Source organism: Paraburkholderia sp. MPAMCS5, assembly GCF_036016995.1.
GTDB lineage: Bacteria > Pseudomonadota > Gammaproteobacteria > Burkholderiales > Burkholderiaceae > Paraburkholderia.
The window spans coordinates 1-106,285 of the sequence record NZ_JAYXBK010000019.1 but is presented as its reverse complement, the minus strand read 5'-3'; the positions used below and the strand labels follow the sequence as shown (position 1 = coordinate 106,285).

The following is a 106,285-nucleotide window of genomic DNA, read 5'->3' as shown; positions in this document are numbered from 1 at the left end:
CCGCTTCGTCGACAAATCCAGACCAAGACCAAGCTGCGTCATCATGTTGCCCCTCACCAAATCCGCTCTGTTTCCAGGATAGCTCGGCAGCAACGTAATGTCAGGACTTTTGCAGATCTTCCTATACAGTCACCTGGCTGCCATAATTCCGGAATGAAGTCAGGCATCCAATCTCATAAGCCGACAGTTCCGGGCCGTGCCAAAAGGATGCGAAACATGGCTCTCTCATACGGTACTCGCCAGGAATTCACAAGTCATCGGTAGCGAGACGTGGGCTTGGGCAAGCCCTTCCCGGACATCGATAGCCGCCTTGTTATGTACCGGTGACAAAAAATACGCGACCTCGCAAACCGTTTGTAGTGCTATTCGAAATAGCGCAGGCGCGATGACCTCACTACAAGCCGCTGCATGCCGCACAAAGAAGTTCCCATCGGTCGTGCAATCGTTCGACACTCCAGCGTCGGGTTAACATACCGTCTCACGGTGCCTGCGCCTCGCCTCCCTTTGAATTCCTGGGGAACACCACGTGTGCGCATCACATGCTCCGTGCAACACCGCCCTCTTTTCCTGTCACTAGCGACCGGATCGCCAGACCCGACACCGTCCCCGGCAGCGGATAAATGACAACTTTTTTATCCTGCCTTTCAAACCTGAAGAAAATATTAAGGGTCGGCAGCTCGATGTTTCGAACTTTTACAAGACGCGATGACCGCGCTCATTCAAGATTGATCGCGACCGGGACGATCGAAACGCCTCTCGACATGTGTTGCGGCTCGCAATTCCCGTTAGCGGTTTTCACAGAACCAGTCTTTCGGCCGTTGACTCAAACTGTGCGCCATCGTGAGACGGCAATACCTGAATTCCTTACACTGATAGTCGTGCGCGCGAAGCAAGCCCGTTTGACATCACAGCAGAGTGCGCCCTAATGCCATCCATTGCCGTTCATGATCAACGAATGGAATGCTAACCCCGAAGAGACTGAAGCATTCCGCGTAACCTCCGTCATACAGCAAATCGGCGAACCTTCTGCCGCGCAAGCCAGATGCAATTCAGAAGAGGTCGAAGTCGCGGGTTCGAAGACTTCTCCCGTCGGTATTCAGTGAACGTCAGTTTGCTCAGCGGCCTTTAGCAAACGCGAGTCGGGCTCAAGTCGCGCTCATGCGTCGATTCGATCGCTGGACGGATATCGATCGAACAACGAGTATCGATTGCAAAACGTGAACTCTCGCAAGCTGAATCATCTCTTCGGCGGAGACGTCAAATATCCACCGACCATCCAGAATAGGTCCATGTCGTAAAGAAATGAATAGCAAAGCGCCGCCAGACAGCAGACAAACTACATTCGGCATCGCGCCCGACGTCCCTCCGCATCGAGATGCATCCAAACGGCCGTCAGCATCGCGAGATCGAACTTCCTGTCATCGGGCTCAGGGCTCCAAGGTCCGGAAGATGGTGGTCGAGCCATTCGATCCGCGACAACCGCTGCGACTTGGCGCCAGCCGCCCGGAATTCGTCGGCCGACTCGCCGACGACCACCTTATGCCCATTGCTGCGAAGGCAGCCGCATCAGATCCTATACTCGCTCCGACGTCGAGAACACTGGACAGGCGAGTTGGTATCAGATTCAAAATGGCCGCGTGACGCTCCGCAAGGGAAATGTTCCGCCATTGACTGACGAGTGGGGGAGCCGCCTCCACGCAGCCCTCGTACCGCTCGCGTTGATAGACACTCACTGCTTTCCAGCCGGGGTGATCCGAAGTTTGCCAGTTTGTCGCCGATCTGAAGCAATTGGGCCAACGCCCTGACCGGCGGACCTCCACCGGATGCGACCCGCTCGGGCCGCCGCATTGCAAGTAATCGTAACTAGGTTGCGCCGCGAGCCCGGGTCATGACGCGCGGACGTCATGGGGGCTCGCCGGCATGCACGCCGCCTATGCGCTACTTCAGTCGTCGAGCGCCTTGCCGCCCGTTTCCTCGAACATCGATACGGCGATCAGCGAGATCAACACGCAGGCGATCATGTACCACGCGGGCGCCATCTTGCTGCCTGTCGCGCGAATCAGCCAGGCCGCGACGAGTTGTGCCGTGCCGCCGAATGCCGATACTGCGATCGCATACGCACTCGACATATAGGTCGCCCGCAAATGCTTCGGGAAGTTCTCGGGCATCAGCGCGTAGGCGGGCGCGGACCCCATCGTGTAGCAGAACATCAGCACGATTAGGGAGGCCAGCACGACCGGCAGCGACGGAAAATGCGTCATCATCCAGAAGGCGGGGTACAGAAGCACGATTAACGCGATGCGGCCGATCACCGTCAACGGCTTGCGTCGTCCCATGCGATCGGACCAGGCGCCATAGATCGGGCACATTACGAGCGAGATGATGCTGGACGCAACGCCAGCGAGCATCGACATCTTCGCCGGCAAATGTAGGTACTGAATGCAGAACGTCGGCATGTAATACATCATCACATACGTCGAAACCGACATGCCCATGATAGCGAAGATCGTCAGAAACCAGTTGCGCACGTAGAGGCCGCGCTTAGGATCGTCGCGAGTCGCCACCGCTTTTTCGGCGGGCGTTTCCTCGCGGATATGCCGGCGCAGATAGATGCCGACCGGCGCGATCAGCGTCCCAAGCAGGAACGGAAGGCGCCAGCCCCAGTTGTGCATGGTCTCGTCGGACAGTAAGAAGCCAAGACTCGCCGCAAGGCTCGAACCGAGCAGCGCCGCCGCGCCCTGGCTCGCCAACTGCCAGCTCGCACGGAAACCACGGCTTTTCGCACCTCCCATTTCGAGCAGCGTCGCGGTCGCCGCGCCGAATTCGCCGCCCTGAGCGAAACCCTGCACGAGCCGCGCAACGACGATCAGCACCGGCGCCGCAAGCCCAATCTGCGCATAGTTCGGCGCAAGTCCGATGGCCGCCGAGCCGACCGCCATCAGCAGGATCGTGAGCGTGAGCGCGGGCTTGCGGCCCGCGCAGTCAGCGTAGCGGCCGAGCACGAAGCCGCCGAGCGGACGCATCACAAAGCCGACGGCGAACACCGCGAACGCAAGCAGGGACGACATGAACGGATCGTCCGATGGGAAGAACTGATGCCCGATCGTCAGCGCGAAATAGCTGTAGACGGTGAAGTCGAAGAATTCGAGCAGATTGCCGATGACCGCCGCCAATACGATCTTCCGCTGCTGCACGGGCGACATCTGCACGGCGTTATCGACTGGGCGGTAGAGGGTTTGCGTGGTGGCGCTCATGCCCGCTCCTTCGTCAGGAAGCGTTCAACGAGACGTGTCCAGAATGCCGCACCTATAGTGAGGTTGTCGTCATTGAAGTCATAGCGGGCGTTGTGCAGCATGGGACGGCCTTCGCCATTACCGAGGCGTACGAAACAGCCGGGCACTTTCTGCAGGTAGTACGCAAAGTCCTCGCTGCCCGCGATCGGCGGAAACGGCGCAATCACATGTTCTGGACCGACGAGCTCTTCCGCGATCTGGCGCGCAAATTCGGTTTCAGTCGGACTGTTGACGAGCACCGGATAGCCGCGAATGAAGTCGATCTCGGCCGTCGCCCCATATGCCTGCGCCTGCGATTCGATCAGCGCAAGGATGCGCGTCTCGAGCGTCTCGCGCACTGCCGGCGAGAACGAACGCACGCTCATCTCGAGCACGGCGTCTTCGGGAATCACGTTTGCCGCCTGGCCCGAGCGGAACGAGCCGACGGTGACAACCGCCGCCTCATTCGGATCAATGTTGCGCGACACCAGTGACTGCAGTCCCATCACGATGCTGCTGCCCACCAGGACCGGATCGACCGCCAGATGCGGTCGCGCCGCATGCCCGCCTCGTCCGATGACGCGCACCTTGACGGTATCGCACGCCGCCATCAGCGGGCCCGCGCGAAAGCCGAACGTGCCGACCGGCACTCCAGGATGATTGTGCAGTCCGAAAATCGCCTCGCACGGAAAGCGCTCAAAGAGCCGATCGGCGATCATGCGCTCCGCGCCGCTGTCAGCGCCCGCCTCTTCAGCCGGCTGGAAGATGAGGTGCACGGTGCCATCGAAATTGCGGGTCCTCGCGAGTTGCTGCGCCGCGCCGAGCAGGACGGTCGTGTGGCCATCGTGGCCGCACGCGTGCATCTTGCCGTCGTGGACGCTCGCGTAGTGGAGGCCCGTTTGCTCCTGGATCGGCAATGCGTCCATGTCGGCGCGCACGCCGACCGTGCGCTTGCTCGTCCCCGCCTTTAGCGAGGCGACGAGCCCATGTCCGCCGATGTTGCGCGTCACGTGATAGCCCCACGCTTCGAGCTTTTCAGCGACGAAGCGGGACGTCGCCGCTTCCTCGTATGACAACTCGGGATGCTGGTGGATGTGATGCCGAATTTCGTCGAGCTGCAGTCTCGCGGCGGCGAGATCAGCAACTTCGCAATAACTGCATTCGTGCGTTTCACTCATGGCGTGGTCTCCTCTTTTTTAAGCGCGCCCTTAGCAATGGTCAGAGTATTACATCGATGAAAAAATCGGCCGATGACTGAAATGCGTCCAAAATGTTGCCTTCAAGTCAACGGTAAGGGAGTCAGGTCACGAATGAACGACTGGATGGATGACATCGGCGAGCGGCCGCTCCGCTATCTCGCTGAGATTGCCGCGACGGGTGGCGTGCGGATGGCGGCGGAAACGCTCGGCGTGAATCCTTCGGTGATCAGCCGCCAGGTCGCGGCACTGGAGCGGCGGCTGCGCTTTCCGCTAATCGAGAGGCGCGGGCGACATGTGATCGTGACGGAGATCGGGCAGGTGCTGATTGACCACTATCACGACGGCCGGCGGCGCCGGCGCGATCTGGCCGGACGTCTGGAGGAATATCGGCACTTGCGACGTGGGCGCGTGGCGCTCGGCGTGGGGGAAGGATTCATCGGCAATCTGATCGCGCGGGCGCTTCAGCGCTTTTCGATGACCTACCCGGATATTCTGGTGGAAATCCGCTCAGGCCCGACGCCAGTGGTGCTCTCACTTGTGCGTGACGACGCCGTGGATATCGGTTTGTGTGCCCGCTCCGCCGACGACCCCGCGATGCGCATTCACCCGTTCGCACCGCGGCCACTGTGCGCTGTGGTCTCGCCCACGCATCGTTTCGCGTCGATGACGAACGTGCCGCCCGCCGAGTTGGCGAGCGAGCGGTTGATTTTCATGACAGAAGCGTTTGGCGTGCAGCATTTCGTGCAATCGCTGCTGGACGACGTCCGGCTGAATGTGATTCCTGCGTACCGCGTCGATCTGTTCAACACAGCGCAGACCCTAGCGGCGGCGGGGCTGGGCGTGGCGTTCATGTCGTCGATCACAGCGCAGCGCGGGATCAATCTGGGCGAGCTGATCGCGGTGCCGATCGATCATCCGATCGCGGCGGGATTCGCGAGTCAGATGATGACCCGCGTGGGTCGCCGCCTCTCTCCGGCGGCGGATCATTTGTGGAAGCAGCTGGCGCACAGTTTCGTGGCAGCGCAGACTTGACGCGCGGACGGACATCATTCGCATCGCGCTCCGACCGCGATGTCGCCAACGTGCCGACCTTCGTGCGTTAGAGGTATGGCAATCATGCGCCGGCTGCGACGGCGATGAGGCACGACTCGACTCTCGACGCGGAATTCGGCGACAAGGGATTTCAGCCAACTGTTTGTTGGTGAAACCGCAGGTTCCTTTACAAGCTTGCGGACGGTCCCAGCATTAAAGGCATTGCGCGACGGAGCGTCCACCATGTAGATCAAGGCCGGAAAGAGCCCCGGAGAGCATAGAGCGACCACTCGCCTTACACAAAGCTCCTGGCCGCAGATCGCGCTCTGCACGTGAGCGCATTGCGTGCACTCCCGGCGCGCGGCCCGACGCGCCGGGAGTGCATGGGACTTCGAGCAGGGCGTAATCGGCTGACGCCCGACGGCATGCCGAGCAATACGGAGGCACGCATGCCATCACGGCCTTCTGCGTAAAGCTGTCAAACGCGCCCGCACCCAAATCGGGCACGATCATCCCCAGCACGACATATTTGGAGTCGTTCATCTGGCACAGTCTCATATCAATATCGAGCGCGCCGTGTGCCAGCCGGTTCGCCTATAGAGGCACACTTCGAGCGCCGTGCCGAAAGCATTTAATCTGCCCAACGATGCGCCGATCTATCTGGCGGGACCGAAAACGCACACTATCCATCAAGAGCACCAGTAGATGACGGGCAGGCTATCGGAAGCTTTATGCAGCAGATCTGTTGAAATTGATTGGCCGTAATGGTGAATCACCAGCAGGGCTGGTTTTTGCGCGCGATCCGGAACTGGTCGTTCGGTTTCACGAACCTCGAATGTTGGCCACTTCTCTTTCCAGAGCCTACGTGGTCGCGTTTTTATCAAACGCACGTATCGGCGTGTATTAGACCCCTGACGTTGCGGGCAGATATAACAACAGCACGCTGACCACAAGTAGCCCTGCGCCCAAGAGGACTCGAAGTGAAACGGCTTCGCCGGATGCAATACCGAACAGCAGAATTTCGAGGATGGTCACGGCGACCATCAATGGATAAGCAACGCTCAATTCGACGCGCTTGAGAGCCAGCGCATAAAAGGCGAATCCGGCACCGTATGCCCCGATCGCAGCCAATCGATAGAGCAACGGCCGACCGCTGATTCCAAGAACCAAGGTATCGCTATGCACTATTACCCGCCCTGCGAGGCGCAAAAGAATACTCGCCAAGGCACTGCATGTGCCACTCAGAAAAAGATAAAGAGGTTGCATGTAGGAATGGATAAGTGTCACGTGGCGATCACAACGGTAACAATGCAAAGGCCGATCACGAGCAGGCTGAGGCGGTTCCTGATAGCAAACACTATTGGGTCATCATGCATTTCGCCGTGGAACGCCAACATCCATACACGGCTGATCCAGAAGAGCAGCAAACCGAACAGCAACCACAGAACATGGGGATGGCGATACAGCATGCGCACATCGGAGGAATTCATGTAGAGCGCCAAGACCAGCACCGCGACGTAGCCGGACGCAGTACCGAAGGACCGCAGAATGCCCAGATCCTGCGTGACGTAGCCCCGCCCGGTCGCACACAATTTTGCGGCACGCAATAACGTGTCCAGTTCGGCGTACCGCTTGACCATCGCCAAACTCAGGAAGATAAGAGTCGAGAACATGATCAACCAGTCCGAAAGCGGAATGTCTGCCGCCTTACCGCCCGCCACCACACGAGCGGTATAAAGAGTCGCCAGGATGAACACGTCAACGAGCGTCATCCGTTTGAGCCTGAACGAATATGCAAGCGTTGTCGCGAAATAACCAACCAACACAATTTGGAAAGCGGATGGCAGCAGCAAGGCAAGAACCGCCGCGGCAATCGCAAGTACAAAACCAAGCACCATGCCAAACGCTAGCGGCAACTGACCGGAGGCAAATGGCCGATTGCGCTTATTCACGTGGCGTCGGTCCGCGTCGAGGTCCAGCATGTCATTGAGCAGGTAAACCGAAGAAGCACAAAAGCAGAAGGAAAAGAACGCTATGCAATCTGCCCTCATTGAGCTGTAGTCGGTAAAGCGATGCGCCGCGAACAGAGGCACAAAAATCAGCAGGTTTTTGATCCACTGATAAATTCGCATCTCTCTGACGACAAGACGCATAAACGACCGTTCCTGCTCGAAGAAGACGATTGTCTTGTTCACCTGCTCGGCCGCCTCTGCGATGTGGCGCGATCCGACGACGATCGCCCGTCTGGACTGCTTCCAGACCGGAACGTCGGCCAGCGTGTTTCCACAATAGTCGAAACCCTGTTGCCCAAACTCTTTTGACAACGCACACGCCTTGTTGTCGCCCGACAGATTGCGGACCTCATTGCTCGCGAAAATCCCTTTGAAAAAGCCGAAATGCGTAGCGATCTGTTCCGCGAATTTTTGGTTCGTTGCGGTGCACAAATAAACGTCTCGGCCGCGCAATTGTTCTTCGCGCAGAAAGTCGACAAGGCGCGAGTTATAGGGTAGCAAGGTCACATCGATTGCCGCGCGCTGCGCAATCTGCGCCTTCAGATACGCTTTGCCTCGAAGCAGCCAGCCAATACAATAAATCGCATATAGCGGGTTCCTTTTGACGAGCACGAGGAACGATTCGACCAGAAGGTCAGTGCTGGTCAACGTGCCATCGAGATCAACGCAAAGGGGTATGGTTGCTTCCGCCATCATTACCTCAACTCAATCTGTCGGGATGTCTGTTCGGCAACCTCATAGCACTGCATTCGCATTGCATGGATTCCCCAATTCAAAGATAAGGTGAGTAAGGAGATTCATACTGTGCGCCAGGACGCATTTTGCTTGGGCGCACTCCAGATCGCCCGATGACGTGGCATTGCCAAGGATCGTCGGATGGTGACTTACCGATGAGAATAAACAGCGGTTCGCTAGTTGCAGCACGCTCACTGCGTCAAGTGCGAGGATTCTTGACAAAGGTAATTCGCTGACGAGATCTCACCCGTTGGCAACAATAATGCTGTCAAATGGCAGTTTGGGCGGGACTGCAATGCCCAAAGCCACTTCGCGCGGGGGCGCACAGGTGTCTAACTCGACGAAGCGCGTGCAGAGACGGCTCGACCTGCGGTCCGTGAGAAAAAGACTGACGCTCAGTTCCCGTGCGCTTCGCCAGGGTACGCGCTCGCGAGCGTCCTATTGCAAAAGCCATGAATTGCGGAAGGGTTCAGGAGGATATGGCGCACACAACCCTCGATTCCAGTCGACGTGCTCCATCTTCGCCGCAACCGAAAACCCATGGTCTTGTAGACCTTCAAACGCAAGACCGGAGTACCATCCGAGGCCTGCAGAGATTTGCTGATACGCGTTTGCACTCTGCTCTTCGTGCGCACGACAAGTCGGTTCGAATGCTGCAGGGCAACGCGGTAGACACGGCTGGAAGGCATTGCGACCAACTGGCAAAAGAAGTCAGGCGCATTGACATCTCACTCGAGAAGGCACTGATCGAAGACCTAGCCCGCGACCGTCATTATCGATAAGAGCTCCGATGCCAATGCTTCGCCGAGGCAGTCCGTCGCCAGCGTCGACAGCTTTTCGGGGCGCGCCGCATGTCGCTGGTAGTTTCGTTTGTATAATTCCGCGTCTTCGTTCAGGCCCACTTTCATGCTTAGTTTTGCGCTCGGCTTTCTCGTTTCACTGCTGATCACACTGTTGATCGTGCGCTACGCGCATTTGCATGAAAAATTTTCCACCGACACCGACCTCGCCGGCGTGCAGAAATTCCATGTGCGCCCGGTGCCGCGCATCGGCGGAACGGGCATTCTGATTGGCCTGATCGTGTCGGCCGTGCAATTGCGTTATTCCTATCCGGCTGTGTCGGGCGGCATTCTCGGGCTGATCGCGTGCGGCATGCCGGCTTTCGGCTCGGGTCTCGTCGAAGATCTGACCAAGCGCGTGTCGCCGCTCGCGCGCCTCGTCTGCACGATGGCCGCCGCCGCGCTCGCGTATTTCCTGCTGCATATCGCGGTCACGCGCATCAGTGTGCCGCCGCTCGACTTCCTGCTCTCCTATGCGCTGATCTCGTGCGCGGTGACCGTGCTCGCCGTGGCGGCGCTCGCCAACGCGATCAACATCATCGACGGCTTCAACGGGCTCGCATCGATGGTCGCGTTCATGATGTTCGCGTCGCTCGCTTACGTGGCGTTCCAGGTGCACGATCCGATCGTGCTGTCGGCATCGTTCATGATGATGGGCGCGGTGCTCGGCTTCTTCATCTGGAACTTCCCGGCGGGGCTGATTTTTCTCGGCGACGGCGGCGCGTATTTCATCGGCTTCATGCTCGCCGAACTGTCGATCATGCTGGTCATGCGCAATCGCGACGTGTCCGCGTGGTATCCGGTGCTGCTCTTCATGTATCCGATCTTCGAGACGTGCTTCTCGATCTACCGGAAGAAGTTCATTCGCGGCATGTCGCCGGGCATTCCCGACGGCGTGCATCTGCACATGCTGGTCTACAAGCGGCTGATGCGCTGGGCGGTCGGCGCGCGCACCGCGCGCGAGCTGACGCGGCGCAATTCGCTGACGTCGCCGTATCTGTGGCTGCTGTGCCTGATCGCGGTCGTGCCGGCCACGCTGTTCTGGCGGCACACGCTGCATCTGTTCTGCTTCGTCGTGGTGTTTGCCGCGACGTACGTGTGGCTCTATGTGAGCATCGTGCGCTTCAAGTCGCCGCGCTGGATGGTGGTGAGGAAAACGAGGCGGTAAAAGATAAAGGCGCCGGGGGCGCCTTTGTTTTTGGTTGCCTTATCACCACGGGTCGATCGCGCTACGCTGGCAGCGCGCCCCGCTACCTGCCCAGCGCAGCCGAGCCAAGTCCACGGGCGGCGCAAGGACGTCGTCACCGTCGCCTACCGGGGGAAATTCCTAATCAATCCGGTGCCGGCCCCCTCTCGCATGCCGCGTACACACGCTGCAGCACCTCGACCTACAACGAATCGCGCACACAAGGCTCGTGGCCATGCCGGTCTGCCCGATCGATTCGCGACGCGTGATCTCAGGAGAGATCGGCGAGCGCGCGTAGCGCCATTGCACTCGCAATCGTGGACACGCAGCGGTGCCGCGCGGCGATGCAGTTCGGCCGGTGCGACCATTAATAGTGGTGATCGTGTGTGCGGCTTTCATTGACGCCGCAATCCGGCAACGCGCCGGTCCCCCGTCGCGCCTTACAGCAATAGATTTCTCCACCAGGCGCCGACGCGTCGTTGCTGAGCACGCCGCTGGGCCCCCGGTCCCCGGAGCGCGATACCTTGAAAACCAAGACGACGCGTATCCCTCGTATGGCGAGACATCGATATAGGCCGAAAACCCCTATTCAACAATGGATTACGAGCGCGTGGCCTTTGGGGAGAGACAGCACCGGCTGGCCGGGAAGGAGGGGCGGGGGCTTCACAATCTCGACTAAATCGAAGTCGCGCGCGTGGCTATACGGGCGGCCTCTGAACCGCGGAATTTTTGAAGCATGTTCTTAAAACATCGTGCGTAGAAGCCGCCCCGTATTTCCCGGGATTGGATGTGGAACCGCATGACAACCCGCGAAATTGAAAGCTAACGACTGCTTGCAACCACGACAGGGTTCGCACCGGACTGCGCGTATGTGGCCGGTCTAATGAAGACGCCGGCCGTGGTGGAAATTGAGTGCCGCGAAACCTAGCACTGAACTGAATTTCCACTACGAACGGGAGAATCGCATGATTGAGGATACCTTCCAGCGGACATTCTCGATACAAGCGGACCGGACTGCTTTGCGCCATTTTGCGCTGACCCGGCAAACCGCTCGCTCGCACTTGAGAAGTTCGCCTCCTCAGAAAATGTAGGTCTAAGAGATGCACGCGAGCGAAGGTCGACGACATGCTGCGCCGCTCTAGGGAAATGACGACGTTGGGGGACGGGCAGGCATATAAGCGCCCGGTCCAACTGACTACAGGGCGCCTCAAGCAACGCATGCGAACAGCCGTAACCGGTGTCGTTGCTCCGTATCCCACCACGTTCTTCGAGCAGCGGTGCTCCGAGACGCCGACTGCGTCTTGTCGACCCGTTGCGGCCTGTCGCGCTCCGACAGCCGCGTGCGACCCGCATGATTGCGCGCTGTTGCTTGTCGACCTCTGATAGACGCACCGGACCGCTCGCCTTCATGTCCCCGGCGAACAGCTCCGCAGCGCGTTGCGACATATTCGCCATGAATTTTTCAGCCAGCGCCTGTGCGCCCGACCTTCAGTGCGACGATGAGTTCCTGCATGTCTATGTCCCTGAACAACCGCCGCACAGAGCTGTCATCCAGCGCGAGCAGTTTTTCAAACCTGAACATGTCGTCGAGGTTCGTCGAGACTCCGGGGAATGTGTTGAAGTTTGCTTTGGTGGGTCCGGACTGGTGTATAGAGGGCGCACACGTCGGCTGTGCGCGCCGAAGCGGCCGCCGGAACGGCGAAGTCCCCTGTCGGATGAATGGCTGTTGATGGGCGGCTACGCCTGATTCACGTCACATGAACCGCCTTTGCATCGAAGCGCTGCGACCGGCTGAGTGCGAGGTGAAGCGGTCATATGAGTGGCACCGACAGCGATGACGGGCAGCGCTCGTTGGCGCATACCCCTTATTTAAGGCACGGACCCGCGGGTTCATCCCATCTCATCGTCTCAACGAGCGTCAGCGAGGCCCCGGTTCTACAAGCGTTCAATCAAGCGCCGATCCACCGACTCGCAATACCCATGACATGCCGCACGCGCCGCGTTCGCCGCGCCGTGCACGAAAAGCGGCGCGTCCGAACGCCGTGACATCGACACCACGATGGACGGCGGCGAAGGCTGCAACGGCAACTCCACCACTTCGCCGCGCGCGATCAGATCGTCGACGAAAAGACGCGGGATCGCGGCCACGCCAAAACCATCGCGCACGAGTTGCACGATCACCGAGATCGACGGCGACCCCGTAATGCGCGTATCCGCGAGCGGCACGCCATTGCCGAGCGCGAGTTTGCCGACGATGTCATCCAGCGCGCGATGCGGCGCGGTTCCGCGCCCGAACGTCAGGATCGGGTGACGCAGCACGCGTTTGGCGAGCCCGCTGCGCGAAAGCGGCAACAGTCCCTCGCGCGCAATCCAGTGCACCGGATAGTTCGCGAGCGCGTCGCACACCACGGACTCCTCGTCGCTGCCCTCCACGCGAATGATCAGGTCGAGTTCGCCCGCCATCAGACGGCGCTGCAACACGACGCTCACGTCCACCGCCAGTTCGACTTCGAGTTGCGGGAAATCGTCCGCGAGACGCCGCATGTAATCGGCGAGCCAGCTATGCACGACGGTCTCGATCACGCCGAGCCGCAGCTTGCCGCGCATCGCACCTTCATGTGACGCGGCGGCCTGCAACTGGCGCGTGGCTTCAACCACGGCCTTCGCATAGCCCAGCAGATATTCACCATTCGCCGTGAGCCGGAAATCGCGGCTCTCGCGATCGACGAGCGTGGTCTGCAATTCATCCTCGAGCGCCTTCAGACGCTGCGAGATCGCAGCAGGCGTGGCATGCAGCGCCATCGCCGTAGTGCGGAAACTGCGCAGCTTGGCGAGCGTGACGAAGGTCTCGAGAAAGCGGGTGTTCATAAGCCGGAGTTGACGAAAAGCAACGAGGAAGACAGCTCCAAAAAAAATTCAACGTGATTCGGGAAAACCCGTGATTCCGTTAAGAAATTCTATTCACTTGGCGCAAATAAAACTAGTTGGCGTCAAATTTTCTTCTTTTCTATGCTTCGTCTAACGCAGTAACGCTCTGCACTTCGACATGCACATCGCGCTTTGCGCCGCACGCTCCATCCCACATCGCACGCTGACACCATGACTCCATCCGAATTCCGCAAAGCCGTACGCCATCGCGACTTCCGCGGCCCGACGGCCGGCCATTGCGGCGACTACGCGCAAGCCAATCTGGCTATCCTGCCCGCGGGCCACGCGCACGACTTCCTGCGCTTCTGTCATGCGAATCCGAAACCGTGTCCGCTGCTCGGCGTGGGCGAGCCCGGCGACTTTCGCGTGCCGGTGCTTGGGCGCGACGTCGATATCCGCACCGACGTGCCCGCCTACAACGTCTATAGGCATGGCGAGCTGAGCGAATGCGTCGAATCGATCGAAGCGCTCTGGCAGGACGATTTCGTCGTGTTCGCCATCGGCTGTTCGTTCTCGTTCGAGCACATGCTCGCGAAGGAAGGCATCGGGCTGCGTCACGTCGAAGAAGGCCGCAACGTGCCGATGTATCGCACCGACATTCCGAACCAGCGCGCCGGCGTGTTCGGAGGCGAACTCGTCGTGTCGATGCGCCCGCTGCGCGGCGCCGACGCGATCCGCGCGGTGCAGATCACGAGCCGCTTTCCGGGCGTGCATGGCGCGCCCGTGCATATCGGCGATCCCGCGGAACTCGGCATCGCCGACCTCGCGCGGCCCGAATTCGGCGACGCGGTGACCATACATCCGGGCGAGCTGCCCGTGTACTGGGCGTGCGGCGTCACGCCGCAAACCGCGCTCATAGCCGCGAAGCTGCCCATCGCGATCGCGCACGCACCGGGCCACATGCTGATGACCGACATCACCAACACATCGCTGGCCATCTTCTGAGCGTTCGCGCAGTGCGCGCGGCGTAACACGGCGTCGCGATCCATTCATCGCATCTCGAAGCCATCCGGCCACACAGGCCGGAGGGAATGACGCATCCCTACGTTTTGGCGCGGCTTCGCTCGTTACTCATGCGTCTATCCACAGGAGCAGCAGATGGACAGCAAGACATTCACGGCAAGCGTCGACGATGCCGCCGATCTGAAAGCGACGGCAGATGGCCCGCAGCTTTCCTGGTACGCTGAAGCGGGGCCGCGAGCACGCCGCGCGTTCTGGAGCTGCAAGGTCGGCTACATGCTCGACGGCATGGACACGCAAATGTTGTCCTTCGTCATTCCGACGCTCGTCGCCACCTGGGGTCTTTCGCTCGCGGACGCCGGTTTCATCGGCACGATGACGCTGCTCTCGTCCGCGCTCGGCGGTTGGATCGCAGGGATTCTGTCCGACCGCATCGGCCGCGTGCGCACGTTGCAACTCACCGTGCTGTGGTTCGCCGTGTTCACCGCGTTGTGCGGACTCGCGCAGAACTATGGCCAGTTGCTCGCCGCGCGATCGCTGATGGGCTTCGGCTTCGGTGGCGAATGGACGGCGGGCGCCGTGCTGATCGGCGAGGTGATCCGCGCACGCGATCGCGGCAAGGCGGTCGGCCTCGTGCAATCGGGCTGGGCGCTCGGCTGGGGCATGGCCGCCCTGCTCTATGCCGTGCTGTTCTCCGTGATGGCGCCCGAGCTCGCATGGCGCGCGCTGTTCCTGATCGGACTCGTGCCGGCGCTGCTCGTGCTCTTCATCCGCCGCTATGTGAAAGAGCCTGAAGTATTCAAACATGCCAAGGTGGCGCAGCAGGAAACCCACGACACACCGCGCTTCACCGAAATCTTCGCGCCCCGCCTGCTTTCGACGACGCTGCGCGCCGCGCTCCTCACCACGGGCGCACAGGGCGGCTACTACGCGATCACGACGTGGCTGCCGACCTTTCTCAAGACCGACCGTCATCTGACGGTGATGGGCACGGGCGGCTATCTGGCGATGATCATTGCCGGTTCGTACGTCGGCTATCTGTGCAGCGCGTGGCTCACGGACCGCATCGGCCGCAAACCGAATTTCGTTCTGTTCGCGCTTGGTTCGATGGCGATTGCCTTTGCGTACACGTCGTTGCCGCTCACGAATGCGTCGATGCTGTGGCTCGGCTTTCCGCTCGGCTTCTTCGCGTCGGGCATCTTCTCCGGCATGGGCGCGTTTCTCACCGAACTCTTTCCGACCCGCGTACGCGGCTCCGGTCAGGGGTTCTGCTACAACGTCGGCCGCGCGATCGGCGCGCTGTTCCCTGTGCTGATCGGCACGCTGTCGAGTCGCTTCGGCCTCGGCACGAGCATCGGCATCTTCGCGGTGGCCGCTTATGGCGTGCTGATCCTCGCCGCGCTCACGCTGCCCGAAACGCGCGGCCGCGAACTCGAATCGGCATGAACGACGCCGCCGTACTCCGAAACCTTTTTCGCATCACACCTCTCGACACCATGAAGCACGATCACAGCTCCGATGTTCGCACGCCGTCCCGCTGGCAGTTCTGGATTGACCGTGGAGGCACATTCACCGACATCGTCGCGCGCCGCCCCGACGGCACGCTCACCACGCACAAGCTGCTCTCCGAAAACCCCGAGCAGTATGGCGATGCGGCGGTTGCCGGGATCCGTCACCTGCTCGGACTGAGGGACGGCGAAGCCATCACGCCGCACGACGTCGAAATGGTGAAAATGGGCACGACGGTCGCGACGAACGCGTTGCTCGAACGCAAGGGCGAGCCGGTTGCGCTCGTCACCACGCGCGGCTTTCGCGACGTGTTACGGATCGCGTATCAGAACCGTCCGCGTCTTTTCGATCTCGACATCGCGTTGCCGGAAGCGCTCTACGAGCGCGTAGTGGAAATCGACGAACGCATGAGCGCGCAAGGCGACGTCGTCGCTCCGCTCGATCACGTCGCGGCGGAACGCGCGCTGCGCGAGGTCTACGGCAGCGGCATCCGCGCGCTCGCCATCGTGCTGATTCACGGCTATCGCCATACGTCGCACGAACGCGAACTCGCGGAGTTGGCTCGTCGTATCGGCTTCACACAGATTTCCGTCTCGCACGAAGTATCGCCGTTGATGAAAATGGTTTCGCGCGGCGATACGACCGTGGTGGATGCGTATCTGTCACCGATCCTGCGCCGCTACGTCGACCAGGTCGCGCACGAAATGCCCGGCGTGAATCTGCAATTCATGCAGAGCAGCGGAGGACTCACCCGCGCCGACGTGTTTCAGGGCAAGGACGCGATCCTGTCGGGACCGGCGGGCGGTATCGTCGGCATGGTGCGGGCGGCGCAGGCGGCGGGCTTCGAACATGTGATCGGCTTCGACATGGGCGGCACGTCGACGGACGTCTCGCACTTCAACGGCGAGTTCGAGCGTGTGTTCGAAACGCAGGTGGCCGGTGTGCGCATGCGCGCGCCGATGATGAGCATTCACACGGTGGCGGCTGGCGGCGGTTCGGTACTCGGCTTCGACGGCGCACGTCTGCGTGTCGGCCCCGATTCGGCCGGTGCGAATCCCGGCCCGGCTGCGTACCGGCGCGGCGGCCCGCTCGCCGTCACCGACTGCAACGTGATGCTCGGCAAGATCCAGCCCGGCTATTTTCCGCGCGTGTTCGGTCCGCATGCGAACGAGCCGCTCGATCGCGACGTGGTCGCGCAACGCTTCCAGGCGCTTGCCGATGAAATCTTCGCGGCGACAGGTCAGCGCCGCACGCCCGAAGCACTCGCGGAAGGGTATCTGGAGATCGCGATCGGGAGCATGGCGAACGCGATCAAGAAAATCTCCGTGCAGCGCGGCCACGACGTGTCGCAATACGTGCTGACAACGTTCGGCGGCGCCGGCGGCCAGCACGCATGCGGCGTGGCCGACGCGCTCGGCATGACGAGCGTGTTCGCGCATCCGCTCGCGGGCGTGCTCTCCGCCTACGGCATGGGTCTCGCGGACCAGACGGCAATGCGCGAACGCGCGCTCGAAATCACGCTCGCCGAAACTTCGCTGCCCACGCTCGAAGCCGCACTCGATGCGCTCGCCGACGACGCCACGCGCGCCCTGCTCGAACAGAACGTGGACGCCGCGCGCATCACGACCGAGCGGCGCGTGCATCTGCGCTATCAGGGAACCGATTCGTCGCTCGCCGTGCCGGCCGGCAGCGTCGACGAAATGCGCGCCGCGTTCGAAGCGGCTTATCGTCAACGCTACGCGTTCCTGATGGCGGATACCCCGCTCATCGCGGAGCTTGCGTCCGTCGAAGCGATCGGTCATTCCAAGGCGGCCGTCGATACCGACAATCTGCCGCCGCGCGACGCCAATAATGCAAACGACGCAAACAACGCACTGCGCGCGCAGACTGTCGTGCGGATGTATTCGGGCGGCGCATGGCACGACTCCTCGCTCTATCAGCGCGATACGCTGCGTGCGGGCGACACGCTCGACGGTCCCGCGATCATTGCCGAAAAGAACGGCACGACCGTGGTGGAACCGGGCTGGCAAGCGGTGTTGACCGCGCAGGGCAATGTGGTGATGACGCGCGTGCAACCGCTGCCCACGCGCCGTTCCATCGGCACCGAAGCCGACCCCGTGCGCCTCGAAATCTTCAACAACCTGTTTATGTCGATTGCCGAGCAGATGGGTTTGCGTCTGCAAAACACGGCGCATTCGGTGAACATCAAGGAGCGCCTTGATTTCTCGTGCGCGATCTTCGACGACGCGGGCAACCTGATCGCGAATGCGCCACACATGCCGGTGCACCTCGGCTCGATGGGCGAAAGCATCAAGACGGTGATCGAGCGCAACCGCGGTGCGATGCGCGACGGCGACGTGTTCATGCTGAACGACCCGTATCACGGCGGCACGCATTTGCCCGACGTGACCGTGATTACGCCCGTGTTCGCCGACGGTTCGTCCGAGCCGCTTTTCTACGTCGGCTCGCGCGGTCATCATGCGGATATCGGCGGGATTACGCCGGGTTCGATGCCGGCTTCTTCGTCGCATATCGACGAGGAAGGCGTGCTGATCGACAATTGGCAACTGGTGTCCGCGGGGGTGTTGCGCGACGCCGAAACGCGCGCCTTGCTTGCATCGGGCCGTTATCCCGCGCGCAATATCGCGCAGAATATGGCCGATCTGCGCGCGCAGGTGGCCGCGAATCAGAAAGGCGTGGACGAATTACGCCGCATGGTCGCGCAATTCGGCCGCGACGTGGTACTTGCGTTCATGCGTCACGTGCAGGACAACGCCGAAGAAGCGGTGCGTAGCGTGATCGGCGCACTGAAGGACGGCAGCTACCGTTACGAACTCGATAACGGCGCTGTGATCGACGTGGCGATTCGCGTCGATGCCGCCACGCGCAGTGCCACGGTGGATTTCACCGGCACATCCGCGCAGTTGCCGAACAACTTCAATGCCCCGAAGGCCGTATGCATGGCGGCGGTTTTGTATGTGTTCCGCACGCTTGTCGGCGACGATATTCCGCTCAACGCCGGCTGCCTGACGCCGCTTTCGGTGATCGTGCCGGAGCGCTCGATGCTGAGCCCCGTTTATCCGGCGGCCGTGGTGTCGGGCAACGTGGAGACGTCGTCCGCGATCACGAATGCGCTGTATGGCGCGCTCGGCATCGTGGCATCGAGCCAAGGCACGATGAACAACTTCACGTTCGGCGACGCGCGCTACCAATACTACGAGACGATTGCGGGCGGCAGCGGCGCGGGCGACGGTTTCCGCGGCGCGGACGCCGTGCAGACGCACATGACCAATTCACGCCTCACCGATCCCGAAGTGCTGGAATGGCGCTACCCGGTGCGGCTCGAGTCGCATCTCATCCGCGCGGAATCGGGTGGCGCGGGACGCTGGCGCGGCGGCAATGGTGCGATCCGGCGTATCCGTTTTCTCGCGCCGATGACGGCGTCGATTCTGTCGAATAACCGCATTCATGCGCCTTTCGGCGCGCGTGGCGGACTGGCGGGAAGACGCGGCAGCAATCGCGTGGAGCGCGCGGATGGCCAGATTGTCACTCTAGGTCATATCGCGAGTGTCGAGATGGGGCCGGGAGATGTGTTCGTGGTGGAAACGCCGGGGGGCGGGGGTTTTGGGGAAAGCTGATTCCCTCGCAGCTGGGATCGCTTCCAGCAAAGGCTCGGCATGCCCCGCTGGCATGGCGTCGCGATCAATAGGAGGACGGCGCATTTCAGAGTAGAGCAGCCGTTTGAGCGTCCGGGGCGCCGTTAGGTCCTGCGGCGGCTCAGCGAGCGCGGACCTTCGGGCGGATCACTTCATGATGGCCTCGGTCACACCAGCCAGCGCACAGATCACGACGACCGCAAGGGGCGGAATTTTCCATCGCGTCAAAAGGAAGAAGGCGATCGTCGCGATCGCAAAGTCGATCGCGGAGCGGACCGCGCTGGTCCAGACGGGCGAGTAAAACGCTGTCGCTAGCAGTCCGACGACCGCAGCGTTCACGCCGGCAAGGACGGCCGCCGTTGACGGACGGACTCGTAGTGCCTGCCAGTAGGGCAACGCGGCGAGCACCAGTAACAGCCCGGGCAGAAAGATGCCGACAGTGGCCAGCAGTGCTCCAGCCCAGTGATGTGGCGCCTCCGTCATGATCCAGCCCAGAAAAGCGGCGAATGTGAAGAGAGGGCCTGGGACTGCCTGCGCGGCACCATAGCCAGCGAGAAAGTCACTCGACGACACCCAGCCCGTTGCGACCGTTTGCTGCTGCAAGAGCGGCAGCACCACATGACCGCCGCCGAAGACGAGCGCACCGGCGCGATAGAAGCCGTCGAAAACGCTGATGGCGCGGCCAGCGCCCACATGTGCCAGTGCCGGAAGCCCAAAAAGCAGGACGCAGAAGAGCGTCAGCGCGACGGCCCCTGCTGTGCGGGAGACGCGGAATTCATGGGCGTGTTGTTGTATGCCGACCGTTGCCGCCGATGCTGTGCTCGGGCAAAGGACGAAGCCAAGTGCTGCGCCGAGGGCGATCACGATGAGTTGTGCGTACACGGTCGTCAGGACAGTGAGAACTGCGATCGCGGCAAGAGCGATGAAGGCGCGGCGACGATCGGGACACAGGCGCCGGGCCATATCCCACACGGCCTGCGCCACAACAGCGACGGCAACGAGTTTTAGGCCATGAATCAACCCCTCGCCGACCGGACCACCCAGGCTCGGTGCGATGGCGGCGAACGCAAGTAGCAGCAAGACGGAGGGCAGCGTGAAGCCGCACCAGGCGGCAAGCCCACCCAACCACCCTGCCCTGAGCAGGCCGATAGAAAATCCGACCTGGCTGCTGGCTGGTCCCGGAAGGAACTGACATAGGCCAACCAGGTCTGCAAACGTCTCGTCATCGAGCCATCGACGCCGCTCGACGAATTCGCGGCGAAAGTAGCCAATGTGAGCTATTGGGCCGCCAAAACAGGTCAGGCCCAGCCTGAGAAAGACCACAAGAACTTCGGGCGCGGTGCCGCTTTGCGCCGGGCCCGATGAGGTCATATCAGTTTCCATTGGATCCTAAAATTCGGTGATTGAGGATTGCGGCGAGTGACCACTCATCAGTTTAGCCGTCTTCGAACGGCCTCCCGGAGCCGTCGCAATCGGTGGGACTGCACGATCAGCGGTCTCAACGAAACCGCCCTCGACAAAATGAAAGATATTACCGGTAGACCTGCGGGCCGACGACATAACGTCAACTCCGCAACATGACGGGCCGTTTCCTGGCTGGAGCCGACATCTGAACGTTCGAGCAACGGTCTATATGAACGGCGGCTTGTGACCGGCAAGCGCCCGCTCGCCGGCCATGGGACAATTAGACTTCTTTTTGCCTGGTCATCTCGAGCGCGTCGTCTACCTCGATCCCGAGGTATCGCACCGCACTTTCAAGTCTATTGCCAGCGGTCAATACGCTTGACTATCTCCCGCGCCGAACTATGTCCAGCTTAGATCAAAGGTGCTCGTTTTTCGTGAAATTGGCGGCTTGGGCGCTAGACATTGACATGCTTCTTTTCGTGCACCTGCGCCGAGAGGAGAAGACCGCGGAGCATTCTTATGTAAGCGCCAAGACGATGGTCCGCACTGCCGGAGGCACGACATCCGAGCATCTCGTCGCGTTCGTCGAGTGGCTAGGGGAGCAACAATATTCGGGGAGTTATTGCATTTCTGGTTGCTCGGCAGGCGCTCGCATTTGGGCGATGGTGCAACGATAGGCGAGTCTCGTTCAGCGTCTTGAAAAACACCGATATCGCGCGATACCAACGGCCGCGATGCTTTGAGACCCGACGCCGGGAGCTGCGCGCATTGCATCTGTTAATGAAATTCTTGCGCAGTCAAGGAGTGTGTCATGCCTCTCAAACGCTCGCGACGGCCGCGCTTGCAATGTTCGTGTTTATGCTTGCCGCACCCGGACGCGCATGCGTCGCAGATCGACGCACACGACGAGCTAACTTCCTTTGCGCGACGACCGCCACGAGCGATGAGAGCAGCGATGAGGGCGGATGCCAGGCGGCAAATGTCCGCACAGTCCATGTCCAACCTGATGCATTCGGCCATTTCAGCAATGTTCTGGTCCGAAAGGCACGCGTTTGCCCAACGGTCGCAAGCGGTACCGCACGCGCCACACGCTTCTATGCGCCATTGGTGCTCCTGATGTGCCATATCGTCCTCCGTGATTTCCGTGATTGACCGGGCACTCCCGTGGCGGTCTTCGCCATGCCGCAGAACGAGTACCCGCAATCAGTGGACCGCAACGTCGAAGGGCCAAGCCACAGCCGGTGGCCCCGGCCATGGGCAGCGTCGAGCCGAACATCCGGAAGACAACGCAGAGCGACGCACATTTACATTTTTTCCTGCACGCCCGAACGAATCAGCCCCCGGTTGACATGCGCACACAGGCAGACGGCAAGCCGGGGGCACGCGCACCCGCTGCTAACCGCCATCATTGAGAACGCTCTGCAGGTCGGCAATGCCCACAGGCTTAACCAGATGGTGTGCAAACCCCGCCGCTTCGGACTTCTTTCTGTCGTCTTCCTGGCCGTATCCGGTATGAGCGGCGAAGACCGCCCCGCGGGTGCCAGGCAAGTCCCGTAGGTGTCGCGCCAGCTCATATCCGTCCATGCCGGGCAGACCGATGTCGATCACGCAGACGTCGAATGTCTCGGCCTGGGCTCGCGTGAGAGCGCCATCGGCGTCGTGCTCAATGCGGACGTCGTTCCCCAGAACTTCCAACACCATCCCCAGTGCATCGGCCACTTCCGCGTTGTCGTCTACGAGCAATACGCGAAGTCGCTTCGGGTCGCCGGCCGCCGGCACGATCTCGGGCTTACTTGGCACTGCCTGTGGCTTGGCACGCACCAAAGGAAGCCTGACCTCAAGCTCGCTGCCCTTGCCGCGCCCCGCACTTCTCGCGACGACACTCCCGCCATGATGCTCGACCATGCTTTTGACGAGCGCCAGGCCGAGTCCCAGCCCGCCTTCTTTTCGCTCGCTAGTACGCTCCCCCTGCTGAAACAGGTCGAACGCCGTGCGCAACAATTGCGGCTCCATCCCCACGCCGTTGTCCCTCACGGTCACCGTCACTTCGCCCGACAAACATCGCACGCTTATCGCAATACGCCCGCCATCGGGCGTGTACTTCGTCGCATTGTGCAAAAGGTTGGTCAGCATTTGCACAAGCCGCTTGTGGTCGCCGAAGACGCACACGACCTCTGCCGGCACCCCGACCGTCAAGCTGTGTCTGTGTGCGTCAATGAGAGGACGGACTTGCTCGATGGACTCGTCGACTACCTGTCGGAAGTCCAGATTGCGCTTGTCAAGAGAAATGATTCCCTGGGTGATGCGCGACACTTCAAGCAGATCATTGATAAGACCCATGACATGGACGATTTGCCGACGGATCATCGTGCCGACACGGTTGACCTGAGCCTGGTCCGCACTCACGTCCGGCAGCAGCTCGGCCCCGGCGCGTATCGGTGCGAGCGGGTTGCGCAACTCGTGCGCGAGCATCGCCAGAAATTCGTCCTTGCGTCGATTGACATCGCGCAACGCGTTTTCAGCAAGCACCTTTTCGTGGATATCCGTGTTGGAACCGACCCACTTCAGAACTTCCGCGCGATTGTCACGGACGACGGTCGCGCGCGCCAGGGTCCAACGGTAATTCCCGGAGCGATGCCTGACGCGAAACATCGCTTCATAGCGTTCGCCTGTTGCCACACTGCGTGTCCACGCCTTCTCGGTGGTCGCGAGGTCATCGGGGTGAACCAGCCGTTTCCATTCATGGCCCTCCGCAGCCTGATGCGCCGTCCCCGTGACATCGTAAAAGTGCTGATTATGATAGTCCACGTGTCCGTCTGCCCGGGCCGTCCAAATCATCTGAGGTAGCGCGTCCATTACTAGCCGAAATTTTTCTTCGCCCAGGCGCCACGCCTCGGCATCTATCGTTAGCCGCCGAAGCTCGTTCGTGGCTGCCGCCAAGGCTGCGCCGCGCCGTGAGGCCTCCGCCTCACTCTTATCCAGTTCCACGGTAAGCAGGCGGGATTGCTCCCGAAGCGTCTGATTCGCCTCTTGACTCAACACATAGTCCGTCACGTTTTCGACACGATGGAGTATATAGAGCAGCTGCCCATCTGGTCCGATAACCGGGGCGTTGACGGGGCTCCAGTAGCGGAATGCAAACCCGCCCCTACGTCTGTCGGGAACGTCATAACGCTGGATAGCCATGGTGTGAGGCTTCTTTGTCGCAACCACATATGCAAGCGATGCGCGCAGATTGGTCGTTGCGTCTGCTTCGGGCACCGCTGGATTGTCCGGAAAAACGTCGAAAAGTCCTTTGTTGAAGATCTGTTCCCGAACAGTCAGCGTCTCTCTAAGATACGCGTCGCTTACCCCGACGATCGTGAAATTTGCGTCCGGATGCAACACCAGCATGGGAGTGGGCGTCGCTTCGAGGATCAGTCGCAAGTGTCCTTCTGGCAGCGCATGTCGTTCGTTCATGGCGTGAGGTTAACAAGGAACAATCCATTATCAAGAAACGTCCCAGGTTCGCCGAAGCTTAATTACTAAAGTTTCTTCGAAGCCACCGTGTTGATAAGTGCGCCGGGAGGGATTCTCGCTCATCTGGGATAAGACAGCATCCCGTGTACCGCGTGCGCGCTGGTCGGAAAGCATGCTGCGGATAGGGGCCGCGTTGCTCCCTCGCGCCTCGGGTGCACGGCGCCCCCGCCGATTGGCTGAAACTAGAGCGATAATTTCCACGTCTGGGAAGGCGTTCTACACGATGCCGGTCGGTGAGCGGTCTTACGATGAGAGTATCACCACGCCGTAATCGAACTCCAAAAGTGGTTCGAGGCGGTGCGCGCGTACCTTGGGCGGTGACGATACGGTTGACTCGCTGGCTGTCCATCGCGCTCGGGAAGCATATGAACGAGCAAAACTTGATGACTGTCGTGTGACTTGCAACTGCGCAATTTTGGAATTATCGGCCCAAATCAATTCCGGCACGCAAAGGGCATGCTGACCTCTTGCGCTACCGAGAACGTGAGGCGCTCACTCTCCGATCTTCTCAAAGCACACGCATATGTTTCGATCGGGGTCGCGAGCGGGGATGAGTTGCACGCTGCAGCACATGGGTCACGCTCGAAGCTCAGCGCATCAAGCTCGCCACGGAAGTGCAACGCGCGCAACGCGGGGACACAGAACAAAGCGGGAACCTTGAACCGGCGCCCACACGTTATCCGCACCGACAAACCACCTATGGGTGTAGACGCGCAAGCGAGCGGCCGTTTCCACGCGCGGCTGATCAGATGCCCGCGTCTGTGCTCGCGGCGCATCCGCGCGTGATCGCGGCGCCGCACATCGGCGGACTGACGCCGGGCGCAATCGAGCATCAGTCCATGGACACGGTCACGCAAACCGAAGCGCTGTTTCAGGGCCGCATGCCGGCCGGCGCGGCGAATGCGGCGCATGCTTTCCGCCTTTCGGGCTTCGACTTGCAGGCGGACGCGCGATGAACATCGAAGGCGCCTGCGATTGCCACATCGACGTCTACGAGTAAGGCTATCCGCTGGCGACGAGCACGACGTTCACGCCGCCCCTGCACCTGCGTCAGCGTATCGTCAGGTGCAGCGCGCGTTGGGCTTCTCGCGCGCGATCGTCGTGCAGCCGACGGGGTATGGCCGGATCGCGATCCGTATTGCCGATCATCACGCGATAGCAGTAACGTTCCTGCGCGTAAGTTTCGACTTCGCGCGCGATGTAGCCGTACATCGGATTGGCTATCGGGGGCACCAGAAGCCCGATGATTGGCGTTTGTCCCGTTTTCAACTGACGCGCCAGCGTGCTTCGCCGGTATTGGGAAAGCGAAGGGTTCGCGTCATTGTGTCGTCTGCTCGACGGGCCACGCTGCTGGGTCAGGCTCTCTGCGCCATATGAAAGTTCGCGCAATGGCGTGCCTGATTTCGATGACGTGTCGTGGCTCGTGCGCACGCTTTCGACACGATTTCCAGAGCGCTGCGCGAGCACCCGCTTGACGCTGGGGTGCGGCCAGTTTGATGCTCACACGACGCGCGCATGCTCGACTGGATGACGCGGCTGGTGCAAAGTGACGAGACCCGCCGGAAACAATCCGGAGCCAGAGACCGCAGCCAGACTGGAGCGGTCGGCCGAATCATCCCATCATGGCGGCATAGAACGACAGATCTCGGCCGACCCTGCCCCACGCGGCCGCCTCAGGTCGACCCTGGGCCGCCACTGCGATCAGAGCGACCTTAACGACGGTTTACGGGGGACCGGCCTTGGTGGCATTAATGCCTGCTTTGAACCGCAAACGTACCAATTCGCTCACCTTCCTTCGTGCCAATTGCCCACGCGATACCGGAGTAACGTCAAATGACGAGTCAACCTTGCTTGAGGGCTATGGGCGGCGATGCGTTCGCGACACTCCTGAGGAGCCCTTCTGCTCCGGTCCGCTGGCGTGGATCCCGTACTCTTGCCGACCATCTTTTGGCTTTTCGAGAGGTCTACGGTGTTACGACGAGTGCCGCGTGCATTCCCGCAGCATAGTGTCCCGGCTTGTTGCAGATCAGCGCGTAGTGGCCGGGCGCAAGCTTGAATGACACGCGCTTGCTCTTGCCCGGCGCGATATCTTCGACCTCGCCAATCTTGTTCAGCCTGCGCTCCAGCACCTCTCCTTTACTGATGGGCAGAGCACCGTCCGGGAGATCTGTCTTGAGCACGACGAGTTCGTGCTCCATGTTGTTGTCCGCAGCATTCCTGACTTCAAGCGTGATGCGACCCGCCTTCACGTTGTGCGTCCCGAGCTGGATCGAGTTCGATAGCAATGTCGCACTGACCGTTTGGTCCGCCCAGCTTGCATGCGATGTCATCTCGAGGGCGATCAACGTGGCGAGGACAGGGAATCTGTAAGTGGCATACATTGCCGCCTCCTTTAAATCGACTTGTCGCGAGCATCTCGAGTTGAGCGATTGCCGCGCGCAAGCTTTTTGAGTGCGCAAATGCCCTTGCCTGTGCGAGGGCATGAGCGTTTTCTGCGACGTGCGATACGTGCGGTAAACGTGCACGGTCGAAGGCATATTCCACAGCCCGCTGGCATGTTGCTGCGCAAGTATCCCGGGCACTGACCACGAAGGCTAGCGCACGGCCGCTCACGGTCAGATCCCTCAGATGACCCGCCCCGGTGACATCGCGGTCGATCAACTTGCGCTGCAATGAAGCTCCTGCTTCGCGCCACGCGGCCGGCCCCCCGGTCGGCCACGGTGGATTTGTGACACTTAAAAGTTAACTTGTAGAGAGTGCTACATGCTAGTAGTATTTGCTACATGAATATCCTGTCGACCTGGTCTGTGCTTGTGCTAACGCTGCCCACCGAGAACGCGACCGCCCGCATGCGATTCTGGCGCGCACTCAAGGCCCGGGGATGCGCCGTGCTTCGCGACGGCATCTACCTGTTGCCGTACACGGAAGCGCGCGAGGGCGCCCTGCGTGAGCTGTCGGCCGCAATTGGCGAAAGTGGCGGCACGGCCCACCTGCTACGTGCGCCCAGCCTGGACGAGGCGCAGGAGGCCGAGTTTCGCGCGCTGTTTGATCGTACGGACGAGTACGACGGTCTCATCCGTACGCTCGCCGATGCGCGCAAGTCAGTGTCTGGCCAGTCCGCCGGCAATCTCGCAAAGGTGTTGCGGCGCCAGCGCAAGGACTACGAGACGATCGTCGCAATCGACTTTTTTCCTGGCGAGGCGGCTACACGTGCCCAGGCGGCCTTGCAGGATTTTGTGGCGCACGTCGATACTGTCCTCTCCCCTGGCGAGCCGCACGCGGCCGACCGCGCAATCCGCTCGCTCTCCATTGAGGACTATCAGGGGCGGACCTGGGCGACGCGGCGGCGCATGTGGGTCGACCGTGTGGCGAGCGCATGGTTGATCCGTCGTTTCATCGACCGGGACGCACGTTTTGTCTGGCTGACGTCGCCGGGCGCCTGCCCGGCTGACGCGCTAGGCTTCGATTTCGACGGTGCCGCGTTTACCCATGTTGGAGAGCGCGTCACGTTTGAAGTCCTGCTGGCGAGCTTCGGGCTGGACAGGGATCTCGCGCTCTTGCGGCTGGGTGCAATGGTCCATGCACTCGACGTGGGCGGCGCGAGCGTCCCCGAAGCCATCGGATTCGAAGCGGTCATGGCCGGCACCCGCGAGCGCGCGGCTGACGACGACCAGTTGCTCGCCGCGATGAGCGCGGTGCTCGATTCGATGTACACGCATTTCGCTGCCAGCGCGAAAGGCAGCGAAACGGGACGACGCCCATGAGCACGACGACCGCTCACGTGCCCGGCTACACGCTCGGCCAGATGGCGCTCTATATGCTCAAGCTCGGCACGATTGGCTTTGGTGGGCCGGTTGCACTCATCGGCTACATGCGGCGCGATCTGGTCGAGCATCGCGGCTGGATTACGGATGCGGACTACCGCGAAGGGCTGGCACTGGCGCAGATGATGCCCGGCCCGCTTGCCGCACAGCTTGGCATCTACCTGGGTTTCGTTCACTACCGTCTTCTGGGCGCGACGGTCGCAGGCCTCGCCTTCGTGCTGCCGTCGTTCCTGATGGTCATCGCGCTGGGCTGGGCATACGCGCATTTCGGTGGGCTCTCGTGGATGCAGGCGGTCTTTTATGGCGTAGGTGCGGCCGTGGTCGGCATCATTGCAACGAGTGCGTACAAGCTGACGACAAAGACGCTCGGAACCGACCGCCTGCTCTGGGTCGTTTTCCTGACCCTCGCGGTCGTGACGGTTACCACGGAATCGGAAATTGCGTGGCTCTTCATCGCGGGCGGTGTCGTGAACTGGTTGCGCCGCTCGCCGCCCCGGTGGCTGGGTAGAGGCGGCTTGAACGCCCTCGCCGCGTCACAGGCGCCTGCACTTGCCGGTGTGTTCAGCGGGCTCGATCTCCCCGTGCTCGGCCAGATTGGTCTTTTCTTCACGAAGGCAGGTGCCTTCGTGTTCGGCTCGGGCCTTGCGATCGTACCGTTCCTCTACGGCGGCGTCGTCACCGAGCACCACTGGCTCAACGACAAACAGTTTGTCGATGCGGTCGCCGTCGCGATGATCACGCCGGGGCCGGTCGTCATCACTGTGGGTTTCATCGGCTACCTGGTTGCAGGGCTGGCCGGTGCCTGTGTCGCCGCGCTCGGCACGTTTCTACCTTGCTACCTGTTCACCGTCCTGCCCGCACCGTACTTCAAAAAATACGGGCGGCTTCCTGCCGTAAAGGCGTTTGTCGACGGCATTACCGCTGCGGCCGTAGGGGCCATTACCGGTTCGGTCATCGTCATTGCCAGGCGTTCGGTCATCGACTGGCCAACTGCGCTGATCGCATTCTCAACCGTGCTGCTGCTGTGGCGCTTCAGGAAACTTCCGGAGCCCGTGATCGTCGTCGCAGCCGCCCTGATTGGCCTCGTCCTCTATCCGCTCGTCCATCTGCACGCCTGGTGACCCGCGTGCGGGAAAACTGCGAGGAATGCATATGAAATCGCGACGTACCTTTCTCCACGATACCGCCGCGGTCGGCGCAGGAATGATGCTGGCCCAGGCGCAGATAGTTCACGCTTCCAGCTCGCCCGGCTATGTCGACAGGCTTGTCAACGCAGACGGCAAGTATGCGGCCGCGCCGCTGCCATTCGTCTACGACGCACTCGAACCGGTCATTGATGCGCGCGCGGTGGAGCTTCATTACAACTTCCATCACAAGCCGGCCGCCGCCGCGGCGAACAGGGCTGAGGAAGGGCTCGCCAGAGCACGCGAGACGGGCGACTTCGCGCTGGTGAAGTTTCACGAGAAGGAGCTTGCCTACCAGCTGTCCAGCCACATCCTGCATACGATTTACTGGACGAGCATTTCGGGCAAGGGCGGTGAGCCAAAGGGCGAACTCGCAAAGGCGATCGACAGCCACTTCGGCTCCTACGAGAAGTTCAGGGCGCAGCTCGTTGCCGCGACCATCGCCACCGAAGCCTCAGGCTGGGGTGTCGTCGGATATCTCCCGGCGTCCGGAAAGCTCATGATCCTGCTGTGCGAGAACCACCAGAAGCTCACGGCCTGGGGCATCCAGCCGATCCTGGTGCTCGACGTCTTTGAACACGCCTACTACCTGAAGTATCAGAACCGACGCAGCGAGTACGTCAACCAGCTGTTCGGGATCATCAACTGGGACAACGCTGCAATGAGGCTTCAGGCGGCGATGCCGTCGCGCGCGGCGGTCTGACGCACGACAGACCGCCGCGCGTCCATGGCGTAACGTCAAGGCGAAACCCCGGGTACTGTGATGACACCAGCCAGGACGCCACTTTCAATCCTGCTCCCACCGGCGGGCGTGGACCCCAGCGCGTGGCTGCTGCTCGCTGCACGGAGCCTGCGCGGGATTTGCGACGGGTTCGTCGCCGTGCTGCTGCCGGCCTATCTTCTGTCGCTCGGGTTCGGGAAATTCACGGTCGGCCTCATCGGCACCGCCACATTGCTGGGTTCGGCCGTCGCGACGATTGTTGTCGGGCTGCTGGGCAGCCGCTACCCGCAGCGTGGGCTGTTGCTCTTCGCTGCAGCCCTGATGGCGGCAACCGGCGTTGCGTTTGGTTTCCTCTCGTCACTCTGGCCGCTCCTCGTGGTGGCATTTGTCGGCACGCTCAATCCAGGTTCGGGCGATGTCAGTCTGTTCCTGCCGATCGAGCATGCACGCCTCGCCGAATCTGCCAGGGGAGACGCCCGGACCGCGCTCTTCGCGCGCTACAGCCTCGTGGGCGGGCTGTCGGCCGCCCTTGGCGCGCTGTTCGCCGGACTCCCGGACTGGATTGCAGCGCATGCCGATGTTTCCGCGCTCTTCGCCATGCGCATGATGTTTATGGTCTACGCGATAACAGGCTTCGTCGTTTTCCTGCTGTACCTGCGTCTGCCAAAGCGTGAGGCAGACGCTACGGCAGCCCGCGCGACGCTGGGCCCGTCGCGTGGGATCGTCATACGCCTTGCGCTCCTGTTCAGCGTTGACGCGTTTGCAGGAGGACTGCTCGTGAACTCGCTGCTTACGCTGTGGCTCATCCAGCGTTTCGGCCTTTCTCTCGCCGCTGCAGGACAGTTCTTCTTCTGTTCGGGGCTGCTGAGCGCGGGTTCGCAACTGGCTGCGGCACCGATTGCCCGCCGCATAGGGCTGCTCAACACGATGGTGTTCACCCATATTCCATCGAGCGTGTGCCTGATTGCTGCCGCCTTCACGGCAACGCTACCGCTGACCCTGTTGCTGTTGCTTGTGCGCAGTGCGCTGTCGCAGCTCGATGTGCCCACGCGGAGTGCTTACGTGATGGCCGTCGTGACGCCACCCGAACGGCCAGCCGCTGCGAGCTTTACGGCGGTGCCGCGCAGCCTCGCGGCGGCCATCGCGCCGACAATCGCCGGCGGCCTGCTTGGCGCCGGATGGCTCGGCGCACCATTGATCGCATGCGGCGCACTCAAGATTGCCTACGACCTCGGGGTGCTCGCTGCTTTCCGTCATATCAGGCCGGACGGAGGACCATCGTGAAATATGGACACACAGGCCATCGCTTTGTTGCCGCACTCATCGGCATGACTATCGTAATTGCGGTCGCTGCGGGCGGCGGTGCCGGTTGTCTCGCGCGTGGAGCGGACGACGCTGCAATCGGCAATCTGCCATTGAAGCACGTTGCAGATGTGCCACTGCCTGGACGCACGTCACGATTCGACTACGAAAGCTACGACCCCGGCCGGCATCTGCTGTTCATCGCGCATCTGGGTGACAGCGAAGTTGTGGTGTTCGACACCCTGGCGTCCCGCGTCGTCGCGCGAATACCCGGCATCTCGTCGGTGCATGGCGTGCTTGTAGTGCCCGAACTGTCCCGTGTATATGCGTCCGCGACCGGTACGAACGAGGTTGTCGCGATCGATGAGAACGGGCTGAAGATCATTGCTCGGGTGCCCGCAGGCGTCTATCCGGACGGCATGGCGTATGCGCCCGCTATGCGCAGGCTCTACGTTTCGGACGAGACGGGAGGAACCGAAACGGTGATCGATGTTCCGGGTGATCGTCCTGTTGCGACGATTCCGCTCGGTGGGAAGGTTGGCAACTCGCAATACGATCCGGTCTCGCAACACATCTTCGTCAACGTGCAGTCGCGACGCCAGCTGGTGGAAATCGACCCGGCCAGCAATACCGTCGTGGCCCGCACCGACCTGCCAGGCGCGAAAGGGAATCACGGGCTGCTGATCGTCCCGGAATCACGCCTCGCACTGATTGCCTGCGAGGACAACGATCGTCTGCTGGTGCTCGACATGCGCACGATGAAGGTGGTGTCGGCGTTCGATACCGGCGGCGACCCGGATGTCCTCGCGTTCGATCCCGCATTGCGCACGGCTTTTGTGGCTGGCGAGGCAGGCGTCGTGTCTATGTTCAGTGTTGACGCGTCCCGCGTGTCGAAGATTGGCGACGGGCACGTGGGACCGAATGCACACGTTGTCGGTGTCGATGAAGCTACGCACCGGTCGTACTTTCCGCTGAAGGACGTCGACGGGCATCCGGTACTGCGGATCATGGCACCGCGCTAGCGCCTGCGCCCTCAGTCTGGTTTCGACGCCTGCGTCGCTTCACGGGCGAGCTTTGCCTGACGGCGCGACTTCCCATTGAGGATCTGATGCCGTCGGTGATCCGTCATTTTTTTCCAGCCGCGCGCTTCGTCCCGCGTTCGATAACAGCCGGTGCAAAACCCGGTCTTGCCATCGAACGCGCACAGGTCAATGCATGGTGACTTGACTGCCATCAATCAGGCCGCGGCGCGAGGCGCGTTGACTTCAACCGTCAGATGCGACAGTTCCTTGAATCGCCGGAGTGCTGCGTGGTAGTAGCCTGGGCTGCGTTGAGCCTCGCGCGTGGCCACCGACACGATTGCGCTCATGTGACCGGGCCCTACCCGCCACACGTGGAGGTCAAGCACAGCGTCGCCATTGTCTTCGATCACGTTGCGGACATTCTCTGCCATGCGGCGGTCCGGATTCATGTCGAGCAGGATGCCACCGGTGTCGCGCATGAGGCCCCAGGACCAGTTGGCGATGACGAGTGCGCCGATTACGCCCGCAAGCGGGTCCATCCAGACCCAGCCAAACGCGCGGGCCAGCAGCAGGCCGATGATGGCCAGCACGGAAACCGCCGCGTCGGCAATGACGTGAATGTAGGCCGAGCGGATGTTGTGATCGCGGTGCGCTGCAGCCGATGCGTCGTTGTGGTCGTGGTCATGCTCCTCGAATGCGATCTGCTGCTCGCCATCGGGCAGACGAACAACTGCATGGAACGCGTGCGGCTCCGGAATATCATCCTTAGATTCAAGGTAGCCGCCGCGGTCAGCGAACGCGAAGGTCTGCTGCGTACCGTCGGGCCGTATCGTCGTGATCGAAACGGCTCCGGCGTTCAGCTTTGATGAGGACGTCTCGGGTGTGATGCGAAACACCGGCGGTACACCGTCTTCGAAGATCGTCACGGCAAACGCCCCGGCGCTGCAGACGATACGCTGTCCTGCATCGCCTTGGCCGTCGTCATGTGCGTGGCTGTGACCATGCCCGTGACTATGTCCATGACTGTGCCCATGACCATGACCGTGGTGGTCGCCGCTCAGCAGCCAGACGCTCGCGAGATTGACCAGCAGTCCAAGCACGGCGATAGGGATCGCCTGGCCGAAGTGGATGGGCACCGGCGAGAGAAAGCGCGACACGGCTTCGTACCCGATCAGCAGCGCGATCATTGCAAGCACGATGGCGCTGCTAAAGCCCGCGAGATCGCCCAGCTTGCCGGTACCGAATACGAAACGGCTGTCGGACGCGTGCCTCCGCGCGTAGGTGTACGCCAAAGCGGCGATGAGCATCGCGCCGGCGTGCGTCGACATGTGCAGACCGTCGGCGACGAGCGCCAGCGAGCCGAAGAGAGTGCCGCCGACAATTTCAGCCACCATCATCGCGCTGCACAGCGCGATTACCATCCAGGTCCGGCGCTCGTTGTCTTCATGGGCTGCACCCAGAAAGATGTGATCGTGCCCCGCACCGAAAGCGGAGTCTTCAAAGTTGCTCATGATTTCCTCTTACTTGAAGTAGCTGTGCACCACTTCGATCAGTTGCTCGGTGCCGCTGCCGTGCTCCTCGTCGTGCGGTTCTGCGTCGACGAGATGCGTGCGGATGTGGTCTTCGAGAACCACCGCGAGCAACCCGTTCATCGCGCCACGGCTACTGGTAATGAGCTGGAGCACATCCATGCATCCGCGCTCTTCTTCAAGTGCGCGCTCAATGGCTTCGACCTGTCCCTTGATGCGGCGAACCCGGTTGAGCAGCTTCTGTTTTTCGCGAATCGTATGGCTCACGGCTAGTCCCCTCAATACAGTAGGGGCCTATGTTATCTCATATAGGGTACGGGGGTATACGACTTTGTTGAGGCAGGGCTACACTGCGAGTTCCCTTTGAACTGGAGCCATCTATGCAACGCCCTTCATCCGCCGTAGTCGTGGCATCGATCGTGGCCCTGCTCTCGGCTGTCGTTTTTTCGCCGTCCGCCCAGGCTCACGGAACGGATAACGCCTCATCCGTCGGCACACCCGGCGACGCGAAGAACGCCACGCGCACGATCACGGTCACCATGCGCGACAGCATGCGCTTCGAGCCACCGAAGATCATCGTCAGGAAGAGCGAGACGATCCGATTCGTCGTCACGAACGCCGGCAAAGTACGCCACGAGATGACATTAGGTTCGAAGCAGGAGCTGAAGGAGCATGCCGGCATGATGCGGGAGATGCCGGATATGACGCATCAGGACGCCAATAGCGTCACGGTCGGGCCTGGGCAGACCGGGGATCTGGTGTGGCGATTTACGCGTACCGGCACTTTCGAGTTCGCCTGTCTGGAACCCGGACACCCCGAGGCAGGAATGAAGGGCACAATCACCGTCAAGTAAGACAACGCGGACCGCGGACTCACGATAGAGCGTTGATAGACCGATAGCGAATATGGAGCGGCCGTACCAAAGGCCCTCAACTCTCTGCATCTCCCAAGGTTAGGCAATCCGCCGGACAGAGTGGCTCAAGACGAGTAGTGCAATGTACGTTTGGGCACAAATGCAAGCCATTCGTCGGGCATTGGCTCGGCAAATGCATACGACATCCGGCAGGTTGGGAATGTGGACCAGCCATCCGAACGACGCTTTGTAAGATGCGTGCGCGAGCGACAGCTATTGGCCCAGAGTGTGTCAAAACGCCTTTTTGAAGCGCTAGAATCCTTCATCCGATAGCGGAGGATGAGCAAGATGAAGCGGTTCGTTCAAGGCGACAATCGTACGCAAAGCTTTCTCCTCCCTGAAGCACTTGACGACTACGTGATGGACACCAATCCCGTGCGCGTAGTCGATATTTTCGTAGATGAGCTCGATCTTCAGAAGCTCGGGTTTGAAGGTGTTGAGCCAGCGCCAACGGGTCGGCCTTCGTATCATCCAGAGGTGATGCTTAAGATCTACATCTACGGTTACCTGAACCGTATTCAATCTAGCCGTCGCCTTGAGCGTGAGGCCCAGCGCAACGTTGAACTGATGTGGCTCACGGGCCGCCTTGCGCCGGACTTCAAGACTATTGCCCGCTTCCGCAAAGACAACGGCAAAGCGATCCGCAGTGTCTGTCGTCAGTTCGTGATGCTATGCCAGCGTCTGGACCTCTTCGCAGACGCGCTCGTTGCGATCGACGGCAGCAAGTTCAAGGCGGTAAATCATCGCGACCGTAACTTCACGAGCGCAAAACTAGAACGACGGATGCGGGACATCGAGGCAAGCATCAGCCGCTATCTTGTGGAAATGGACACTGCTGATCGCCAGGAACCTACGATCGCGAAGGCGAAGACGGAACGGCTGCAAGACAAGATTGCGGCTCTCAAGGAGCAGATGCAAATCCTCAGGCAAGTCGAAGTTCAACTCGACGCGGCACCAGACAAGCAAGTGTCGCTCACGGACCCGGACTCGCGTTCGATGAAGACGCGGGGGACAGGTGTTGTTGGCTACAACGTCCAGGTAGCGGTCGATGCAAAGCACCACCTGATTGTCGCGCACGAGGTCACCAACAACGGCATTGATCGTGACCAACTCACCTCGATGGCCAAGCTGGCGCGTAGGGAAATGGGCGTCGATGAACTCGCGGCGGTTGCCGACCGAGGCTATTACAAGAGCGAGGAAATACTCGCATGCCACGAGGCCGGAATCACAGTGTTTGTTCCCAAGACGAAGACTTCGGGCGCGACCTTCGACGGACGCTTCGGTAAAGACGATTTTATTTACGATGCTGAGACGAACGAGTATCGATGCCCAGCAGGCGAGCGTCTCATATGGCGCTACAAGACAACCGAACGTGGTCTGAAGTTTGACCGCTACTGGAGTTCGGAGTGCCAACAGTGCTCTTTGAAACGCAAATGCACTCCAAGTACCGAACGTCGGGTAACGCGCTGGGAGCACGAAGGATTGCTCGAAGATATGCAGGTCCGGCTTGATCTCGCCCCGGACATGATGCGAATCCGACGACAGACAGTCGAGCATCCCTTCGGCACGATCAAGGCCTGGATGGGCGCCACTCATTTCCTAACTCGCACTATCGAGCGGGTGAGCACCGAGATGAGCTTGCACGTGCTCGCCTACAATATGAAGCGGGTTATCAAGCTTCTCGGTGCAGAAACGGTTATTAAGGCGATGCGGGTGTGAAACCCGTATGTGAATCACCATCCCCGCAATACATTCGGCACTGAATTGACGTTCGTCGTGCCGCAATCGATACGTCCAATCTGCCAACGAGCCAGTGTGCCTCGAGTTTCGCCGACGGCGCGTTTTGACACAGTCTGGGCCGCCTGCCGCCCGCTGTGCGCGTGCCAGTCCGCCCAACGGATGAGGACGACATTTGGCAGTTGCCCCTGATCGAGCGCAAGCAGTTGCTTCGGGATAGCTTTGACGACACTGCGCTGCTGGTCTACGCGAGCGGTATCGTCACGGCCGGCGCATGGGTGTTCGAGCAGGTCAAGGCGCGAGACTTCGAAGGGATGCTCGCCAAGCGACTCGACCTATCATCACGGTCGGTCGCGTGACTCGCTAAAGATCAGAAATCCGGACTACAGCAAGCCTTGGGATTCGGACGCAGGTTGCGCCCCTAACGGGGTAAAGAGAAGACGCGCGACCAGAACCGGTCACGCGTGCACAGGCAGACGGGAATGAATGATCGCCGAAAGAAACGCTACGATCCGCCGCCGGCCAGAACCTGCTCGACGGCCATCGAGCGTGCCGCTTCTTCGGCCTCTTCAGGGGTGTCGAACACGCTGTCCGACACGTGGACCCGATGCCATTCGGGTTTGTCGGAAGCGTCGCGGAAAATGCGGAAGCGCGCGCAATAGCCGCGCGGCGTGACCGGGACCACGTCGATTTCGACGGATGCGCCTTCTATCTGATGCCTGACGAAGCCGTCCATGCTGCCCTCCCGACGCCAGCGTTGAACGCAGAAATCCTAGCATGACGGGTTCGATGCGGCAGGTGCATTGCAGCATGCGGGGGTCACCTTCAGCGCCTTCCCGAACGACGCCAGACTGCGCAACAGGTGCCGTCGGCAAGGCACCGCCTGAATCATTCGGTCGACTCGTCCCTGCCGACGGCTCTTCGCGTCGCGTAACGTCGCGTCGGCGAGACGCCCCAGTGGCACGTTCCGCGTGCTGCTGTAACCGGGACAGTGCGTCCCTCGCCCAACGCGGGCGTGGTGAATGGCCGCGGCCAGGCAGGCACGACCGGCTCTTGTCGACCCACAACGGTCACTCAAGCTCGCGTGCCTTAACGGCGACTTCCAAGGTACGGCGGCCATTGGGACACCCGTCGTTATAATCAGTTCTTTTGTCGACAGGCCACCGGATGATTCGAGCGCTTCATTCCTTCTCGATCCTTACCGCACGGAGAACGCGCAGTCTGTGGCGCCGTTATGGCATTTTCTGGCTTGGCGCGATCGCCGTCGGACTGGTCGCCGTGTACTATGCGCGGCTGATCGACTGGGGCTATGGCTTCTTTCTCGATGTTCGCAGCGGGCATGCGTGGGTGCCGCTCGTCATCACGCCGGCTTCCGCCGCGCTGTGCGTGTTCATCACGCGCAGGTTCTTCCGCGGCTCTGAGGGCAGCGGCATTCCCCAGGTCATCGCAGTGCTCAATAGTCCGACGTCCGAGTCGGGCGGCCGCCTGCTCACTCTGCGAATCCTCGCGAGCAAGATCGCCGTGTCGTTCGTTGCGATTCTCGGCGGATTGACAATCGGCCGCGAAGGCCCGACGGTGCAGGTGGGCGCAGCGCTCATGTTCAATATGCGGCGCTTCTATCCACGCTCGAATTCGCTAATCGAACGGCAACTGGTGCTGGCCGGCGCAGCGGCGGGATTGTCGGCGGCGTTCAACACGCCGCTCGCAGGCATCGTCTTCGCGATCGAGGAACTGACGCGCAGCTTCGAGGTGCGCACAAGCGGCGTGCTCATCACAGGCATTATCATCGCGGGTATCATCGCGCTCGGGTTGAACGGCAACTACACTTACTTCGGCACGATCGATGTCGGGATGCACTTTCCAAAGTCGCTGGCCGTGGCAGTCGTCGCAACGGCCATCGTCACCGGCATTGCGGGGGGCGTATTTTGCTGGCTGCTGCTCAACACATCGAAGTGGATTCCCGCCCCGCTGCGCAAGCTCCATGCGTCGCAGCCGGTGGTGTTCGCGGCGCTGTGCGGCCTGATCATTGCGGCGGTGGGCCAGGTCTCGGGCGGTACGACGTTCGGCAGCGGCTACGCAGAAGCGCGCGGTCTGCTCGAAGGGCGCGAGCATCTGTCACCGTTCTTTCCGCTCCTTAAGATGGTGTCGATGATCGGCTCCTATCTGCCCGGCATTCCGGGCGGCATATTCGCGCCGTCGCTATCGATCGGCGCGGGTTTCGGCAACGTGCTGCACATATTGTTCTCGCAGATGCCCTTGCCGATGCTGATCGCGCTCGCGATGGTCGGCTATCTCGCGGCGGTGACGCAATCGCCGATCACGGCCTTTGTGATCGTGATGGAGATGATCAATGGGCATGCGCTCGTCATCTCGCTGATGGCGACGGCGCTCATATCAAGCCGGGTGTCGCGGCTATTCGCTCGACCGCTCTATGAAGCGCTGTCTGAACGCTACATGGCACCGCTGCCGAAACCCGCACCTTCCCCTGAAGTGCCGGACACGGGAGCGGGTGAGGAGCAGGCGGCGCCCGTCCAAAAGGACTAGGCGTCGCGAACCTCGCTTGACTAAACACTTCAAGTGTCTCTGGACGACCCGTTGCCGCCGCTCGGTCCACAAGGACGCCGACGACGGTTCTCAGTACTTCATCAGCCATTGACTTCAGGGAGCGTGCGCTGCTCGCCGGCGAGATCTGTCACCCCACGCTTGGCCGCCAATCACTTCACTTCCCGCATCGATGGCGTAAAGGTGATTCCAACCGGCATCCTTCCGGCCCGAGAAGCGGCTGACGGTCTGGCCCCACGGCGCACTCCGGCTCCTGACCAGTATCCAATAACGGATACCCTCGTAATTCAATTTCTGCCGTAGCCGCCTCAACGTTGTGACGAAGCACGACTGCGCGGCCTGAGATAGCGCCCACAAAAGCGTAAGTGTTTGCGCCCTTCAGACTGTCCGTATGGAGGTAGTCGCCTGTCTCTTCCGCGAAGGGGATGCCGAAGCCCGACTGTAGAACTCGCGGCTTGCGTAGCCTTCAGTCACAGTCGGGCCAAAGCCTGCGATGTGGTTTCGGACGGTCTCTTGCTCACTAATGCCCTGAGGGCTGCGCCAGCATTGCAGTGCCGGTGGTATGCAAATGCGCCGGCGATGCCGGCGCATTTGCTCATTCAGCAGCAACGACAGCACTCGCTTTGGCTTCCACCCGGGAGCCCACGCCTGGGCGAACCTGCAGCATGGCGAATACGCCCACCGCCGTCGCAACGGCGGTTGCGATAAACATCGAGGAGTAGCCATAGCGTGCTGACAGGATGCCGGCCAGTGTGGGCGCGAGCACCGCAGCGATGTTGGCGATGAAGTGCATGATGCCGCTGAAGGTTCCCACGCGCGACGGCGCGGTATCGATTACCACCGCCCAGTACACCGAGTTCGGCAAGGCGTTAAGGGCGTTTCCCAATGTCATCAGCGCAATCACGGCCCACACGCTCTGCGCTTGCGACACCAAAAGGAAGCACAGCGTGGTCAGGAGCAGCGAGCCTGCCGCAAACCAACTGCGCGCGATCACCAGCTTGCCGGTGCGCTTGTGCAGCCAGTCCGAGATGCGCCCACCGAGCAGAACCGTAAAGCATGCACCGACCCACGGGATCATCCCGACATACCAGAGCGACGACAGGGTGAAATGGAACTGGTCATGGAGGTACTTCGGCGTCCACGTCAGCAGCATGAAGTTGACGTAGATGAAGGAAAAGTAGCCGATGGAGTTGAACACTAGCGTCCGGCTTCGAAAGAAGGCCCACCACGGCAAGGCGGGTTGGACCTGGCTCATTGCCGTTGCCGCTTCAGCACGACCCGCGCGAATCGAGGCCAGTTCGCCGGCATTTACCTTTGGGTGGTCCTCAGGCCGGTTGGTATAGAGGCGGGCGAATAGGGTGATCAGAACCAGTCCCAACCCGCCCAGAACCACGTACATGGATCGCCAGCTGTCAGTCAGCAGCAGCAGGCCGACCGCGACCGGCGCGGTGATGAGCGCACCCAGCGGCGTGCTCAACAGGCCTATCGACACGGCGAAGCCGCGCTCAGCGGGCGGCGCCCAAGCCGACATGGTCTTGTTGATGATCGAGTACGCCGGGCCCTCCGAAAAGCCGAACAGGATCCGGACCATGGCAAAGCCGCTCAACGCCGAGCCGCCGAAGAGGGCAATGCCGAGATCGCCGGCCCAGATCATGCCGATCGCGAACAGTGACCAGGCGATTCCCGCGATCACCCATACCCGTTTCGCGCCGAGGCGGTCCGCGAGCGCGCCGCCGATCAGCGCACCGAACATATAGCCATAGCCAAAGTAGCCCAGCACGGAGCCCCATCCGGCGCGATCGAAGCCGTATTCGGCGGTGATCTGCCCGGCCGCATAAGCAATGGCCCCGCGGTCGATGTAGTTCACCAGGGCTATAACGACGATGAGCAGGAAGATGGTGTGCCGATACTGGCTTGGCGACGAATGTTGATGCATCGATGGTCTCCGTAACGTTAGGCGGTTCAAGTTGTGTTGCGAGTTGTTGATTATATATAATGCATAGTGCACAACGCACAATTAAGGGAAAACCATATGTCGAAACCTGCGGTTGCCATTGCTTCGCTCGGAGGCACAATCAGCATGACGCCGTCGGCGACGGCCGGCGGCGTCGTTCCCCGCCTGGACGCCGCCCAGTTGGTTGCAGCCGTGCCGGGGCTTGACGCTGTGGCCGATATCTCTGCGGAGTCCCTGCTCCAGTTGCCGAGTGCGTCGCTCGGCCCCGAGCAGTTGCTGGCATGCCTGGCATGGGCCGAAGGCAGGATCGCCACCGGCGCGTGTGGTGTGGTGCTGACCCAGGGTACCGATACGATCGAGGAGACCGCGTTCTTCCTAGACATGTATTGGCGCCATGCCGAGCCGCTCGTCATTACCGGCGCCATGCGTACTCCGCAGGCAGCGGGGGCGGATGGCCCTGCGAACCTGCTGGCGGCCGTACAAGTGGCAGTCGATGCGCAGAGCCGGGAACGTGGCGTACTTGTCGTGATGAACGACACCGTGCACGGGGCGCGATGGGTAACCAAATCGGATACCCTGTCCCTGCAGAGCTTCGTATCGCCCGGCGGCGGGCCGGCGGGGCGGGTGGTGGAGCGGCAGGCCGAGTACTTCCATGCGCCGGTCCAGCGGACACTGGTAAGCCGGCCCACACGGACTTTTCCGAAAGTGGCAGTTTTTACCGCACTCCTGGGCGATGATGGCGATCTGGCCGCGGCGGCGCCCGACCTGGGCTATGAAGGGGTCGTGATCGCGGGCTTCGGTGCGGGGCATATCTCTTCCGCCTTTGCCGAACGTGTCGAGGGCCTGGCGGAACGGGTGCCCGTCGTGATCGCCAGCCGCACGGGGGCCGGGCCGACCGCATTGCACACCTATGGTTTCTCAGGTTCCGAGGTCGATCTGGCGCGGCGCGGCGCCATGCTCGCAAAGTGGCTCCACCCTTACAAGGCGCGCCTGCTGCTGGCTGCGGTACTGGCGACCGAAACGGAGCGGGCACGCATTCCAGAGATGATGGCGAAGTGGGGTACACTGCCACGCCATTCACCAACCAACCTGCAGCCAGTCCCTTGAAGACTTTGCCTATTCCCACGCACGGCGTGCAAGCCGCGCCTGCGCGTCGGCTTACTGCTTATCAGTTTGCGGTGCAGACTTTGCGCGCCGACATCCTGCAGGGCCGTATGAAGGCAGGGGATCGCCTGCGCCAGGACGACCTAGCCAGGCGGCTGGAAATGAGCACGACGCCGGTGCGCGAAGCGCTGCGCACACTGATCTCAGAAGGGCTGGTTTTTTTCGACGCACATCGCGGCGCAGTGGTGCGTGGCCTGACGCTTGACGATGTGCAGGAAATCTACCGCCTGCGCAAGGTGCTTGAACCCATGATGGTCGAAGCAGCCATCACGGCAATCACGCCGGAAGAGATAGCGAGGGCCGAGGCGCTCCATGCGGAAATGCTCAACACCATGGATGTCACGCGGTGGACCGAGTTGAACCTGGCGTTCCACGCGGCGCTATGGTCCTCGCAGGAGTACAGCCGACTCGCCCACCTAGTCAAGACGTTGCGCGATTCATCCGCGCCGTATATCTCGCTGTCGCTCTACATGAGCCCGGAGCACCTCGCGCTCAGTAATGCAGAGCATGCCGAGATTCTGGCTCAGTACAAGCAACGCGATGTGGAAGCAGCGAAGCGCCAGACAGTCCATCATCTGGACGAGACGCTGAAGATCATCGTGCAGGTGATTCAACATTCCGACGCCCCGCCGGCACCAGCGGGTAACAGTCCCGAAGCTACCTTCTAGGGGTAGCTTTGACCTCCTCCAATGTGTGCCGAGAGCGTGAGCATCAGATAACCAACGACTGCGATGCTTTATCGCGAAGGTCCGTTGCCCAGGGCCAAGCGGTCGGTCAATATCCAATTGCGAGCTGCGACGTATGACCTTTCCTGGCCGGGTTGAGGCAATGCCCTCCGCGATTTGGCTGCCGGAGTCCGGCCATTGAGCGAGGACGGATACGACCTCGGACTGCCAATCGGGACGACGACCTCGAGCGGCCGCTGATGGCCGAGCGGCGACATCCTCGAAGACCTTCACTTTCGGACGATCTTCGGGGGACATTGAGCACGGTTACCGGCCTGCGCCCAGTTCCTGCTGTCGCCGCACTCGTGCGTCCTCCTCAAAACGTGTCTCTTCGAGTTCCTGCAGCACGCCAGCAAGGTCCACAGGTCGCGTGTCGACCTCGATGCGGCCGGTCAGTTCGGTATCGACATGCAGCCGGCCTGCTTCGAAGAGCGTCCAGATCTCCGTGCCATAATTTGCGGTGAGTATTTGCGGGGCAAATCGCCCGAAGTACGCGGCCAGGTTGTCGACGTCACGCTTGAGCATCGAGGCGGCTTCATTGTTGCCGGCTGCGTCGACGGCCTGCGGCAGATCAATGATCACCGGCCCATCCGCTGCCAGCAGGATGTTGTATTCCGACAGGTCGCCGTGAATCACTCCCGCGCAAAGCATGCGGACAACCTGGTTGAGCAGCAGCGCGTGCAGTTCGAGGGCGCCGGCTTCAGTCAGACCGACATCGTTGAGTCGTGGCGCGACGTCACCCATCGCATTGACCACCAGTTCCATCAGCAACACGCCATCGGTACAAATATAGGGTTGAGGCACCCGCACACCTGCGCCAGCGAGCCGGAACAGCGCATCGACCTCGGCGTTCTGCCATGACGCTTCCTGCATCTGACGGCCGTAGCGCGTACCTTTTTCCATTGCACGCGCCTGCCGGCTGTTCTTGACCTTGCGGCCGTCCCGATACGACGCGGCTTGCCGAAAACTGCGCTGCTTCGCGTCCTTGTAGACTTTTGCGCAACGCGTCAATTCGCCGCTGCGCACGACGTAGACTGTTGCCTCCTTGCCGCTCATCAACTGGCCGATAACTTCGTCGATGAGTCCTTCTTCGAGAAGTGGTGCGAGCCGTTTGGGTATTTTCATACGACCTCCAGCTGCGGCCCGTGGGACGAGCATTCCACATGCGTGGATGGTGAATCGCCCGCTGAGGCATGCGCGATCAAGAAACCGATGAATGGAGGGGCCAGTGCTGCCGATCGTATGCTTGTTGCGTGGGAGACGGATGGAGTCATTCCGGATTAAAGGGAAGGTGATGGGCGAGGACAAGGCGAGGCAAATCTCCTGCCAGCGGCATAGAGGCATTGCCGCCGCAGTTCCAGGGCGCGCGCAGCTTGGCCCGGCGGGCAGCAGCCGACCGGAAACTGTCTATCGATCGCAGAAAATCAAGTGGCCGGTATGCGAAGGCGGATTCAACCGGCCACTCGGCTCAGAAAGCCGGTTCCCCATGCGGAGGTTACGCGAGACACCCGGCTGGGCACTAGACGTGCCGCTTCAGCATGGCTGCCCGGCAGTTCCCGGTCAGTACCGCTTTTTCGGCGGCAACGACCGTTTGATCTGCTTGCGCAGGCGTGCCACTGCAGCAGCCTTTTTGCGCTTGCGTTCTGCGGTAGGTTTTTCGTAGGCTGTCCGGGCACGAAGCTCTGGAATCAAGCCGGTGCGCTCGATCGTGCGACGGAAACGGCGTATTGCAACTTCCACGGGCTCGTCGGGTTTCAGAATTACGGTGGTCAATTTTTTCCTTGGTTTGAGCGCTCGCCGGGTAACTGCTGCCGCGGCAGGCGCACTATGAAGACGTCTCCTGTTCGTCCGATCTCACCTCGATCATGCCACCGTCTGCCGCGGCTATTGAGCAGCGCTCGTGGCACTGCAAGATCACTGACGCTTCGCAGCCTCCTTCTTCAGCTTCTTCGCGTCCTTCTTTTCCTTCGGCGTTCTCGTGGCGACTTTCTTTTCCGTCTTCTTGGCGTCATGGGCTTTGCTCACGATGGCCTCCTTTTGTGTCGAATTTGACAGTGTACGACGCGAAGCCTCTTCGGCAGGCATGGGTTGACTCAAAAATACGCCGAAACGCTCGCAATTAGCGTCACGTGCCTGCCGCACCGTTGCCCGGCCGGTCGACATACAGCGGGACTGAAATCAACGTGGAAGCGTACCTGTTGTATGCCAACGAGGCGCACGAATTCATGACGTCCGTCGGCGTCAATCCCAATTTGGCGGCGCGGGAAGCCGCACGATTACCGACAACTTTTCGACCATCTCGCCAACCATCTATGTCGGCAAGGGCATGGGAGATCTGCCGGATCCACTGACATACCTGCGTCCGATCGCGATTACCGCCGAAGCCGCGCCGCGCTCACCACGGGCGCGGGACAGCCTAACGCGTTCAACTACGGCTTCACGTTGCAGTACAGCCTGCCCTACCTGCAGCAACATGTACGTGACCTCGGTCTGCCGCAACCGCTTGCGAATATTGTTCCGATAGTCAAGGTTCCGTTGTCGACAAGCCAGGGACAGACAACCGGTACGGTCAACCCCGGCTTCATCTGGATCAACCGCTACGGTCAATTCGGCGTCGAAGCGCAGATCCCGGTGAACCGCGCGAGCGGCTCGCATGTGGGCATTCTCGTGCAGGCCCACATCTTCCTCGATGATGTCGCGCCAAAGACGCTCGGCAAACCGCTGTTCCAGTGATGAAGGAGTCAACGATGAACCGAAATCGAAACATTCGGAAACGGGCCATCGCGAGCATGGCCGGCATTTTTGCCGGTCCTGTTCTCGCCGGCGCTGCGTTTGCACACGCATTTCCGCAGAAACAGGCACCGGGAGCCGGCGCGAGCGTTGCTGCACCGGCGCGGGTGAAAATCATCTTCGACAGGCCGCTGGAGCCGGCATTTTAATCGCTCACAATAACCAATGCCGCAGGAAAGCAGGTCAACGCCGAAAGGTCCACGGTGGACCCGAATCAGCCGGAAACGATCACCGTTGCGCCGCCTCCGTTGCAGGCCGGCCGCTATACAGTGCACTGGGTGGCAGTCGCTTCAGACGGGCATCGCACCCATGGCGACTACGCGTTCGAAGTAAAGTAGGCATCGGCGGCATCGCGAGCAGCTCGCAATTGCACAAACACCTGGCTCCCTTGTCGGCCTGCCACCACAATAGTCGGCATCCTGATGTCGTCACTGATGTTAGTGGAGAAAAAGTCGTCGACCATCCCCGCACGGAAGAAGGATTTCGCCTGAGCCGGCGTCCAAGTTTCAAATTTCTGACCGAAAAGATCGCCCGACGTCATGACATGCCCTCCCGCATTCGTCCTTCGAAGTATACGGGGACGTTTCTTAAAAATGTCGTGACGAATCGCCGAGTTGACGGCCTTCGGCTCGGCTTTGCACGCCATAGTTTCGCTGCGACACTGACCGCGAACACGTCGCTGACTTTCTGCCAGCACCTACGGCGGCGGCAGAGGCTTTTCCGCGCTCTCGCACAGCAAGTCGTGCAAGTTGATAGTAGTTGATAATTAGCATAGTCTCAGTCTAGGTCGATCGGAGGACAGAATTATGATTAGCGCAGAGTTAGGGCAGCAACTCGAGGGATATATCACCAAGCTGGTCGAGATGGGCCGCTACAGGTCCAAGAGCGAAGTCCTGCGCGAAGGCGTGCGCCTCATTCAGGACCGCGAGACGCAGCTCGTCGCGCGGGATAGCATCATTGATGCGCGGCGTCACTGATTCAGACTTAGGCAGGGGCAAACCCGCCGAAGAAGTGTTCGACCGGCTGGAAGCCAAATATTTGGCGATGGCTAACGGCAAGCCATGATTGTTAGGATTTCGCCAGCAGCTGAGGGCGAGCTCGAATCTATCGGCGATTACATTGCCCAAGACAATTCTCGCCGTGCCGTCAGCTTCGTTCGTGAGTTCCGCGACCATGTTAGAGCCTCGCAGACATGGCGCTCGCCTTTCCGTTTGTGCCGCGCTACGAGGATCGAGGCGTGAGGCATCGGGTACACGGCAACTATCAGATCTTCTATCCCGTCGTCGACCAGCCGCCCGAGCGGATCGACATTATTCATGTCCTGCACGGTGCGCCGAAGTGCCGCTCTCCCCGGGAATTCCGGCGAACCGCTGAATCATCAACTTAGCGGCGTCCGCGTGTCCTCAGTTACTGGGTCAACTCGAAGCGGCCTACGTCGCTTTATAGAAAGGCAGTCGATATTGAGGGAATAAAGGCAATCGCGATCAAACCGAGAAGCAGCATGCCGAGGTAGATCCAGATCCGTCTTAATCCGGCCTCCGGCGACACCTCCCCGACGATGCATGCGGCGTAATAGCAAAGGCCGAACGGCGGCGCGAACACCCCCAGCCCCATTGCCAGCACCACGACAATTGCGTAGTGCACTTCGTTGATGCCGAGTTGATGCGCCACCGGAAAGAGGAGCGGTCCGAACAACACGATGGCCGGGATGCCTTCGAGCACACTGCCGAGCACCATGAACGCGACGATCGACACAAGCAGGAATCCGGTCGCGCCGCCCGGAACCCTCGTCATCATGTTCGAGAGGTCGTGGGAGAAGCCAGACTGCGTCAGCGCCCAGCCCATTGCGCTCGCCGCGCCGACAATGAAAAGGATTGCGCCGGAGAGCGCCGCGGTCTGAAGCAGCATCGGAAGAACCGACTTCCACGTCAGCCCGCCACGATAGATCAGCAGCCCGATCAGGAGCGAGTACGCGATGCCGATCGTCGAGACTTCGGTCGCCGTCGCGATGCCCTCCACCACGGCGCTTCGAATCAGGAATGGAAGCACGAGCGCGGGCAATGCGACCACGAACGTGCGGCGAACCTGCGACCACGGCGCACGCATGGGCCGCACGACACTCCCCTTCCCGGTCTCGTCACGCCCTGCCCGCCACCGGGCAACCACGCCAAGCACAATCGCCAGAAAGATGGCGGGCATGACGCCGGCCGTGAAGAGCGCCGCGATCGAGATGCCCGTCACCGACGCGATCGCAATCAGAACCAGCGAAGGCGGGATCGTCTCGCTCATTGCGCCCGCGGCGGCGAGTAGCGACACGAGTTCGCCGTCCGGCATGCCGCGCTTGCGCATCTCGGGAAAGAGCACCGGGGCCACAGCCGCCATGTCGGCGGTCTTCGAGCCGGAAATCCCGGAGATCAGCAGCATCGCGCCGAGCAGCACGTAGGACATGCCGCCCCTCACGTGCCCGAGCAACGCCGCGAGGAACGCCACCATCACACGCGCCACGCCGGTGACATGCACCAGTTGCCCGAGCAGCACGAACATCGGCACGGCGAGCAGAATGAGCGTGCTCATCCCTTCGTCCATCCGTCCGACGACCACACTCAACGGCGTCGACGTGGTGGTCAGTAAATAGGCGCTTGTCGCGAGGGCAAAAGCAAAGGCGATCGGAACGCCGGCCGCCACAGCGGCGCCTAGCACGCCGACAAAGAAGACCAGCAGCGCGCCTTGCCCCATCTGGGAAAGCGCTCCGGCTCCCACATAACAGCCGAGCGCAATCAGGCCCACCAGCACCATCACGCCGACCACGTCACGCCAGTCGTGATGCATCAGCCGCAGACAGCAACTCATGAGGCCGGCCGCGCATCCGACCGGAATCGCGAGCGCCCTGACCGAGCCGGACCACCCGAGCGCGGGCGTTTCCGCGAACGCCTGGTCCTGCACGTAGTCGAGCGCCGGATGCAGCACCAGCGCAAGGAATGCCGCGCAGGCGCCGACCGCCAGCGTGTCTGTCCATGCGCGAGCACGCGGCGACATTTTCGACACGAAGAACGTGAGCCGCATGTGGCAAGAACGCTGCAACGCGAGCGCGCTGCCGAGCATCGCGAGCCACAGAAACAGAACGGCCGCGAGTTCGTCCGACCAGATGAGCGGATGATGAAACACAGCACGAGCGACGATGCCAACGAACAGGATCAGCACTTCGGCGACAACGGTTGCCGCCGCGAGCCACTCCACCGCGCGGCGCAACCAGCGCTCGACGGCACGCTCTGCCTGAGCGGCCGGCATGAAGGCGGCGCCGTGGGCTTCGAGCTCGTGCGCGGCGCTCATGATATTTTCCCGGCGATCGCCTCCAGCGCAAGCCACGGCTCGGCGCCGAACTTGTCCTTCCACTGCGCGTAGAAGCCGCCCTTCGCGAGCGCATCGCGAAAGGCTGCGCGATCCGCTTGCGCGAAGATCAGTCCCTTCGCGGCCAGTTGCGTTTGCAGCGACGCGTCCATCCGCACGACGTCTTCGCGCTGCTCTGTGCTCGCCCTGTCGAATTCGCGACGCACGATGGCCTTCAGGTCATCGGGCAGCGCCTTGAACGCGCGCGGATTGCCGAGCAACCAGAACGGGTCCCAGATGTGATTGGTCTGGGACACATACTTCTGCACCTCGTACAGCTTGCCCGCCTCGATCGTCACGAGGCCGTTTTCCTGTCCGTCGACCAGATGAGTCTGCAACGCCGTATAGAGCTCGTTGAAATTGATCGACGTTGGGTTCGCGCCGAGCGTCTGAAACAGCGATGTGAACATCGGCGAGACAGGAACGCGAATCCCATAGCCATGCAGATCCTCGGGGGTCTTGATTGGCTTGGTCGCCGATGTGATCTGCCTGAAGCCGTTGTCCGCCGCTTTGGACACCGAGACATAGCCGGTCTTGTCAATCTGCGCGCGGACCATCTTGCCGAGATTGCCGTCGACGCCGCGCCAGACCTGATCGTAGTCCGTGAATGCGAAGCCGAGGTTGGTGATGGCGGCAAGGGGAACAGTCGTCGACAGCACCGAGCCGGCAATATTCAGGAACTCGATGCCGCCCGATCGCACCTGCGACAGAAGATCGGTATCGGAACCCAATTGCGAAGCAGGAAAGAAGCGGATGTCGAGCCGGCCGTTGCTCGCCTCGCGAATACGATCGATTGCCTGTTTGAGGCGTGTATTGATCGGCTGATTAAGGGATTGCCCGGTCGCGAGCTTGTAAGTGAACTCCGCAGCGCGCGCGGATCTCGTCCAGATCGACACCAGCGGAACAGCGGCCACAGCCTTCAACACCTTGCGTCGTGACATGCGACGCGGTGAACTCGACGTGTTCATGATCCTGTCTCCTGTTTTTGTGGAATTCGCACGTCCCGCGCCCGCTTATGGATGCGGCGTCGGGTCGCGACGCGACGGGTTGTAATCCGTTTTTCTCGCCTCGTCGCCTGTCTTGCGTGAGGAAAATATAAGAGGCTTGTTGGTGAAGAACAATTCAATTATTTTGTGGGACGTTGTAGCCTAACTTAAAGGTGACCTTCCATGTATTTGCCACTGCGCGCCATCAGTGTCTTCCACGCTGCTGCAAGTTCAGGAAGCATTTCGCGAGCGGCCGCCGACCTGAACGTCACGCCTTCCGCGGTCAGTCAGCAGATCCAGTCGCTGGAAGCCCACCTGGGCACCGCGCTCATGACGAAGGTCGGACGGGGCGTTGCGTTGACCGAAGCGGGCGAACGCTACTTTGCGATGATTTCCGGCGAGGTCGAACGGATCTCGGAAGCAACCCAGCGAATGCGCGGCTTGCGTTCCGTCACGCTGCTCACGGTGCGCGCCACGCCGACCCTTTCCACAAAGTGGCTGCTGCCGCGCATGCGCTCGTTTCTGGATGGTCATCCCGATCTCGAAGTGCGGCTTAACGGAACCAACGAAGCCACCGACTTCGCGCAGGAAGCCGTCGATATCGAGATCCGTCATGGAACCGGACAATGGCCCGGCGTGTATGTCGAGGCCCTGGCCGAAGAATCCTTTCTGCCGGTTTGCTCCCCTGCTTACTGCGCGGCTGCCAGCCTGGAAGCGTCCGATCTGACGCGCCATCGGCTCATTCACTCTGTGAAATCGCAGGTCCAGTGGCCGTACTGGTTCTCGGCGGCCAAGACGGCGCCGTTCGATCCGGGACAGCGTGTCCTTTTCGACCGAAGCCACATGGCGATCGACGCCGCCGTCGACGGCATGGGTATCGCGCTCGAAAGCACATTGATGATGTGGCGGGAACTGCGCGACGGCACGTTGACATGCCCGGTGCGGCAGCCTCCGGATATCCGCCTGCGGACACAGTGGATCGTTTGCCCCTACGAACATCTCCATAAGAAGAAGGTTGTGCTGTTTCTCGACTGGCTGCGCGCCGAGCGCGCCGCCTGGGACGCGGCGTCGGGCATGGCCGCTGCGCACACATCTTGAAGCGTGGCTTAAAGATCGGATCGGAAATGTTAATTGTTCTGCTGCAAGCGCCTGACTACACTTGCTCGCAAGAAAGACGCATCGCCATACGGCTTTCGAATCCATGCTGCGGGCGCGTCGTCGCACGCTGGTCATGCGGCCATGACCCATGATCTCAACCACAAAGGATAACTAATGAATCTCTCCAGTCTGCTTGAGGCTCGCCGTGTTTCAGGACGTCCTGTTCGCGTCGGCCTGATCGGCGCCGGCAAATTCGGCTCGATGGTCCTGTCGCAAGCACGCCATATCGAAGGTCTGCACGTGGTGGGCGTCGCCGATCTCGACGTGGCCAAAGCCCGCGCGTCTCTCGCGCGAGTCGGCTGGCCCGAAGCGCAGTACGGCGCGAAAACGCTCGCCGATGCCGCCAGGACCGGCGCGACGTGCGTGCTCGACGATGCCGGCGCGCTCGCTGCCTGCGGCGAGATCGAATGCATCATCGAAGCGACCGGCCATCCGATTGCGGGCGTGCGCCATGCACTCGCCGCCATCGACGGCGGCAAGCACATCGTGATGGTCAACGTCGAAGCGGACGCGATGTGTGGCCCGCTGCTCGCAGCGCGTGCACGCAAGCGCGGCCTCGTGTACAGCATGGCGTATGGCGATCAGCCCGCCATCATCTGTGAACTGGTGGACTGGGTCCGTTCCTGCGGATTCGAGCTGACCTCGGCTGGCAAGGGCATGAACTTCGAGCCGCGTTACCGCTACTCGACGCCGGACACGGTGTGGGGTTTCTTCGGCTGGACCGAGGAGGAAGTCGCCAGGGGAGACTTCAATCCGAAGATGTACAACTCGTTCACCGACGGCACGAAGGCGGCCATTGAAATGGCCGCTGTCGCGAACGGCACCGGTCTCGACTGTCCGGACAACGGTCTCGCCTTTCCTCCCACCGGTCTTCATGACCTCGCGCGCGTGTTCCGCCCCGCGGCAGACGGCGGGCGCCTCGCAAGGAGCGGTCTCGTCGATATCGCCGCGAGCCAGGAACCGGACGGCCGCGAGGTCTTCAACAACATTCGCTATGGTGTCTTCGTCACATTCAAGGCGCCGAACGAGTATGCGCGCGCATGCTTCAAGCAGTATGGCCTGCTGGTCGATCCGTCGGGCTGGTACGGATCGATGTGGCGTCCGTTCCATATGATCGGCCTCGAAACCAGCGTAAGCGTGCTCTCCGCGGTGCTGCGCGGCGAGGCGACGGGAACCTCGAAGGAATTCCGCGGCGACGCCGTGGCCACCGCCAAACGCGATCTCAAGCCCGGCGAAATGCTCGATGGCGAGGGCGGCTACGCGGTGTGGGCGAACGCCATCCCGGCGTCGAAGAGTCTGGCAATCGGCGGCCTTCCCATCGGCCTTGCTCACAACGTGAAACTGAAGCGCCCGGTCGCGAAGGACAGCATCGTGCGCTTCGAAGATGTCGAACTTGAACACGATCTCGACGTGGTCTCGCTGCGCCGCGAAATGGAGCAGAACGCGCTCGGCAAAGAGGTCAAGGCTGCGTGAAGCGAACACCTGCGCATCGAATGGAGAAGCCGGCGTGAACAGCGAGTCAGTGGCATTGAAACCGTTTGTGGTCATCGCGGAGTTCGAGGTGAAGTCCGACTGTCTTGCGGACTTTCTCGCGCTCGCCCGCGACGACGCGCGGCACTCTCTTGCCGACGAGGCCGGCTGCCGCCAGTTCGATATTGTCCGGATCGACGAGACGCCGCTGCGAGTCGTGTTCTACGAGGTGTACGACGACCACGCAGCCTTCGACGCGCACTTGCAAACCGCACATCTGGAGCGCTTTCGCGCGGGGTTTCCGGCGCTGATCGTCGCCGAGCGCGCGGTACGCTTCGGCGCGCGCGAGCATTCATGATGCGCGCGCCCCTTGTCGTCGGCTTTCTTGGCACTGGCATCATGGGTTCGCCCATGGTTCGCCGGATAGCCGGAGCCAGCTACCGCGTCGCCGCCTGGAACCGTACCCGCGACAAAGCGGCGGCGCTCGCCTCGGCGGGCGTCGACATCGTCGACCACGCAAGCGACGCCGTGAGCGACGCCGACGTCGTGATCTGCATGCTGAGTTCGGGGCCAGCGTGCGATAGCATCCTGCTTGGCGAGCACGGCGTAATGACAGCGATGCGCACCGGCAGCGTGCTGATCGTGATGAGCTCAATCCCGGTCGACGCCGCGCGGCGTCACGCCGACGCGGCCAAGGCGCGCGGCATCGGCTATCTGGACGCGCCGGTATCGGGCGGCGAACGCGGCGCGCAGGACGGCACGCTTGCGATCATGACGGGCGGCGACGTCGCTGTATTCGAACGATCGCGTGCTCTGCTGCAGACGATGGGCCGCCCGACCCACATCGGCCCCGCCGGAACGGGTCAGCTCGCGAAACTCGTCAACCAGATGATTGTCGCGGGCACGATTGCCACCGTCGCCGAGGCTATGCTGCTCGCGGAACAAGGAGGCGCCGATCCGGCTCAGGTTCGCGCGGCGCTGCTCGGCGGCTTCGCGGACTCAACGATCCTCCGCCAGCACGCCGCCCGCATGATCGCGCGAGACTTTACGCCCGGCGGACCGGCGAAGTATCAGGTCAAGGATACGCAAATCGCACTCGCCTTCGCTCAAGGCGTGGGGCTTCGCCTGCCGGTGCTGGCGCTGGTCGACAACCTGTTCACGGACATGATCGAGCACGGCGGCGGCGATCTTGACCATAGTGCGCTGATCCGGGAATTGCGCAGACGGAATGGGCTTGCCGAGACATGACGTTTTATGTCCAAATCTGCGCTAGCAGAATGATCGGCACGGCTAGCGGCAATTGTGAACACCAACAGCATAATCACGAGACTCGCACGACGGCGAGGCTTGTTGCGCGACCGATACGACCGCGTGACACACCTGGCGTCGTTCGACCGCCCTGTTCTCGTCGCGGTTGCGGAAAACGACAGCCTCGTCCCCGGGTGCTTCGGCGAGGCGCTCAGAGGTGGCCAATCCGAAATAACTGATGGTCATGGCGGCGGCTGAACATAGCGACTGGGACCAGGTCCGTGGCCGGAGCCCAGCTTCCGCGACCGGCGAATTTCCTTGGGGGAGCAGCTCCGCTCGAGCGTAAGACACTGGTCCGGGGCGGCCGTCCGAGCGACGAATTGGCCGTATGCGGCGGTGGCCTGTCGCGCACGTCCCGCAGATCCCCTCGTCATCGTTCACAGCAGCTATAACTCAATCGCAACTGAATCGATAACTGTCGTCCAGTTCAAGCGGCAGCACTAGCGTCCGAATATGGGCGCTTCTTGAGGCCTGACACAAGTTGGCTTGGCCGGATGGGTCGTGATATTGGCTCGCATACTCAGCGTTCAGGACGGGCTTGTTATTGGACGTGAAAGCCGAATATGCGCCACATTCATCGTTCGCGTGACACTGCTCGTTGACTGCGAAATCCAAAGATTGGAGCGAGGATCGTGATTTGCTTGATATCGTTCTTTAACGCTACGGCAAGATTCTTACTATGCGCCTGTTGAGAGAGGAACGTGTTGAAGTCGATCTGGTCTTGCGCGGACAACGGAAAGCCCGTTGGATTCATGTAGCCATCGACATTGTCGGGCTCTACGCCGTCGCAACCTTTGGAAACCGCGAGCTCGAGCCGGCTAATTAGCACCGATCGAACGTCCTGTTGTGCCCGATCTTGGACTGATCGCCCGGCTTGCACCACTGACGTGGTGGTTACCGCACGTGGTAGCGACCATGATTTCGTCTCGCGCTATTTCTGGCCGGCCAACGGCGGCAACGAAGACCCGGTGACGGGGTTCGATTCACGCGACGTTGGCACCGCTGTGGGCAGCGCGACTCGGCAAAACGAAGCTGCTGGCATTACAGGCTTCCCAACGCAGTGGCGTATTGCATTGCGAAGTCGACGCGGAGCGGGTTCGCATCTCGGGACATGCCGTCCAGTATCTCGAAGGCACCATCGAACTGCCGCCCTGCGTCGAGTGACCGAAGCTGGCCGCATGCCGACCCAAGAGGTATCAGCAAGTCAACCCTTCTTTCGTCTTTCGATCTCTTGTTTCACACGTTCGATCTCAAGCCGTTTGGCTTCCTTTGTTCCCCATGGTGGTTTTGTGTTCTGGGTGGCTTCAGCGGCTGCACGAACGCGTGCTTTGGCAGCAAGTTGATTGACTCTGCGCTCGTCCAACTCCCTCATTTTGGCAGCTTGCCGCTCGGCGAAGCGTTCGGCCGCGATGGGTCTGGTTCGTTCAGGTAGTCCGGCAAGGATCACAAGCTTGTCAATATTGTTCCAGGTGCTGATCCAGCCATCGTTGTAGGCAAACTCGCTAATCAACGGGAGGTTAAGTGCCGTGTAGATCGGGATCCAGTTTTCTTCTTCGCCCTGGCGGCGACGCACAGCGAGTTTGGGATTGAACTGGTACCGCCCGGTGGTTACGCGCAGGAACAGGGAGCGATTGTAGGCATAGTCTCTGTCGATTTCGTTCCTCGCCAGCACGCCAGAAAGATGCTGGCGCTTATTGCGCTCCGGCCGCACTATGTTAGTGGGTAAGTGTTGCCAGGCATCGAGGATGATTTGGGTCTGGAACGCGCTGTCTGCATTGCGCCGCACTTTGCTGAATCGGGCTTTGAACAACACCCACAGGGTCTGGAATAGAAAGTATTCAGACAGATGCCGGTCGATGCGGATCAGGCGATCCCCCGCCCTGACATCAATGCAGGGCGGAGCCAGGCATTCATAGATTGCCGCCAGCGGGCCAGCAGCGAACTTTGCGTCGCCAAATGCCTGACGCAAAGCCCAGTGCAGTGCATTGTGACCGTAATGATCGACGGCATCGCGGTCGGCACCGCGCTCCAGCAGCGCTTCCACCAGCGCCGCATTTCCCGCAGCAGCTGCGGCCATCAGTGGCGTCTGGTTCATTGGCAGGCGATGATCGACGCCATGCAGGTCACACTGCCTGAGGATGTCCTTGAAGTGGTTGGCGAAGTAAGGGACGTAGCTCTTGCGGGCGAACACCGCGCGCTGCTGATCAAAGGTCCGTGCCTGCTCGAATTTCGCCTCAACTGCCAGCCACTCGGCGAGCTGCGGTTCGTCGAAACAGGTGGCATAGTCAAAGAGTTGCTGCTTGCTCCTGTTGCCCGGAGACTGCTCGCGGAAGACCTTGATCAGCAGCTCCCTCACCTTGACCTCATCGAACACCGGCCATGGCACCGGGACCTGCTTCAAGATAGTGCGGCGGATGGCCTCCGCCTGCTCCTGTTTGCCCTGCAGTTCGAGTTTGCGTGCTTCCTTCTGCCAGTCTTCAAGTGTGGATTGCCTGGCCTCGATCCTGGTCTGGCCCACGATCAGATCCAGCAACCCGAACAGATCATGCCCTGTGTCCGACTCGATCATGTAGATGTTCTTGATGGCGCGCGTCAGCGCTACATACAGGGCATTGACGAAGAACTTATAGACTTCGAGCGACTTGTCACTCTTGTCTTTGGCGCGTTTGTAATCCAGTGTCTCGACCGCCAGATCGGTCTTGGCGATGCCCTCGACGATGTCGTTGAACTCGCCGCGGTGATCCGAGATGAAACGGTAGAGCACGATGTTCTCGTATTCGAGACCCTTGGCTTCGTGGATCGAGAACAACAGTGGCGTGGCAAAGTGCTTGCGGGCGTCGGCCTTGTCCTCGTCGCGCATTACCAGGACGGCGAACTGCGTGGATTGGCGAATCTTCTGGTCCAGTTCGCGCTTGGTGGCGTCCTTGTCGGGCATCAGCGTAACCTGGCCGCTCTCGCCGCCGACGGCCTGGACCAGGAAGTTGCTCTCGCGGTCAATGGAGCCGAAGCGCCGCTGCTTGATCTTGAGCAACTGATTGGCGACGCGAGTGGCCTCCAGGCCGTTGCGAAAGTTGGTCTTTAGCACGCGCAATTGCTGCCGCTCGGCCAGTTTGGGGTCCTTCCAGAACAGGCTCTTGATTTGGCTCCAGGAAAAGAAATTGGGATGGACAATCTGGTTGGAATCCCCGCAGAGCATGAAATGGCCAGGCTTCTTCAGGGTTGTCAGCACGAGCGCGAGCTGCACGGTGGTGATGTCCTGCACCTCGTCAATAACCACGAAGTCGTAGCGCGGTGCAGCCAGCGCTTGCCAGTCGTGTGCGACAAGATTCAGGTCGTAGAGCTTTGCCTCGGCCAGCCAGGCGCGATACTTCTCAAACAGATTGTAGAGTTGGTCGCGCCGTTCTACGGGAAAGATCGATTGACGCACCCCTAGTGCCCGATACTCGTCGCGCGACAGGACACCACCCATCCCGGCAGCAATCACGCCGCGAATCTCCTCGAAAGCCTGGTGGGCTTCGACATCCTTGAAATTTTGCCGTATACGGCAGTGCCAACCCGCAAAGTCGCGCCAGCTAGCCTCGCGTCCTGCCGGAACGCGGATCGACTCGACAAACTCCCGGTAGGACAGAAACACGGCATCCTGACCGCCATGCTCGAAACCGTTGGCGTAATAAAGGTCGCGGGCGCTCTGCGCCAGGAAGGAGGAGTGAGTGACGTAGAGGACCTCACCTTCGGCATGCTTGAGCTTTTCAAGCGTCAGTGCGGTCTTACCGCTGCCAGCGCTGCCGACGACAACCAGGGGAGGTGGTTGTCGGTAAATGGTCTCCTGCGCGTCATCAAACGAGATCGGTTTGTCGAGCAGGTGAATGCCGGTACGCTCGGGATGAAGGTAGCGCAGAGCGTGCGCCTCCCTGATGGCGTCATCAGCGTTAATGTCTGGAATTTTGCTTTCGTCAATCGCCGCGCCGCGCAGGAAACGTGACTTATCGTAGGCGTGATTGGCGATCACTTCCAGCATCAGTGCGCAGACTTCATCCCCGTGGCGCACCAGCGAGAACAACAGCCGGTCGGCGCCATCCAGCTTCGCCCGGTAGAACTTGCCGTGGCTCAGATTCGCGAGCTTCTTGACTTGGGCAGCACGGAAGTCGTGGCGAGCGATGGCCGCGGACACCTTGTCGTAGCTGGCCTTGACGCGTGAGGTGTCGAGGCCTGCGTATTCGAGAATCTTCATGAGGCGATGAGCACAAGTGCAAGAGCAGGAATTAATTCTCTCATTTCTCTTGGCAGTCTGGCCTGCCAACCACTACAGCAAGCTTTCCTGTCATTCTTGAACGGCAGTTGTCCGACCTGACCCGGACGCCCGATGACAGAGTATTTCTTCATGCTGAGTGACGGTTTTGGCCGCGCGGCGACATCCTCGAAGACCTTCACTTCCGGATGATCTTCGGGGGACAGTGAGCACGGTTAATGGCCTGCGCTCGGTTCCTGCTGTCGCCGCACTCGCGCGTCCTCCTTAAAAACGTGTCTCTTCGAGGTCCAGCAGCACGCCATCGAGGTCCACAGGTCGCGTGTCGACCTCTATGTGACCGGTCAATTCGGCATCGACATGCAGCCGGCCTGCTTCGAAGAGCGTCCAAATCTCCGTGCCATAATTTGCGGTGTGTATTTGCGGGGCAAATCGCCCGAAGTACGCGGCCGGGTTGCGTCAGTGGCCGCCGCTGACGCTGCTCAGGGTGAATTACACTGCGGCGGGACCAACATGCTCATCGATATTCGCGGTGGCTTCCATGCGGGCGCGCCACAAGACTGATATGCCCGGAGCTCGGTAGCCTGCACCGCTCAACCGTGCACAGACGCCAGAAAAACGCAACAGCCCGACCCTGTGCTCCGCTCTGCGCATCTCGTCAGCTGCTGAAGCGTTGGTATCGCAATTCGCGCTGGCTGCGGATTGCGACCACGAGCACAACATCCAGTTCCGCGAGGAATCTGTAAAGCGCAAGGTAGCCATGAGTTCCATTCGAAATCACCAGATCTCGCAGCGGGCTCGCAGTGCTGACCGGTCGTCCGATCTGCGGACTGGACTGAAGAATGTCCAGCGCACGCACAATGTCATCAATGCGGGTCGACGCGGTCTCGGGGGCATGCTCGAAGAGGAAATCGAAGATACGGTCAAAGTCGGCGCGGATTTCAGGCGCGAGTATTATCCGCGCCATCGCTTAACCTTTGGGGCTGCCGGAGTATGACCCGCGCCGCGCTCACCCAGGTAGTCACGCATGTCAGCCCAGTCAATTCCGAGGCCGTTTGCCAGCATGTTGGCAAGCCGACCATTGCCTTCGTTGAGAAACTGGTGTCGCAACTCTTCGCATGCAACCCTCTCGGCGATCGCCTCAAGCATGAAGCTGTGTGCGGTGGTTCCCGATTCTTCGGCAAGTCTCGTCACGCGGTCGCGCAGATCTGGGGGCAGGCGTAAGGTAGTGGTGGACATGGCGAATCCCTCCTGTGTCACAACTGTGCTACATCTTACTCCATTTCCTACTCCTTTCCTATCGTCGATGCACGCGAACGGCGCGGGCCAGGCGAGGTTGTTAAAAAGGGACAATAGAATTGCGTCAAATCGACATCCACGCGCTTACGCGAGGCCGCCGCATTGGATGGTGTTAAAACGTTGGAAATTATGCGCATGCCTGTCAACATGGATGCTCACATGGCATGCTACTTCCGCCGTGTCGCGTAAGGCGACCAATGTCACGTTGCCTGTTGACGTCTATCAGCGGGCGAAAGAACTGGGCATCAACTTCTCACGTGCGTGTGAGCAGGCTTTGCGCCAAGCAATCACTGCTGAAGAAGGCCGTCGCTGGGCGCTGGAGAACACCGAGTTCATTAAAAACATCAACGACTGGGTCGAGAAGAACGGTCTTCCACTCGCTGAATACCGGATGTTCTGATGGCGCGATTTGAAGTCTATATTAACCCCGCCAAAACCAGGGCAAATACCCCGTACCTTGTCGACGTGCAGAGGGACTTTCTCGATGGCCTGACAATTCGGCTTGTTGCCCCCTGATTCGTGCTGACTCTTTCCCTCCCGGGAAACTGCCAGCCGATTTTACGCCGTCCTTCGAGATCGCTGGTACCAAATGCCTGATGCACGCGGCGTTCATTGCATCTGTCCCACTAACCGAGCTTGGTCCCTCGATCGGTTCATTGCGGGAATCGGGACAAGATCACTGTAGCGCTTGACCGTCTGCTGGGCAGCTACTGATCGATCAACCCCTGCGTATCGGCATTACCAAACTGGACCAGATCGGCTCACGCAATATCCTTTGCCAGCGTCAGGCGATGTTGTCCCTACAACGGGCCGCGTTATGCGAGAGTTAGCGACCTGCAACTCATGCATACAGCAGCTGCGTGGCGCTGTTCTTGAAAGGGAAGACCTTTGATTGTTTGGGCGATGCAGGATGTTACCCACCCGATTGCCGTCTTTCCAGCAAGCGAATCAAATGTTTCCCTCTTCCTCGGGAGCCTCTCTTCGGCGTGGAAGGAAGGGGAAGCATGTCCGGCGCATCGGAAGCAACCCAGGGCAAAGCACTTGTGAAAGACCCGAGTGGATCCGTTCGTCGACGTGGGGCCGGTCATCGAAGGGTGGCTGATCGCTGAGCCCACTGTTGCTGTAAGCGAATCGATGGATCGGTTGGCAACAATGGTTCCGGACGCTTACGCACGCAAGCCGCAACTACGAACGGTGCGTTGCAGAGTCAAAGCATGACGCGCCGAGCGCATGAGAGCAATGATTCTGGGCAGCCTGCGCCAGTGCTCCAAAACGCCGACCGAAGTGGGACCTGCAAAAGAAGTTTAAAGCCAGTGGGGGCCGGGCGCTTCGCGCCCGGAAAACCACGAAGAAAAGAAGAAAGAAAGCGGAAACGACAGCAATCTGTAGGGTAACATTCCTTTGTGAGGCAACACGGGCGGCCATCGTAATTGACAATCTACAGCGCTGGAGCTTTTGCAGCAGGCAGTCCTGCTGTGAGTTGGTCGAAGCCTGACAGGCCCCGTCGGGTAATCACGCATCAGGTGTATTGAGGTCGCGCGTGGCCGGTGCGGGCAAACCTAAGTCGACCGTGAGACCGGTGGACAGGTATGACTCTTCGCGGAACCCTGCCCGACGAGCGACGCCCGATGCTGAATAGAAGACCCGCGCGGCAAATGGTCGTTATACACCACTGGCCGCATTACTCCGTTGCGTCTTCGGTCACAGCACACGCTCATACATGGTGAACATGCCGTCTCTTTCCGATAAAAATAACGTGCTCAAATGGCTGATGGCCCCCCGCGCCATCGTGTATGGCGGCGGCGTCATCGCGCTCATGATGGTCGCACTGTGCGCAACCGTCCTGTACCAAAGCCGACAGGACGCACTGGACCGGGCCCGTGAAACGTCTCGGAATGTTGCGCTCATCGCCGAACGGGATATAGAGCGCAATTTCGAGCTTTACGCCCTTTCACTTCAGGCCGTTGTCGATGGGCTGGGCAATGCCGAAGTGATGGCCTTGCCCTCCCGTCTGCGAGGCCAGGTACTGTTTGATGGTGCCGCGACCGCAAAAAACCTCGGCTCCATGCTCGTCCTCGACGCCTCCGGCAACGTCATCATCGATGCGGGCAACGACACACCGCGCAAGGGCAACTTTGCCGACAGGGACTACTTCACGGTTCAGCGCGACAACCCGAGTGCCGGGCTTTATGTAAGCGCACCTTTTCGCTCCCGCCTTCGCAACGGTTCGCAGAGCATTGCGTTAAGCCGCCGGGTATCGCATCCGGATGGCTCATTTGCCGGCATCGTACTGATGTCGATCAACCTGGAGTATTTCCACCAGTTGTTCGCCGGTCTATCGCTCGGCTCGCACGGAGCGATTTCATTGATCGCCGGCGACGGCCTCATGATCATGCGTCAGCCGTTTGACCCAAAGATCGTCGGTCGTGACATCAGTCAGGCCAGCACCTTCCGTCAGTTCCAGTCCTCCATGGAAGGCAGTTTCTCGGACACCTCCTCGATAGACGGCATGCGCCGTCTCTACTATTTCCGCAACTTTCAGACGCTGCCACTCATCATCATGGTCGCCGAGGCGGAGCCGGAAATTTATGCCGCCTGGAGCCGACGCGCTGTTAGGATCGGAACGCTCATGGCTGTGTTCGCGCTGGGGTTTGTGGCGCTTTCATTCATTCTCGGTGCCCAGTTGCGTCGCCGCATGCGCGCGGAATCGGAACTGCAGTTGCTGGCAAGAACCGACAGCCTGACTGGCCTTCATAACCGCCGCACACTGGGCGAGATTCTCGAACGGGAGTGGCGCCGGGCGCAGCGCATGCGCAGCATGTTTTCTCTCCTGTTTGTGGATATCGACCGTTTCAAGGCCTACAACGACACGTATGGTCACCAGGCCGGCGACGATGCACTCGCCGCCGTCGCTCGCTGTATCGGCGAGAACATCCGGCGGCCAGCAGACACGGCTGCGCGCTACGGTGGCGAGGAGTTCATTGTGGTATTGCCAGATACCATGCCGGAAGGCGCGTCCGTGATTGCCGAAAAGATCCGGGCTGCGATCAGCGACCTCGCTATTGAACACGCAGGCAGTGAATACGGTCGCGTGACCGCGAGTATCGGCTCCGCGAGCTGGACGCCGGATCAGGAGACGGATGTAAGGACCGTCCTCAAGGCGGCCGATCAAGCATTGTACGAAGCCAAGGTGGCTGGCCGCAACAAGGTGGCTACGTGCGCCGCTGCCGGGTGACAGCGGCGAACCAGGCCGGCGGAGATTTGCTGCCTGTCGCCGCCGGTTCGCGACCCGGGCACTTCAGAACTTTAAGATCTCATCAGAAGCTTCCGAAAAAAAACCGCCAGTGATGAGGTGGCGGCCCTCCAGCACATACCCGGATCAAAAGCGGAGCCCCTGATCCGGACAACTACTTTACTACCTTCCCACCGGCGAAAAGAGCCGTTGGCGCGCAGTAATGCGACAGACATCTTTCAGGATGAAACATAGGGAGGTCTGGCGGAAGTGATCCCAGGTAACCTTTATGGCTCATGGCGTGAGAGATCGTCATCAGACTGATCGGCAGACAGGACGCTCCACAAATCCCAAAGCCCCCTGGAAACAGGGCTCTTTTGTGATTCAGGCGACTGTTCACTTGCGTCAGTGGATCGCTTTTTCATGCCGCCACTGCGCGAGCTGCTCCGCCCTCACCGGCCTTTGATAAAGATACCCCTGTGCGAATGGCACTCCCGCTGCGAGCAACGCAGCGTGCTGGGATTCGGTCTCGACGCCTTCCGCAATGACCTGTAACCCGTAATGCTTTGCGACAGCGACGATGCCCACAATGAGGTCGGCGCCGCCCGCGTCCACCTGATTCACGAACTGCCGGTCGATCTTTACATAGTCGAACTCAAAGCGGCCCAGGAGATCCAGGTTGCTGTGCTGGGTGCCAAAATCGTCGATCGCAAACTTGACTCCCTTTGCCTTCAGTGCGTTGAAGATGGCTGCGGTGCGGGCGCTTTTGCCGAGCAGGAACCGCTCGGTCAGCTCAAGAACGAGAGTGACTCCCGTCGGCAGCGCAGCGATCAGCGCCTCTACCTCTGCGACAAAGCCCTTGCGCTGCAGGTCGCGAGGCGCCACATTGACCGCGATTCGCAGCGGAATTGCCGGCGGTCGCTGGCTCATCTCGGCAACTGCCGTACGCATGACGAACTGCGTGACGGGCCCCAGCATGTCGCTGGACTCGACCTCTTCCATAAACGAGGCCGGGCTTATAGCGCCCCATTTGGGGTGGTGCCACCGTAGTAACGCCTCGACGCCCGCGGTGTCCCGGCTGGCGGTTTCTATAATCGACTGATAGACGACATGGAACTCGTTGCGGCGAAGCGCCTGGCGCACTGCGCCCAGCAGCAACCGCCGCGGCGCGAATGCGAGCAGGTAGGCCGCTGCAATGAGACTGTCAAGCAGCAGTCCGACAGCCAGCCCCGCACTCCGGTATTTCCATCGCACACCGGCGATGAATCTGCTGGAAGACGACACCAGGATGGCGAACGGCCATTTGCGCGAGGCGACGCGAGTCGCGTAGGCGGCCAGCGGTGCGGACGCGGGCAGGAAAGCTCCGTGAACATTCAGGCGCCCCGTGTCCTTCACGGACATGGACGCTATCTGTGCGCCGTATCTCACGCCGTGCGCGAGCGCGTCTGACAGGTAATCCCCCTCAACTATCGACAGCACGCCGGTACCAGGGGCCGTCCTGTCAAACATCGCGAGCACCGGAACATCTGGCTGATACCGCGTCTGGGCGAGGAGCCCGATGCTGTTCCCACTGCCCGTCGTAAGCGGATAGGCCGACAGCGGAACGTCGATGGATCCGAGTGCGGAAGAGCAGTAGACACGGCCGCCGGACACGAGCGCGACGGCGCGAACATAACGCATATAGGAACCGAGTTCCGCTAGCGAAGCCCCGACCTGGCTGCACGGTTTGCCGGCGAGCGCCGCCAGCTCGTTCCGGCGCCGTGAACCGACGCTGTCCAGTATCAGGTCGATCGATACAACCAGATCGTTGCCGATCAGTTCCTCACGCCCGGCTATCCGTGCCTCTGCCTGATGTTCGCTGAACAGGATGGCAAGAAGCATGGCTGTCGCGCCGCAAACGACACACAGGACCAACGACAGGCGCGGCGCGATTCCCCGGAAAGTCCTGGCTGGACGGGTCGTATCGGAGCGGGGCACTGTTCGGGTCGTTTTGGCCATGGTGTCGCTGAAAGCATGGAATGGCCCGCGCCACGCGAAGACAGTTCGGGCCTTCTCGTACGAAATGTCGATAAGCGTTCTCGTCCCGGGGGCGAGCAATATTCAAACGTGCGCAGTTCGCCAACGTTTTCCCCATCACCGAACCTTTCGCTGGCCGGAGACTTTGGCATTCCGCCCATCGCATTAAGTAGCATTTTAATTGCATTAAAGCAAGCAAATGCCGCCCCGGCGTAATTTTTGGGAAAGTCGGGCGATAGGAGTCGAGCGTCATTCTCATCTGTCCATCCTCAGCCTCAATGGCAATCGGTCCCGAACCATAGCGAACGGCATTCGTTAGCAGATCGACTGGCAGTTGCCCCAAGTCGGCTGCCGTCCCAGCGGCCCTGCAGTCCACCCGTAAGCCGCGGTTCAATGAGCGCACGAGGATAGGACTCACGCACTTCGTCCGCCGCGCCGCGACAGATGTGGCTGATATCCTGCGGCTTGAAACCGACCGGCAGCGCGTCCGTCGGCCGGGGTGCGCGTGAAAATAAGCCGGTGCCCGTAGTTTCGAAGTTTGCACCTTGCCCAAGCGGGAAGTTGCCATCGGACCTTTAATGGTTTAAATTCGGTCTTATGCAAATCCTAGCGGAGCGCTCGATGCATCTCGCCGATCATGTGAAGCCGATCAGCTACCTCAAAAGCGAAGCGGCGCAAATCGTCAAGGACCTGACTGATTCAGGAGAGCCGCTCATCATCACCCAGAACGGCGAAGCAAAGCTTGTTGTCCAGGATGTACGAACCTACGAATCGACACAGCAGACGATTGCGCTGCTGAAAATTCTGGCTATCGGCCAGAAGCAGATCGAGCGCGACGATCACGTCGATGGGGACGAATTCTTTGCGGAGCTCGATGAGCTGGATCGCGAGGAAAAGCTCCGCTGATGGCCGGACCGCTGCTGAGGTATCGTATTCTCCCGACGGCCCGGATTGGCATCGACGAACTCAGAAGCTATGTGGTTCGCACATTCGGGTGGGAAATATGGCGTCAGACATCGGCGCAACTCCAGGAAACGATCGGGCAGATCCGCCAGTTCCCCGCTAGCGGTCATACGCCTGTCGAGCTTCACGGTTTTTTCGAGGACAGTTTCCGGCAGGCCCTTTTCGGCAAGAACCGGATCATTTACCAGGTCCGCGACGATACTGTTTTTATTCATCTCGTCGTCGACGTGCGGCGCGACCTGCCCTCTCTCCTTCATAGAATCGTGCTTCGCCTGATGTGACGGGCCAAGAGCGGCCGCCTTGCGTTTCATTACATTCATTGTCTGAATCTGCTCTTGCCCGTACGTCTCAGGATGCCTATCGGAATTTCAATTGCGACGATTGTCCTGTTCGAAAGCAATCCGCCGTCGGTGAAACTCCTCGCTATTCCCGGATTACCAAAATTGCCGATGTCAGGACGCAACCCAGGAAAAACATGTTTGGGCATCCCGGTTTTGAAATGAAGACTCATTTCCAATTGCCTGGATCCCGTACTCAAGTGAACAGCAAACGCGCTGTGGGCGCTTTCGCGTGAGTTAGTGGTTGGGACATCGTGCCGCCAGCTGATGGGCCGGTGCGCCGTTCATGACCTAGATTTGCAACGATCAGCGCACCAATCAGCTCACCCGCGACCACGACCAAAAGACTCCCGCCTCACTTATATGTGCCACCCCGCAGGACAATCGGACGGGTAGCAAACTACGTGAGGCAACAGGTCGGCGCGAGTTACAATTCCGATGAGTCAATGCGTCCGATGTCGCGACTCATCTTTGTCAATGTGCAGACGCAACGCCAACTGGTGGAAATCGACCCAGCCACCAGTACGGTCGTTTCCCGTACCGATCTGCCGGGCGCGAAAGGCAATCACGGGCTGCTAATCGTCCCGGATTCAAGCCTCGCGTTGATTGCCTGAGAGGACAACGATTGCCTGCTGGTCCTCGACATGCGCTCGATGAAGGTCGTCTCGGCGTTCAACGTCGGTGGCGGCCCGGATGTGCTCGCGTTCGATCCCGCATCGCATACGCCATACGTGGCCAGCGAGGCTGGCATCGTGTCGATGTTCAGCATTGAGCGAGCCATGTGTCGAGGATCGGCGATGGGCGCATGGGCCCGAATGCGCATGTCGTCGACATCGACGCGGTGACGCACCGGTCCTGGTATCCGCTGAAAAGCATCGATGGCCATCCAGTTCTGCGGATCATCGCGCCAAGATAAAACCGGAGTTTCCGACTGAACGGCGTCAATCCCTGGACTACCACCATCCGCTATCGCTGCGGAACCCGGTGAGACAGGAAGCGGAGCGTCCACTCGTGGTCGATTTCATCGAAGAACGAGCGAATGCCCGCGTCCGGAATCCAGTTCACCCTGCGACTCATGATCCCGATCGATAAGGCATCAAGCGCGTCATGCCGACCGCGTCCTTGCCGAAATCCATATGAGAAGCCGAGGAAGTCCTGCTCGTAGATCGCGCTCAGTACCGTGGATACAGCCTGCGGCACGATCTTGTCTTCCAGCACTGCAATCCCCAGCGGACGCAGCCTGCCGTCCGACTTTGGAATGTAGACCCGTCTGGACGGTTGCGCACGGTAAACCCCGGATTGAATTTCCCGGTGCAGTTCATGCACACGCCCATAAAGATGCTTCTCATATAGGCGTGCTAACGGTCCCGCCTATTGCTTCTTCGCAGCGTCGACGTTCGCATCGGCGGCCTTCTTGTTCGCGTCGTTCTGAGCCTCGACTTTCTTCTTGTTGGCCTTCGCCTGCGCCACATTCGCATCCTGAGCCGCCTCGTGCTTTTTCCTGTCAGCCTTGGCCTGCGCTTCATGCTTTTTGTGGTTGGCGTTGGCCTGTGCCTTTGTTGCATCGCCGCGCGCATCGAATGCTCCGGAAGGCGTGGTTGCCGTGGTTACCTTGGCAGCTTTCTTGTCAGCGTCTGCCTGCGCCGATGCCTTGTCCTCGTTGGCCGACGCCTGAGCCTTTTCGGCGTCGCTCTGTGCTTCGGCTTTCTTTTTATTGGCGGTAGCCTGAGCCTCGGCTTTGTCGCTATTTGCCTTCATTTGAGCCTTGGTCGCATCCGTCGGAGCGGCCGTTTGCGCGAACGCCGCAGTGACGAACAGTGCGGACGTGAGAGCAGCAACAATCTTTTTCATGGCATGAGCCTCCTGAATGTGCACCGAGTCTGTCAGTGCTATTTCTATCAACGTGGATAGCTTGGCGAAAGTTGACGGTGCTGTTGTGACAAAGGGTAACCAGCTGAGTCGAGATGCAACTTGTATTTTTCGGTTTCGACAGCAACTGGAACGGCCGATTTTTGGCGACCAGCCGCTTGCCCTTAACTCGCCAAAGTCTGAGCGAGCCGCCGGGCAGCGGAATCTTTCGAATGACATGAACGCCCCACCTAGTCGCAGGTTTAGCGCGACCGGCTCGATGCGTCGAGTATGACCATCGATCCGGATCGCGGTCATACTGGTCGCTCAGTTAGCCCAAGGGGATCTGTCATGGCGGATACGATTGTGGGTGTGGATATTGCCAAGAACGTGATGCAGGTCCGCTGGGTGAATCCGGATACCGGAGAGATTGTGAACCGGGCGATCAGGAGAGAGGCGTTTCTTGAGTATTTTGCGAATCGAAAGAGATGTCTTGTTGGGATGGAATCATGCAGTGGGTCGCAACACAGGGCCCGGCGGCTGATCGAAATGGGGCATCAGGTAAAGCTGATGCCGGCGAAGTTCGTCAAAGCCTTCAACATCCGTAACAAGAATGATGCTGCCGACGCGCGTGCGATCTGGATGGCGACCCAGGTCGAGTGCAAGCAGGTTGCAGTGAAAACTGAAGCGCAGCAGGCCATGCCTGCTTTGCACCGTATGCGTCAGCAACTTGTGAAATTCCGTACGATGCAGATGAACAGTCTCCGCGCGGACTGTTAGTCCCGCAGCCGGCCCGTGTTTATCACCCCAAGGTGTAGTTCTTCCCATTTCCCAACGAGTTTTCTCCAACTCGTCGGCCAGCAATTGTTCGTCCGGAAGAACGGTGTGGCACTCCGCCGCAAGTACCTTGTTCGGAAGGCCGTCAAGTGCGTACCGCGCGATCGCCGCATTGGTCCTCGCGCAAAGCATCAGGCCTACTGGCGGATTTTCGCCAGGCAGCGTCCAGTGATCCTTCGCGTAGTTGCAGTACATATGCATCTGGCCGACGTCCGCATGGCTATGGGTCTGTGCATTTGCGATCAAGTCACACACCGCATCATCGACGTCACTGCGGGGAGACGTTCTTGAGCGCGGCCATTGCCGCGCTGATCTTTTGCACGTCACGCGGGTCGAAATGGCGGAACGCCTCGGCTGCCTCCTCGGTACCCAGTGCCATCAGCAGCGTGGCCGCCTTGACGACGCCCTTCTCATTCATCGCGCATACCCCAAGCCTGAAAAGCGCAATACGCGAGTTCCGGCAGCCATTCCGGTCGCGTGGGCATAACGCCGGTCGTTTGGACGAGCCGGCTAGCCGGAATCCATGGGTCAGTCACGCAGCGGTTCTCCACGGCACGCAGCGCCTGAAGTCACGTACGAATAGGCGTCGCGTCCCATCCGCCCCACTTCACGCCAGATCGCAGGCGGACATCGCCGGCCGGTTGTATAAAGTTCGACGATGTCCTCACACATTGTTACCAGCCGACAAAGCGCGGCGCGGCCGTCGCTTGCGCCGATGACTTCGTCGGCATTCACGACGGCCCTTGCTGCCTGCGTTTGCTGGACCAATGCTTGCCATTGCGAGTCGGGCACCTCGAGCCCGTACCCCCCGAGTTGCGCCGCGGCGCTTGAGACAATGTAGAGGTCAGCAAGCACCCGCGCGATATCCGACGGCATGGCGACGCGGGCTTCAACTCTGTCCCGTTGCACGCGTTTCATTTCCCGGTCCCAATTTGCCTCGCTGCAAGCCCGAAGAAGGTGCTATGTCTGCCTCGCCTGAAGCGACGGCACCTTGGGCGGTCAGGCGTCACGGGCAGAAAGTCTGTTGTTGTCGGGCGGATTTTCATATTCGGGTTACGGTCGGGCCTCCGTTGGACACGGGCTACCGCGATCCGCATTCCCACGTTTATCCGGGCCGCACGCGGGCGGTTCAATTGACATGAACGCATCCTTCCTCCTGCACATCCCGAAGCAGGTGATGTAACGCATACAGCCGCTGCCGGTCCCGGGATGTTATGTCGGTGCGTCCGAGCAGACTTTCGACTTCTGATCTCCAGTATTCGCGGCGTATCAGTCTCGGGCGGTGGACAAGCGTATTCACCGCCCTTTCCAGTTCTCCGATAGCGCTTCCGGTGCGATCCATCGATCTCTTCTCCCTGACGTGTACCTCACTTCACCCATCGCCCGCGTAATGGCCTTAGGCGGGTTAAGAGGTTGCGGTAATGCTGGCGAGTTGATCCGTCTCCCGATGCGACTGAAGGCGTCGCCCTTCTCCGACCATTCGTCGTCTTGCAGACAGAGACCAACACGGCAGCGGCCGTCGCTATCGAGAGGTACCCTGCGCTAACGGAATAGTTATGACAAGGACGCTCAACCCGACCGTAACCGGTGTCCATCACTGCGCGCAAACGTTAGCGTTTGTAGAGTCGTCCCCTGCTTCGCGCACCGATGGTGCTTAGGGCGTATAACGGCACACCAGTCTGCTATCCATATAAGGGTAAACGCCCAATTCCAATCAGTAAGGAAACGTAGCCCGTGGGCGTTTTTAATCGTATACAGAAAAGCTGAAGTAAACCTTAACGGCGCGGGCTCCGCCGCAGAGCCGTTATAGGCCGCGGTTGCAAGGAGCCGACGTTCGACGCCGCAAGCGTCGGCTCGCCGCGCCAGTCGGCCCGCTGGTTGTAGCTTCATATCACCTTCCTCGCCTGTTCCCATCCATCGTGGGCATGCCGGGAAGCCGCATGGATCACATTCACTTTCGGAGGTTTACTACGGCGGTACAGGTACTACACTTTGGCATGGGTCGCAAAAGGAAGGTGCGCGGCCTTCTCGACACTTGAATTGCACTACGCGCTAACGCGACCAGTTAGCGCTGCACGGTTTGTTCGGGGGCATGCTCTTCTTGCGGTCCCATCAAACAGGAGGATGCAATCATGCAAACCGTTATCAGGAAATTCTCCGGAAAGGGCGCAAAGGAATTGTTCGACCTGCTCGAGAAGCGCACGGGTGAAGTCGAAGAACTGATGCGTTCGATCAAAGGCTTTGTCGGCTATACCCTCGCACGCAGCGGCGATGGTGGATTCTCGGTGACCGTTTGCCGTGACAAGGCGGGCATTGATGAAAGCGTTCAAAAGGCGAAGGACTGGATAGCGAAAAATGCCGGAAACACGGGTGTGGGGGCGCCCGAGATTTCGGAAGGATCAGTCCTCATTCACCTGACGTAAGTTGGCCTTGCGAGTGGCAGCGCGTAAGTTCAGCGGGCGGATTGAGACGTACGCCACCGCCCGCGCCATCCACTCCTCGCGCCCTCGTCTTTCCGGTTCGTCCGGACCCGCCTTTGCAGATCCTGCGGGCTCGTTATCGCCGCTTTTCTGACGCTCATGCCGCCCGACACGCATTCCACGGACTGACGACGTACGATTCACAAAAGCGGCGCGGGCAACCTGCTTCCGGACGGTTCTTCCGAACAAGTCCAGGCAAATTCCGACGCCGTGAAGAATGCCACGTCAGCGACCGGTCCACTTGCGATAGAAGGAATGGGAACATTCAGATGGCGCCAGCGGATCGCGGAGTCGCACGCTTCCCCGCGTGTGTCGTAGAAGGAACCGGGTAACACGGAGGCGAAGGTGGGCGTGCCACCGATTCCCGGCTCTGAATGAGATCCCTGCTCCGATCGTAAAAGGCAACTGACCGTCGCCAGAAATCGCACTTTCACTTTGGCATCAGCACCCTGTCAACGACCATAATGACGCCGTTGCTCTGCATCACGTCATACGTCGAAATGCTCGCCGTATGTCCCGACTCATCGGCAACCGCAATGTTATGTGGACCATTCTCCGAGAACGTCAACATCTCGCCATTCACAGTTTTTATTTCTGCCTTCCCCCCGCCTTCCTTGATGGCCATGTCCAGCTTGCGGAAATCGTACAGGCCGGGAATGACGTGATACGTAAGAATGCCGGTGAGGGTCGCCTTGTTTTCAGGTTTTGTCAGTGTCTCGACGGTGCCGGGAGGCAATGACGCGAACGCTTCATTGGTCGGCGCGAGAACAGTAAATGGGCCTTTGCTCCTGAGGGTATCGACAAGACCAGCAGCCTTGACTGCCGCCACGAGTGTCGTGTGATCTGCAGAATTGAGCGCGTTCTGCACGATATCCTTGCTCGGATACATCGCCTGTCCACCTACCATCACAGTTTGCTCCGCGGCGACCATGCCGGACATCGTCGTGGCAAGCGCAGCGATCGTCAGAATCAGTTTGCGGTTCATGTCTGTCTCCAGAATCTGCAGCACACGATTGTGCTGCTGTGACCCATATACGGACAATCTCCAGTTCCGGATGCAAATCGGCGAACTGATGGCATCCGCCGCAACCGCGCGGTAGCGGGAATGCCGAAGTACGGAGGAATACATTCGCATCGGCTTTGCACGACTGTGCCGGCAGGTCACAGCGCGGGGGGCTCACGCGCAGACCGGATCCCCAGCGCCATACGGGTACATACCCTTCCGGAATCGATGAGTGCGTTGTTTCGAATAACTATCAGGATGCCAAAACAAAACGAGCTGAACCGATAGGTTGACCACCGGCAAGCGCCAAACGCGGGCTCATACAGAACAACGCATGCAGGGACGATCGACGCGTTGCATCCGTGCGCCGCCGCCGTCCGTATATGAGGAGCAAGCCCACCACATGACGGAGGTAATCATGAAGTTCATGTTGACGTTCACCTGGCAGCCCGACATCCATACGCGTGATCAGGCTGTCGAGCGTTTCCGGAAAACGGGAGGCAGCCCACCTGCGGGTGTCGTCCTTCTAGGAAGATGGACGCGGGCGGATCTGTCCGGAGGCAGTGCTCTGCTTGAAGCAGACAATCTCAGGAACCTGGCCGGATTCGCATACATGTGGAGCGATCTGATGAAACTGGAGATCACGCCTGTCGTGGAAGACGATGGCCTGAGCGCGGTATTCGAGAGTGTGGCGAAGTAAGGGTTCTGGCGGGACCTGCATTCGTCACCCATCGCCGTCCTTCAATTGCAAAGGTCACTGGACAAGATCATGACCATTGAAATCATGCACAAATACGATGTCCTGGCTAACGCGGACTTACAAGGCTATGCTGAAGTGATGAAGAAGGGGTCGCCGCATTGCTGCGAGCTCCGGGTCTCGTGAGATTTGTGCCAACCGGAATCTGCTCGGGTCTCCTGAAGTGCGGGCGACGAGCGTGTGGAAGCGTCTTGCAGACTGGGAGGCTGCCAGGCAGAGCGAAGCGTTGAGGGCCCTCGAAGCCGAATCCCACCGCTACCTCACGAATCCGAGCCTCGAGCTTTGGGAAGCCTCGAACATGCTTCCTCAGCCGCCGCGTCCGGAGCCTAGTCGATTAGCGCCTCGCAAGGTCCGGCGCTCGGGCGCCACCGGCTACCCACCGAAATGCCGCCGGACCTCGCGTCGTCGCGGTGGATGGAGAACGCGCCATGAAGCGCCGTCATTTCCTGAAGTCTTCAGCCTTTTTCACCATCGCCGCCGCGAGCGGCGCTCTGATGGCTTGCAGATCCGAACTGGACGCAAGCGCATCAGTGGGTAGCTATCTGTTTGAGCAGGGGGTCGCAAGCGGCGCCCCCCCCGTGACCAGTCCATCGTCCTCTAGACCGAATGGCACTTACTTAAGCCCGCGGAGCGTGCCCATATTTTCGGGTGCGCTCGCGTGCGATGTGACGAGATTCCTTCAGCCACGGGTAAGACTTCGGCCTTCGTTTTCGCATTCGTGGTTCGATGCGACCGGGGCGATTCCCAACGCACGACTGCGCGATCAGATTGAACAGCAGACGCTGGTCGTGAATTGCCGTCAGACCTCTGGCCAGCCATTCAGTCCATAACTGCACGGTGTGTTTGAAACTCAGTGTTCTCGGGTCAGTGGCATAGTGGCTGGCGGCCTGAGCCATCAGCAGCCGAATCACATTGTAGGCCAGCAGATGGACCCAGATCTCCTTCTCGTTCATGTGGGCAGTCTGGCAATGCAGCACATCCATACCCATCGTCGTCTTGATGTTACGTAGATCCAGTTCCACGTTCCAACGCCTGGCATACAGTTGCGAGAGGTCTTCTTTGCTGATCTTGCGTGCATCAAGCATCGTGGTGACCAGCACCCGGTGATGCAATCTGGACTCGCGCATCGTCAGTTCGTCGGGGAACGCCTGGTACTGTTCACGCGTCATCCAGGCAGGGCACTGCCGGGGTTTGGACCACGTCACAATGTGATCGCGCGTGCCCAGGGACTTGCCACGCCGAAAGTCGGTACGGCGTGCCCCGTGCTGTTCCATCACGACATCCACTCCCGCGGCGATCATTGAGGCCATCAGAAAGTAGTGGCAGTACAAGGCATCGGCGACGATCACGTCACCTTTGCGAAACGTGTTTTGCAGCATGCGAAACGCCGTCAGCTCCCCGCTGCCTTTGCCCGCGTAAGTTCCGACAGCCGACTCCAGTACTGCGCCGCTTGCCAGACAGATCACCGCAACCAGAAAGGCCAATGGGAAGCCCACTCCTTCGGCCTGAGAACTGGACTGCGGGAAGCGGGCCTGGTTCGACGGCGTATCGGGCATCGAGATCCCGGTGCCGTCAACCAGCTTGACCGGGCGCCCGCGCCACTTCCAGCCCGGCTCGGCCTTCTCGTGCAGTTGACGCCCCGTCTCGCGCGCCAACTCCCGCACCATCGTGAGCGGCAGTCTCTGGCGAGCGCGGCAGTAGCCCCCCGTACGCACACTCATGGGTCGCAGCCCGTCGGCAGCTCGCTGCGCAGCCCACCCGTTGACTGCCTTCTGACAGGAAGCGTCCTCTTCCAGCGCCTGGCGCATGAACATCGACAGCGTCACCGTCGGTGGATACAGCCGTTCCCGATGCTCTGGCAAATACGCTTCCGTTATGGCCAACAGTTGCGGGCTCGTCAGTATGTTGAAATAGTCCACAGCCTGTGTCCCGCGCGCCCGGCTCTGAGCTGTGCCTCGTGTTTGCCTATGATGACTTCGTGCATTACGATCCATGGGGGCTGATCTTTGGAATGAGACGGTGTTTGCCTGGTAACAACCATCCTATCAATCCCTAGATCGGCCTCCTTCCTTTTTCTTCAAGTACTTATCCGCGTCTTCTCCTCCATGCGGGCTTAAGTAAGTGCCATTCCCTCTAGACCCGTTGCACCGCGGCCCGCCCAGGTGTGACCTTCGTGCCCGTACGCCTGGACGTATCCCCGCGGTCAGATTTCTCCCCGATCGTGGCCGCGGTGCCGTTGCGTGCGTCGCGCAGCTTCGATTTTACGGTGCGTGCGAAGATCACGGGGCTGCAGCCGAAGGCCACTTATTACTACCGGTTCGTCGCTGGTCGCGATATAAGTCCCATCGGGGTCACGCGCACGGCCCCCGCCTGGACGACGCCAACGCCGAAGTGCGGTTTGCCTGGCTTACCTGTCAGGACTGGAGCGTCAATCATTGGCAGGCGATGAAGCTCACGGCTGCCAAATCCGATCTCGATTTCATCGCCCATCTGGGCGACTACATCTGCGAAACGGTCGGCACGCCGACGCTGGATGCGGTCGACCCGGCGCATTCACCCATATCGTTGCCGGATGGGCGGCCGCTGGCAGGCGGAGGCCGGTATGGGCGGAGTCTCGAGGACTATCGCTCGCTCTATCGAACCTATCGTACAGATTCGCGGTTGCAGGTACTCCATCGTCAGTTTCCGATGATCGTGATCTGGGACGATCACGAATTTTCCGACGACTGCTGGCGGAATCATGGGCCCTACACCAATGAGCAGAAGCTGGAGACTTCACGTCGACGTAATGCTACACCGGCATCGTGGCGATCACAGGTGACCTTCATGCCTTTCAATGCGGTGTCCTTCGCGATGGTCACGATCCTTCGACAGGCAGGCCGGTCATTGTTGAGTTCGTTTGCGCGGGGATCAGCAGCACGTCACTCTATTCGTACGTCAAGGCGGCGTGGCGAAGCACACCGCTCGCGCCCCTGGTCGAGACGCCCGCGACCGTCGATGCCTTTCTCAGGTCCAACAATCCGGGCCTTCGCTACGTCGATCACGACGCGCAAGGATATGCAACTGCGACCGTCACACCCGAGCGCTTTGTGGTGGTATTCAACAAGGTGAAGCGCACGACGGTCGCTGAATGGGCCCGACCGGACGCCATACGGCAGCTGCGTGTCAGACTGACTGTATCCAGGGATAGGACGGATGTTCTCGTCGAAGCGCTAGAAGCGGCCACCTGACAGGCAGCAAGTGAACGTGGGCGGGACGCAATACTGCAAGCTTGACATCAGGTGGCAACAGCGCGCGGCGGATGCAGTGGCGTGCTGGAGAACCGCGGAGAGCGAAAACCTTGTCCCCGGGCGCTGGCCATCGCAAAGCGCGGGAGATTGCGAACCGCGCCGTTCAGGTCGCGTGCAGCTGGCCCGTGGCGAGGACCGGGCCCGTGGGCTGGCCGGTGGGCGAGCCGCCATGGGGTTCGAGCGAGACCGCGAGCGCCGCACGGTCGCCTATTCGCGCGACAATCTGCGGCGGCAACGAAATCGAGACAGGTGCGTCAGGCGAGAACACGCCGAGTGAGATGGCGTTTGCGCCGGGCGGGACCAGCCAGAGTTCCGTTGAACGGTTGGCGGCTACTTTCGGACTGGTGGCTGGTACAACGACCATGTTGCCGCGCTTGAGGTCGACCGTCGCCGTCCAGTATGTAGCGCCGTCGATGCGCGCGATCGTCGCTACCATGTAGCCGCTTTGCGCCACGACCACTGCGGGCTGCCGCGCCTCGTGCAGCATGACGAGATTCACGGCAAGCAGCGCGAGCGCGGCGGCGCTTGCACCGATGCCGAGCCAGCGCCACAGACTGAGGCTGTCCCACCATCTGCCGCGCGCGGGCACCGCTACCGGAAGGAACCCCAGGTCGCGCTGAATCCGCCTCCAGACCCGCACGGTCGGCTCGACGGCGGACAGATCCTCGGTCAGCGGGGTGAGGCGTGCGAGCCAGGCATCCAGGCTCTCCCGCAGCGCGGCGTTATGGACCGATTCGCGTTCGAGTGCGCGCCGCGAATCGGTGTCGAGCACACCGAGGGCGTATTCAGCGCAACGCAGGTCGTCGGATTGGTCAGGCGTATTCATCGCTCGAGACACGTCTTCAGTTGCATCAGGCTACGCCGGATCCAGCTCTTCATGGTGCCGAGGGGCACGCGTAGGCGCTCCGCCAGTTCGCCGTAGGTCGCGCCGGTAAAGAAGGCTTCGCGTACCGCGCCCACCTGCTGCGGGTCGAGTGCATCGAGGCATCGTTCGAGCCGGCGCCGTTCTTCGCTGCGTTCGGCGGCCTCCGCTGGCGTAGGAGCGTCGTCTCTGATTTCGGCCGCCCTCTCCTCGTCGAGCGGCTCCTCCCGATGCTGGCGCAGGCGATCGATTGCACGGTTGCGCGCGAGCGTGATCAGCCAGGTCATGGCATTGCCGCGCGCGGGATCGAAGCTTCCCGCACGGTGCCACGCATTCGTGTAGACCTCCTGCAGTACGTCTTCGGCCTCGGCCCGGTCGTGCAACATCCGCACGATCACGGCGAACACGCGCGAGGCCGTAAGCCTGTAGAAGTCCGCGAAGGCCCGCTGATCGCCTCGCGCGACAAGGCGCAAAATGCTATTCAGATGCGCGCGGCGGACCTCATCGGCATCTGGATGCACGGTCATGTGGGACGTGTCCTTCATGCGCGAAATGGAACTCATCTCGCCGTGGGGGATCTGCCATGCAATATAGCATCGGCTGCACGCTACGGCGCGTCGCACCGATGCCGACGGTCGGTTGCACTCAGGTAACGGACCTTCACCAGACGATAATGTTCATCGCGTAAGTCGCCATCTTGGAAATTCGGGCTAAGCCGAGGTTGATCATTGCGCACCCGTGCTAAGGCTATGGGCGACGGCACGTCGTGGGCGAAGCTCGATTCGACGTACGTGTGGAACGCCCGGCGCCCGAACGCGACGCTGACTCCGGTCACCAGCGAAGTCGTTCTGGCCGGCGATCAGCAGCGCATAATCGGCCAGGCGCTCGCGAGCGCCTGATTCCATTACTAACTCAAAATTGGTGCGACTGGCATCAGTGGAACCCGCCGTCATCGCTCAACAGCCACGCCGGGATGTCGCGCTTGCCGTTGAGCACGCGCCAGACCTCGACGTGGTCGTCACGCTCAATGTAGAAAATCAGATGCGGATAGCGATCGAGCGGCCATGATCGCAGGCCCGGTACGTCCAGCTCGTACGCATAGCGCGGAGACCCGATGTTCGGGTGCTTTGCGAGACGCGTATATGCGTGTTCGATCTCGGCAATGAACCCGAGCGCCGCCTGTTCCGAGCCTTCGTCCACGAGGTAGCGGGTCAGCTCGTCTTCTACGTCCTGCGTGGCCAGCCGGGTCGGGATGACGGGCTTGGCCGTCATTTGCGCGAAGTACGCACGCGTGCGCGCAGCGATTCGAAATAGTCAGCATCGGCCGGAGCCGAGAGGCCAGACGTCGCTCCTCGCAGGATAACCGCCCGCAAATGCTTGCGCTGCTGATCCTTCCGGATCAATTCACGGACGTATTCGCTGCTCGTGCCGTAGCCACACTCGCCAACCTGCTCGTCAACGTAGTCTTTCAGCGAATCGGGAAGTGAAATGTTCATCGTGCTCATGCAAACCAGTCTATCAAACTTTGGCAAATTTTGCCAAGATCTCGAGTTCGGCATTGTGGCGCCCTATCAGTTTGGCCCATCGTCGCTGCAGCGGACTTGTGTACCATCATCCGCGCCTTTCTGAGGGCCTGGCACAGCGCGATCGTGCGCCTTCGCAGACCAGGAATGGATAACCCGTCGCGGTGTCGTTCGCCAGAGGTGACCGGGCGCAGCCGCCTGTCAGGGTGCAATGTCGCGTACCGGGATCGAGCAGCCGCTCAGTGCCGCCGCTCAAGGATCATTAATCAGACACTATGACTTTCCGTGAGGCAGAGGCTGGCCCGCCGTGAGGAATCAATCGCGGGTTAGCATTTCTACCAGAGCCGCATGGTGAGCGTGAGCACGTAAATCGATGGGGCAATGAGCAACATAAATGATGTTCGAGGGACGAAGTAAAACGGGAGCGATGAAGCTCCCGTTGTCGTTTCAGAATGGATCGTCGATGCTCTGGTGTGGCGGCTGTGTCGGACCGCGGTACCAGGGCTCGCGATAGCGGCGGATCTGGGTGGCGTAGGCGCGGCTGAACCACAGATAGAGGTCTTCGATGAAGAACTGCATCATGTAGGCTGCCTCGTCTGAGAGCTCGGGCAATGGCAGGCGCCGCGAGGCGTTGGGTTGGTGAGGTGATGCTTTACGGGACATGTCATCGGGCTCCGTTGGGTTGACGCGCTGGCGTGCGGCGCGAGGACTGTGTTGATGGTGCAAAGACCTCGAAGTACAGCTTCTCGTCGAGTTCGGACAGTTCGCGCTGCGCGGCGGTGGTGAGCAGTTCGTTGGCGAGCGTGGTGAGCACGCGGTAGTTGCCCAGCGCGTGTTCGCACAGCGTGTGGCGCAGCGGCGGTGTCATCAGCTGCGGGGCGCCGGCGCTGGCAAGCAGATGATCGAGGCAGGCCAGCAGGTCGTCGGCCGAAGCCTTCTCGGTCCCCAGGCGGGAACGGATACGGCTGCCCAGTGGCAGCAGTTCGTCGCGCCGCAGCTTGTCGGTCAGGCGCGTGTCGCCAGCGAGCACCACACACAGCAGGGGCTGCGAATCGAAGCGGGCGCTGGCCATGAGCCGCAATTCGTTGAGCACGCCGGGACTCATTTCCTGCGCTTCGTCGATCAATAGGATCGGGCGCCGACGTGTTGTCTGCAGGTGCGACATCCACCGGTCGCGCAGCGACCTGAAGCCGCCCCAGCGGTTGTGCGGCCGGAGTTCCAGACCGAAGATGTCGCCCATCTCGCGATAGAAGTCGGCGAGGTTGCTCTGCGGATGATTGATCGAGACGACTGTCAGGTCGGTCAGTCGCTCGAGCTTCTCGGCCAGCACGCGCATGACCACGCTCTTGCCGGTACCCGGCTCGCCGTGGATCATCGCGAAGCCGCCTTCGCGCACGAGCGCATTCTCGATGCGCCAGCAGAAGTTCTCGACGCGCGGCGGCACGTACAGTGCCTCGAGGGGAAGCTCCGGCGAGAACGGGTTCCACTTCAGGCCGTAGAGGGCTTGCAGACGCTGGCTCATGCCTCCTCCTGCCAGTTGGCGGGAATCCAGGCCGGCGGCAACCCGGTTGCGGCGTGGTCGGCCAGCATCTGGCGTAGCAGCGGCGCGATGCCGGGCGCACTGGCCGGTGGCGGCTCGACATTGACGGCATCGAGTCGCCGACGCTGGCCATCAGCATTGGCGGCCTTGTCCAGCGGCCGCAGCGGGCACAGCACGGCGCCGCTATCGGCGTCGACGAGATCGACGCCGCTCAGGTCCCAGCGCGCGTAGCGCAGGTGCACGCGCTGCAGGTGCCGGTAGGCCGAGGGAATCTCGAAGCGCGTGCCGGCCAGACTCACGGTGCCATCCGAGCGCCGCTGGGCGCGCGTCACGTCGATACGGAATGCGGCGCGCAGCGCGTCACTCGACGGGCATTCGCGACCCACATCGGGACCAGCCAGATAGCGTTTGAGCGGCGTGCCGCCGATCTCGGAATGATGCGCGTGGTGGTACTCGCGCTCGATCCATGCGTGGGTGGCCTGATTGAGCAGTTCGAGCGTGAGATTGGGCTCGCCTTCGAGCATGGCCATCACGCGCCCTTCGATGCGGGCCCAGAACGTCTCCTGCTTCGCGTTCTGGTACGGCGAATATGGCAAGGTCGTCTGGTGCAGCACGCCGAGCGCGAGCAAGCCGGCGGTCGTCTCCTCGGCAAGCATTGCTGCGCCGTTGTCGGTCATCAGTGCGCGAGGCCGGCCACGACGCTGGAGCGCCTGGGTGAGCCCATGGATCAGACTACGTGCGGTCTCATCGAGAAACCATTGCGCGTGACAGACGACGCGCGAACGGTCATCGAGCACGCACAGCAGCATCGGCGTGATCCACTGGCCATCATGCGTGAGCAGCTTGCGCGAGCCGTGATGGAAATCGAGATGCCAGAGAATGCCCCGCGGGGCATTCTCTGGCGAATGCAGAGTTCAGGAATATGCGGAGTTGAATCCCGCTGGCGACCGCAAACCTCTGTTTCTCGGTGCGTTCCGCCGGTTGCCGACGACCATCGCGTCGCATAACGTGGGCCCTCCATCCTTACCGATTGGAGGGCACGATGATCAGCAACTACGTCTTCGATATCCGGTCTCGCGAGAGGCTTTGTCGAAGTGGCGCGGGTACATACCTGGACGGTTTTACGGACTGGCTCGCCAGCCGCAGCTACGGTACCCAGACAATCCGCAGCTACATCTTCGCCGCTGCGCGATTCATGAGCTGGGCGCAGGTCAACGGTCATGCAAGCATCGCGACGCTCGACGAGTCCAGCGTGACGGCCTATCGCGCCTATCTGGCGAACGGCCGTAATGACAAGCGCGCGCACGAGCGCTCGAACGCCTACTGCGGCGCCCGCCGCTTCATGTCGTATCTCCGTCAGAGCGGGTTTGTGCCGGAGGTGATGGAGGTCTTGTCACCGCTGGAGACGAGGTTCCGCATGTGGATGCGCCAACATCGGGGCGTGTGCGAGCTGACCCTGGACACATACGGGCTTGTGGTCAGGCGGCTGCTGGACGCGCTTGGCACCGAACCCCGCTCCTACACCGCTGCTCAATTGCGCACGTTCGTTCTCGCACAATCACGCGGCTTCAGCCGAAGCAAGGCCGGCAACGTGGTCTCGGCGGTACGCGCCTTCGTGCGCTTTCTTGTCGCTCATCAGGAGTGCCCTGACGGCTTGCGACTCGCAATCCCTCGGGTCGCGCGCTGGCGACAGAGCGGGTTGCCGCGCTATATCGAACCCGTCGATATCGAACGGATCCTCGATGCATGCGACCCGAGCCGCCCCCTCGGCGCGCGCGATCGCGCTGTGTTGTTACTACTGGCCCGGCTGGGCCTGCGCGCTGGCGATGTCGCCGGTCTGCGCTTGTGCGATCTCGACTGGACACACGGTCGATTGCGCGTGACGGGCAAGTCACGCCGGGCGACCTGGTTGCCGATGCCGCAGGACGTAGGCGATGCATTGTTGCACTACCTTGCCACGGCGCGCCCTGCAGTGGCGGGCGACGGCGTGTTCCTGATTGTCCGTGCTCCCTACACGCAGGTCGCCGCACGGCAAGTCTCATCAACCGCCCAACGCGCCATCCGAAGCGCCGGAGTCAGGGCGCCCTCGCTCGGCGCTCATCTGTTTCGTCATTCCGCCGCCACTGGGTGGCTGCGACAAGGCCTGACGCTGCAGGCGATCGGCGCAGTGCTGCGACATCGCGACGTCGATAGCACCGCGATTTACGCTAAGGTCGACACCGATTTGCTTCGGCAAATCGTGGTGCCCTGGCCGGGGGAGGTATCGTCATGCTGACCGCTGCGATTGACCGCTATCTTGAGCTGCGCCGCGCTCTGGGCTACAAACTCGAGCGTGATGAACAGATGCTGCGCAGCTTCGCTCGCTTCGCCGCCCAACGCGCCGACTCGCATCTGACAGGCCACACCGTCCTCGAGTGGGCCGCTCTCGCCGCCACGCCGCGACAGTGTGATCGGCGAACGCGGGCAGTCATCGGCTTGGCTCGGTTCCTGCACGCTGAAGATCCGCGCCACGAGATCCCGCCGCGTGTGCACGTCTGCGCGGCGCAAACCCGCCCGTTGCCCCACATCTTCTCGCCCGAAGAGATCGCGCGCCTGGTGCAGGCAGCTGCGCAGCTTCCTCCGCACAGATCGTTGCGGCCGCTGACCTTCACCACGCTGTTCGGCCTGCTCGCCGTGACCGGACTGCGCGTTTCGGAAGCGTTGCACCTTCGGCTTGACGATCTGCTGCCAGACGCGATGGTGATTCGTGAGACGAAGTTCCATAAGAGCCGCATGTTGCCGCTGCACCCGAGCACGTCGGCGGCATTGACGCGCTATGTGGAACGTCGCCAGCGTGTGGCGAGCAATCACGACCATCTCTTCATCTCGCTCAAACGCACCCCGCTGTGCTACGAGACAGTCTGGCGGACGTTTCGAGAAGTGTGTTCCAGCGCTGGGGTGCAGCATTCTGTCCGCGTCCGGCTCCATGATCTGAGGCACTCGATGGCCGTGCACGCATTGGAAGCCTGCCCTCACGGGCGCGAGCAGGTCACGCCCCACATGTTGGCGCTCAGTACCTACCTGGGCCACGCCAGCGTACGTGGTACGTATTGGTATCTGCAGAGTTCGCCGCGGCTCATGCATGACGTCGCCGACGCAGCAGAAGCCTGGATGAGGAGAACGCAACCATGACCCCGATCGCACCTCACATCAGCGCCTTCCTGAGGGAGTGGTTGCCGCGGCAGCGAGGCGCAAGCCCCCACACCTGCGAGTCGTACGCCTATACGTTCAAGCTGCTGTTCGAGTACGCAAGCCAACGTTTCAAGGTGCCGCCATGCCGGCTCGTCCTGGAGCAAATCGACGCACCGCTGATCATGGCGTTTCTCGAGGACCTTGAAGTCAAGCGCACCAACCGCCCAAGCACTCGAAACGCTCGGCTGGTCGCCATCAAGTCGTTTATGGCCTTCGTCGAGCATCGTCTGCCCGCGCTGCTTGAGCAGTGCCGGCAGATCCGCGCAATCCCGCCGAAGAAGACGAATACGCCACTGGTCAATCATCTGGACCGGGCGCAGATCGAAGCCCTATTGAACGCGCCCGATCTCGCAACCCGAAGCGGACTGCGCGACAGAGCCATGCTGCACCTGTGCTTCGCGGCTGGGCTGCGGGTGTCTGAACTGGTCACCTTACCGCTCACGGCACTTAGTCTGCACGCCGATCCCAGCGTAAGAGTCAACGGCAAGGGCCGGCGGGAGCGAACTCTTCCTTTATGGAAGCAGACGGCCGCCCACTTGCGCGCATGGCTGGCCGAGCGCGTTGCACAACCCGGCGTTGCTGAAGTCTTCGTCAATGCTCGCGGACTGCCGATGACGCGCTCCGGCTTCGAATGTGTGTTGTCCAAACACGCGACCACCGCAGCGGCCCAATGTCCCTCGTTGACCACGAAGCGCATCTCACCGCACGTATTGCGCCATAGCTGCGCCCTCACGATCCTGCAAGCCACCGGGGATCTGCGCAAGGTGGCCCTCTGGCTGGGCCATGCCGACATGCAGACTACGGAGATGTATCTGCGTGTGGACCCATCGGAGAAGCTCACGGCTCTGGCTGGTGTCGTTCCCCTGGCACTGCGGTCCGGGCGATTCAAGGCCCCGGACAAGCTGATCGCGATGCTGAAGCCCGACTGAATATGCGGAGTGAAATGCGGGCGGCGACCGGGCTCCACGGTTGGCCGCCCGACTGAGTTCCGCATATTCCTGAACTCTGCATTCGCCAGAGTGCGTTGACGTGCTCGACCTCGAAGCTGCGTACCTCGAGCTTCTCGAGCCGATCGCGTGCGAGCATCGCGCCGGGGCTGGTATGACGCGGCTTGCGTTCACGGTACAGGCCCTGCGCACGCAGATAACGGCGCACCGTCGTGTACGACGGCAGGAACGCCTGGCCGAGCGTGACCTTGAGATTGTCGAAGTGCAACTGGCAGGTCCAGCCGGGATGTTCCCGGTACTGCGCGCGAATCGCCTGTATCGCCTGAGGCGACAGGCTTGCGCCGGCGCCGCTGGGGCGCTTGCGGTCGCGCAGGCTCGCAACCGGATCGTGGGCCGCCTTGCGGGCCCGGTAGAACCACCGCTCAACGGTGGAGCGGCCGAACTGGACATCGTCGCCAGTGACGGGATGACGCCAGCGTTTGGCGGCCAGCGCGGTGATGAGTTCGCGCACCTGCCCGGGTTCAGGCGGTGCTGCCAGCAAGGGACCCACGACCGCAAAGCGCAGGCGCGCCCAACGATCCCGCAGGGGTAAATCGTGAAGTTCAGTCATGCTCTCTCCAGGGATGCGGCGCACCGCGCCGCGATTCGGGGAGAGGCGAGACTACCGGCGCAGTCCGAGGGGGGCGAGCGACAAGTTCTGCGGGCGGTTACCGTCCCTCACCCAGGGTGCTCACGGCGCTGCCGCTGGTGAGCGGTGAGAGCCAGCGCAGCAGGCATGGCAATGGCTCGGCAGGCTGCGTGGTAGCGAAGCGCTCGAGCAGGCTTGCCGGCACCTGTGCGGTCTCGACGGGCGGCACGAACGCCGCCCGTCCGAGCGCCCAGAACGGTGTGCCGACAAACCCGGTCGTCCACCAGTGCCGCCATCGCGCGATCGTCGAGGGCGGCACGCCCAGCGCATCGAGCTGGCGCATTGCCGCGGCCGTACCGGCGCTCGCACGCGTGGCGCTGACGACAATCATGATGGCGGCGGTGTAGACGCGCCGGCCGAGAAAGCGCACCGAGAATGACGTGGTACGTCGGCGACAGTCGGCGCAGCAGAAGCTGTAGCGGAACTCGCAGTGGCAGCGGGCTTCGTATGAAATTCCGCGCGGCTTGCGCGGGTAGCGGGCGCTATGGAGTACGCCACCGCAGCGACAACGCTGCGCGCGGGTCTGTTCGGCGTAGTCCTGATCGATACGTAACAGCAGGTGATAGAAGTTGGGATCGCGGGCACTCACGTGGCACACTCTGGAAGTCTCGGTTCTTGGCAGACACGAGACTCTCCCTTGGGCGTCGTTTGTGCAAGATGCCTGAGGGAGACCCCCTCCGCTACATCACGCAAGCTGCTCAAAACGCCCCGAATTCCCATCGATTTACGTGCTCACGCTCATTTCTTTCGAGCAGATCCCGCAGGCAACATTGACACCAATCTAGCGTGTTCTGCACTTTTGTTGAGGGCTGCGAAGTGGACGAGCATAAGCACAGAGAACACGACGAAGTGCAGACCAGCCAGCGGTCGGGCAATCGTTCGTAGTCTCTGGCCAGTCGGCGGAAGCGGTTGAGCCAACCGAAACTGCGCTCGACCACCCACCGGCGTGGCAACAGCACGAAGCCTTTCTTCGCCTCGGACAGCTTGATCACCTGAAGCTCGATTCCTTCGTCGAGTGCTGCCTGTGCAGGCTCTTCGCCGGTGTACCCCTGGTCCGCGAACGCCACCTTGACCGTCTGGCCGGTGGCCTGCTGAACCTGGCGCGCCAGTTCCCCGACCTGCGCACGTTCCTGTTCGTTGGCCGGCGTCAATGCACCGCGAGCAGTTGCCCCAACGTCTCCACTGCCATGTGCACCTTGCTGCCTTTCTTGCGCTTGTACCGGTCATAGCCGGCGCGTGGACCGCTCTCGCAGGTCGACTGCAGCGTGCGGCCGTCGAGAATGACTGCGCTGGGTTGCCTTGCCGGGTTTTGCGCAACCCGGATGATCGAGCGCAGATCGTTCACCATGGCTTCGAAACAGCCCGCCTGGATCCAGCGTTGCGTTTGCTGGTAGACCATCTCCCATGGCGGAAACAAACGCCACGGCGCACCCGCACGTACGATCCAGCGCAGCGCGTTGAACATTTCGCGCAGTTCGTAGCGACGCTGTGGTGCGTCTTTGTTCATCAATGTCAGGTATGGAGCGGCGACGTACCACTCTTCATCCGATACATCAGTTGGGTAAGGTCTGCGCTTTTGCATCCCGCCAGGGTACCAGGTCTGGCCGAAAGTTCATAACACACCTTCTAGTTTGCTTCTCTTTATAGCGCTCGATTTTTATCCCCGTTTGTTATGTTTCGCCCAAAGAAAAAGGCGTCATTTCTGACGCCCTTCAATCATAGCTGCAAGAACTCGCGGATTGCATGTTTGGCGGCGGCTACCTCAGCGTCTGAAGCCCGCTCGCCCCTGTAATCCAGCTTCCTATCGATGTAGCTGAAACTGCGGATGTGGTCCACTAGAGCCACGCCAGGACGCTCCAGGCTGTCTAGGGCAATTTCCGTTTCCCACCCGCGCACCGTCGTGGTGATCGGGAGCCCCGTGAATTTCTGCGTTATCTCATTCATCACATAGTCAGAGATAACCAGCACTGCGCGGTAGCCGTCCTGCTCGTTGCCCTTCACAGGTCCTACGTGCAACCTGACGATATCGCCCGTTTCCGGAATTCCGTTCTGCATTTCGATCCCTTACCGTTATCGGGTCGGGTCGTCGGGTCCTCCAAGTTCCGATCCTACCGGATCGCCAAAATCAATCTCCCCGTGCTGCTGGAGCTTGCCTTCGCGATACTGTTGAATCAGGCGCTCACGCGAAAAGCGGCGTACCGGAGTATGTCGGGTAATCACCAGTACCCCGCCGTCCCTTCGGACTTCGACTTCCTGACCTTCTTCAATTGAAATCTCAGTCGCCAAGTTGGCCGGAATCCTCACCGCGAGGCTGTTCCCCCAACGCTTGACAGTCTGAATAGCCATCTCATACTCCATAGGGTTTTGGTACTGCCGGTTCGCCTGGTCTTCGATCGAACTCCTCGAGTCGATACCAACGTTTATACATGCCTGATCTTACGCTTCGATCCCAAGCGTGTCAACACACGTATAAACATTGCTGTCGCAGCGAGTTCGCCCTACGCGACACTGTACATCCATACAGTATCGGTTCCCGCCATGCCTCCGCGGGACCTTCTGGCGGCGCTACCACGATGAAAACGTGCGGCGGCTGATCCTGGAAGTTCCGCACCTGCGACATACGCTTCATGAAATCGAATACTTCCGCGCCGTGGTTGACCGCGCCTAGCAAGAGGAAAAGCTGGGCCAGCTCGTCGCGCTCGGAAAAACTCCGCGTCTTGATGCAGTCGGAGCGGTCCTGGCTTGGCGTGCTTTCGGGGTTGCCGCCACCGCCCGCTGGGAATAGTGCGTCCGAAAACAGGATACGTGCCGTTCAGGCTTCAATCACCGCTCGGCAATGTTCTCTTGAACGGTCAGCAAATTAGCGCTGTTTTGCGCAAGTCCGTGCTCTACAACGCGCCGAGTGGGATTTTCAGGTAACGCGTGCCGTTGTCTTCCGGTTCAGGCGTAAGCGGTCAGTGAAGCACGTCCTGCCCGCCAACTTGACCTATCGATTTTTTTCTGAAAGGACCTTGCCCAGTCTCCAAGGAAGTAGAGCTTCGTAATCCTCTGCGGTCTTCGCGAGCGGCAGAGCCTTGAACAGGTCAACAAGGTACGCATAGATATCGATGCGGTTCGCGACGCAGGTCTGGACGAGTGAATACAGGTTTGCCGAGGCCTTTGCGCCTCCTACGGTGTCCGAAAAAAGCCATGCCTTTCTCTTATAGAAGCCCTTCTATAACAGGACCTATCGACAGGTCTTAGTTATGGAAGGCTTAAATGAATTAGGCCTGCTGAATGGGTGGCAATGATGCCGCGCCCTCGCATTTGCGGGGAGACGGCATCGATGCCGATGTGTTGCCGGCGACGTGACCGATAGCGAACTATCCATAACTACAGCGCTTGCAGAAAGCGAAGAAGGTCATCCTTGGGCCGATATCGTAGTGGCTTGATCGACGGTGATTGGAGTGCCTTCAGTGCCCGGTCCTTCATTTGCAGATCGGCTTCGACATAGCGATGCGTAGTGACAGGGCTTTCGTGACCGAGCCACAATGCGATGACCGTAATATCAACGCCAGATTGCAGCATATGCATCGCTACGGAATGTCGAAACAGGTGTGGAAAGACGCGGTGCCGCGCAAGTTCGGGAAACTGTCGCGAGGCGCCCTGAACTGCAAGCTTAAGCCGCTCGGTAAGGCCGATGCGCGTAAGCGAAGCGCCGGCCCGCCCGGGAAATAACGGATCCTCGGATGTTCGGGGATACTGCCGAAGCCAACGCTTGAGTTCTCTCGCGGTGTCGGGCCATAGCGGGACCGAACGCTCCTTGCGACCCTTGCCGTGAATGAGCACCCATGTAGTGGGCCCGAGCATGAGGTCGGACACACGCATACCGATCAGCTCAGAAACGCGGGCTCCGGTGTTGTAAAGCGTAGCCAGCATGACGTGGTCGCGTTGCCCCGTCCAGGTGCTGACATCGGGAGCGGCAAGAATAGCCTCAATGTGCTCGCGAGACAGAAATCCGACGAGCGGTTGCTCGAATCGCTTCATGGGAATTGCAAGTACGGATTGTGCCAAGGACAGGGCCGACGGCTCTGCGAACGAAACGTACTCCATGAACGATCGAATGGCGGCAAACCTGGCATTCCGGCTACGAATTGAATTGTGTCGGTCCTGTTCAAGGTATTTAGAACGTGTTAGGCACTTTTTGTCGGACCTGGTATCCTGGCAGGATGAAAAAGCGCAGGTCCTACCCAACGGATGTATCGGATGAAGAGTGGTACTTTGCCGCTCCGTACCTGACCTTGATGAATAAGGACGCACCGCAGCGTCGCTACGAACTGCGCGAGATGTTCGACGCACTTCGCTGGATCGTGCGCGCGGGTGCACCGTGGCGTTTGTTGCCCAATGACTTTCCACCGTGGGAACTGGTTTACCAGCAGACGCAACGCTGGATTCAGGCCGGCTGTTTCGAGGCCATGGTGAGCGACCTTCGTTCGATCATCCGGATCGCGCAGGGCCGTCAGGGTCAGCCCAGCGCGGTCATCCTCGATGGGCGCACGCTGCAGTCGACCTGCGAGAGCGGGCCTCGCGCGGGTTACGACGGCTACAAACGCAAACGTGGCAGCAAGGTCCACATGGCGGTTGATACCTTGGGGCAATTGCTTGCTGTGCATGTTACGCCGGCCAATGAACAAGAACGCGCGCAAGTCGGAGAACTGGCGCGTCAGGTTCAGCAGGCCACGGGCCAGACGGTCAAGGTGGCGTTCGCCGATCAGGGGTATACCGGCGAAGAGCCTGCGCAGGCGGCATTCGACGAAGGAATCGAGCTTCAGGTAATCAAGCTGTCGGAGGCGAAAAAGGGCTTTGTGCTGTTGCCCCGCCGCTGGGTGGTCGAGCGCAGCTTCGGCTGGCTCAACCGCTTCCGCCGGTTGGCCAGAGACTACGAGAGATTGCCCGAGACCCTGGCAGGTTTGCACTTCGTCGTTTTCTCGGTGCTCATGCTTGTCCACTTTGCAGCCCTTAACAAAAGTGCCTAACACGCTACAAGGGCTTCCCCGTTGAGCACAAGCTCAATCGAGGTTCGCCGTTGATACATACTGCAATGCCGCGCTGGTGCGTGTGAGAAGGTGAAGGACTGCGGTTCTACAACCGGTCATGTTGGACCAATGGTCCGGACCCTGATGAAAGACGCGCGCAGAGGCCTCATTCTCTAGCCGGGAATGGATATCCCCGCCGTGTTATTCAGGTACGCTCCGCGCGGGTCCAACCCGCTTCACATCACCGCTGGCAGTGCAAAGTGATCGTTCTATGTGCACATAATGTCTGCGCCCGTTTCCCGTCGCAGGTTGGCCTACAGCCCTGAATTGGAGTCAGTCTGCCACTGGTTCGAGCTTGAAGTCATCGCCATATTTCAGCACTGCCCACGCCAGTCGCGCGTTCTTTGCGGCTATCGCTATGGCGGCCCGCCAGTAGCCCCGGCGCTCGATCAAGGTTCGGACCCATCGGCTGAAGCGATCCTGTTTCTCGCCGAGGCTGGCAATAACGGCGCGGGCGCCGTTGACCAGCAGGCCGCGCAGATAGGCGTCGCCAGCCTTCGTGATGCTGCCCAGCCTCGCCTTGCCGCCACTGCTGTATTGACCGGGCGTGAGTCCGATCCAGGCCGCCACCTGTCGGCCGTTTCTGAAGTCGTGCCCGGCACCGATGCTGGCGAGCAGCGCACTGGCCGTGGTTGGGCCGATGCCGCGCAACTGCATCAGCCTCTTGCTACGCGCGTCCTCACGCGCGATCTCAGTGATCGCACGGTCGTATTCGAGCAGGCGATCCTCGATATGGCCGGCGTGCTCAAGCAGATCGCTGATACTGCGCTTCGCCCAGCCGGGCAATGTGTCCAGATAGTCCGTGATGTACCTGCGCAACTTCTCAGGGCTCTGTGGCAGCACCACGCCGAATTCCGCCAGCAAGCCTCGCAACCGGTTGTAGGTCGCAGTTCGCTCTTGGACGAAACCCTGTCGTGTCCGATGCAGGCAAAGCGTTGCCTGCTGATGTTCGTCCTTCAGCGGCACAAAACGCATGGTCGGGCGCGTCACCGCTTCGCAGATTGCAGCAGCATCTGCCGCGTCGTTCTTGCCGCGCTTGCCCGACATGCGATAAGGCGCGACAAGATTGGGCGCCATGAGCTTGACCGTATGGCCGTGCTGCTGGAACATGCGGGCCCAGTGATGGGCGCCGGAGCACGCTTCCATGCCAATGAGGCACGCAGGCAACTGTGCAATCAACGTCGCCAGCTGATCGCGCGGAACACGCGGCTTGATCAGCATCGCTTTACCGCTCTCGTCCACACCGTGAACGGCAAATACATTCTTGGCAAGATCAATTCCGATAGTGACAATAGGCATGGACTTCCCCTCTCGCTGGTGTCGATGAACGTTCGCAACTTCATCCTGGCACATTGATGCCGAATCGCGGCTTCCGCCGCAGCCTCGGGACGGGGAAGTCCCTTTCATTCTCTAAGGAACTCGAGGATGAACGGGGCGTTCAGTTCTTCGATGGTGATATCGCTGGGCCGCTTGTGTAAGCGTTGATGCGCGAAGGCCAGCAGCAGTCGGAAACTGTCACGGTAGGCCGCCACAGTGCATGGGCTTGCGTGTCGTTGCTGAAGCAAACGTTCCGTGAAGAATTTCTGCAACAGAACTGGAAAGGACTGCGCTGCTGATATGTTCATGATGAACCTCCGCGATGGCGCACAAAGCGTTGGGCTGCGATTGCCAGGAGCTCGGGCGAGGCTGTTTCGTACCAGTACGTGTCCGTGACTTTGGCATGCCCGAGGTAAGTCGACAGCGCAAGAATGTTGCAGTCGACGTCCACCCCTTGGGAGTACCAATCCTGCAATCGATGGCAGACGAACGAATGTCGAAGATCATGTATCCGCGGTGCGGGATGGTCGCCGCGAGCCCGCCACTTCAATGCGGTGCGCAGAATCTTGAACGCGTACTCGACGCTTCTTGTTGAAGCTGGTCGACCGTAGTCGAACACAAAGAAAGCGTTAGTGTTAGCAGTTGAAGAATCGCGGTCGCGTTTGCGGGCATATCGTCGCATCGCTGCTGCAGTCGTAGGGTGTATCGGCACCCACCGCGATTTGCCAAACTTAGCACTCCGGATATGCAGCAGCCGCTTCTCGAGATCTACATCCGAACGGGTCAGCCCCGTCGCTTCCGAGATACGCAGTCCGGTCGCTGCGATCAGTCCGAAAATCGTCCTGCAGCTCGCACTGCGCAGACCACCCGGTGGATAGAGACCGTCGCAGGCTGCCAGCAGATCCAGAACTTCATCATCGGTGAAAATATGCGGTGCCAGTCGATGATGGGCACGTCCGAACAGATATCGCGGCGGGATCTCGGTTGCCGGATCGAATTGCCGGCAGTACGCGGCAAAGGGGCGCAGCACCTCGATTCTGCGGGCCGCCGTTGACCGCCGTCCGGTGCCGGAGTTGCCGGCCCACTGAGCAGCGAGTTGTATCGTCAGCCTTCCGTTGTGGCCGACCCGTTCGGCAAAACGCGCGAATTCCCTGAGTTGATTACCCACGATCCGGAGATCAAATCCGGCTCGACGACGGACGTTGAGGTAATCGTCGATCCAGGCGGAAAAAGATGTGTGTGCGCTCATGATCGCTTCCCTGGCCATGGAAGCGCCACGCGACGAAGGGCTGGAAGGTTGACCTTCGCATAAATCGTCGTGGTATCGAGAGAACGATGGCGCAACAGATCGCCGATCTCCGGGGGCTTTTTTTCTCGGCGGTCCGCCCATGTGCCTCTTTCAATAGGGCGCTGCCCTGATGGCTGGTAAGCCTTTTGGGCGATCACAGATCAGGATGCCGGCAGGGTGCCGGCAACGAACGCGGAACTTCTCGTCGCCGTCGCGCGTGGCAGTGTCCGCGGCTCGCGGTTGTTTTTCGGATACTACGGTCCGTATCGACAAATAGCAGCGCAGACAGTCCGTGTGTGCCCTCCTTTGCATCATCCATTTCAAATTTCTCACGCAGCGTGCCGCGGCTGTGAAGGCCAGACACTGATTCTCGCCAGCAGATGCAGCTCCGAATACGCGCGAAATCGGTGATGCTATCGGGCACCGGAACGAACGCAAGCCCGACGAGCGCCAGTGCGAACCCGGCCACGAGCGTACCGATTCCGACGGCAAGTCCGCGCCACGCGGCATGAATGTCCGGCTCAGGCTCGGCGACTGCGGTATGAGCCGTGACATTCAAGTCTACAGTCGGTACCTACCCGCTTCCGATGCGTGCGGACCTACGCCAGCGGACCTCTGAAGGTCGAAAGACAGTGGCAGCGGATCGCCAGTGGGCAATGTCGGATGTCTCACCCGGCGGATACGCAGACTTCGAAAGCATTTCGAGGATCCCTGCATCGGGACCCCGCACGAGTCGCATGCGAGTCCCGAAACGTTCCCTCATCGGCAACAAGTCGACGCCGATCGTTGCGAAGCATTACCTGCCGCTTGTCTGATCGGCACAGGGCTTGCTCGATCTCCACGCCTGCATCGCAAACGGTGCGATTTCTGGAGACATCATGAAACTGCTGACGACTAGAGACGGCCTGCCGCGGCTGTCGTGGGGCGCCATTATCGCTGGGGTAATTCTTTCGATGATCGTGTATCTGATCATGAGCGTGCTGGGCACGGCCATTGGTGCATCGCTCATTTCACCCATGTCAAAGCCGGACACGTTGCGCGGCTTCGGCTTCGGCTCCGGCGTCTGGGTGATCGTGACGACGGTGCTCGCGGTGTTCGTGGGCTCTTATTATTCCGGGCGCTGCGCACCGGTGCTTGGATGGCTCCACGGCCTTCTGTCGTGGGCCGTGATGACGCTGCTGATCGTCTACGGGATGACATCGCTTGTCACCGGCGCGGTCAGCACGGCGAGCAGCATCGCGGCGACCGGGGCGCAAGTCGGCGCGACCGCGGCGAATCAATCCGGCGCCGGCAATCCGTTGATCGACTCCGCGAAGCAGCAGGTGCAGGCCGCCGTTGCATCGGCGGCATCGGCGGCCTCAAGCCCGGATGCTGAACAGAACGCGCGCCAGGCGGCCGACACGGCCGCGCGCGGCGTCGCCCGTGCAAGCTGGTTCTCGTTCGCTGCGCTCGTCGTCGGCGCGATTATCGCAATCGTTTCAGGCGGCGCGGGTTTCCGTCATCAACCGCCGTTCGAGGAAGGCGGCGGCTCATCAACCGAGCGCGACGCCGCCTTGGGCCGCAGCCGCACAGTCAGAGGGGGCGCCCCGCTCTGAGCGGGCGCCACCGCATCCCATCCTGGCAACGAGAGCAATCGATGAACAAGGATGAAACGCACGGCAATGCAGTTCCGCCCGCGGAACCTGCCGAACAGGTCCGCATAGCGGCCGTTGAAGAAAAGCTCACGGTTCGCGTGAGAGAGACCGAAACCGGGGCGGTGCGTGTGCGCAAGGTTGTGCACGAAGAAGTCCAACCCCTCGTCATGCGACTAAGCGCCGAGCAGGTCCAGGTCACGCGCGTCGCTTGGAATCGCCCGGTAGACGAGCGAAGCGAGCCGCGACGCGAAGGCGATACGCTCATCATTCCCGTCTACGAGTACATCCCCGTTGTCAAAATGCAATTGACGTTGAAAGAAGAAGTGCACGTGAAGACCACGCAGACCCATCGGGATGTGGCTCATGACGTTACTGTGGATTCCGAAGAAATTATCGTCGAACGGCGCGAAGGCCTTGACGGGGACTGGAAGCGCGAGCCTGAGTGAACTGAGGGGTACAGGCTGGAACGGCTGTTGCGCGGATCATCGCACGCGCTTCACTTCCGGCTTGCGTACCCTTCTCTCAAGGAGATTTTGCAATGACTCAGACTCTCATCGGTGTGTTCAATACCATGCAGGATGCCGAACTCGCTAAAAACCGGCTGGAAGCGGAAGGCATTCCGCGCACGGCTATGTCCGTGCATGCAAATGACACAGGTCCGGCGATCTCGACCGACACCGACACACGCGAAGTCGCGGCAGACCGCTCAGCCGGCGAGGCACACGAAGGCGCGATGGCTCGCATCGAGCACTTTTTCAAACATCTTTTCGGTGGGGATGACCGACCGGAAGAAGTCGGCCACTATCAGGAGGCGGTCCGTCGCGGCGGCGCATTGCTCTCGGTGGAAGTCGCAGACGACTCAGCAACGGAGCGCGTGCGCAATGCTCTCTACTCGGCCGGCGCTATTGACATCGATTCGCGGGTAGCCCAATGGCGCGACGCCGGATACACCAGCTACGACCGCAACGCGCCCGCTTACACGGCGGACCAGATAGCAGCGGAGCGCCAGGCGTTTCCAGTTGTGCAGGAATCGCTGGACGTGGGCAAGCGGGCGGTGCAGACCGGCGGCGTTCGGGTCTATTCGCGGGTGACCGAGACGCCGGTCAGCGAGTCCGTGGATCTCCGTGAAGAGCATGCGAGCGTCGAGCGCCGCCCGGTCGATCGCCCCGCAACGGCTGGGGATCTCAAAGAAGCCTCCGTCGAGATACGGGAGACAGCGGAGCAGGCCGTGGTCGGCAAGACCGCGCGGGTCGTCGAGGAAGTGGTTGTCGGCAAGGAAAAATCAGACCGCACCGAGACCATCACCGACACGGTGCGCGGCACAGAAGTGGAAGTCGAGCGCACACCCGGCAATCAGGGCGTCAGCCAAGCTGCGCCTGACGGTAAAAAGACGCCCCTCTGACCGCATGAATGCGCCCGCTTGCGCAGCCCTTAACGCAACCGGGCGCCCCCTCGTTCACCCCGTGTGCGGGCGCACAGCACGGGTGCGATGATGAGGCGGTCTTTCGCTGAGCGAAGTATGCATGGGGCGGCCGATCATGTCTGAGCAGCGACCTTCGCCATGTATGTAGGGGGCGCCTGTAGACGGCATGGCGAGCCACCGCGGGGCGGGCTGTCTCATGGTCGAAGGACACAACGCCGCCAAGATGAAGTCGGGGCTTCCGGCACGGCCATGCGGTATCTCGGCCGCCTGGCCAATGTAGCGCTCATGCTTCTCTCACGTTATCTTAGGGACGCAAAAAAATGCAGCAATGCGAGACGTCACATGGTCTTTTCGGCCCCATGCTTTCCGGCATTTACAGTGCCGGGAAGCTGGCGCGGGAGCTGGATGAACGAATCGGGACGACGTACTGGTTATGGTTCGTTTCGGTCTTTCCGTCGATGCCACCAGTGCGGGTAGATACCGGCAGCGGGACCAACGCAACGAGTGAAGTTCCCTATCAGCGCCAGGCGCTCACTAGAAGGCCCCTGCGCCGTACCGTAAGATATCTTCGAACGCGCCGCTGCCTGTGAGAGACCGGAAAAAGCCAAAACGCACGGCTACTAAAAGCGAAGCCTCGTGGCCGCCCGGCCGCTCTCGCCGACACGGCGGTGAGGAGTTCATTGTTGTTCTTCCCGATACCATGCCGGACGGTGCGTCCCTGATTGCTGAGAACATCCGATCAGCCATCAGCGAACTCGCCATGGACCATGCAGGCAGCGAATACGGACACGTGACAGCCAGCATTGGCTCAGCCACCTGGACGCCCGACCAGAACACCGGGATAACAGCTGTGATCAAGGCGGCGGATGAAGCGTTGTACAAAGCCAAGGTGAGCGGACGCAACAAGGTCGCCATGTGCGCCGCTGCCGGGTGAATGTCACGCGCGGGCTTGTGGGCATTCGCGTCTTGTCGATTCCGGTTCGGGCCACATGGGCACGTCAGGACCTCAAGGTGCCAATCGGAGAGCGCGCCGCAACCATCATTGCGCGGATTCCCCCGATCACGTGCGTCAGGCTCCCGGGGTGCTTACGGCAAGCTCCCGTGAAGAGGTCAGCCGGAGTCGCCGGGAGGTCTGCCCTGCATGAGCACCACAGCCGGGGCCCCGGGCCGAGCTGTTCGATGACCGCCCGCCTCGAAAATTCACTGGACAGGATTTTCGGGCGCTGCCGAAAACTTTGGCGAGATACGCGCCATTACTCATGCTCGCACTTCTCGTGACCTTGTCGATCAAGTGAAACAGTCATGCGTCGCTGACGACTCATCGCCCGAACGGCCGTAAGTCGTGTCGCGTCCGCCCTCACGCGACGTCATCGTCACTCGCGTCCGCGCGGCGCACCGGCGCGATCAATGGCTGGGACGTGTCGATGCCGAATCTTTCCATCGCCTGCCGGGCACGCTCGATCTGAGGGCCGAAACGTTCAAGAGGCGTTCGATCAAGATCAAGCTCGACGCGCAACCGGTCGTCTCTCTTCAGGAAGGCATTGGAACAGGTGAGGAAAGCTGTGTGCGGCCTGAACACAAACGTTGACTGTGCGAGGGCGATACGCCTTGCGGCGAGCGGGGAGGCGGCGGGGCGCTCATCCGGTCACTGAGTCCCCGCCTCCAGAACTGTTGGCGTCCGGCATCGAATGAACCGTGACCGGTGGCTTTTCTTCAGCGCAGGCCCGGATTGGCGCGACCAGACGTCTGAGGTTATTCGGTGAGGCCGATCATGAAAGCGCTAGCGATTACTGACGTGCAGTGTCCGGGCGAACTCCACGGTTCAATCATTGAAAACCTACTTTGGCAACGAGTCGCCGCGCGAGGCGGTGCCTGAGTTGCCCGCGCGAGCTGAGTCATGGCGGAAATCATGACGGGCTCGATCCGCTATTTTGCCGACATGGCGTTTGGCCTGGCCGGTGTGCGGGCGCCCCCCGGTCCCCGGAGCACGTCGTCGACCGGGGCGACCGTCTTCCCACAACAGAGACGTCGATGGTCCGCAACCAGCCCTTGCCAGGAATGCACCCGACGCGGCTGCCTCAACCGCCAGCGAGTTGTCCTGAAGAGGAACTTGCGCCCGACGGATGTTTTGTGACAATTCCTTCGCAGTTCCAATTATCGTTGAAGATAGACGCGGCCCGCACACATCGCCCCCTGCAAAAAGCGGGTGTCTAACCGCAGGTTGTCGGCCGCAGATGCGGGTATGCGACTACCCGAGCAGCGAGAGCAGTCGCTCATAGTCAACCGGCTTCGCCAGATGGTAGTTAAAGCCTGCCTCAAAGGCGGCCTCCCTGTCCGGCTCCTGGCTCCAGCCGGTCACGGCGATCAGCTGCATGCTGCTGCCGCGACGGTCGCGCCGTATCTGACGGGCGACCTCGTAACCCGACATGTCGGGAAGCCCGATATCCAGCAGGAGTATGTCTGCCTTGAAATCAAAGACGAGATCCACGGCCTCGCTGCCCGTTGTGGCGGTTCGGGTCTCGTACCCGTCCGCTTCGAGCAGCATCGAAAGGCTGAGCGCAGCATCTTCACTGTCGTCGACAATGACAATGCGGCGCCTCTTGTGCTCGCGAGGCCGCTCCGAGGCTTTGTCAGCAGCCAGAGCTTCCTGGACGGGAGAGAGCGGCAGGCGAACGGTGAATTCGCTTCCCTGGTTGACGCCGCGGCTGCTGACACTCACCGTACCGCCCTGCCCCTCCGCCAGGGCCCGGACAAGCGCCAGACCAATGCCGAGGCCGCCCTGCGAGCGGGACCGGCCCGAGGGCAGTTGCGAAAACAGCCCGAACACTGAGTGCAGGTTTTCTGCAGCGATACCGATGCCGCTGTCGCGAACGGAAATCACCGCCTCATTGCCTTCACGACGCGCGTGGAGCTCAACGATGCCGCCAGCCGGTGTGTACTTGGCCGCGTTGTTCAGCAGGTTCTGGACGATCTGGACGAGCCGTACCGGATCGGCATCCACAAACGCCGGCGCCTCTGGCAGTCTGACGCTGAACTGGTGCGATTGCGCCTGCAGCACGCCCCTTGAGCCTTCCAGTGCCCGGCGCACTGCCGCTGACAGTTCAACGTGCTCCGGGCGGAACTCCATCTTGCCTTCGGCGATTCGCGAGACGTCCAGCAGGTCGTCCACAAGCCGAACGAGCTGCGCGACCTGGCGCTCCAGGACGCCCCGCGACCAGAGGACCTGCGGATCCGTAAACTCCTTCAGTCCAAAGAGGCGCGCAGCGGCCTGGATGGGCGCCAGCGGATTGCGCAGCTCATGCGCCAGCATCGCCAGAAACTCATCCTTACGCCGGTTTGCCAGTTGCAGCGCCTGCTCTGCATCGCTTTTCGCCTGAAGCGCGTCCTCGGCCTCCCGGCGTGTGTGCACGAGCTCCTTCTCATACCGGTGGCGATCATTGACGATCACGCACGCGATGTCGTCAAGTTCGGCGTCCCCAGCGACACGTCGAGCGGCGTTGATCAGCATCGGCACCTTGTGCCCGTCACGATGCCGGAACTCAAGTTTGACCTCTGCGACTGATCTCTGCATCTGAAGCAGTGGCGCCCAGTGCGTCTGATGGAAAACCTTACCGCCCATCGTCAGCAGGTCCTGGATTCGACGCACATCAAGCAGCTCCGGTGCCTCAAACCCCAGCCACCGGCAGAACGTGGCATTGACCCGCACGATGGTTCCATCAGTGGCCGTCGACAACAGTCCACACGGGGCTTGTTCGAAGGCGTCGCCGATCGGCCCAGCGTTTCGATGCGTGCTGTCCATCAGAGCGATAGCTTCTGAAGGAAGCGTTCGATTGCAACGGTGCTGGGGCCCGGCGCGCTCAGATGCGGGCAATGCCCCACGTTCTCGACGACGGCGAGCGTGCTTCCTGCAATCGCCTCGTGCATGTATTCACCCACGGCGACCGGGGCGAGCAGATCGTCGTCCGACTGGACAATAAGTGTCGGTGTGGTGACCCGTGGCAGATCGGCGCGATGATCGGCAAGGAAAGTCACGCGTGCAAAGTGCTTCGCGATCTCTGGATCAGTGCGGCAAAAGCTGTTCGTCAGCTCCTGGGCGAGCTCCGGCTGAGCCGGCGCGCCCATGATGGCCGGCGCCATGGTGCTGGACCATCCGAGGTAGTTATTGTCCAGCGTTTCAAGCAGTTCTTCAATGTCGGTACGCTCGAACCCTCCAACGTAGCTTCCATCGTTGATGAAACAGGGCGACGGGCCTATCATGACGTTCGCGGCGAAGCAACCGGGTGACCTGATCGCCGCCAGCATACCGATCGTCGCACTCACCGAGTGTCCGACGAAGACGGCCGGGGCGGCCGCAAACTCCTCAATGATCTCCAGCACGTCGTCGGCATAACCCTGAAGGGACGCGTATTTCGCACGGTCATAGGCCGACAGGTCCGACTTGCCACTGCCGACAAGATCAAACAGCACCGTCCGGTAACGCGAGCCAAAGGCCGGTGCAAAATATCGCCACATGTTCTGGTCGCAACCGAAGCCGTGCGCAAAAACGAGCGCCGTAGCGCCAGACCCACTGACACGAACATTGTTGCGTTTCCGGATATCCATCGGGCCGCCGCGGAAAGGGTTAAGAAGTGATTGTTTCAGATGGGCACTATATACCGTCGTTCGGGTCAGCCGTTGACTCAAAAAATGGCGTCACGACCGGTTTTCTGCCGCTGCGCTCTTATGCCTCAATGTCTGGCATACGCGATGCGCAAGCTATGGAATCTCGAATGCCTGCTCAACACGTGATGACAAGATGCGCCCTATGGAGCAGTCGTGCGGTCGGGGTTCCGCCTGGCGCGCTAAGCGTGCTCGTCGTCGACGACAATGAAGCCTCCGGTCTGGCGCTGACGGCTGCCCTAGGTGAGGAAGCGATGGACACACGGCTCGCGACAAGCGGGCTGGAGGCGCTTGAATGTACCCGCAGCCGGACCCCGGATGTGATCGTGCTGGACATCAACATGCCACATCACGACGGATTTTCGACCGCGCGCGTGCTCCGGCGTGTGCTGTCGACGCGGCACGCGGCGATCGTGGCCTTTACCGCCCTTGACGAGCGCGAGGTGCGCGAACGCGGAGAACTGGCCGGCTTTGACGGGTACTGTCAGAAAGGCCAGCCGCCCGAGGAGCTACTGACGGTAATACACACTCTGACAGGCCGGCAAGGCCAGGCTTTTGGGAATCAGTTGCCGTAAGCTGCGGCTCGGGAAACTTTCTGGCGCAATGCCGGGATCATCTCAAGCCGGCGTGAAAGGGCTCAATCGCGTCCGTGCGAACGTCATTTCGTGCCCACCACCGAGGCGCGCCGCACGAGCGAACGCTACCAGCCCATCGTGCGCGCCGCGATGTTTTATGGTGTCCGGGCCTGCGCCCGCGTTTTCGCACTGCCCCTTTCGTCGACGCTCGAACTTGAGAAGCTCCGGTGGCCGAAGGTTCTTACTTCGCAGCCGGCGCGCTCCTGCCGGGCTTGCCTGCGCTCCGGGTCTTCGGGTCCTTCACCGCAGTCTTCTGCGTTTTCCTCCTCGGCGTGCTTGTAGGAGCTACGGACACAGACGGTGCCGGTGCCGCAATCTCGTGCCCGAGCTGCGACGACGCCAGGTGCCAATAGTGCTCGTCGCGGCCCTCAGGTCGGCCGTCTGCTTCCCAAAGGAAATACGCGCGACGTCTGATGCTTTCTTCTGAAGGAGCCGGGTGCATGGACATTCCGAATGTATGAGCTGCCGATATGGACACGAAATCGGAGAATCGCAGACGAGGCCGTGCTGCGCAGGGCGTGCAGAAACTGGGCGCATCGATTTAACCAGGATTTCTCGGTCCGTCCGTATCATGATTGCGCGCTCCGCTTTCTCTGCTAGCAAGCGCCAGCCCGCCGACACCGTGCGATGCATTGGCGTGACCGAAAGCACCATTTTTCAGTTCCAGGATGCGGCGAGGCGAGGCGAGATTTAGCCGTTCGAAACCGCGCCCCTGACCGGCACTGCTGTGAGACCCGCTGCGTGAGTCCGGCGCATAGACAGCGCAGCGCCACGGTTTTTTCTTGTCACAACGGCTACAGCCGCTGGCGCGACTTCAGCTGGCAGTTTTCGACCCACCCTCGCAGCAGTAAATAATAGCCAGGACCGGAACGCCGCAGGACGGCCCCGCCTATTGTTATGGCTCGGGCGGCGCCAGCCCGACGCTAGATCCGCAGTCAGTCTGCGAACATCGTCCCCCGGCAACGGGCCGATCCGCACCGGCATGCGTATGCCCGTCTGAGACCCGCGGTTCGGCGGCCTTCGATCTGAAGCTGATAGTCGATGCAGAGTTCACCGCCTTCACGGATGGTGCGGATCGTCCGGATGAACACCCGCTCCCCATCCTGCTCCGCCTCGCAGTTCGGCGTGCAACTGTGATTCAGCCACCTGGCCGAATTACCATTCTGCCCGCCATCAATCACCCGACCATCGTCGAGCGCGAAGAAGAAGGTATGGCCCTGTTCGGCGGTGGATCGTCCGTGGCCACGCTGTGCGCGTCTCCACGAGACGAGTTTTCCCTTGTATTCGAGAATCAATGTTCCGCTGCGGATATCGGCAAGCGCGAAGACGCCACGGCCATGCAAGGGAGAACTGCGAACGACGATTCGGCGCATAACGTGGAAACAACAGCAAGATTAACGGCCGGATTCAGGACGGACGTCGCATCAAGTCAATGATTCAACCAGAAGCGCATTCCCACCCGCATCAGCTTTGCCGTCCGCATAACGGAAATGGCAAAGCTATCCGCAGCATCGTCGTCCATTGTTGGCCTCGCGCTCCGCTTTGTCCAGAAGAGCGAGAGCAAGAGTGAGTTTTGAAGGAAAACTGATCGGCAGCGGCCAGTAGATCAGCCGGAATTGCAACCGGAAGCTATCGGATTTGCACACTTAATTCGTATCCCCAATAACCGCAGGTCATCGCCTTCGCGGTCCGTGCAAGCTACCTGGTGAAGACACGCATTACAGCGATGACGAGCCGTCCACATATCGTATGGTTTGTCCGAGCTGTCGCGCCGCGACAGTGGCTATTTCTGACTTGCCAAACCAGATGATAAAAAGGCCAGGATCTGCCGCGCTTTGCTGCACTTTGACTTTCCTGCCTGCCTTATGCGTTCGTCCGACGTTAAAGCCAAGGTATCTGCTGTCCACGTCGACAAGCAGGATTGCAGCACGGACAGCTATAAGCATCATCAGAGTTCTCTCGCCGGTGCGGTAGGCACAAACACCGCTCGCAGAAGAGCGCTGTGCAAATCAGGTCAAATGTTATGTTATATTTTTTATAGCGTTCCACAGCAAAAGCTGTCGCCGCGTCTGCACAAAAAAGAGAATTTGTCGCGGGACCGCCACAGCAATGGCGGCATGCCAGCCGGCCTGCGTGTCAGGAACCATGATGTCGCTTCCGCAAAATGAGGACCGCAAAATGCGCCGTGAAACTTGGCTGAGCTGGTAGGCATGCGCAGCTTCACCGGACCGCCGTATCTGGCGTGCAGCCCCGCCCATCGATTGCCGTCCAGTTCGACGATGCGTGCCACTGCCCGGAAATGACGGAACTGTCGTCGACGCACACGCCCTCGGCATGTCGATTGTCTCCGCTCTCGCGTCCAGTCGGGCTCCGCACTTCCAGATCCGCAGCTTTGTGTCAAATGGCAGAGGGCCGATAACCCGGCCCGCAATTATGCGCCATGGGTCTGCGGCTTCCTGGACGAGGTGACACAGCGAAAACGCTCACGTGCCCGAGCACGGGACAGCCGTAGATCGCAATGATGTCGGCACCGTTTCTAAGTCAGTTGAGATGCAGGCTCATCAGCTGAGCGCCCGGCAACGCATAGAGGTCTTAGGGTGGTCAAGCTGAATGAAGCAAAAAAGCTTTCGTGCTGTTGCCATGCGACCGGTGATCAGGAGGAGCTTCGGATGGCCCAACCACTTTCGGCGCCTTTCACCCGGCTACTAGCGCTTGCCCGAAACTGGGGCTGCGCTGCACTTTGTCGCCTTGCCGTGCTTATGCCGCCTCCTCGAAAACCACGTCCACGCGCGTCGACCGCGGGGACGTTGCACGACATTTCATCAAGACGCTGCCGCCCGGTGGGTTAGGATCACTGATCCTGAAGAGCGCAGTGTCATTGCGCCTTGTCGTCCCGAGGGCATCGTCTTGTTTAATGGGCCTGCTGCGCATTGGGAGCAGTCACCAGCGGCCCATCAGCCAATCGCCTTATCGCACTGTGGATGTTCGAGAAAAAATCGCAGCATTTCGGCACTAGCGTCGGGTCCGCTGGGGTCAGTGTAGCTGCCTCGTGCATTGCCGCCTGCCCACGCATGCGGTGCCCCGTGAACAGTCCACAGTTCTGCCGGGACACCGTCAGTCGAAACCCGCCGTGAGACGGTGCAGGTCCGTCGACCTGTCCCGGTCCAACGGTGTTCACTGCCGTCATGCGGCCGTTCCTGAAAGCCCTGAACGAGCTGCGCGGCATTTCGCATGTGCACCGTGGCGTCCGCATCACCGTGAAAGACGATGACAGGGCGTTTTGGTAATGAAGCAGTATCGTGCATGGCGGACGTTGGCCGCCTGCCGGACCTGCCGCCTTTCATCGCCGCGAGCGCGGAGGGAAGGTCGTGTGCGCAGCCGGCGGGAAGACCGGAATGCACGCCCGCTGCTGCGTACAGTTCGGGATACGCGGCGATCATGATCGCCGCCATTGCGCCACCGGCGGACAAACCTGCGACGTACACGCGGGCAAGGTCTACATTGTGGGCTGCGATGATGTCGCGAGTGATGCCCGCAATCAGTGAGGGCTCGCCGCGGTCGCGATGCTGGTCGTCAGGCTTGAACCAGTTCCAACACCGGGATGCATTGGCCTGCTGCGGCTGCTCCGGATACGCCACCAGAAATCGATGCCGCTCAGCGAGCACATTCATCTGTGTACCCGCCGCGAAGTCGTCAGCGTTCTGTGTGCAGCCGTGCAGCATCACGACCAGTGGCAGCGGCTCACCGCAGCTCGCTGCCGGGACAAACAATCGATATTGGCGCCGACCGGCGGCAGCTGAATATCTATGCGTGCTGAAATGTCCCCGCTCCTCGGCGTCGGTATATGTGTCTCGCGCATTGGGCGCTTCCCACCGCCTGCCGACACGCGCTTCAAAGGGAACCTTAACGGCCTCAGGCGTTGCCTGCCCGGACTCCATCCGGTGCCCGACGCCATCGATCTCCCCTCTCAGGGTACGTTGTATCGCTTGAGTAGCTTCGGCGGGACCACGTGTGCGCAGCAGGGTCATGGCGTCGCGCATCGAGTTCAGAAAACCTTCATCGAGTTTCATCGTTTCCGTCCGTTATCGGGTTTTGGTATCAGGCGTCGCCGAACTAGCGGATTCTGTCAGCGAGTGCCGCCTTCACGGCAGCGGGGGCGTGAAACGCTCCCATCACAAGGACGCTGTCAATGGTCGCGAGCGCGAGCTCCGGGGTGACGTCGCGAGCAATGCTGGCGAGCCCCAGTACCTGGATCGTGAGACGCTGATGCGCGGCACGCACTGCCTCGAGATCCTGCCGCGAGAAATGCTGCAGCCCTAGCACAAGCGCACGACGCGTCACCGTTTCCTGAACGGCCTGCGCGTGGAGCGCAAGCTGGTTGCGTATGGCGGTTCGGATCAGGTCGGTCCTGTTCGAATAGAAGCCTTCCAGCACCAACAGATCGATTTGCCCGAGGTCGACGGGGCCGACGTTGATGGTGATTTTTTCCGACTCGCCGCCCTTCGGGCGATCGGCGTCGAGAGCAGTAAGCTTTTTCATTTCCCCATCCATGAACCATCCAGTGGGATGGTTATACTCTTTTAATCGTTGCACTGCAACATAAAACGTGGTCGCCTCCGAACTCATGAACTGTGCAGGCAACTCGTGCAACAGAGCCGGGGGCTCCCTCTGAAGTCCCCGGCCGAGCGTGTGGCGCTGCTCATTCACACTCGCATTGAACTGCTGCCTGTCGGGAAAGGGCATGCTTCCATTCCCCGTGTTGGCTTTCGCCGCCCCGTTCGTCAAAGAAAAGAAGGGCGAGACGCGTTCGAGTGTCGACTGCGCCCGTGTTTTTCCATTGACGTCCTGCATGGCCGACTTTGCATCCGCGAACTCCAATCGATACGCAACTCCGCACAGGTGGGGGTTGCCCCGATCTCGGCTTCGGTCAACTGCGATAAGGGTTTCCGTCGGCGGTTTCCGATGCAGCGACTTTCACCGATTTACCTGCAGCGTGAAAACCGTCACCATTGCGCGCGTGGCGTGACCATACCGTGCGCTAAGACCCAGCCCTTTCAAGGTCTTTGCGCTGCAAACCTGGTAACCTGGCGAGATGTTAAGGAACGACGGGTAGGAAGGGATGTTCGACGAGGTGATGAAGCGTTTCGAGCAGCAGGCACCGGTATG

The 106,285-nt window shown here is 60.8% G+C and carries 93 protein-coding genes and 16 pseudogenes; 51 read left to right on the top strand and 58 right to left on the bottom strand.

Features of this window, described 5'->3' with window-relative positions:
- Nucleotides 1-1,943 precede the first annotated feature (1,943 nt).
- Nucleotides 1,944-3,254, bottom strand: coding sequence for an MFS transporter (locus VOM14_RS28335; protein WP_327632021.1), 1,311 nt, complete (start codon nucleotides 3,252-3,254; stop codon nucleotides 1,944-1,946).
- A complete protein-coding gene (locus VOM14_RS28330; RefSeq protein ID WP_327632020.1) occupies nucleotides 3,251-4,450 on the bottom strand; it encodes a M20 aminoacylase family protein in 1,200 nt (399 codons plus the stop codon). The genes VOM14_RS28335 and VOM14_RS28330 overlap by 4 nt, the downstream gene beginning before the upstream one ends.
- A gap of 132 nt (nucleotides 4,451-4,582) precedes the next feature.
- Here VOM14_RS28330 and VOM14_RS28325 point away from each other — a divergent pair, with 132 nt between their 5' ends.
- The gene (locus VOM14_RS28325; protein ID WP_327632019.1) at nucleotides 4,583-5,503 is read left to right on the top strand and encodes a LysR family transcriptional regulator; all 921 of its coding nucleotides are present in this window, start codon (nucleotides 4,583-4,585) and stop codon (nucleotides 5,501-5,503) included.
- Between the two features lie 903 nt (nucleotides 5,504-6,406).
- Here the strand turns inward: VOM14_RS28325 and VOM14_RS28320 are convergent.
- Nucleotides 6,407-6,769, bottom strand: coding sequence for a ligand-binding protein SH3 (locus tag VOM14_RS28320; RefSeq protein WP_327632018.1), 363 nt, complete (start codon nucleotides 6,767-6,769; stop codon nucleotides 6,407-6,409).
- Nucleotides 6,770-6,786: 17 nt separating this feature from the next.
- On the bottom strand, nucleotides 6,787-8,208 hold the full coding sequence (locus VOM14_RS28315) for a UbiA family prenyltransferase (RefSeq protein ID WP_327632032.1): 1,422 nt from the start codon (nucleotides 8,206-8,208) through the stop codon (nucleotides 6,787-6,789).
- Between the two features lie 948 nt (nucleotides 8,209-9,156).
- On the opposite strand from VOM14_RS28315, the gene VOM14_RS28310 reads away from it, so the two are divergent.
- Nucleotides 9,157-10,257 carry an MraY family glycosyltransferase gene (locus VOM14_RS28310; RefSeq protein WP_327632017.1) on the top strand — a complete coding sequence of 367 codons (1,101 nt, stop codon included), beginning with the start codon at nucleotides 9,157-9,159 and terminating at the stop codon, nucleotides 10,255-10,257.
- Between the two features lie 942 nt (nucleotides 10,258-11,199).
- Here the strand turns inward: VOM14_RS28310 and VOM14_RS28305 are convergent.
- The 3 genes from VOM14_RS28305 to VOM14_RS28295 all read right to left on the bottom strand — a co-directional run bounded on the left by VOM14_RS28305 (nucleotide 11,200) and on the right by VOM14_RS28295 (nucleotide 13,143).
- On the bottom strand, nucleotides 11,200-11,721 hold the full coding sequence (locus VOM14_RS28305; RefSeq protein WP_327632031.1) for a FliG C-terminal domain-containing protein: 522 nt from the start codon (nucleotides 11,719-11,721) through the stop codon (nucleotides 11,200-11,202).
- Nucleotides 11,722-11,737: 16 nt separating this feature from the next.
- Complete coding sequence (locus VOM14_RS28300; RefSeq protein WP_327632016.1) at nucleotides 11,738-11,857, bottom strand: FliG C-terminal domain-containing protein; 120 nt, start codon at nucleotides 11,855-11,857, stop codon at nucleotides 11,738-11,740.
- 353 nt (nucleotides 11,858-12,210) lie between these two features.
- On the bottom strand, nucleotides 12,211-13,143 hold the full coding sequence (locus tag VOM14_RS28295) for a LysR family transcriptional regulator (RefSeq protein ID WP_327632015.1): 933 nt from the start codon (nucleotides 13,141-13,143) through the stop codon (nucleotides 12,211-12,213).
- Nucleotides 13,144-13,335: 192 nt separating this feature from the next.
- Here VOM14_RS28295 and VOM14_RS28290 point away from each other — a divergent pair, with 192 nt between their 5' ends.
- From VOM14_RS28290 to VOM14_RS28280, 3 genes are all read left to right on the top strand, one after another.
- A complete protein-coding gene (locus VOM14_RS28290) occupies nucleotides 13,336-14,148 on the top strand; it encodes a putative hydro-lyase (protein WP_327632014.1) in 813 nt (270 codons plus the stop codon).
- 153 nt (nucleotides 14,149-14,301) lie between these two features.
- Entirely contained in the window at nucleotides 14,302-15,609 is a 1,308-nt protein-coding gene (locus VOM14_RS28285) for an MFS transporter (RefSeq protein WP_327632013.1), read from the top strand.
- Nucleotides 15,610-15,659: 50 nt separating this feature from the next.
- Nucleotides 15,660-19,310 (top strand): hydantoinase B/oxoprolinase family protein, encoded by a 3,651-nt coding sequence (locus VOM14_RS28280; RefSeq protein ID WP_327632030.1) that lies wholly within the window; start codon nucleotides 15,660-15,662, stop codon nucleotides 19,308-19,310.
- Nucleotides 19,311-19,475: 165 nt separating this feature from the next.
- On the opposite strand, the gene chrA is transcribed toward VOM14_RS28280, so the two are convergent.
- The 3 genes and pseudogenes from chrA to VOM14_RS28265 form a co-directional block, all read right to left on the bottom strand.
- Complete coding sequence (gene chrA, locus VOM14_RS28275; protein WP_327632012.1) at nucleotides 19,476-20,711, bottom strand: chromate efflux transporter; 1,236 nt, start codon at nucleotides 20,709-20,711, stop codon at nucleotides 19,476-19,478.
- Nucleotides 20,712-21,012: 301 nt separating this feature from the next.
- Nucleotides 21,013-21,090: pseudogene (locus tag VOM14_RS28270) on the bottom strand (integrase); the annotation flags it as partial.
- A 1,037-nt stretch (nucleotides 21,091-22,127) separates the two neighbouring features.
- Entirely contained in the window at nucleotides 22,128-24,191 is a 2,064-nt protein-coding gene (locus VOM14_RS28265; RefSeq protein WP_327632011.1) for a PAS domain-containing hybrid sensor histidine kinase/response regulator, read from the bottom strand.
- A gap of 794 nt (nucleotides 24,192-24,985) precedes the next feature.
- On the opposite strand from VOM14_RS28265, the pseudogene VOM14_RS28260 reads away from it, so the two are divergent.
- Both VOM14_RS28260 and VOM14_RS31520 read left to right on the top strand, forming a co-directional pair.
- Nucleotides 24,986-25,207: pseudogene (locus tag VOM14_RS28260) on the top strand (hydroxyacid dehydrogenase); the annotation flags it as partial.
- A 53-nt stretch (nucleotides 25,208-25,260) separates the two neighbouring features.
- Nucleotides 25,261-25,967 (top strand): annotated as a pseudogene (locus tag VOM14_RS31520) (amidohydrolase family protein).
- Nucleotides 25,968-26,215: 248 nt separating this feature from the next.
- Here the strand turns inward: VOM14_RS31520 and VOM14_RS28240 are convergent.
- Complete coding sequence (locus VOM14_RS28240) at nucleotides 26,216-26,632, bottom strand: plastocyanin/azurin family copper-binding protein (protein WP_327632010.1); 417 nt, start codon at nucleotides 26,630-26,632, stop codon at nucleotides 26,216-26,218.
- Between the two features lie 402 nt (nucleotides 26,633-27,034).
- Here VOM14_RS28240 and VOM14_RS28235 point away from each other — a divergent pair, with 402 nt between their 5' ends.
- The 5 genes from VOM14_RS28235 to VOM14_RS28215 are packed head-to-tail and all read left to right on the top strand — an operon-like array spanning nucleotide 27,035 to nucleotide 32,304.
- The gene (locus VOM14_RS28235; RefSeq protein WP_327632009.1) at nucleotides 27,035-28,015 is read left to right on the top strand and encodes a chromate resistance protein ChrB domain-containing protein; all 981 of its coding nucleotides are present in this window, start codon (nucleotides 27,035-27,037) and stop codon (nucleotides 28,013-28,015) included.
- On the top strand, nucleotides 28,012-29,196 hold the full coding sequence (locus VOM14_RS28230; RefSeq protein ID WP_327632008.1) for a chromate transporter: 1,185 nt from the start codon (nucleotides 28,012-28,014) through the stop codon (nucleotides 29,194-29,196). Before VOM14_RS28235 ends, VOM14_RS28230 begins: the two co-directional genes overlap by 4 nt.
- 31 nt (nucleotides 29,197-29,227) lie before the next feature.
- Nucleotides 29,228-29,962 (top strand): superoxide dismutase, encoded by a 735-nt coding sequence (locus tag VOM14_RS28225; RefSeq protein ID WP_327632007.1) that lies wholly within the window; start codon nucleotides 29,228-29,230, stop codon nucleotides 29,960-29,962.
- Between the two features lie 60 nt (nucleotides 29,963-30,022).
- A complete protein-coding gene (locus VOM14_RS28220) occupies nucleotides 30,023-31,264 on the top strand; it encodes an MFS transporter (RefSeq protein WP_327632006.1) in 1,242 nt (413 codons plus the stop codon).
- Nucleotides 31,265-31,308: 44 nt separating this feature from the next.
- On the top strand, nucleotides 31,309-32,304 hold the full coding sequence (locus VOM14_RS28215; RefSeq protein ID WP_327632029.1) for a YncE family protein: 996 nt from the start codon (nucleotides 31,309-31,311) through the stop codon (nucleotides 32,302-32,304).
- Nucleotides 32,305-32,315: 11 nt separating this feature from the next.
- Here VOM14_RS28215 and VOM14_RS28210 read toward each other — a convergent pair whose 3' ends face one another.
- The 3 genes from VOM14_RS28210 to VOM14_RS28200 are packed head-to-tail and all read right to left on the bottom strand — an operon-like array spanning nucleotide 32,316 to nucleotide 34,100.
- The gene (locus tag VOM14_RS28210) at nucleotides 32,316-32,516 is read right to left on the bottom strand and encodes a DUF1289 domain-containing protein (protein WP_327632028.1); all 201 of its coding nucleotides are present in this window, start codon (nucleotides 32,514-32,516) and stop codon (nucleotides 32,316-32,318) included.
- A 3-nt stretch (nucleotides 32,517-32,519) separates the two neighbouring features.
- Nucleotides 32,520-33,815 (bottom strand): CDF family Co(II)/Ni(II) efflux transporter DmeF, encoded by a 1,296-nt coding sequence (gene dmeF / locus VOM14_RS28205; RefSeq protein WP_327632005.1) that lies wholly within the window; start codon nucleotides 33,813-33,815, stop codon nucleotides 32,520-32,522.
- Between the two features lie 9 nt (nucleotides 33,816-33,824).
- On the bottom strand, nucleotides 33,825-34,100 hold the full coding sequence (locus VOM14_RS28200) for a metal/formaldehyde-sensitive transcriptional repressor (RefSeq protein ID WP_327632004.1): 276 nt from the start codon (nucleotides 34,098-34,100) through the stop codon (nucleotides 33,825-33,827).
- Between the two features lie 113 nt (nucleotides 34,101-34,213).
- Between VOM14_RS28200 and VOM14_RS28195 the strand changes: the two genes are divergently transcribed.
- From VOM14_RS28195 to VOM14_RS28185, 3 genes are all read left to right on the top strand, one after another.
- A complete protein-coding gene (locus tag VOM14_RS28195) occupies nucleotides 34,214-34,687 on the top strand; it encodes a cupredoxin domain-containing protein (protein WP_327632003.1) in 474 nt (157 codons plus the stop codon).
- Nucleotides 34,688-35,035: 348 nt separating this feature from the next.
- Complete coding sequence (locus VOM14_RS28190; protein WP_327632027.1) at nucleotides 35,036-36,466, top strand: IS1182 family transposase; 1,431 nt, start codon at nucleotides 35,036-35,038, stop codon at nucleotides 36,464-36,466.
- Nucleotides 36,467-36,666: 200 nt separating this feature from the next.
- Nucleotides 36,667-36,843, top strand: coding sequence for a hypothetical protein (locus tag VOM14_RS28185; RefSeq protein WP_327632002.1), 177 nt, complete (start codon nucleotides 36,667-36,669; stop codon nucleotides 36,841-36,843).
- Nucleotides 36,844-36,989: 146 nt separating this feature from the next.
- On the opposite strand, the gene VOM14_RS28180 is transcribed toward VOM14_RS28185, so the two are convergent.
- A complete protein-coding gene (locus tag VOM14_RS28180; protein ID WP_327632001.1) occupies nucleotides 36,990-37,220 on the bottom strand; it encodes a hypothetical protein in 231 nt (76 codons plus the stop codon).
- Between the two features lie 431 nt (nucleotides 37,221-37,651).
- On the opposite strand from VOM14_RS28180, the gene VOM14_RS28175 reads away from it, so the two are divergent.
- Nucleotides 37,652-39,028, top strand: a complete 1,377-nt coding sequence (locus VOM14_RS28175) for a chloride channel protein (protein WP_327632000.1) — start codon at nucleotides 37,652-37,654, stop codon at nucleotides 39,026-39,028.
- 613 nt (nucleotides 39,029-39,641) lie between these two features.
- Here the strand turns inward: VOM14_RS28175 and VOM14_RS28170 are convergent.
- Nucleotides 39,642-40,982, bottom strand: a complete 1,341-nt coding sequence (locus tag VOM14_RS28170) for an MFS transporter (RefSeq protein ID WP_327631999.1) — start codon at nucleotides 40,980-40,982, stop codon at nucleotides 39,642-39,644.
- 96 nt (nucleotides 40,983-41,078) lie between these two features.
- Here VOM14_RS28170 and VOM14_RS28165 point away from each other — a divergent pair, with 96 nt between their 5' ends.
- Together VOM14_RS28165 and VOM14_RS28160 are read left to right on the top strand one after the other, a co-directional pair.
- On the top strand, nucleotides 41,079-42,107 hold the full coding sequence (locus VOM14_RS28165; RefSeq protein ID WP_327631998.1) for an asparaginase: 1,029 nt from the start codon (nucleotides 41,079-41,081) through the stop codon (nucleotides 42,105-42,107).
- Complete coding sequence (locus VOM14_RS28160; RefSeq protein WP_327631997.1) at nucleotides 42,104-42,832, top strand: GntR family transcriptional regulator; 729 nt, start codon at nucleotides 42,104-42,106, stop codon at nucleotides 42,830-42,832. Before VOM14_RS28165 ends, VOM14_RS28160 begins: the two co-directional genes overlap by 4 nt.
- Nucleotides 42,833-43,156: 324 nt before the next feature.
- On the opposite strand, the gene VOM14_RS28155 is transcribed toward VOM14_RS28160, so the two are convergent.
- The gene (locus tag VOM14_RS28155) at nucleotides 43,157-44,014 is read right to left on the bottom strand and encodes a PA4780 family RIO1-like protein kinase (RefSeq protein WP_327632026.1); all 858 of its coding nucleotides are present in this window, start codon (nucleotides 44,012-44,014) and stop codon (nucleotides 43,157-43,159) included.
- Nucleotides 44,015-44,449: 435 nt separating this feature from the next.
- Complete coding sequence (gene rpsU, locus VOM14_RS28150; RefSeq protein WP_327631996.1) at nucleotides 44,450-44,662, bottom strand: 30S ribosomal protein S21; 213 nt, start codon at nucleotides 44,660-44,662, stop codon at nucleotides 44,450-44,452.
- A gap of 419 nt (nucleotides 44,663-45,081) precedes the next feature.
- Between rpsU and VOM14_RS28145 the strand changes: the two are divergent.
- Together VOM14_RS28145 and VOM14_RS28140 are read left to right on the top strand one after the other, a co-directional pair.
- A pseudogene (locus VOM14_RS28145) lies at nucleotides 45,082-45,622 on the top strand (hypothetical protein); the annotation flags it as partial.
- Nucleotides 45,623-45,678: 56 nt separating this feature from the next.
- Nucleotides 45,679-46,017 (top strand): annotated as a pseudogene (locus tag VOM14_RS28140) (copper resistance CopC family protein).
- Here VOM14_RS28140 and VOM14_RS28135 read toward each other — a convergent pair.
- Nucleotides 45,996-46,220: a hypothetical protein gene (locus tag VOM14_RS28135; protein ID WP_327631995.1), complete on the bottom strand. Its 225-nt coding sequence runs from the start codon at nucleotides 46,218-46,220 to the stop codon at nucleotides 45,996-45,998. The pseudogene VOM14_RS28140 and the gene VOM14_RS28135 overlap by 22 nt on opposite strands.
- Before the next feature lie 265 nt (nucleotides 46,221-46,485).
- On the opposite strand from VOM14_RS28135, the gene VOM14_RS28130 reads away from it, so the two are divergent.
- Nucleotides 46,486-46,656 carry a type II toxin-antitoxin system ParD family antitoxin gene (locus VOM14_RS28130; protein WP_327631994.1) on the top strand — a complete coding sequence of 57 codons (171 nt, stop codon included), beginning with the start codon at nucleotides 46,486-46,488 and terminating at the stop codon, nucleotides 46,654-46,656.
- Between the two features lie 84 nt (nucleotides 46,657-46,740).
- Complete coding sequence (locus tag VOM14_RS31515) at nucleotides 46,741-46,920, top strand: type II toxin-antitoxin system RelE/ParE family toxin (RefSeq protein ID WP_442955594.1); 180 nt, start codon at nucleotides 46,741-46,743, stop codon at nucleotides 46,918-46,920.
- A 199-nt stretch (nucleotides 46,921-47,119) separates the two neighbouring features.
- Here the strand turns inward: VOM14_RS31515 and VOM14_RS28120 are convergent, their stop codons facing one another.
- Together VOM14_RS28120 and VOM14_RS28115 are read right to left on the bottom strand one after the other, a co-directional pair.
- Nucleotides 47,120-49,009 (bottom strand): TRAP transporter large permease, encoded by a 1,890-nt coding sequence (locus tag VOM14_RS28120; protein WP_442955593.1) that lies wholly within the window; start codon nucleotides 49,007-49,009, stop codon nucleotides 47,120-47,122.
- Complete coding sequence (locus tag VOM14_RS28115) at nucleotides 49,006-50,034, bottom strand: TRAP transporter substrate-binding protein (protein WP_327631993.1); 1,029 nt, start codon at nucleotides 50,032-50,034, stop codon at nucleotides 49,006-49,008. The genes VOM14_RS28120 and VOM14_RS28115 overlap by 4 nt, the downstream gene beginning before the upstream one ends.
- A 201-nt stretch (nucleotides 50,035-50,235) precedes the next feature.
- Between VOM14_RS28115 and VOM14_RS28110 the strand changes: the two genes are divergently transcribed.
- From VOM14_RS28110 to VOM14_RS28090, 5 genes and pseudogenes are all read left to right on the top strand, one after another.
- Nucleotides 50,236-51,150, top strand: coding sequence for a LysR substrate-binding domain-containing protein (locus tag VOM14_RS28110; protein WP_327631992.1), 915 nt, complete (start codon nucleotides 50,236-50,238; stop codon nucleotides 51,148-51,150).
- 174 nt (nucleotides 51,151-51,324) lie between these two features.
- On the top strand, nucleotides 51,325-52,683 hold the full coding sequence (locus VOM14_RS28105; RefSeq protein WP_327631991.1) for an NAD(P)H-dependent oxidoreductase: 1,359 nt from the start codon (nucleotides 51,325-51,327) through the stop codon (nucleotides 52,681-52,683).
- Between the two features lie 34 nt (nucleotides 52,684-52,717).
- Nucleotides 52,718-53,038: a putative quinol monooxygenase gene (locus VOM14_RS28100; RefSeq protein WP_327631990.1), complete on the top strand. Its 321-nt coding sequence runs from the start codon at nucleotides 52,718-52,720 to the stop codon at nucleotides 53,036-53,038.
- Nucleotides 53,023-53,502, top strand: a pseudogene (locus tag VOM14_RS28095) (NAD(P)-dependent oxidoreductase); the annotation flags it as partial. The gene VOM14_RS28100 and the pseudogene VOM14_RS28095, both read left to right, overlap by 16 nt.
- A 3-nt stretch (nucleotides 53,503-53,505) precedes the next feature.
- Nucleotides 53,506-53,928, top strand: coding sequence for an NAD(P)-dependent oxidoreductase (locus tag VOM14_RS28090; protein WP_327632024.1), 423 nt, complete (start codon nucleotides 53,506-53,508; stop codon nucleotides 53,926-53,928).
- A 453-nt stretch (nucleotides 53,929-54,381) separates the two neighbouring features.
- Here the strand turns inward: VOM14_RS28090 and VOM14_RS28085 are convergent, their stop codons facing one another.
- From VOM14_RS28085 to VOM14_RS28065, 5 genes are all read right to left on the bottom strand, one after another.
- A complete protein-coding gene (locus VOM14_RS28085) occupies nucleotides 54,382-54,603 on the bottom strand; it encodes an endo alpha-1,4 polygalactosaminidase (protein ID WP_327631989.1) in 222 nt (73 codons plus the stop codon).
- Nucleotides 54,563-54,817 (bottom strand): endo alpha-1,4 polygalactosaminidase, encoded by a 255-nt coding sequence (locus VOM14_RS28080; protein WP_327631988.1) that lies wholly within the window; start codon nucleotides 54,815-54,817, stop codon nucleotides 54,563-54,565. The genes VOM14_RS28085 and VOM14_RS28080 overlap by 41 nt, the downstream gene beginning before the upstream one ends.
- 375 nt (nucleotides 54,818-55,192) lie before the next feature.
- Nucleotides 55,193-58,219, bottom strand: a complete 3,027-nt coding sequence (locus tag VOM14_RS28075) for an ankyrin repeat domain-containing protein (protein ID WP_327631987.1) — start codon at nucleotides 58,217-58,219, stop codon at nucleotides 55,193-55,195.
- 673 nt (nucleotides 58,220-58,892) lie between these two features.
- Nucleotides 58,893-59,201, bottom strand: coding sequence for a type II toxin-antitoxin system RelE/ParE family toxin (locus tag VOM14_RS28070; protein WP_327631986.1), 309 nt, complete (start codon nucleotides 59,199-59,201; stop codon nucleotides 58,893-58,895).
- Nucleotides 59,189-59,473, bottom strand: coding sequence for a CopG family ribbon-helix-helix protein (locus VOM14_RS28065; protein ID WP_327631985.1), 285 nt, complete (start codon nucleotides 59,471-59,473; stop codon nucleotides 59,189-59,191). The genes VOM14_RS28070 and VOM14_RS28065 overlap by 13 nt, the downstream gene beginning before the upstream one ends.
- A gap of 211 nt (nucleotides 59,474-59,684) precedes the next feature.
- Between VOM14_RS28065 and VOM14_RS28060 the strand changes: the two genes are divergently transcribed.
- The 3 genes and pseudogenes from VOM14_RS28060 (at nucleotide 59,685) to VOM14_RS28045 (ending at nucleotide 62,768) form a co-directional block, all read left to right on the top strand.
- The gene (locus tag VOM14_RS28060) at nucleotides 59,685-59,933 is read left to right on the top strand and encodes a type II toxin-antitoxin system CcdA family antitoxin (RefSeq protein WP_327631984.1); all 249 of its coding nucleotides are present in this window, start codon (nucleotides 59,685-59,687) and stop codon (nucleotides 59,931-59,933) included.
- Nucleotides 59,933-60,225 (top strand): annotated as a pseudogene (locus VOM14_RS31510) (CcdB family protein). The gene VOM14_RS28060 and the pseudogene VOM14_RS31510 overlap by 1 nt, the downstream one beginning before the upstream one ends.
- A 1,079-nt stretch (nucleotides 60,226-61,304) precedes the next feature.
- Nucleotides 61,305-62,768 carry a sensor domain-containing diguanylate cyclase gene (locus tag VOM14_RS28045; protein ID WP_442955595.1) on the top strand — a complete coding sequence of 488 codons (1,464 nt, stop codon included), beginning with the start codon at nucleotides 61,305-61,307 and terminating at the stop codon, nucleotides 62,766-62,768.
- A 402-nt stretch (nucleotides 62,769-63,170) separates the two neighbouring features.
- On the opposite strand, the gene VOM14_RS28040 is transcribed toward VOM14_RS28045, so the two are convergent.
- Nucleotides 63,171-64,646, bottom strand: coding sequence for a cyclic diguanylate phosphodiesterase (locus VOM14_RS28040; RefSeq protein WP_327631981.1), 1,476 nt, complete (start codon nucleotides 64,644-64,646; stop codon nucleotides 63,171-63,173).
- Nucleotides 64,647-65,402: 756 nt separating this feature from the next.
- On the opposite strand from VOM14_RS28040, the gene VOM14_RS28035 reads away from it, so the two are divergent.
- The 3 genes and pseudogenes from VOM14_RS28035 to VOM14_RS28025 form a co-directional block, all read left to right on the top strand.
- Complete coding sequence (locus tag VOM14_RS28035) at nucleotides 65,403-65,687, top strand: type II toxin-antitoxin system Phd/YefM family antitoxin (protein ID WP_327631980.1); 285 nt, start codon at nucleotides 65,403-65,405, stop codon at nucleotides 65,685-65,687.
- Nucleotides 65,687-66,025 (top strand): type II toxin-antitoxin system RelE/ParE family toxin, encoded by a 339-nt coding sequence (locus VOM14_RS28030; protein WP_327631979.1) that lies wholly within the window; start codon nucleotides 65,687-65,689, stop codon nucleotides 66,023-66,025. The genes VOM14_RS28035 and VOM14_RS28030 overlap by 1 nt, the downstream gene beginning before the upstream one ends.
- A 509-nt stretch (nucleotides 66,026-66,534) precedes the next feature.
- A pseudogene (locus VOM14_RS28025) lies at nucleotides 66,535-66,998 on the top strand (YncE family protein); the annotation flags it as partial.
- A 50-nt stretch (nucleotides 66,999-67,048) separates the two neighbouring features.
- On the opposite strand, the gene VOM14_RS28020 reads toward VOM14_RS28025, so the two are convergent.
- Together VOM14_RS28020 and VOM14_RS28015 are read right to left on the bottom strand one after the other, a co-directional pair.
- The gene (locus VOM14_RS28020) at nucleotides 67,049-67,408 is read right to left on the bottom strand and encodes a reverse transcriptase domain-containing protein (protein WP_327631978.1); all 360 of its coding nucleotides are present in this window, start codon (nucleotides 67,406-67,408) and stop codon (nucleotides 67,049-67,051) included.
- Nucleotides 67,409-67,453: 45 nt separating this feature from the next.
- A complete protein-coding gene (locus VOM14_RS28015; protein ID WP_327631977.1) occupies nucleotides 67,454-67,933 on the bottom strand; it encodes a hypothetical protein in 480 nt (159 codons plus the stop codon).
- 348 nt (nucleotides 67,934-68,281) lie between these two features.
- Between VOM14_RS28015 and VOM14_RS28010 the strand changes: the two are divergent.
- Nucleotides 68,282-68,698 (top strand): annotated as a pseudogene (locus VOM14_RS28010) (IS110 family transposase); the annotation flags it as partial.
- 66 nt (nucleotides 68,699-68,764) lie between these two features.
- On the opposite strand, the pseudogene VOM14_RS28005 reads toward VOM14_RS28010, so the two are convergent.
- The 3 genes and pseudogenes from VOM14_RS28005 to VOM14_RS27995 all read right to left on the bottom strand — a co-directional run.
- A pseudogene (locus VOM14_RS28005) lies at nucleotides 68,765-68,989 on the bottom strand (PDDEXK nuclease domain-containing protein); the annotation flags it as partial.
- A 46-nt stretch (nucleotides 68,990-69,035) separates the two neighbouring features.
- On the bottom strand, nucleotides 69,036-69,185 hold the full coding sequence (locus VOM14_RS28000) for a magnesium and cobalt transport protein CorA (protein ID WP_327631976.1): 150 nt from the start codon (nucleotides 69,183-69,185) through the stop codon (nucleotides 69,036-69,038).
- 110 nt (nucleotides 69,186-69,295) lie between these two features.
- Complete coding sequence (locus tag VOM14_RS27995; protein ID WP_327631975.1) at nucleotides 69,296-69,685, bottom strand: hypothetical protein; 390 nt, start codon at nucleotides 69,683-69,685, stop codon at nucleotides 69,296-69,298.
- Between the two features lie 1,214 nt (nucleotides 69,686-70,899).
- Between VOM14_RS27995 and VOM14_RS27990 the strand changes: the two genes are divergently transcribed.
- Nucleotides 70,900-71,190: a hypothetical protein gene (locus tag VOM14_RS27990; RefSeq protein ID WP_327631974.1), complete on the top strand. Its 291-nt coding sequence runs from the start codon at nucleotides 70,900-70,902 to the stop codon at nucleotides 71,188-71,190.
- 487 nt (nucleotides 71,191-71,677) lie between these two features.
- On the opposite strand, the gene VOM14_RS27985 is transcribed toward VOM14_RS27990, so the two are convergent.
- On the bottom strand, nucleotides 71,678-72,232 hold the full coding sequence (locus tag VOM14_RS27985) for a fasciclin domain-containing protein (RefSeq protein WP_327631973.1): 555 nt from the start codon (nucleotides 72,230-72,232) through the stop codon (nucleotides 71,678-71,680).
- 436 nt (nucleotides 72,233-72,668) lie between these two features.
- Here VOM14_RS27985 and VOM14_RS27980 point away from each other — a divergent pair, with 436 nt between their 5' ends.
- Entirely contained in the window at nucleotides 72,669-72,950 is a 282-nt protein-coding gene (locus VOM14_RS27980) for a DUF3303 domain-containing protein (RefSeq protein WP_327631972.1), read from the top strand.
- 674 nt (nucleotides 72,951-73,624) lie between these two features.
- Here VOM14_RS27980 and VOM14_RS27975 read toward each other — a convergent pair.
- A complete protein-coding gene (locus VOM14_RS27975) occupies nucleotides 73,625-75,001 on the bottom strand; it encodes an IS4 family transposase (RefSeq protein WP_327631971.1) in 1,377 nt (458 codons plus the stop codon).
- Between the two features lie 170 nt (nucleotides 75,002-75,171).
- Between VOM14_RS27975 and VOM14_RS27970 the strand changes: the two genes are divergently transcribed.
- From VOM14_RS27970 to VOM14_RS27960, 3 genes and pseudogenes are all read left to right on the top strand, one after another.
- On the top strand, nucleotides 75,172-75,456 hold the full coding sequence (locus tag VOM14_RS27970) for a PhoD-like phosphatase N-terminal domain-containing protein (protein WP_327631970.1): 285 nt from the start codon (nucleotides 75,172-75,174) through the stop codon (nucleotides 75,454-75,456).
- Nucleotides 75,453-75,791: pseudogene (locus VOM14_RS27965) on the top strand (alkaline phosphatase D family protein); the annotation flags it as partial. The gene VOM14_RS27970 and the pseudogene VOM14_RS27965, both read left to right, overlap by 4 nt.
- 20 nt (nucleotides 75,792-75,811) lie before the next feature.
- Nucleotides 75,812-76,237, top strand: coding sequence for an alkaline phosphatase D family protein (locus VOM14_RS27960; RefSeq protein WP_327631969.1), 426 nt, complete (start codon nucleotides 75,812-75,814; stop codon nucleotides 76,235-76,237).
- Nucleotides 76,238-76,400: 163 nt separating this feature from the next.
- Here the strand turns inward: VOM14_RS27960 and VOM14_RS27955 are convergent, their stop codons facing one another.
- On the bottom strand, nucleotides 76,401-77,123 hold the full coding sequence (locus VOM14_RS27955) for an anti-sigma factor (protein ID WP_327631968.1): 723 nt from the start codon (nucleotides 77,121-77,123) through the stop codon (nucleotides 76,401-76,403).
- Nucleotides 77,120-77,686: a sigma-70 family RNA polymerase sigma factor gene (locus tag VOM14_RS27950; protein WP_327631967.1), complete on the bottom strand. Its 567-nt coding sequence runs from the start codon at nucleotides 77,684-77,686 to the stop codon at nucleotides 77,120-77,122. Before VOM14_RS27950 ends, VOM14_RS27955 begins: the two co-directional genes overlap by 4 nt.
- A 201-nt stretch (nucleotides 77,687-77,887) precedes the next feature.
- On the opposite strand from VOM14_RS27950, the gene VOM14_RS27945 reads away from it, so the two are divergent.
- Complete coding sequence (locus tag VOM14_RS27945; RefSeq protein WP_327631966.1) at nucleotides 77,888-78,058, top strand: hypothetical protein; 171 nt, start codon at nucleotides 77,888-77,890, stop codon at nucleotides 78,056-78,058.
- 34 nt (nucleotides 78,059-78,092) lie between these two features.
- Here the strand turns inward: VOM14_RS27945 and VOM14_RS27940 are convergent, their stop codons facing one another.
- The 5 genes and pseudogenes from VOM14_RS27940 to VOM14_RS27920 form a co-directional block, all read right to left on the bottom strand.
- Nucleotides 78,093-78,431 carry a type II toxin-antitoxin system RelE/ParE family toxin gene (locus tag VOM14_RS27940; RefSeq protein ID WP_327631965.1) on the bottom strand — a complete coding sequence of 113 codons (339 nt, stop codon included), beginning with the start codon at nucleotides 78,429-78,431 and terminating at the stop codon, nucleotides 78,093-78,095.
- On the bottom strand, nucleotides 78,428-78,664 hold the full coding sequence (locus tag VOM14_RS27935; protein WP_327631964.1) for a type II toxin-antitoxin system ParD family antitoxin: 237 nt from the start codon (nucleotides 78,662-78,664) through the stop codon (nucleotides 78,428-78,430). The genes VOM14_RS27940 and VOM14_RS27935 overlap by 4 nt, the downstream gene beginning before the upstream one ends.
- 465 nt (nucleotides 78,665-79,129) lie before the next feature.
- A complete protein-coding gene (locus VOM14_RS27930) occupies nucleotides 79,130-79,345 on the bottom strand; it encodes a hypothetical protein (RefSeq protein ID WP_327631963.1) in 216 nt (71 codons plus the stop codon).
- Nucleotide 79,346: 1 nt separating this feature from the next.
- Nucleotides 79,347-80,204, bottom strand: a complete 858-nt coding sequence (locus tag VOM14_RS27925; protein WP_086909375.1) for an ExeA family protein — start codon at nucleotides 80,202-80,204, stop codon at nucleotides 79,347-79,349.
- Nucleotides 80,201-81,100: pseudogene (locus VOM14_RS27920) on the bottom strand (IS481 family transposase); the annotation flags it as partial. The pseudogene VOM14_RS27920 and the gene VOM14_RS27925, both read right to left, overlap by 4 nt.
- Nucleotides 81,101-81,264: 164 nt before the next feature.
- On the opposite strand from VOM14_RS27920, the gene VOM14_RS27915 reads away from it, so the two are divergent.
- The 3 genes from VOM14_RS27915 to VOM14_RS27905 are packed head-to-tail and all read left to right on the top strand — an operon-like array spanning nucleotide 81,265 to nucleotide 84,382.
- Nucleotides 81,265-82,497 carry a tyrosine-type recombinase/integrase gene (locus tag VOM14_RS27915; RefSeq protein WP_327631962.1) on the top strand — a complete coding sequence of 411 codons (1,233 nt, stop codon included), beginning with the start codon at nucleotides 81,265-81,267 and terminating at the stop codon, nucleotides 82,495-82,497.
- Entirely contained in the window at nucleotides 82,491-83,393 is a 903-nt protein-coding gene (locus tag VOM14_RS27910; protein ID WP_327631961.1) for a tyrosine-type recombinase/integrase, read from the top strand. The genes VOM14_RS27915 and VOM14_RS27910 overlap by 7 nt, the downstream gene beginning before the upstream one ends.
- Entirely contained in the window at nucleotides 83,390-84,382 is a 993-nt protein-coding gene (locus VOM14_RS27905; protein ID WP_327631960.1) for a tyrosine-type recombinase/integrase, read from the top strand. The genes VOM14_RS27910 and VOM14_RS27905 overlap by 4 nt, the downstream gene beginning before the upstream one ends.
- Before the next feature lie 79 nt (nucleotides 84,383-84,461).
- Here VOM14_RS27905 and VOM14_RS27900 read toward each other — a convergent pair.
- The 7 genes and pseudogenes from VOM14_RS27900 to VOM14_RS27870 form a co-directional block, all read right to left on the bottom strand.
- Nucleotides 84,462-85,010 (bottom strand): annotated as a pseudogene (locus VOM14_RS27900) (helix-turn-helix domain-containing protein); the annotation flags it as partial.
- 97 nt (nucleotides 85,011-85,107) lie between these two features.
- Nucleotides 85,108-85,677, bottom strand: a complete 570-nt coding sequence (locus VOM14_RS27895) for a hypothetical protein (protein WP_238468861.1) — start codon at nucleotides 85,675-85,677, stop codon at nucleotides 85,108-85,110.
- A 149-nt stretch (nucleotides 85,678-85,826) separates the two neighbouring features.
- Nucleotides 85,827-86,670: pseudogene (locus VOM14_RS27890) on the bottom strand (IS5 family transposase).
- Between the two features lie 134 nt (nucleotides 86,671-86,804).
- Nucleotides 86,805-87,143, bottom strand: a complete 339-nt coding sequence (locus VOM14_RS27885) for a type II toxin-antitoxin system PemK/MazF family toxin (RefSeq protein ID WP_327631958.1) — start codon at nucleotides 87,141-87,143, stop codon at nucleotides 86,805-86,807.
- A gap of 15 nt (nucleotides 87,144-87,158) precedes the next feature.
- Nucleotides 87,159-87,434, bottom strand: coding sequence for an AbrB/MazE/SpoVT family DNA-binding domain-containing protein (locus VOM14_RS27880; RefSeq protein ID WP_327631957.1), 276 nt, complete (start codon nucleotides 87,432-87,434; stop codon nucleotides 87,159-87,161).
- Between the two features lie 640 nt (nucleotides 87,435-88,074).
- A pseudogene (locus VOM14_RS27875) lies at nucleotides 88,075-88,287 on the bottom strand (transposase domain-containing protein); the annotation flags it as partial.
- A gap of 173 nt (nucleotides 88,288-88,460) precedes the next feature.
- On the bottom strand, nucleotides 88,461-89,114 hold the full coding sequence (locus VOM14_RS27870; RefSeq protein ID WP_327631956.1) for a tyrosine-type recombinase/integrase: 654 nt from the start codon (nucleotides 89,112-89,114) through the stop codon (nucleotides 88,461-88,463).
- 182 nt (nucleotides 89,115-89,296) lie between these two features.
- Between VOM14_RS27870 and VOM14_RS27865 the strand changes: the two genes are divergently transcribed.
- On the top strand, nucleotides 89,297-90,103 hold the full coding sequence (locus VOM14_RS27865; RefSeq protein ID WP_327631955.1) for an IS5 family transposase: 807 nt from the start codon (nucleotides 89,297-89,299) through the stop codon (nucleotides 90,101-90,103).
- Nucleotides 90,104-90,436: 333 nt separating this feature from the next.
- Here VOM14_RS27865 and VOM14_RS27860 read toward each other — a convergent pair whose 3' ends face one another.
- The 3 genes from VOM14_RS27860 to VOM14_RS27850 form a co-directional block, all read right to left on the bottom strand.
- The gene (locus VOM14_RS27860; protein ID WP_327631954.1) at nucleotides 90,437-91,462 is read right to left on the bottom strand and encodes an IS110 family transposase; all 1,026 of its coding nucleotides are present in this window, start codon (nucleotides 91,460-91,462) and stop codon (nucleotides 90,437-90,439) included.
- Between the two features lie 104 nt (nucleotides 91,463-91,566).
- On the bottom strand, nucleotides 91,567-91,788 hold the full coding sequence (locus VOM14_RS27855; protein ID WP_327631953.1) for a hypothetical protein: 222 nt from the start codon (nucleotides 91,786-91,788) through the stop codon (nucleotides 91,567-91,569).
- Nucleotides 91,785-92,729: a tyrosine-type recombinase/integrase gene (locus VOM14_RS27850; RefSeq protein ID WP_327631952.1), complete on the bottom strand. Its 945-nt coding sequence runs from the start codon at nucleotides 92,727-92,729 to the stop codon at nucleotides 91,785-91,787. The genes VOM14_RS27855 and VOM14_RS27850 overlap by 4 nt, the downstream gene beginning before the upstream one ends.
- A gap of 917 nt (nucleotides 92,730-93,646) precedes the next feature.
- Between VOM14_RS27850 and VOM14_RS27845 the strand changes: the two genes are divergently transcribed.
- The 5 genes and pseudogenes from VOM14_RS27845 to VOM14_RS27825 all read left to right on the top strand — a co-directional run bounded on the left by VOM14_RS27845 (nucleotide 93,647) and on the right by VOM14_RS27825 (nucleotide 97,413).
- Nucleotides 93,647-94,363 (top strand): hypothetical protein, encoded by a 717-nt coding sequence (locus VOM14_RS27845; protein ID WP_327631951.1) that lies wholly within the window; start codon nucleotides 93,647-93,649, stop codon nucleotides 94,361-94,363.
- A 41-nt stretch (nucleotides 94,364-94,404) separates the two neighbouring features.
- Entirely contained in the window at nucleotides 94,405-94,848 is a 444-nt protein-coding gene (locus VOM14_RS27840) for a YsnF/AvaK domain-containing protein (protein ID WP_327631950.1), read from the top strand.
- 125 nt (nucleotides 94,849-94,973) lie between these two features.
- Nucleotides 94,974-95,804, top strand: a complete 831-nt coding sequence (locus VOM14_RS27835; RefSeq protein WP_327631949.1) for a YsnF/AvaK domain-containing protein — start codon at nucleotides 94,974-94,976, stop codon at nucleotides 95,802-95,804.
- Between the two features lie 679 nt (nucleotides 95,805-96,483).
- A pseudogene (locus tag VOM14_RS27830) lies at nucleotides 96,484-96,759 on the top strand (GGDEF domain-containing protein); the annotation flags it as partial.
- Nucleotides 96,760-97,167: 408 nt separating this feature from the next.
- Nucleotides 97,168-97,413, top strand: a complete 246-nt coding sequence (locus tag VOM14_RS27825) for a hypothetical protein (RefSeq protein ID WP_327631948.1) — start codon at nucleotides 97,168-97,170, stop codon at nucleotides 97,411-97,413.
- Nucleotides 97,414-98,073: 660 nt separating this feature from the next.
- Here the strand turns inward: VOM14_RS27825 and VOM14_RS27820 are convergent.
- Nucleotides 98,074-99,624, bottom strand: coding sequence for a hybrid sensor histidine kinase/response regulator (locus VOM14_RS27820; protein ID WP_327631947.1), 1,551 nt, complete (start codon nucleotides 99,622-99,624; stop codon nucleotides 98,074-98,076).
- Entirely contained in the window at nucleotides 99,624-100,427 is an 804-nt protein-coding gene (locus VOM14_RS27815; protein WP_327631946.1) for an alpha/beta fold hydrolase, read from the bottom strand. Before VOM14_RS27815 ends, VOM14_RS27820 begins: the two co-directional genes overlap by 1 nt.
- 245 nt (nucleotides 100,428-100,672) lie before the next feature.
- Here VOM14_RS27815 and VOM14_RS27810 point away from each other — a divergent pair, with 245 nt between their 5' ends.
- The gene (locus VOM14_RS27810) at nucleotides 100,673-101,059 is read left to right on the top strand and encodes a response regulator (RefSeq protein WP_327631945.1); all 387 of its coding nucleotides are present in this window, start codon (nucleotides 100,673-100,675) and stop codon (nucleotides 101,057-101,059) included.
- Nucleotides 101,060-101,300: 241 nt separating this feature from the next.
- Here the strand turns inward: VOM14_RS27810 and VOM14_RS27805 are convergent, their stop codons facing one another.
- Nucleotides 101,301-101,561: a DUF2934 domain-containing protein gene (locus VOM14_RS27805; RefSeq protein WP_327631944.1), complete on the bottom strand. Its 261-nt coding sequence runs from the start codon at nucleotides 101,559-101,561 to the stop codon at nucleotides 101,301-101,303.
- A gap of 493 nt (nucleotides 101,562-102,054) precedes the next feature.
- A complete protein-coding gene (locus VOM14_RS27800) occupies nucleotides 102,055-102,492 on the bottom strand; it encodes an SET domain-containing protein (protein ID WP_327631943.1) in 438 nt (145 codons plus the stop codon).
- Nucleotides 102,493-102,954: 462 nt separating this feature from the next.
- Here VOM14_RS27800 and VOM14_RS27795 point away from each other — a divergent pair, with 462 nt between their 5' ends.
- Nucleotides 102,955-103,287, top strand: coding sequence for a hypothetical protein (locus tag VOM14_RS27795; protein ID WP_327631942.1), 333 nt, complete (start codon nucleotides 102,955-102,957; stop codon nucleotides 103,285-103,287).
- A gap of 786 nt (nucleotides 103,288-104,073) precedes the next feature.
- Here VOM14_RS27795 and VOM14_RS27790 read toward each other — a convergent pair.
- The 3 genes from VOM14_RS27790 to VOM14_RS27780 form a co-directional block, all read right to left on the bottom strand.
- Nucleotides 104,074-105,189, bottom strand: a complete 1,116-nt coding sequence (locus VOM14_RS27790; RefSeq protein WP_327631941.1) for an extracellular catalytic domain type 1 short-chain-length polyhydroxyalkanoate depolymerase — start codon at nucleotides 105,187-105,189, stop codon at nucleotides 104,074-104,076.
- 43 nt (nucleotides 105,190-105,232) lie between these two features.
- Nucleotides 105,233-105,658 carry a CopG family transcriptional regulator gene (locus VOM14_RS27785; protein WP_327632022.1) on the bottom strand — a complete coding sequence of 142 codons (426 nt, stop codon included), beginning with the start codon at nucleotides 105,656-105,658 and terminating at the stop codon, nucleotides 105,233-105,235.
- 435 nt (nucleotides 105,659-106,093) lie between these two features.
- A partial coding sequence (locus VOM14_RS27780; protein WP_327631940.1) for a hypothetical protein occupies nucleotides 106,094-106,285 on the bottom strand: 192 nt, incomplete at its 5' end.

Bases quoted from the DNA above. Each gene is read 5' to 3' on its own strand.
- VOM14_RS28335 (WP_327632021.1), bottom strand. From the start codon at position 3,254: ATGAGCGCCACCACGCAAACCCTCTACCGCCCAGTCGATAACGCCGTG.
- VOM14_RS28330 (WP_327632020.1), bottom strand. From the start codon at position 4,450: ATGAGTGAAACGCACGAATGCAGTTATTGCGAAGTTGCTGATCTCGCC.
- VOM14_RS28325 (WP_327632019.1), top strand. From the start codon at position 4,583: ATGAACGACTGGATGGATGACATCGGCGAGCGGCCGCTCCGCTATCTC.
- VOM14_RS28320 (WP_327632018.1), bottom strand. From the start codon at position 6,769: ATGCAACCTCTTTATCTTTTTCTGAGTGGCACATGCAGTGCCTTGGCG.
- VOM14_RS28315 (WP_327632032.1), bottom strand. From the start codon at position 8,208: ATGGCGGAAGCAACCATACCCCTTTGCGTTGATCTCGATGGCACGTTG.
- VOM14_RS28310 (WP_327632017.1), top strand. From the start codon at position 9,157: ATGCTTAGTTTTGCGCTCGGCTTTCTCGTTTCACTGCTGATCACACTG.
- VOM14_RS28305 (WP_327632031.1), bottom strand. From the start codon at position 11,721: ATGTCGCAACGCGCTGCGGAGCTGTTCGCCGGGGACATGAAGGCGAGC.
- VOM14_RS28300 (WP_327632016.1), bottom strand. From the start codon at position 11,857: ATGTTCAGGTTTGAAAAACTGCTCGCGCTGGATGACAGCTCTGTGCGG.
- VOM14_RS28295 (WP_327632015.1), bottom strand. From the start codon at position 13,143: ATGAACACCCGCTTTCTCGAGACCTTCGTCACGCTCGCCAAGCTGCGC.
- VOM14_RS28285 (WP_327632013.1), top strand. From the start codon at position 14,302: ATGGACAGCAAGACATTCACGGCAAGCGTCGACGATGCCGCCGATCTG.
- VOM14_RS28280 (WP_327632030.1), top strand. From the start codon at position 15,660: ATGAAGCACGATCACAGCTCCGATGTTCGCACGCCGTCCCGCTGGCAG.
- chrA (WP_327632012.1), bottom strand. From the start codon at position 20,711: ATGGAAACTGATATGACCTCATCGGGCCCGGCGCAAAGCGGCACCGCG.
- VOM14_RS28265 (WP_327632011.1), bottom strand. From the start codon at position 24,191: ATGAACGAACGACATGCGCTGCCAGAAGGACACTTGCGACTGATCCTC.
- VOM14_RS28240 (WP_327632010.1), bottom strand. From the start codon at position 26,632: ATGTATGCCACTTACAGATTCCCTGTCCTCGCCACGTTGATCGCCCTC.
- VOM14_RS28235 (WP_327632009.1), top strand. From the start codon at position 27,035: ATGAATATCCTGTCGACCTGGTCTGTGCTTGTGCTAACGCTGCCCACC.
- VOM14_RS28230 (WP_327632008.1), top strand. From the start codon at position 28,012: ATGAGCACGACGACCGCTCACGTGCCCGGCTACACGCTCGGCCAGATG.
- VOM14_RS28225 (WP_327632007.1), top strand. From the start codon at position 29,228: ATGAAATCGCGACGTACCTTTCTCCACGATACCGCCGCGGTCGGCGCA.
- VOM14_RS28220 (WP_327632006.1), top strand. From the start codon at position 30,023: ATGACACCAGCCAGGACGCCACTTTCAATCCTGCTCCCACCGGCGGGC.
- VOM14_RS28215 (WP_327632029.1), top strand. From the start codon at position 31,309: ATGACTATCGTAATTGCGGTCGCTGCGGGCGGCGGTGCCGGTTGTCTC.
- VOM14_RS28210 (WP_327632028.1), bottom strand. From the start codon at position 32,516: ATGGCAGTCAAGTCACCATGCATTGACCTGTGCGCGTTCGATGGCAAG.
- dmeF (WP_327632005.1), bottom strand. From the start codon at position 33,815: ATGAGCAACTTTGAAGACTCCGCTTTCGGTGCGGGGCACGATCACATC.
- VOM14_RS28195 (WP_327632003.1), top strand. From the start codon at position 34,214: ATGCAACGCCCTTCATCCGCCGTAGTCGTGGCATCGATCGTGGCCCTG.
- VOM14_RS28190 (WP_327632027.1), top strand. From the start codon at position 35,036: ATGAAGCGGTTCGTTCAAGGCGACAATCGTACGCAAAGCTTTCTCCTC.
- VOM14_RS28180 (WP_327632001.1), bottom strand. From the start codon at position 37,220: ATGGACGGCTTCGTCAGGCATCAGATAGAAGGCGCATCCGTCGAAATC.
- VOM14_RS28175 (WP_327632000.1), top strand. From the start codon at position 37,652: ATGATTCGAGCGCTTCATTCCTTCTCGATCCTTACCGCACGGAGAACG.
- VOM14_RS28170 (WP_327631999.1), bottom strand. From the start codon at position 40,982: ATGCATCAACATTCGTCGCCAAGCCAGTATCGGCACACCATCTTCCTG.
- VOM14_RS28165 (WP_327631998.1), top strand. From the start codon at position 41,079: ATGTCGAAACCTGCGGTTGCCATTGCTTCGCTCGGAGGCACAATCAGC.
- VOM14_RS28155 (WP_327632026.1), bottom strand. From the start codon at position 44,014: ATGAAAATACCCAAACGGCTCGCACCACTTCTCGAAGAAGGACTCATC.
- VOM14_RS28135 (WP_327631995.1), bottom strand. From the start codon at position 46,220: ATGACGTCGGGCGATCTTTTCGGTCAGAAATTTGAAACTTGGACGCCG.
- VOM14_RS28130 (WP_327631994.1), top strand. From the start codon at position 46,486: ATGATTAGCGCAGAGTTAGGGCAGCAACTCGAGGGATATATCACCAAG.
- VOM14_RS31515 (WP_442955594.1), top strand. From the start codon at position 46,741: ATGATTGTTAGGATTTCGCCAGCAGCTGAGGGCGAGCTCGAATCTATC.
- VOM14_RS28120 (WP_442955593.1), bottom strand. From the start codon at position 49,009: ATGAGCGCCGCGCACGAGCTCGAAGCCCACGGCGCCGCCTTCATGCCG.
- VOM14_RS28115 (WP_327631993.1), bottom strand. From the start codon at position 50,034: ATGAACACGTCGAGTTCACCGCGTCGCATGTCACGACGCAAGGTGTTG.
- VOM14_RS28110 (WP_327631992.1), top strand. From the start codon at position 50,236: ATGTATTTGCCACTGCGCGCCATCAGTGTCTTCCACGCTGCTGCAAGT.
- VOM14_RS28105 (WP_327631991.1), top strand. From the start codon at position 51,325: ATGAATCTCTCCAGTCTGCTTGAGGCTCGCCGTGTTTCAGGACGTCCT.
- VOM14_RS28090 (WP_327632024.1), top strand. From the start codon at position 53,506: ATGGGCCGCCCGACCCACATCGGCCCCGCCGGAACGGGTCAGCTCGCG.
- VOM14_RS28075 (WP_327631987.1), bottom strand. From the start codon at position 58,219: ATGAAGATTCTCGAATACGCAGGCCTCGACACCTCACGCGTCAAGGCC.
- VOM14_RS28070 (WP_327631986.1), bottom strand. From the start codon at position 59,201: ATGGCGCGGATAATACTCGCGCCTGAAATCCGCGCCGACTTTGACCGT.
- VOM14_RS28065 (WP_327631985.1), bottom strand. From the start codon at position 59,473: ATGTCCACCACTACCTTACGCCTGCCCCCAGATCTGCGCGACCGCGTG.
- VOM14_RS28060 (WP_327631984.1), top strand. From the start codon at position 59,685: ATGCTCACATGGCATGCTACTTCCGCCGTGTCGCGTAAGGCGACCAAT.
- VOM14_RS28045 (WP_442955595.1), top strand. From the start codon at position 61,305: ATGGCCCCCCGCGCCATCGTGTATGGCGGCGGCGTCATCGCGCTCATG.
- VOM14_RS28040 (WP_327631981.1), bottom strand. From the start codon at position 64,646: ATGCTTCTTGCCATCCTGTTCAGCGAACATCAGGCAGAGGCACGGATA.
- VOM14_RS28035 (WP_327631980.1), top strand. From the start codon at position 65,403: ATGCATCTCGCCGATCATGTGAAGCCGATCAGCTACCTCAAAAGCGAA.
- VOM14_RS28030 (WP_327631979.1), top strand. From the start codon at position 65,687: ATGGCCGGACCGCTGCTGAGGTATCGTATTCTCCCGACGGCCCGGATT.
- VOM14_RS28015 (WP_327631977.1), bottom strand. From the start codon at position 67,933: ATGAAAAAGATTGTTGCTGCTCTCACGTCCGCACTGTTCGTCACTGCG.
- VOM14_RS28000 (WP_327631976.1), bottom strand. From the start codon at position 69,185: ATGAATGAGAAGGGCGTCGTCAAGGCGGCCACGCTGCTGATGGCACTG.
- VOM14_RS27995 (WP_327631975.1), bottom strand. From the start codon at position 69,685: ATGAAACGCGTGCAACGGGACAGAGTTGAAGCCCGCGTCGCCATGCCG.
- VOM14_RS27990 (WP_327631974.1), top strand. From the start codon at position 70,900: ATGCAAACCGTTATCAGGAAATTCTCCGGAAAGGGCGCAAAGGAATTG.
- VOM14_RS27985 (WP_327631973.1), bottom strand. From the start codon at position 72,232: ATGAACCGCAAACTGATTCTGACGATCGCTGCGCTTGCCACGACGATG.
- VOM14_RS27980 (WP_327631972.1), top strand. From the start codon at position 72,669: ATGAAGTTCATGTTGACGTTCACCTGGCAGCCCGACATCCATACGCGT.
- VOM14_RS27975 (WP_327631971.1), bottom strand. From the start codon at position 75,001: ATGGATCGTAATGCACGAAGTCATCATAGGCAAACACGAGGCACAGCT.
- VOM14_RS27955 (WP_327631968.1), bottom strand. From the start codon at position 77,123: ATGAATACGCCTGACCAATCCGACGACCTGCGTTGCGCTGAATACGCC.
- VOM14_RS27950 (WP_327631967.1), bottom strand. From the start codon at position 77,686: ATGACCGTGCATCCAGATGCCGATGAGGTCCGCCGCGCGCATCTGAAT.
- VOM14_RS27940 (WP_327631965.1), bottom strand. From the start codon at position 78,431: ATGACGGCCAAGCCCGTCATCCCGACCCGGCTGGCCACGCAGGACGTA.
- VOM14_RS27935 (WP_327631964.1), bottom strand. From the start codon at position 78,664: ATGAGCACGATGAACATTTCACTTCCCGATTCGCTGAAAGACTACGTT.
- VOM14_RS27930 (WP_327631963.1), bottom strand. From the start codon at position 79,345: ATGTCCCGTAAAGCATCACCTCACCAACCCAACGCCTCGCGGCGCCTG.
- VOM14_RS27925 (WP_086909375.1), bottom strand. From the start codon at position 80,204: ATGAGCCAGCGTCTGCAAGCCCTCTACGGCCTGAAGTGGAACCCGTTC.
- VOM14_RS27915 (WP_327631962.1), top strand. From the start codon at position 81,265: ATGATCAGCAACTACGTCTTCGATATCCGGTCTCGCGAGAGGCTTTGT.
- VOM14_RS27910 (WP_327631961.1), top strand. From the start codon at position 82,491: ATGCTGACCGCTGCGATTGACCGCTATCTTGAGCTGCGCCGCGCTCTG.
- VOM14_RS27905 (WP_327631960.1), top strand. From the start codon at position 83,390: ATGACCCCGATCGCACCTCACATCAGCGCCTTCCTGAGGGAGTGGTTG.
- VOM14_RS27885 (WP_327631958.1), bottom strand. From the start codon at position 87,143: ATGCAGAACGGAATTCCGGAAACGGGCGATATCGTCAGGTTGCACGTA.
- VOM14_RS27880 (WP_327631957.1), bottom strand. From the start codon at position 87,434: ATGGCTATTCAGACTGTCAAGCGTTGGGGGAACAGCCTCGCGGTGAGG.
- VOM14_RS27870 (WP_327631956.1), bottom strand. From the start codon at position 89,114: ATGAAGCGATTCGAGCAACCGCTCGTCGGATTTCTGTCTCGCGAGCAC.
- VOM14_RS27865 (WP_327631955.1), top strand. From the start codon at position 89,297: ATGAAAAAGCGCAGGTCCTACCCAACGGATGTATCGGATGAAGAGTGG.
- VOM14_RS27860 (WP_327631954.1), bottom strand. From the start codon at position 91,462: ATGCCTATTGTCACTATCGGAATTGATCTTGCCAAGAATGTATTTGCC.
- VOM14_RS27855 (WP_327631953.1), bottom strand. From the start codon at position 91,788: ATGAACATATCAGCAGCGCAGTCCTTTCCAGTTCTGTTGCAGAAATTC.
- VOM14_RS27850 (WP_327631952.1), bottom strand. From the start codon at position 92,729: ATGAGCGCACACACATCTTTTTCCGCCTGGATCGACGATTACCTCAAC.
- VOM14_RS27845 (WP_327631951.1), top strand. From the start codon at position 93,647: ATGAAACTGCTGACGACTAGAGACGGCCTGCCGCGGCTGTCGTGGGGC.
- VOM14_RS27840 (WP_327631950.1), top strand. From the start codon at position 94,405: ATGAACAAGGATGAAACGCACGGCAATGCAGTTCCGCCCGCGGAACCT.
- VOM14_RS27835 (WP_327631949.1), top strand. From the start codon at position 94,974: ATGCAGGATGCCGAACTCGCTAAAAACCGGCTGGAAGCGGAAGGCATT.
- VOM14_RS27820 (WP_327631947.1), bottom strand. From the start codon at position 99,624: ATGGACAGCACGCATCGAAACGCTGGGCCGATCGGCGACGCCTTCGAA.
- VOM14_RS27815 (WP_327631946.1), bottom strand. From the start codon at position 100,427: ATGGATATCCGGAAACGCAACAATGTTCGTGTCAGTGGGTCTGGCGCT.
- VOM14_RS27805 (WP_327631944.1), bottom strand. From the start codon at position 101,561: ATGCACCCGGCTCCTTCAGAAGAAAGCATCAGACGTCGCGCGTATTTC.
- VOM14_RS27800 (WP_327631943.1), bottom strand. From the start codon at position 102,492: ATGCGCCGAATCGTCGTTCGCAGTTCTCCCTTGCATGGCCGTGGCGTC.
- VOM14_RS27790 (WP_327631941.1), bottom strand. From the start codon at position 105,189: ATGAAACTCGATGAAGGTTTTCTGAACTCGATGCGCGACGCCATGACC.
- VOM14_RS27785 (WP_327632022.1), bottom strand. From the start codon at position 105,658: ATGAAAAAGCTTACTGCTCTCGACGCCGATCGCCCGAAGGGCGGCGAG.